This window comes from Pseudoxanthomonas sp. LjRoot125 (assembly GCF_964252705.1).
In the GTDB taxonomy this organism is placed as follows: domain Bacteria; phylum Pseudomonadota; class Gammaproteobacteria; order Xanthomonadales; family Xanthomonadaceae; genus Pseudoxanthomonas_A.
Window position 1 is genome coordinate 2,826,810 of the sequence record NZ_CAXUOY020000001.1, and the last position, 110,274, is coordinate 2,937,083.

At 68.3% G+C, this 110,274-nt stretch carries 114 protein-coding genes, 2 tRNA genes and 1 other RNA gene (2 of these 117 running past the window's edge); 40 read left to right on the forward strand and 77 right to left on the reverse strand.

All coding sequences use genetic code 11. The annotated features are described in order from the left end of the window. The 4 genes from ACSION_RS13045 to ACSION_RS13060 form a co-directional block, all read right to left on the reverse strand. On the reverse strand, positions 1-661 hold the 5' portion of the coding sequence (locus tag ACSION_RS13045) for a LacI family DNA-binding transcriptional regulator (protein WP_435306708.1). It extends 374 nt beyond the left edge of the window; 661 of the gene's 1,035 nt are visible here — the first part of the coding sequence; the start codon lies at positions 659-661; its stop codon lies beyond the left edge, outside the window. Between the two features lie 97 nt (positions 662-758). Next, positions 759-1,235 carry an OsmC family protein gene (locus tag ACSION_RS13050; protein WP_435306240.1) on the reverse strand — a complete coding sequence of 159 codons (477 nt, stop codon included), beginning with the start codon at positions 1,233-1,235 and terminating at the stop codon, positions 759-761. A gap of 39 nt (positions 1,236-1,274) precedes the next feature. Next, complete coding sequence (locus ACSION_RS13055; protein ID WP_435306241.1) at positions 1,275-1,793, reverse strand: rhodanese family protein; 519 nt, start codon at positions 1,791-1,793, stop codon at positions 1,275-1,277. 7 nt (positions 1,794-1,800) lie between these two features. After that, complete coding sequence (locus ACSION_RS13060; RefSeq protein ID WP_056880561.1) at positions 1,801-2,112, reverse strand: ArsR/SmtB family transcription factor; 312 nt, start codon at positions 2,110-2,112, stop codon at positions 1,801-1,803. A gap of 72 nt (positions 2,113-2,184) precedes the next feature. Between ACSION_RS13060 and ACSION_RS13065 the strand changes: the two genes are divergently transcribed. After that, positions 2,185-3,045, forward strand: a complete 861-nt coding sequence (locus ACSION_RS13065; RefSeq protein WP_435306242.1) for an MBL fold metallo-hydrolase — start codon at positions 2,185-2,187, stop codon at positions 3,043-3,045. A gap of 7 nt (positions 3,046-3,052) precedes the next feature. Here ACSION_RS13065 and ACSION_RS13070 read toward each other — a convergent pair whose 3' ends face one another. The 7 genes from ACSION_RS13070 to ACSION_RS13100 all read right to left on the reverse strand — a co-directional run bounded on the left by ACSION_RS13070 (position 3,053) and on the right by ACSION_RS13100 (position 11,464). Further along, positions 3,053-3,799: a murein L,D-transpeptidase catalytic domain family protein gene (locus tag ACSION_RS13070; protein WP_435306243.1), complete on the reverse strand. Its 747-nt coding sequence runs from the start codon at positions 3,797-3,799 to the stop codon at positions 3,053-3,055. Between the two features lie 50 nt (positions 3,800-3,849). Further along, positions 3,850-4,902 (reverse strand): L,D-transpeptidase, encoded by a 1,053-nt coding sequence (locus tag ACSION_RS13075; RefSeq protein ID WP_435306244.1) that lies wholly within the window; start codon positions 4,900-4,902, stop codon positions 3,850-3,852. A gap of 9 nt (positions 4,903-4,911) precedes the next feature. Next, positions 4,912-6,207: a threonine synthase gene (thrC, locus tag ACSION_RS13080; protein WP_435306245.1), complete on the reverse strand. Its 1,296-nt coding sequence runs from the start codon at positions 6,205-6,207 to the stop codon at positions 4,912-4,914. 38 nt (positions 6,208-6,245) lie between these two features. Beyond that, positions 6,246-7,175 (reverse strand): homoserine kinase, encoded by a 930-nt coding sequence (locus tag ACSION_RS13085; protein WP_435306246.1) that lies wholly within the window; start codon positions 7,173-7,175, stop codon positions 6,246-6,248. Positions 7,176-7,212: 37 nt separating this feature from the next. After that, complete coding sequence (gene thrA / locus ACSION_RS13090; RefSeq protein WP_435306247.1) at positions 7,213-9,705, reverse strand: bifunctional aspartate kinase/homoserine dehydrogenase I; 2,493 nt, start codon at positions 9,703-9,705, stop codon at positions 7,213-7,215. A 332-nt stretch (positions 9,706-10,037) separates the two neighbouring features. Continuing rightward, the gene (locus tag ACSION_RS13095; protein ID WP_435306248.1) at positions 10,038-10,508 is read right to left on the reverse strand and encodes a GNAT family N-acetyltransferase; all 471 of its coding nucleotides are present in this window, start codon (positions 10,506-10,508) and stop codon (positions 10,038-10,040) included. Then, positions 10,505-11,464 carry a hypothetical protein gene (locus tag ACSION_RS13100; RefSeq protein ID WP_435306249.1) on the reverse strand — a complete coding sequence of 320 codons (960 nt, stop codon included), beginning with the start codon at positions 11,462-11,464 and terminating at the stop codon, positions 10,505-10,507. Before ACSION_RS13100 ends, ACSION_RS13095 begins: the two co-directional genes overlap by 4 nt. 326 nt (positions 11,465-11,790) lie before the next feature. Here ACSION_RS13100 and ACSION_RS13105 point away from each other — a divergent pair. The 6 genes from ACSION_RS13105 to ACSION_RS13130 all read left to right on the forward strand — a co-directional run bounded on the left by ACSION_RS13105 (position 11,791) and on the right by ACSION_RS13130 (position 17,097). Further along, positions 11,791-11,867: transfer RNA gene (locus ACSION_RS13105), tRNA-Arg, on the forward strand. Between the two features lie 237 nt (positions 11,868-12,104). Beyond that, positions 12,105-13,637: an L-piperidine-6-carboxylate dehydrogenase gene (gene amaB, locus ACSION_RS13110; RefSeq protein WP_093486580.1), complete on the forward strand. Its 1,533-nt coding sequence runs from the start codon at positions 12,105-12,107 to the stop codon at positions 13,635-13,637. Positions 13,638-13,786: 149 nt separating this feature from the next. Continuing rightward, positions 13,787-14,065, forward strand: coding sequence for a DUF4190 domain-containing protein (locus tag ACSION_RS13115; RefSeq protein ID WP_093486582.1), 279 nt, complete (start codon positions 13,787-13,789; stop codon positions 14,063-14,065). A gap of 14 nt (positions 14,066-14,079) precedes the next feature. Continuing rightward, entirely contained in the window at positions 14,080-15,135 is a 1,056-nt protein-coding gene (locus tag ACSION_RS13120) for a quinone-dependent dihydroorotate dehydrogenase (protein WP_435306250.1), read from the forward strand. Continuing rightward, positions 15,132-16,172, forward strand: coding sequence for a UDP-N-acetylmuramate dehydrogenase (gene murB, locus ACSION_RS13125; RefSeq protein ID WP_435306251.1), 1,041 nt, complete (start codon positions 15,132-15,134; stop codon positions 16,170-16,172). The genes ACSION_RS13120 and murB overlap by 4 nt, the downstream gene beginning before the upstream one ends. A 16-nt stretch (positions 16,173-16,188) precedes the next feature. Continuing rightward, on the forward strand, positions 16,189-17,097 hold the full coding sequence (locus ACSION_RS13130) for a DMT family transporter (RefSeq protein WP_435306252.1): 909 nt from the start codon (positions 16,189-16,191) through the stop codon (positions 17,095-17,097). A gap of 12 nt (positions 17,098-17,109) precedes the next feature. Here the strand turns inward: ACSION_RS13130 and ACSION_RS13135 are convergent, their stop codons facing one another. Further along, entirely contained in the window at positions 17,110-19,851 is a 2,742-nt protein-coding gene (locus ACSION_RS13135; RefSeq protein ID WP_435306253.1) for a tetratricopeptide repeat protein, read from the reverse strand. A gap of 95 nt (positions 19,852-19,946) precedes the next feature. Between ACSION_RS13135 and ACSION_RS13140 the strand changes: the two genes are divergently transcribed. Continuing rightward, entirely contained in the window at positions 19,947-20,843 is an 897-nt protein-coding gene (locus tag ACSION_RS13140; RefSeq protein WP_435306254.1) for a diguanylate cyclase, read from the forward strand. 13 nt (positions 20,844-20,856) lie between these two features. Here the strand turns inward: ACSION_RS13140 and ACSION_RS13145 are convergent, their stop codons facing one another. Further along, positions 20,857-21,798: a DedA family protein/thiosulfate sulfurtransferase GlpE gene (locus ACSION_RS13145; protein ID WP_435306709.1), complete on the reverse strand. Its 942-nt coding sequence runs from the start codon at positions 21,796-21,798 to the stop codon at positions 20,857-20,859. A 386-nt stretch (positions 21,799-22,184) separates the two neighbouring features. Here ACSION_RS13145 and ACSION_RS13150 point away from each other — a divergent pair, with 386 nt between their 5' ends. Together ACSION_RS13150 and ACSION_RS13155 are read left to right on the forward strand one after the other, a co-directional pair. Further along, positions 22,185-23,600, forward strand: a complete 1,416-nt coding sequence (locus ACSION_RS13150; RefSeq protein WP_435306255.1) for a pectin acetylesterase-family hydrolase — start codon at positions 22,185-22,187, stop codon at positions 23,598-23,600. Positions 23,601-23,654: 54 nt separating this feature from the next. Further along, the gene (locus ACSION_RS13155; RefSeq protein ID WP_435306256.1) at positions 23,655-24,260 is read left to right on the forward strand and encodes a hypothetical protein; all 606 of its coding nucleotides are present in this window, start codon (positions 23,655-23,657) and stop codon (positions 24,258-24,260) included. Between the two features lie 88 nt (positions 24,261-24,348). Here ACSION_RS13155 and ACSION_RS13160 read toward each other — a convergent pair whose 3' ends face one another. Next, positions 24,349-25,023, reverse strand: a complete 675-nt coding sequence (locus ACSION_RS13160) for a phosphatase PAP2 family protein (RefSeq protein ID WP_435306710.1) — start codon at positions 25,021-25,023, stop codon at positions 24,349-24,351. A gap of 4 nt (positions 25,024-25,027) precedes the next feature. Beyond that, complete coding sequence (gene ispG, locus ACSION_RS13165) at positions 25,028-26,293, reverse strand: flavodoxin-dependent (E)-4-hydroxy-3-methylbut-2-enyl-diphosphate synthase (protein WP_435306257.1); 1,266 nt, start codon at positions 26,291-26,293, stop codon at positions 25,028-25,030. A gap of 83 nt (positions 26,294-26,376) precedes the next feature. Here ispG and ACSION_RS13170 point away from each other — a divergent pair, with 83 nt between their 5' ends. Continuing rightward, the gene (locus tag ACSION_RS13170; RefSeq protein WP_435306258.1) at positions 26,377-27,612 is read left to right on the forward strand and encodes an ATP-binding protein; all 1,236 of its coding nucleotides are present in this window, start codon (positions 26,377-26,379) and stop codon (positions 27,610-27,612) included. A 13-nt stretch (positions 27,613-27,625) separates the two neighbouring features. Next, complete coding sequence (locus ACSION_RS13175; protein WP_435306259.1) at positions 27,626-28,180, forward strand: response regulator transcription factor; 555 nt, start codon at positions 27,626-27,628, stop codon at positions 28,178-28,180. A gap of 3 nt (positions 28,181-28,183) precedes the next feature. On the opposite strand, the gene ACSION_RS13180 is transcribed toward ACSION_RS13175, so the two are convergent. Together ACSION_RS13180 and ACSION_RS13185 are read right to left on the reverse strand one after the other, a co-directional pair. Then, positions 28,184-28,870: a hypothetical protein gene (locus ACSION_RS13180; RefSeq protein ID WP_435306260.1), complete on the reverse strand. Its 687-nt coding sequence runs from the start codon at positions 28,868-28,870 to the stop codon at positions 28,184-28,186. A 42-nt stretch (positions 28,871-28,912) separates the two neighbouring features. After that, a complete protein-coding gene (locus ACSION_RS13185; RefSeq protein ID WP_435306261.1) occupies positions 28,913-30,220 on the reverse strand; it encodes a hypothetical protein in 1,308 nt (435 codons plus the stop codon). Positions 30,221-30,308: 88 nt separating this feature from the next. Between ACSION_RS13185 and xseA the strand changes: the two genes are divergently transcribed. Next, positions 30,309-31,670 (forward strand): exodeoxyribonuclease VII large subunit, encoded by a 1,362-nt coding sequence (gene xseA, locus ACSION_RS13190; protein ID WP_435306711.1) that lies wholly within the window; start codon positions 30,309-30,311, stop codon positions 31,668-31,670. 87 nt (positions 31,671-31,757) lie between these two features. Continuing rightward, a complete protein-coding gene (locus ACSION_RS13195) occupies positions 31,758-33,578 on the forward strand; it encodes a vWA domain-containing protein (RefSeq protein ID WP_435306262.1) in 1,821 nt (606 codons plus the stop codon). Between the two features lie 57 nt (positions 33,579-33,635). Here ACSION_RS13195 and ACSION_RS13200 read toward each other — a convergent pair whose 3' ends face one another. Next, positions 33,636-36,545, reverse strand: a complete 2,910-nt coding sequence (locus tag ACSION_RS13200; protein WP_435306263.1) for a bifunctional diguanylate cyclase/phosphodiesterase — start codon at positions 36,543-36,545, stop codon at positions 33,636-33,638. Positions 36,546-36,841: 296 nt separating this feature from the next. Between ACSION_RS13200 and ACSION_RS13205 the strand changes: the two genes are divergently transcribed. The 5 genes from ACSION_RS13205 to ACSION_RS13225 all read left to right on the forward strand — a co-directional run bounded on the left by ACSION_RS13205 (position 36,842) and on the right by ACSION_RS13225 (position 41,377). Beyond that, positions 36,842-37,360: an RNA polymerase sigma factor gene (locus ACSION_RS13205; RefSeq protein ID WP_435306712.1), complete on the forward strand. Its 519-nt coding sequence runs from the start codon at positions 36,842-36,844 to the stop codon at positions 37,358-37,360. Next, positions 37,357-38,481, forward strand: a complete 1,125-nt coding sequence (locus ACSION_RS13210; RefSeq protein ID WP_435306264.1) for a hypothetical protein — start codon at positions 37,357-37,359, stop codon at positions 38,479-38,481. The genes ACSION_RS13205 and ACSION_RS13210 overlap by 4 nt, the downstream gene beginning before the upstream one ends. Further along, entirely contained in the window at positions 38,478-39,068 is a 591-nt protein-coding gene (locus ACSION_RS13215; RefSeq protein ID WP_435306265.1) for an IMPACT family protein, read from the forward strand. The genes ACSION_RS13210 and ACSION_RS13215 overlap by 4 nt, the downstream gene beginning before the upstream one ends. Positions 39,069-39,155: 87 nt before the next feature. Continuing rightward, the gene (locus ACSION_RS13220) at positions 39,156-40,931 is read left to right on the forward strand and encodes an ABC transporter transmembrane domain-containing protein (RefSeq protein ID WP_435306266.1); all 1,776 of its coding nucleotides are present in this window, start codon (positions 39,156-39,158) and stop codon (positions 40,929-40,931) included. A gap of 68 nt (positions 40,932-40,999) precedes the next feature. After that, entirely contained in the window at positions 41,000-41,377 is a 378-nt protein-coding gene (locus ACSION_RS13225) for a hypothetical protein (protein ID WP_435306267.1), read from the forward strand. A gap of 3 nt (positions 41,378-41,380) precedes the next feature. Here ACSION_RS13225 and ACSION_RS13230 read toward each other — a convergent pair whose 3' ends face one another. Together ACSION_RS13230 and ACSION_RS13235 are read right to left on the reverse strand one after the other, a co-directional pair. After that, positions 41,381-42,538: a fatty acid desaturase family protein gene (locus ACSION_RS13230; RefSeq protein WP_435306268.1), complete on the reverse strand. Its 1,158-nt coding sequence runs from the start codon at positions 42,536-42,538 to the stop codon at positions 41,381-41,383. Then, the gene (locus ACSION_RS13235; RefSeq protein ID WP_435306269.1) at positions 42,538-43,641 is read right to left on the reverse strand and encodes a ferredoxin reductase; all 1,104 of its coding nucleotides are present in this window, start codon (positions 43,639-43,641) and stop codon (positions 42,538-42,540) included. The genes ACSION_RS13230 and ACSION_RS13235 overlap by 1 nt, the downstream gene beginning before the upstream one ends. Before the next feature lie 106 nt (positions 43,642-43,747). Between ACSION_RS13235 and fabR the strand changes: the two genes are divergently transcribed. Beyond that, entirely contained in the window at positions 43,748-44,401 is a 654-nt protein-coding gene (gene fabR / locus ACSION_RS13240; protein WP_056880593.1) for an HTH-type transcriptional repressor FabR, read from the forward strand. Between the two features lie 7 nt (positions 44,402-44,408). Here the strand turns inward: fabR and ACSION_RS13245 are convergent, their stop codons facing one another. The 9 genes from ACSION_RS13245 to rlmD all read right to left on the reverse strand — a co-directional run bounded on the left by ACSION_RS13245 (position 44,409) and on the right by rlmD (position 52,421). Then, positions 44,409-44,924: a L,D-transpeptidase family protein gene (locus tag ACSION_RS13245; protein WP_435306270.1), complete on the reverse strand. Its 516-nt coding sequence runs from the start codon at positions 44,922-44,924 to the stop codon at positions 44,409-44,411. Further along, a complete protein-coding gene (locus tag ACSION_RS13250; protein ID WP_435306271.1) occupies positions 44,921-46,546 on the reverse strand; it encodes an acyl-CoA dehydrogenase family protein in 1,626 nt (541 codons plus the stop codon). The genes ACSION_RS13245 and ACSION_RS13250 overlap by 4 nt, the downstream gene beginning before the upstream one ends. A 56-nt stretch (positions 46,547-46,602) precedes the next feature. Continuing rightward, positions 46,603-47,823 (reverse strand): FAD-dependent oxidoreductase, encoded by a 1,221-nt coding sequence (locus ACSION_RS13255; protein WP_435306272.1) that lies wholly within the window; start codon positions 47,821-47,823, stop codon positions 46,603-46,605. A gap of 99 nt (positions 47,824-47,922) precedes the next feature. After that, positions 47,923-48,129 (reverse strand): cold-shock protein, encoded by a 207-nt coding sequence (locus tag ACSION_RS13260; RefSeq protein WP_055942196.1) that lies wholly within the window; start codon positions 48,127-48,129, stop codon positions 47,923-47,925. Between the two features lie 91 nt (positions 48,130-48,220). After that, entirely contained in the window at positions 48,221-48,967 is a 747-nt protein-coding gene (locus ACSION_RS13265; protein ID WP_435306273.1) for an S-methyl-5'-thioinosine phosphorylase, read from the reverse strand. Positions 48,968-48,970: 3 nt separating this feature from the next. Beyond that, on the reverse strand, positions 48,971-49,540 hold the full coding sequence (locus tag ACSION_RS13270; RefSeq protein ID WP_093297225.1) for a hypoxanthine-guanine phosphoribosyltransferase: 570 nt from the start codon (positions 49,538-49,540) through the stop codon (positions 48,971-48,973). After that, on the reverse strand, positions 49,540-50,547 hold the full coding sequence (gene nagZ / locus ACSION_RS13275) for a beta-N-acetylhexosaminidase (RefSeq protein WP_435306274.1): 1,008 nt from the start codon (positions 50,545-50,547) through the stop codon (positions 49,540-49,542). The genes ACSION_RS13270 and nagZ overlap by 1 nt, the downstream gene beginning before the upstream one ends. Before the next feature lie 12 nt (positions 50,548-50,559). Next, a complete protein-coding gene (locus ACSION_RS13280) occupies positions 50,560-51,078 on the reverse strand; it encodes a CYTH domain-containing protein (RefSeq protein WP_435306275.1) in 519 nt (172 codons plus the stop codon). Then, the gene (gene rlmD / locus ACSION_RS13285) at positions 51,078-52,421 is read right to left on the reverse strand and encodes a 23S rRNA (uracil(1939)-C(5))-methyltransferase RlmD (protein ID WP_435306276.1); all 1,344 of its coding nucleotides are present in this window, start codon (positions 52,419-52,421) and stop codon (positions 51,078-51,080) included. Before rlmD ends, ACSION_RS13280 begins: the two co-directional genes overlap by 1 nt. 100 nt (positions 52,422-52,521) lie before the next feature. Between rlmD and ACSION_RS13290 the strand changes: the two genes are divergently transcribed. After that, positions 52,522-53,217 carry a response regulator gene (locus ACSION_RS13290; RefSeq protein WP_435306277.1) on the forward strand — a complete coding sequence of 232 codons (696 nt, stop codon included), beginning with the start codon at positions 52,522-52,524 and terminating at the stop codon, positions 53,215-53,217. Here the strand turns inward: ACSION_RS13290 and recO are convergent. The 9 genes from recO to rpoE form a co-directional block, all read right to left on the reverse strand. Beyond that, complete coding sequence (gene recO / locus ACSION_RS13295; protein WP_435306278.1) at positions 53,214-53,960, reverse strand: DNA repair protein RecO; 747 nt, start codon at positions 53,958-53,960, stop codon at positions 53,214-53,216. The genes ACSION_RS13290 and recO overlap by 4 nt on opposite strands. Before the next feature lie 7 nt (positions 53,961-53,967). Next, complete coding sequence (gene era / locus ACSION_RS13300) at positions 53,968-54,906, reverse strand: GTPase Era (RefSeq protein ID WP_435306279.1); 939 nt, start codon at positions 54,904-54,906, stop codon at positions 53,968-53,970. A 10-nt stretch (positions 54,907-54,916) separates the two neighbouring features. Beyond that, on the reverse strand, positions 54,917-55,579 hold the full coding sequence (gene rnc, locus ACSION_RS13305) for a ribonuclease III (RefSeq protein ID WP_435306280.1): 663 nt from the start codon (positions 55,577-55,579) through the stop codon (positions 54,917-54,919). Positions 55,580-55,583: 4 nt separating this feature from the next. Next, positions 55,584-55,961: a DUF4845 domain-containing protein gene (locus tag ACSION_RS13310; protein ID WP_435306281.1), complete on the reverse strand. Its 378-nt coding sequence runs from the start codon at positions 55,959-55,961 to the stop codon at positions 55,584-55,586. Positions 55,962-55,996: 35 nt separating this feature from the next. Next, the gene (gene lepB, locus ACSION_RS13315) at positions 55,997-56,797 is read right to left on the reverse strand and encodes a signal peptidase I (protein WP_435306713.1); all 801 of its coding nucleotides are present in this window, start codon (positions 56,795-56,797) and stop codon (positions 55,997-55,999) included. A 75-nt stretch (positions 56,798-56,872) separates the two neighbouring features. Next, a complete protein-coding gene (gene lepA / locus ACSION_RS13320) occupies positions 56,873-58,681 on the reverse strand; it encodes a translation elongation factor 4 (protein ID WP_435306282.1) in 1,809 nt (602 codons plus the stop codon). Between the two features lie 129 nt (positions 58,682-58,810). Beyond that, positions 58,811-60,313, reverse strand: a complete 1,503-nt coding sequence (locus ACSION_RS13325; protein ID WP_435306283.1) for a Do family serine endopeptidase — start codon at positions 60,311-60,313, stop codon at positions 58,811-58,813. A 69-nt stretch (positions 60,314-60,382) separates the two neighbouring features. Then, complete coding sequence (locus tag ACSION_RS13330) at positions 60,383-61,285, reverse strand: RseA family anti-sigma factor (RefSeq protein WP_435306284.1); 903 nt, start codon at positions 61,283-61,285, stop codon at positions 60,383-60,385. Beyond that, positions 61,282-61,899 (reverse strand): RNA polymerase sigma factor RpoE, encoded by a 618-nt coding sequence (gene rpoE / locus ACSION_RS13335; protein WP_093486659.1) that lies wholly within the window; start codon positions 61,897-61,899, stop codon positions 61,282-61,284. The genes ACSION_RS13330 and rpoE overlap by 4 nt, the downstream gene beginning before the upstream one ends. Before the next feature lie 238 nt (positions 61,900-62,137). On the opposite strand from rpoE, the gene ACSION_RS13340 reads away from it, so the two are divergent. Further along, positions 62,138-64,201, forward strand: a complete 2,064-nt coding sequence (locus ACSION_RS13340; protein ID WP_435306285.1) for a 3-hydroxyacyl-CoA dehydrogenase NAD-binding domain-containing protein — start codon at positions 62,138-62,140, stop codon at positions 64,199-64,201. Between the two features lie 15 nt (positions 64,202-64,216). Then, on the forward strand, positions 64,217-64,615 hold the full coding sequence (locus tag ACSION_RS13345) for a hypothetical protein (protein WP_435306286.1): 399 nt from the start codon (positions 64,217-64,219) through the stop codon (positions 64,613-64,615). Between the two features lie 21 nt (positions 64,616-64,636). Here the strand turns inward: ACSION_RS13345 and ACSION_RS13350 are convergent, their stop codons facing one another. From ACSION_RS13350 to ACSION_RS13360, 3 genes are all read right to left on the reverse strand, one after another. After that, positions 64,637-65,200, reverse strand: a complete 564-nt coding sequence (locus ACSION_RS13350) for a GNAT family N-acetyltransferase (RefSeq protein WP_104367904.1) — start codon at positions 65,198-65,200, stop codon at positions 64,637-64,639. A 54-nt stretch (positions 65,201-65,254) separates the two neighbouring features. Further along, positions 65,255-65,509: a hypothetical protein gene (locus ACSION_RS13355; protein ID WP_435306287.1), complete on the reverse strand. Its 255-nt coding sequence runs from the start codon at positions 65,507-65,509 to the stop codon at positions 65,255-65,257. Between the two features lie 83 nt (positions 65,510-65,592). Then, the gene (locus ACSION_RS13360; protein ID WP_435306288.1) at positions 65,593-66,471 is read right to left on the reverse strand and encodes an alpha/beta hydrolase; all 879 of its coding nucleotides are present in this window, start codon (positions 66,469-66,471) and stop codon (positions 65,593-65,595) included. Between the two features lie 147 nt (positions 66,472-66,618). Between ACSION_RS13360 and ACSION_RS13365 the strand changes: the two genes are divergently transcribed. The 3 genes from ACSION_RS13365 to ACSION_RS13375 all read left to right on the forward strand — a co-directional run bounded on the left by ACSION_RS13365 (position 66,619) and on the right by ACSION_RS13375 (position 67,447). Continuing rightward, positions 66,619-66,813: a hypothetical protein gene (locus ACSION_RS13365; RefSeq protein ID WP_435306289.1), complete on the forward strand. Its 195-nt coding sequence runs from the start codon at positions 66,619-66,621 to the stop codon at positions 66,811-66,813. 69 nt (positions 66,814-66,882) lie between these two features. Further along, positions 66,883-67,107, forward strand: a complete 225-nt coding sequence (locus ACSION_RS13370) for a hypothetical protein (RefSeq protein WP_435306290.1) — start codon at positions 66,883-66,885, stop codon at positions 67,105-67,107. Positions 67,108-67,201: 94 nt separating this feature from the next. Continuing rightward, positions 67,202-67,447 carry a hypothetical protein gene (locus ACSION_RS13375; RefSeq protein WP_435306291.1) on the forward strand — a complete coding sequence of 82 codons (246 nt, stop codon included), beginning with the start codon at positions 67,202-67,204 and terminating at the stop codon, positions 67,445-67,447. A 31-nt stretch (positions 67,448-67,478) separates the two neighbouring features. Here ACSION_RS13375 and ACSION_RS13380 read toward each other — a convergent pair whose 3' ends face one another. Then, positions 67,479-68,186, reverse strand: coding sequence for a response regulator transcription factor (locus tag ACSION_RS13380; protein WP_435306292.1), 708 nt, complete (start codon positions 68,184-68,186; stop codon positions 67,479-67,481). Between the two features lie 126 nt (positions 68,187-68,312). Here ACSION_RS13380 and ACSION_RS13385 point away from each other — a divergent pair, with 126 nt between their 5' ends. Genes ACSION_RS13385 through ACSION_RS13395 form a run of 3 tightly spaced genes read left to right on the forward strand, consistent with a single transcriptional unit; the run spans position 68,313 to position 69,423 of the window. Continuing rightward, complete coding sequence (locus ACSION_RS13385; protein ID WP_435306293.1) at positions 68,313-68,789, forward strand: helix-turn-helix domain-containing protein; 477 nt, start codon at positions 68,313-68,315, stop codon at positions 68,787-68,789. Next, positions 68,786-69,205 (forward strand): VOC family protein, encoded by a 420-nt coding sequence (locus tag ACSION_RS13390; protein WP_435306294.1) that lies wholly within the window; start codon positions 68,786-68,788, stop codon positions 69,203-69,205. Before ACSION_RS13385 ends, ACSION_RS13390 begins: the two co-directional genes overlap by 4 nt. Further along, on the forward strand, positions 69,202-69,423 hold the full coding sequence (locus tag ACSION_RS13395) for a hypothetical protein (RefSeq protein WP_435306295.1): 222 nt from the start codon (positions 69,202-69,204) through the stop codon (positions 69,421-69,423). The genes ACSION_RS13390 and ACSION_RS13395 overlap by 4 nt, the downstream gene beginning before the upstream one ends. 60 nt (positions 69,424-69,483) lie before the next feature. Here the strand turns inward: ACSION_RS13395 and ACSION_RS13400 are convergent, their stop codons facing one another. From ACSION_RS13400 to ACSION_RS13420, 5 genes are all read right to left on the reverse strand, one after another. Next, positions 69,484-69,972, reverse strand: a complete 489-nt coding sequence (locus ACSION_RS13400) for a hypothetical protein (protein ID WP_435306296.1) — start codon at positions 69,970-69,972, stop codon at positions 69,484-69,486. A gap of 543 nt (positions 69,973-70,515) precedes the next feature. Further along, positions 70,516-71,028, reverse strand: a complete 513-nt coding sequence (locus tag ACSION_RS13405; protein ID WP_435306297.1) for a (R)-mandelonitrile lyase — start codon at positions 71,026-71,028, stop codon at positions 70,516-70,518. A 107-nt stretch (positions 71,029-71,135) separates the two neighbouring features. Continuing rightward, positions 71,136-72,344 (reverse strand): MFS transporter, encoded by a 1,209-nt coding sequence (locus ACSION_RS13410; protein ID WP_435306298.1) that lies wholly within the window; start codon positions 72,342-72,344, stop codon positions 71,136-71,138. A 37-nt stretch (positions 72,345-72,381) separates the two neighbouring features. Beyond that, positions 72,382-73,494, reverse strand: a complete 1,113-nt coding sequence (locus ACSION_RS13415) for an alpha/beta hydrolase (protein WP_435306299.1) — start codon at positions 73,492-73,494, stop codon at positions 72,382-72,384. Between the two features lie 22 nt (positions 73,495-73,516). Next, the gene (locus ACSION_RS13420) at positions 73,517-74,572 is read right to left on the reverse strand and encodes an NAD(P)-dependent alcohol dehydrogenase (protein ID WP_435306300.1); all 1,056 of its coding nucleotides are present in this window, start codon (positions 74,570-74,572) and stop codon (positions 73,517-73,519) included. A gap of 130 nt (positions 74,573-74,702) precedes the next feature. Here ACSION_RS13420 and ACSION_RS13425 point away from each other — a divergent pair, with 130 nt between their 5' ends. Then, complete coding sequence (locus tag ACSION_RS13425) at positions 74,703-75,593, forward strand: LysR family transcriptional regulator (RefSeq protein WP_435306301.1); 891 nt, start codon at positions 74,703-74,705, stop codon at positions 75,591-75,593. Positions 75,594-75,614: 21 nt separating this feature from the next. On the opposite strand, the gene ACSION_RS13430 is transcribed toward ACSION_RS13425, so the two are convergent. The 5 genes from ACSION_RS13430 to ACSION_RS13450 all read right to left on the reverse strand — a co-directional run bounded on the left by ACSION_RS13430 (position 75,615) and on the right by ACSION_RS13450 (position 78,190). Further along, complete coding sequence (locus ACSION_RS13430) at positions 75,615-75,833, reverse strand: polyprenyl synthetase (protein WP_435306302.1); 219 nt, start codon at positions 75,831-75,833, stop codon at positions 75,615-75,617. Between the two features lie 253 nt (positions 75,834-76,086). Continuing rightward, a complete protein-coding gene (locus tag ACSION_RS13435) occupies positions 76,087-76,596 on the reverse strand; it encodes a hypothetical protein (RefSeq protein WP_435306303.1) in 510 nt (169 codons plus the stop codon). A gap of 36 nt (positions 76,597-76,632) precedes the next feature. Then, positions 76,633-76,935: a hypothetical protein gene (locus ACSION_RS13440; RefSeq protein ID WP_435306304.1), complete on the reverse strand. Its 303-nt coding sequence runs from the start codon at positions 76,933-76,935 to the stop codon at positions 76,633-76,635. A gap of 34 nt (positions 76,936-76,969) precedes the next feature. Beyond that, the gene (locus ACSION_RS13445) at positions 76,970-77,494 is read right to left on the reverse strand and encodes a hypothetical protein (protein ID WP_435306305.1); all 525 of its coding nucleotides are present in this window, start codon (positions 77,492-77,494) and stop codon (positions 76,970-76,972) included. Between the two features lie 42 nt (positions 77,495-77,536). After that, positions 77,537-78,190 (reverse strand): hypothetical protein, encoded by a 654-nt coding sequence (locus tag ACSION_RS13450; protein WP_435306306.1) that lies wholly within the window; start codon positions 78,188-78,190, stop codon positions 77,537-77,539. Between the two features lie 170 nt (positions 78,191-78,360). Between ACSION_RS13450 and ACSION_RS13455 the strand changes: the two genes are divergently transcribed. The 3 genes from ACSION_RS13455 (at position 78,361) to ACSION_RS13465 (ending at position 82,826) form a co-directional block, all read left to right on the forward strand. Further along, positions 78,361-81,429 (forward strand): sensor histidine kinase, encoded by a 3,069-nt coding sequence (locus ACSION_RS13455; protein WP_435306307.1) that lies wholly within the window; start codon positions 78,361-78,363, stop codon positions 81,427-81,429. Between the two features lie 107 nt (positions 81,430-81,536). After that, positions 81,537-81,824 (forward strand): hypothetical protein, encoded by a 288-nt coding sequence (locus ACSION_RS13460; protein ID WP_435306308.1) that lies wholly within the window; start codon positions 81,537-81,539, stop codon positions 81,822-81,824. 6 nt (positions 81,825-81,830) lie between these two features. Further along, positions 81,831-82,826 (forward strand): DNA topoisomerase IB, encoded by a 996-nt coding sequence (locus ACSION_RS13465; RefSeq protein ID WP_435306309.1) that lies wholly within the window; start codon positions 81,831-81,833, stop codon positions 82,824-82,826. On the opposite strand, the gene ligD is transcribed toward ACSION_RS13465, so the two are convergent. From ligD to ACSION_RS13540, 15 genes are all read right to left on the reverse strand, one after another. Beyond that, positions 82,821-85,367, reverse strand: a complete 2,547-nt coding sequence (gene ligD, locus ACSION_RS13470) for a DNA ligase D (RefSeq protein WP_435306310.1) — start codon at positions 85,365-85,367, stop codon at positions 82,821-82,823. The genes ACSION_RS13465 and ligD overlap by 6 nt on opposite strands. 75 nt (positions 85,368-85,442) lie before the next feature. After that, positions 85,443-86,069, reverse strand: coding sequence for a GIY-YIG nuclease family protein (locus ACSION_RS13475; protein WP_435306311.1), 627 nt, complete (start codon positions 86,067-86,069; stop codon positions 85,443-85,445). A gap of 4 nt (positions 86,070-86,073) precedes the next feature. After that, positions 86,074-87,009: a Ku protein gene (locus ACSION_RS13480; protein ID WP_435306312.1), complete on the reverse strand. Its 936-nt coding sequence runs from the start codon at positions 87,007-87,009 to the stop codon at positions 86,074-86,076. A gap of 96 nt (positions 87,010-87,105) precedes the next feature. Further along, entirely contained in the window at positions 87,106-87,459 is a 354-nt protein-coding gene (locus tag ACSION_RS13485) for a PilZ domain-containing protein (protein ID WP_056880630.1), read from the reverse strand. A 22-nt stretch (positions 87,460-87,481) separates the two neighbouring features. Further along, a complete protein-coding gene (locus ACSION_RS13490) occupies positions 87,482-88,459 on the reverse strand; it encodes a DNA polymerase III subunit delta' (RefSeq protein WP_435306313.1) in 978 nt (325 codons plus the stop codon). Further along, a complete protein-coding gene (gene tmk, locus ACSION_RS13495) occupies positions 88,456-89,118 on the reverse strand; it encodes a dTMP kinase (protein WP_435306314.1) in 663 nt (220 codons plus the stop codon). The genes ACSION_RS13490 and tmk overlap by 4 nt, the downstream gene beginning before the upstream one ends. Then, positions 89,115-90,137, reverse strand: coding sequence for an endolytic transglycosylase MltG (mltG, locus tag ACSION_RS13500; RefSeq protein ID WP_435306714.1), 1,023 nt, complete (start codon positions 90,135-90,137; stop codon positions 89,115-89,117). The genes tmk and mltG overlap by 4 nt, the downstream gene beginning before the upstream one ends. 110 nt (positions 90,138-90,247) lie before the next feature. Next, the gene (locus ACSION_RS13505) at positions 90,248-91,609 is read right to left on the reverse strand and encodes an aminodeoxychorismate synthase component I (protein ID WP_435306315.1); all 1,362 of its coding nucleotides are present in this window, start codon (positions 91,607-91,609) and stop codon (positions 90,248-90,250) included. A gap of 110 nt (positions 91,610-91,719) precedes the next feature. Then, positions 91,720-92,961, reverse strand: coding sequence for a beta-ketoacyl-ACP synthase II (gene fabF, locus ACSION_RS13510; RefSeq protein WP_435306316.1), 1,242 nt, complete (start codon positions 92,959-92,961; stop codon positions 91,720-91,722). Between the two features lie 110 nt (positions 92,962-93,071). Continuing rightward, entirely contained in the window at positions 93,072-93,311 is a 240-nt protein-coding gene (acpP, locus tag ACSION_RS13515; protein ID WP_014161144.1) for an acyl carrier protein, read from the reverse strand. A 147-nt stretch (positions 93,312-93,458) separates the two neighbouring features. Continuing rightward, positions 93,459-94,202: a 3-oxoacyl-ACP reductase FabG gene (fabG, locus tag ACSION_RS13520; RefSeq protein ID WP_435306317.1), complete on the reverse strand. Its 744-nt coding sequence runs from the start codon at positions 94,200-94,202 to the stop codon at positions 93,459-93,461. 69 nt (positions 94,203-94,271) lie between these two features. Further along, a complete protein-coding gene (gene fabD, locus ACSION_RS13525; RefSeq protein ID WP_435306318.1) occupies positions 94,272-95,216 on the reverse strand; it encodes an ACP S-malonyltransferase in 945 nt (314 codons plus the stop codon). A 198-nt stretch (positions 95,217-95,414) separates the two neighbouring features. Continuing rightward, positions 95,415-96,410: a beta-ketoacyl-ACP synthase III gene (locus tag ACSION_RS13530; RefSeq protein WP_435306319.1), complete on the reverse strand. Its 996-nt coding sequence runs from the start codon at positions 96,408-96,410 to the stop codon at positions 95,415-95,417. A 93-nt stretch (positions 96,411-96,503) separates the two neighbouring features. Beyond that, the gene (rpmF, locus tag ACSION_RS13535) at positions 96,504-96,698 is read right to left on the reverse strand and encodes a 50S ribosomal protein L32 (RefSeq protein ID WP_056880637.1); all 195 of its coding nucleotides are present in this window, start codon (positions 96,696-96,698) and stop codon (positions 96,504-96,506) included. Between the two features lie 67 nt (positions 96,699-96,765). Next, on the reverse strand, positions 96,766-97,272 hold the full coding sequence (locus ACSION_RS13540) for a YceD family protein (protein WP_435306320.1): 507 nt from the start codon (positions 97,270-97,272) through the stop codon (positions 96,766-96,768). A 124-nt stretch (positions 97,273-97,396) separates the two neighbouring features. Between ACSION_RS13540 and ACSION_RS13545 the strand changes: the two genes are divergently transcribed. After that, positions 97,397-97,966, forward strand: a complete 570-nt coding sequence (locus tag ACSION_RS13545; protein WP_435306321.1) for a Maf family protein — start codon at positions 97,397-97,399, stop codon at positions 97,964-97,966. A 6-nt stretch (positions 97,967-97,972) separates the two neighbouring features. Here ACSION_RS13545 and ACSION_RS13550 read toward each other — a convergent pair whose 3' ends face one another. Beyond that, on the reverse strand, positions 97,973-99,814 hold the full coding sequence (locus tag ACSION_RS13550; protein ID WP_435306322.1) for an ArnT family glycosyltransferase: 1,842 nt from the start codon (positions 99,812-99,814) through the stop codon (positions 97,973-97,975). 43 nt (positions 99,815-99,857) lie between these two features. On the opposite strand from ACSION_RS13550, the gene ACSION_RS13555 reads away from it, so the two are divergent. The 4 genes from ACSION_RS13555 to ACSION_RS13570 are packed head-to-tail and all read left to right on the forward strand — an operon-like array spanning position 99,858 to position 104,236. Further along, the gene (locus tag ACSION_RS13555) at positions 99,858-100,811 is read left to right on the forward strand and encodes an AAA family ATPase (RefSeq protein ID WP_435306323.1); all 954 of its coding nucleotides are present in this window, start codon (positions 99,858-99,860) and stop codon (positions 100,809-100,811) included. A 2-nt stretch (positions 100,812-100,813) separates the two neighbouring features. Continuing rightward, entirely contained in the window at positions 100,814-101,773 is a 960-nt protein-coding gene (locus ACSION_RS13560; protein WP_435306324.1) for a DUF58 domain-containing protein, read from the forward strand. After that, a complete protein-coding gene (locus tag ACSION_RS13565; protein ID WP_435306325.1) occupies positions 101,760-103,706 on the forward strand; it encodes a transglutaminase TgpA family protein in 1,947 nt (648 codons plus the stop codon). Before ACSION_RS13560 ends, ACSION_RS13565 begins: the two co-directional genes overlap by 14 nt. Positions 103,707-103,723: 17 nt before the next feature. Beyond that, complete coding sequence (locus ACSION_RS13570; RefSeq protein WP_435306326.1) at positions 103,724-104,236, forward strand: Slp family lipoprotein; 513 nt, start codon at positions 103,724-103,726, stop codon at positions 104,234-104,236. Positions 104,237-104,303: 67 nt separating this feature from the next. Here ACSION_RS13570 and ACSION_RS13575 read toward each other — a convergent pair whose 3' ends face one another. Genes ACSION_RS13575 through dnaX form a run of 4 tightly spaced genes read right to left on the reverse strand, consistent with a single transcriptional unit; the run spans position 104,304 to position 107,410 of the window. Further along, the gene (locus ACSION_RS13575; RefSeq protein ID WP_435306327.1) at positions 104,304-104,657 is read right to left on the reverse strand and encodes a histidine triad nucleotide-binding protein; all 354 of its coding nucleotides are present in this window, start codon (positions 104,655-104,657) and stop codon (positions 104,304-104,306) included. A 24-nt stretch (positions 104,658-104,681) separates the two neighbouring features. Then, a complete protein-coding gene (gene recR, locus ACSION_RS13580; RefSeq protein ID WP_435306715.1) occupies positions 104,682-105,278 on the reverse strand; it encodes a recombination mediator RecR in 597 nt (198 codons plus the stop codon). 52 nt (positions 105,279-105,330) lie between these two features. Further along, positions 105,331-105,651 (reverse strand): YbaB/EbfC family nucleoid-associated protein, encoded by a 321-nt coding sequence (locus ACSION_RS13585; protein ID WP_093297077.1) that lies wholly within the window; start codon positions 105,649-105,651, stop codon positions 105,331-105,333. A gap of 7 nt (positions 105,652-105,658) precedes the next feature. Then, on the reverse strand, positions 105,659-107,410 hold the full coding sequence (dnaX, locus tag ACSION_RS13590) for a DNA polymerase III subunit gamma/tau (RefSeq protein ID WP_435306328.1): 1,752 nt from the start codon (positions 107,408-107,410) through the stop codon (positions 105,659-105,661). A gap of 131 nt (positions 107,411-107,541) precedes the next feature. On the opposite strand from dnaX, the gene ACSION_RS13595 reads away from it, so the two are divergent. Then, positions 107,542-107,634, forward strand: a tRNA-Ser gene (locus ACSION_RS13595). 72 nt (positions 107,635-107,706) lie between these two features. Next, an RNA gene (gene ffs / locus ACSION_RS13600) (signal recognition particle sRNA small type) lies at positions 107,707-107,803 on the forward strand. A 135-nt stretch (positions 107,804-107,938) separates the two neighbouring features. On the opposite strand, the gene ACSION_RS13605 is transcribed toward ffs, so the two are convergent. The 5 genes in view from ACSION_RS13605 to moaA are tightly spaced (at most 18 nt apart) and all read right to left on the reverse strand, a layout consistent with a single transcriptional unit that may run on beyond the window. Continuing rightward, positions 107,939-108,952, reverse strand: a complete 1,014-nt coding sequence (locus ACSION_RS13605) for a beta-propeller fold lactonase family protein (RefSeq protein ID WP_435306329.1) — start codon at positions 108,950-108,952, stop codon at positions 107,939-107,941. Next, positions 108,949-109,377, reverse strand: coding sequence for a molybdenum cofactor biosynthesis protein MoaE (locus ACSION_RS13610; RefSeq protein ID WP_435306330.1), 429 nt, complete (start codon positions 109,375-109,377; stop codon positions 108,949-108,951). Before ACSION_RS13610 ends, ACSION_RS13605 begins: the two co-directional genes overlap by 4 nt. 3 nt (positions 109,378-109,380) lie before the next feature. Next, a complete protein-coding gene (moaD, locus tag ACSION_RS13615; protein ID WP_435306331.1) occupies positions 109,381-109,626 on the reverse strand; it encodes a molybdopterin converting factor subunit 1 in 246 nt (81 codons plus the stop codon). Continuing rightward, positions 109,623-110,105, reverse strand: coding sequence for a cyclic pyranopterin monophosphate synthase MoaC (moaC, locus tag ACSION_RS13620; protein ID WP_435306332.1), 483 nt, complete (start codon positions 110,103-110,105; stop codon positions 109,623-109,625). The genes moaD and moaC overlap by 4 nt, the downstream gene beginning before the upstream one ends. Before the next feature lie 18 nt (positions 110,106-110,123). Next, on the reverse strand, positions 110,124-110,274 hold the 3' end of the coding sequence (moaA, locus tag ACSION_RS13625; protein WP_435306333.1) for a GTP 3',8-cyclase MoaA. The gene runs 863 nt beyond the window's last position; the window shows 151 of its 1,014 coding nt (coding positions 864-1,014); its start codon lies off the right edge, out of view; its stop codon occupies positions 110,124-110,126.

The following is a 110,274-nucleotide window of genomic DNA, read 5'->3' on the forward strand; positions in this document are numbered from 1 at the left end:
GCCCCGCGGCTTCGAGCGCCTGGCGATGGCCGAGGTAGCGCTCGAAGAACTCCGGATAGTGGTTGGACGCATGGCCGAGGAAGGCGATACGGCGGCGGCCCTGTGCGACCAGGTGCGCGGTGATGTCGTGGCCGCCCTGGGTGTTGTCGCAACCGATGGACACGCCCGGCGTATCCGGCTGCACGGCCCCCCAGCGCACGAAATGCGTGCCCTGCTCCACCAGGCGCTCCAGCCGACTGCGCGATTCCAGATAGTCGCCATAACCGAGCAGGATGATGCCGTCGGCCTTCTTGCTGTCCTCGTAATCCGCCTGCCAGTCGTTGGACAGCTGCTGGAACGAGATCAGCAAGTCGTAGCCGCGCAGCGCGCAGGCGCGGGTGATGCTGCCCAGCATCGACAGGAAGAACGGGTTGATCGCCGATTCGTCCGGCGTCGGGTCTTCGAAGAACAGCAGCGCGAGCGTGCCGGAGTGTTGGCGGCGCAGGTTGGAGGCGTTCTTGTCGACCTTGTAGTTCAGTTGCTCGGCGATCGCCAGGATGCGCTTGCGCGTTTCCTCGTTGACCATCGGGCTGCCGCGCAACGCGCGCGAGACGGTGGGCTGGGACACGCCCGCCAGGTGGGCGATGTCCAGCGAAGTGGCCTTCCCCTTGATGGGCGCGATCACGGACGGGTTCGTTTACGGTCGGAACGGAACCCGATGATGACACGCCCCCGGCGGGGCTTCACCTCGCAGCGGCGACGGAAGCGGTTACAGCGGCTCAGGCATCGGGCGTCCGGGCCGTGCCGTGCAGTTGCACGCCGTCGGCGTCGGTGATGCTCACGGAGACGTCGATGCCGTGGCGCACACTCTCGGTGACCACGCAGAAATTCTCGAACTGGGCCAGGATGCGTTCCAGCGACGCATGCGCCGTGCCCGCCTCCGCGAGCCGGATATCGGCGTGGATATGGCCCACCCGCAACCTGCCCTGTTCGTTGCGCGCCAGCTCCGCGGTGGCATGCGTCACCAGCTTGCCCGGCGTGTTCTTGAACTTGCGCAGTGCGAACAGCAGGCTGGCCGACAGGCAATTCGCTACCGCGGACAACAGCAGGCGCGTCGGATTCGGCCCTTCGCCCTTGCCCAGCGGCGCCGACTCGTCGGTCATCAGGTCGGCGATGGTGGTCTCGTCGAAGCGGATGCGGAAGGCGTAGTCCTCCTCCTGCTCCAGGGTGAGGCTGATGCGCTGGGTGTCACTCATGGAGGGCTCCATTCGACAGAGAGGGGGCGAGGGAGAAGATCATGGCACTGCGCGGCGATTCCAGGGCATCCAGGCCAGCAACCGCGCCATGCCGCAGAAGCCACTGATCCCGGCAAACATCAGGCCTGCGCCGACGAATCCGGACAGCAGCAATCCCCACGGCGATACCACGACCGCCAGCAACACACCCGCCAGCACGAGCGCACCCGCCGCGATCTGCACCTGGCGCATCAGCTCGATGGGTTGCCGACGGTCCACCTGCACGGGCAGGCCCGCGCGACGCCAAGCGTCGAGTCCGCCCTCCAGCAGATACGCCTGGCACCCTGCTGCGCCCGCCAGTTCGGCGGCGTGCGCCTGCGTGCGTGCACCGGAACGGCAATGGAACACCAGCGCCGTCGCGCCATCCGGCAGGTGTTCCGCCGGCTGCGTGATCGGCCATGGCACCGCGCCGGGAATATGCTCGCGGGCGTACTCATCCGGATTGCGGATGTCGACCAGCACGGCGCCCTGCGCGCGCAGCGCCTGGGCTTGTTGCGGAGAAAGGGAGGGAAGCGTCATCGGGTCCTCAGGGGCAGTAGAGATCCTTCAGCAGCGCGACGATCCGCTCCACGCGAGGATCGGCGATGCGGTAGTACACCGTCTGCGCTTCGCGCCGGTTGTCCACCAACCCGTCCTCGCGCAAGCGTGCCAGGTGCTGGGACAGCGCGGACGGACTCAGCCCCGCCGCCTGCGACAGGGCGCCCGCACTACACTCCCCTTCGGCGACCAGCGTGCACAGCACCAGCAGGCGGCCGTCATGTCCGAGCGCACGCATGAGCGCGGCCGCTTCGGCGGCGCTGGCTTGCAACTGTTGCAGTTCGCGTTGTTTCAGGGGCATGGACCGCGCTTCACTTCAGGCTTTACTTAATTTAGTATTTGCTAAACTTAAAAGCAACCCATGGAAACTGCCATGAACCCACTCCGCGTGCACGCCCAGTTCGACGAAGCCACCAACACCGTCAGCTACGTGGTGTGGGACGGCCCCACGTGCCAGGCGGCGATCATCGACCCGGTGCTCGACTACGACCATCGCGCCGGCCGCGCGTCGTACCGCTCGGCGGATGCGCTGCTCGGCTTCATCGCAGACCAAGGGCTGTCCGTGGCCTGGATACTGGAAACGCACGCGCATGCCGACCATCTCAGTGCCGCGCCCTACCTGAAGGAGAAGACCGGCGCCCCCATCGGCATCGGCGAGCACATCACCGACGTGCAGCGCACCTTCGCGCCGGTATTCGGCATGGACGACGTCAGCGGCGACGGCCGCGAATTCGACCGTCTGTTCCGCGACGGCGATACCTTCCCGCTGGGCGAACTGCAGGTGAACGTGCTGCATACGCCCGGCCATACCCCGGCCTGCGTGTCCTACCGCATCGATGACGCCGTGTTCATCGGCGACACCATGTTCATGCCCGACTACGGCACCGCGCGCGCGGACTTCCCCGGTGGGGATGCGCGCACGCTCTATCGGTCGATCCAGAAGTTGCTCGCGCTGCCTGACGACACGCGCGTGTACCTCTGCCACGACTACAAAGCACCCGGCCGCGACCATTTCGCGTGGGAAACCACGGTGGGCGACGAGAAGGCGCGCAACGTGCACATCGGTGGCGGCGTGGACGAAGCCAGCTTCGTCGCCATGCGCGAAGCACGCGACGCCACCCTGTCGGCCCCCGTTCTGCTGCTGCCCTCGTTGCAGGTCAACATTCGCGCGGGCCGCCTGCCCGACCCGGAAGACAACGGGCGGCGCTACCTGAAGATCCCGCTGAAGGTCTGAGCGACGCTCAGCCGCCCGCGCTCGCGGCAGGCGCAGGATGCGCGGCGACACCCTCGCCGCAGTCGGCATCCAGCAGCGAGGAGTGCTTCAGCCAATCGGCATCCGGGTAGTAGGCGAACACGAAGGAGCCGCCGCGGATCGTGTCGATCAGCGGACGCGCCACGGCCGCACGTACGGCCGGGCATCCCAGGCTGCGACCGAGACGGCCCTGCGCACGGATCAGCGCGTCGCTGACATAGGGCGCGCCGTGGATGACGATCGCGCGCGCTCGCGCGTTGTCGTTGAAGCCGGGCTCCAGGCCTTGCAGGCGCAACGAATACCCGTTCGACCCGCTGTAGGACTCCTGCGTCACGAACGCACCCAGGCTGGACATGTAGCTGCCATTGGCGTTGGAGAACTTCTTCGCAAGGTTCTCGCCGGTATTGCGTCCGTGCGCCACCCATTCCTCGAACAACAGCCGCTGGCGCTCCAGGTCGAACACCCACAGCCGCGGCTGCGTGGACGGACGCGAATAGTCGATCACGCTCAGGCGCTGCGAAGGCACCGGGCCACCGCGTTTGATCGAACATGCCATGGCTTTCGCCGCCATCGACAGGACCTTGCGGTCGAGGGCGGGCGCAGCGCGATGGAGCGTGTCGACCAGGCGTTCGGTGTTGTCGGCAGGCGGTGCGGCCATGGCAGGCACGACGACCGCCATCGCGCACAGGGCAGCGAAAGACAGGCGACGCGAGGATGTGATCGGGCGGAGATTCATGGCGGACAGACCTGGGGGAACAACGCCGATCTCCCGATTCCGTCCGCGACTCAGCGTACGGCCGTGGTGGGGCCGGCTTCGTCCGATTCCAAGACCGGGACCGGCGCCTGTTCGGCCGGCGTTGCATGAACCCCCGGCAGGTCCGACAGCAGCACGGTCGTGCCCGGCGTCAGGATGCCGTACAGCCGGCGCGAAAAATCCTGCGGAATCCAGAACGCTTCGCCCAACCGGCGCAGCGGCGGCATCGGGGCGCTCGCTTCACCCAGCACACGGTGGGCAACCCAGCGGTACTCCTTCTGGCGCGGGTCCAGCAGGCTGGGGATGTCTTCCTTCTCCGTCGTCATCACCAGCAGCACGGTGCCGTTGAGGGCGAAGTCCTGGACCATCTGCAACGGCGCCGAACCGATCAGCACGCCATTGCGCAGCACCGAGACGCGCTGGTCGTAGAGACTGACGAGGATGCTGACCGGTCCTTCCGGCGAAGCGGCTTCGTTCCAGTACACCTCATAGGCCGACAGCGACGGATGCGCGGACTGCCCGCCCGAGGTGACGGGCGCGAGCACGGCGGGATGCACGATGCTCGCCGGCGACGCCTTCGCGTTGGCGACCACGACCGAATCGCCGAAGCGGGTGATGCCGAACAACTTCTCCGCGAATGCCTGCGGCAGGCGCACGCAGCCATGCGAGGCCGGATATCCCGGCAGGTTGCCGCCGTGCAGCGCGATGCCGTCCCAGGTCAACCGCTGCATGTAGGGCATCGGCGCGTTGTTGTAGAGGTTGGAGCGGTGGTCCTTGTTCTTCTGCAAGATGGTGAACACCCCGGTCGGCGTTTCCTTGCCTTCCTTGCCCGAACTGATCGTCGACACGCCGATCGCGATGCCGTTGCGGTACACGTACGCACGCTGCTCGTCCAGGCTGACCACCAGGACCACGGGACCCTCGGGCGCGATCTGCGGGTACCAGAGGAACTCGCCCGGCTTGAGCGCGCGGACGTCTGGCGTGGAGACGGCGGTGGCGGTGGGCGCGGCCTGCGTCTGTGCCCATCCGGGCACGGTGAAGGCCAGCAGGCAGGCCAGGGCGAGCGGAGTCAGGGCACGGGGCATGCGGCCAGCTTACACGCCGGCCAGCACGGCTTGGCGCAATGCGGCGTAGTCGTTGGGGACGGCGGCGGCGTGGGCAGGACGCGCCAGCAGGTCCGCCAACGCGGGTGGCACCTCGACGGGACGACCGATCAACGGCTCCACCACGCTCTCGAACTTGGCCGGGTGCGCGGTCGCCGCCACCGCCCAGTCACCGCCCTCGCCCTGGGCGCGCAGGTTTTCCAGCACCTTCACCGCAGTGGCGGTGTGCGGACAATGCACTTCGCCATGGTCACGGTAACGCCGCGCGATCACCTCGCGGATGGTGGCATCGTCGACCTCCGTGGCGGAGAACGCCGCGCGCAACGCCACATCGTCGCCGTCGAACAGCCAGCGCAGGCGTTCGAAATTGCTCGGCGCTCCCACGTCCATGGCATTGGCGAGGGTCGCGACGCTGGCGGCAGGCGCGTACTCGGCGCCGGCGAAGAAGTCGGGCAGCACGCGATTGGCATTCGTCGCCAACGCGATGCGGCCCAACGGGATGCCCAGCGCGCGTGCCAGGATCGCCGCCAGCGCATTGCCGAGGTTGCCCGTGGGGACGACAAGATTCAGCACTCGGCCGGTGGTCGCACGGTGGATCAGCGCCGCGTGCGCGTAGTAGCTCATCTGCGGCAGCAGCCGGCCCAGGCTGATGCTGTTGGCGGAACTCAGGGGTGCCTGCGCCTGCAATTCGGCGTCGTTGAGCGCCCGCTTCACCAGGGCCTGGCAATCGTCGAACGAGCCCGCGACGCGCAGCGCCGTGATGTTGTCGCCGAAGCAACCCAACTGGTGCGCCTGCCGTGGCGAGACGCGGCCGTCGGGATACAGCACGATCACGCGCAGCCCGGGCTGGCGATGGAACGCCGCCGCGACCGCAGCGCCCGTATCGCCGGACGTGGCCACCAGGATCGTCAGCGGCTTGGCTTCGCTGCGCCGCACGCGCGCCATGCTGGCCGCCAGGAAGCGCGCGCCGAAGTCCTTGAAGGCCGCGGTGGGACCATGGAACAACTCCAGCACATGGTCGGCAGGGGTGCCGAGTGCGCGCAGCGGCGCAGGGAAGTCGAACGCTTCGCGGCAGATCGACGCCAGTTCGCCCTCGAGGACATCGCCGGCGAAGAACGGCGCCAGCAGCGTGGCCGCGGTATCCGCGATGTCGCGTCCAGGCGCGAGGTCACGCGAAGGCGGCAGCGCGTCGGGCACGTACAGGCCACCATCCGGCGCGAGGCCGGCGGCGATGGCCGGGCTCAGCGTGGCGGCAGGTGCGGCATGGCGGGTGGAAATGAAATTCATGGATCGAGACCGTGGGTGAAGAGGTGCGATGAAGCGCGTCAGGACGCGGGCAGCAGGCGCGCGGCAGGCGCGTTGATCGGCGACACCCAGGCCTGGCTATCGAAACCGGCGGCCGCGAACGCAGCCTGCACGGCGGGCGCGGCGGCTTCGGCCTCGGCGCGTGACTCGAACCAGGCGAACACGCTGGGACCCGCGCCGGAGATGCTGGCGCCCATCGCACCTGCCGACAGGGCTGCCTGTTTCGCGGCGTCGAAGCCGGCGATCAACGGTGCGCGACGCGGCTCCACCAGGATGTCGCGCAGCCCCGCGCGAACCAGCGAGGCATCGCCAGCATGGCAACCCGCCAGCACCAGGGCGAGGTTGGCGCTCTGCGCGACGAACTCCTTCAGCTCGTAGGCCCCCTGCAAGGCTGCGCGCGCGCGACGCGTTTCCAGGATCGCATCGGGGTGCACCAGCACGCTGTGCCAGGCATCCGGCACCGGGACGCGCACCAGATGCTCTGCCGTGGCGAGCACCAACCCGCCCAGCAGCATCGGCCCGAGGTTGTCGCCATGCTGGCCGCCGCTGGCGACCGCCTCACCGACCAGGGCGTGCGGATACAGGGCTTCGCGCGCGAGTGGTGCGTCGAGCACGGCGTTGGCGGCCACCAGCGCCGCCACGCAGGATGCGGCGGAGCCGCCCATGCCCGAGCCCAACGGAATGCCCTTTTCGATCTCGACTTCGAAACCGAACGGCACGCCGAGGGCGTCGCGCAATGAAATCAGCGCCGCGCCTGCGGTGTTGCCGGGCGCATCCAGCGGCAGGTCGACGGTGGCGCCGCGGATGGACGCGATGCGCACCTCGGGCGAATCGATGCGACGCACCGTCACCGTATCGCCCGCCCCTTCGATCACGTGACCGAGGATGTCGAACCCCACGCCCACGTTGCCCACCGACGCCGGTGAAAACGCACTTGCCTGCTGCCTCATGCCCACGACGCTCCCGATGGCCCTGTCGATGCGTGCCTCACAGCTTGGCTCCCTGCCCTGCCGCCACGCGCAGCACATCGGCGAACACGCCGGCTGCGGTGACTTCCGGCCCCGCACCGGGGCCCTGCACGATCAGCGGATTGTCGCAGTATCGCCGCGTGGTGAACTGCACGATGTTGTCGGTCAGCCGCAGGTTGGCGAAGGCGTGCGCGGCCGACAGTTCCACCAGCCCGACGCTGGCGCGCCCTTCGGCATCGAGCCTGGCCACGTAGCGGAGCACATTGCCGGCGGCCTTCGCCTTCGCCAGGCGCGCATCGAAATCGGCATCCACTTCACCCAACCGCTGCATGAAATCGCCCACGCTCGCCTGCCGCAGCGACTCGGGCACGAGGCTCTGGACCTGCACGTCCTCCAACGCCAGCTCGCGGCCCGCCTCGCGCGCCAGGATCACCAGCTTGCGCGCCACGTCCGTGCCGGACAGGTCGTCGCGCGGATCGGGCTCGGTATATCCCAGGCCGCGCGCTTCGGTCACCAACTGCGAGAACGGCACGCTGCCGTCGTACTTGTTGAACAACCAGGCCAGCGTGCCCGAAAAGATGCCTTCCACCGACACCACGGCATCGCCGGTATCCAGCAGGTCGCGTAGCGTGGAGATCACCGGCAGGCCGGCACCGACGGTCGCTTCATAGCGGAAGCGCGCGCCGCTGGCGGCGGCGGCCTCGCGGATGGCGTGATAGCGCGCCAACGGTCCGGCGCCGGCCTGCTTGTTCGGCGTGATGACATGGATGCCGGCGGCCAGCCACTCGGCATAGCGGTCGGCGACGACCGGGCTGGCGCTGCAGTCCACGATGACCGCATGCGGCATGTGCGCCGACAGCAGATGCTGGGTGAAACGGTCCAGGTCAGCGGGCTGCGGGCTGGCGTCGAAGCGCTCACGCCAATCCCCGCCGAGGCTGCGATCGTCCAGCAGCATGCGCTTGCTCGAGGCGATGGCCCGCAGGCGCAGGTCGAGATTGGCCTTGGCCAGCAACGACGGCTGCGCCGCGCGCAGTTGCTCGATCAACGCCGCCCCCACGTTGCCGGGCCCGATCACGCCGACGGCGAAGGTCTGCGGCGACAGCCAGAAACCCGCATGCGCGGCACGCAGCGCCTTGGTGGCGTCTGCGCCGTCGATGGCGACGGAGATGTTCCGCTCGGACGAGCCCTGGGCGATCGCGAGGATGTTCACCTGGGCACGGGCCAGCGCGCCGAACAGGCGTGCCGACACGCCCGGCGTACCGGCCATGCCGTCACCGACCGCCGCCAGTACGCTGACCCCGTCGCGGCGTTGGACGCGCTGGATCTGGCGGGTATCCAGCTCATGGGCGAAGGCGTCCAACAGCGCGGCTTGGCCCTTCGCGGCCTCACTGGCCTTGACCACGCAGCAGATCGAATGCTCCGACGAGCCCTGCGAGATCATCACCACCGACACATGCGCGTTGCGTAGCGCCGCGAACACGCGCTCCGCCGTACCCGGCACGCCGATCAGGCCGGTGCCCTCCAGGTTCAGCAGTGCCAGGTCGGCGCTCAGCGTCAGGCCCTTCACCGGGCCCACCGCGTCGCGCTCGGCGGTGATGCGGGTACCGGGATGCTCGGGATGGAACGTGTTGCGGATGATGATGGGCAACCCGCGCTCCATCGCCGGCGACATCGTCTGCGGATGCACGACCTTCGCGCCGAAGTACGCCAGTTCGCAGGCCTCGTCGTAGCTCAGCGCGCCCAGCTGCACGGCTTCCGGCACCACCCGCGGGTCGGCCGACAACACGCCGTCCACATCCGTCCAGATGTGCAGTTCGGCCGCGTCGTAGAGGGCGGCGAAGATCGCGCCGGAATAATCGCTGCCGTTGCGGCCCAGGGTGGTGAAGCGGCCTTCGCGATCGCGCGCGACGAAGCCGGTGACCACCACCCGGCGCTGCGGGTGCGTGGCGCGCCACGCGGCCAGCCGCTGTGCGCTTTCCTCCCAGTCGACCACCACGCCGAGTTCACCGTGGTCGACGCGCAACACGTCGCGTGCATCCAGCACGGCGCAGTCTTCGCCCTGCAGCGTCAGGTATTCGCCCAGCAGCCGCGCCGAACACACTTCGCCCAAGCCCTGCACGCGCTGCAGCACCAGCTCGGGCAGTCCGCCGATGACGATCAGTGCATTGAGGATCTCTTCCAGCCGCTGGAAGCGCTCGTCCACCCATTCGATCACCGGCCCGGCCGCCTCGCCCAGCAGCGCCACCGCCGCGCCGCGATGCCGGGCGCGCAGCGCGTGCCAGCTTTCGTGCCACTCGGGACGGTTGGCGGCGGCCAGTTCGCACAACTCGATCAACGCATCGGTGACGCCCTTCATGGCCGACACCACGGTGACCTGCACCTCCTCGTCGCGCGCCAGCAGCAGCTTCGCCACATGGCGGTAGCGCTCGGCGTCCGCGACGGAGGTGCCGCCGAACTTGTGGACGACGGTGCGGTGTTTCGGTTGTTCGACTTCGGCGCTGCGGGACGACATGGCTCAGGAACCTCGGTTGGGAGGCCCGGCACGCATCAGGAATCGGGGTGGCCCTGCATCCTGATCCGGGTGCGGGGCCGTGGGTTGCGAGTTACGCGAACACGACCAGCCGCACCTGACGAGTCAGGGTGGTAATGGTCGTAATCAGGGTCGTGCGTCCACCGCACGCATGCGTCGATGCCGGCATCGGGGCCGGGATCGTGTCCGCAGGAGCGTGGGCAAGGGATCGCATGACCGGAAGAAAAACACGGCACCCCGGGGGGCTGTCAAGCGTTGCGACGCAACAAAGCCAATGATTTCAGTTGGATGCAACTGAAACCAATCCACTTTGCCTACAGCGCACGGGTCATGAAGACGCTGTTCGGGTCTTCGACGTAATCGCCGAAGGGCGCACATGGACGGAAACCGGCACGCGCATACAGGGCATGCGCGGGTGCGAAATACGCCATCGAACCGGTTTCCAGACTGAGGCGCGCATACCCCCGCCTGCGTGCTTCGGCCACGAGGTGATCGAGCATCGTCGCAGCGACGCCACGTCGCAGGTGCGTCTGCGCGGTCCGCATCGACTTCACTTCACCGTGGGTCGCGTCCAGCGCGCGCAGCGCACCGCATCCGGCCAGCGTCTCGCCGTCCCAGAGCGTCCAGAAGGCGATGTCGGGTTGCCGCAGCGCGTCCAAGTCGAGCGCATGCACGCTTTCGGGCGGCGAGGTGCGGTGCATCCAGTCCAGGTGCTCCTGCAGCAGCGCAATCACGGCAGGATGGCGGAGGTCGTCGAGGCGGAGGTCCATGGCGTCCAGGCTCATTCGGCGCAGTCGTGGTCCACGTTCAAGACGAAGCGCTGCCCCTCGCGCGTCTGTTCGAGCACCGCCAGGTCCACGCCCCTGACGCCGCCATGGTCCATCGCCCGCATGGCATCGGAGACCAGTGATCGCGTGTCGGCGTGGCCTTCGAGCGTGCAGCGCCGCGCGGTGCACTGCACGCGGGTGATGTCCAGCGATCCCGCCACCTGCTCGCCGAGCTTCCGGGTCAGGGGTGCGCACATCGCCACGCTGGCGTCGGGCGCGGGCGCCGGCGCCTCATCCATGGCGCCACTGAGGTACTTCTTGGCCAGCAGGCGGGCATCCCGCTGCTCCTGGGTCTGGTACGGCATGAAAACGCCGTCGTGGTACATCTCACGCGCCGCCAGCGGCCGATCGTCGTTGGCCACCCACTTCGCCCAGTCGATCGGCGTGATCTCGGCGGCCGGCGCGGGCGCGGCATGCCACCAGTACTCGCGCTCGCCTTCCCCCAGATCGATGTCGGGTTTGCAGCCGTCGCCGCACCAGATGGAAAAGCTCTGCCGGACCTTGTAGCGCGTCACCGCCACCAAACCACCGTCCCGGGCCCGCGTCATCCTCACTTCGCCGCGGTCCATGTGGTCGACATCCGGCATCTCGTCACCGCTGAAAACCACCCATCCTTTCTCGCAGGCATAGGCCATGTTGCTGATCGAGGTGGTCAACTGCTGCGTCAACATCGGCGGCGGGACGCGCACCTTGCGGGGGTCGTGCTCCAGGCGCAGCCCACCCACCGCCTGTCGCGCGACCAGTGATCCGGCCCATAGCGCGTACTGGTAGGGTTCTTCGCGACGCCACTCCTTGAACGCCGTGTGCGTATCTTCCGTACTGCTCCAACTGCTGAGGACGATCTGCTGATCGTCGATGGCATCGATGCTCCACACGCCGTAATGGTCCGGCACCTTGTCGAGCGCGCGCTCCATGGCCACTCCGAGGAACCGCTGACGCTTTCCGCCAGCATGCTGGAAGGTGTAGGTGCCCCTCAGGTCAGGACATCCGTCCTTGAAGCCCGCGAACCAGCCGGGAGCCGGCGCGGGGATGCCCTCAGGACGCTGGGAACACCCCACCAGCAGCAGCACCAACAGGACCGCTCCCCATCCCCGCATGCACCGTCCCCATGTCCATCGTCGGACAAGGTGTATCGCAGAACGCACCGGATGCGCCACCGCGGAGCCCGGCGACCATCGAACGTTCGGTAGGTGGACGTCTTGGGAGGCGTCACGACCATGCGCTATCCTTCCGCCGTCTTGGCCCCGTAGCTCAGCTGGATAGAGCGTCCCCCTCCTAAGGGGAAGGTCGCACGTTCGAATCGTGTCGGGGCCGCCATCTCCCCATCCTTGCGCGCACCTCGTCGAATCGACGAGCGATCCGTTGACGCATCGGCAATCCGAACAATGCCAGGCACGGAATCCTCGGCGTTCCGCGCAAGCCCGCATCGCGCCGGAATCTCCGGAAAAACAGGGGCTTACGTACGCCCTGCCCCACCCGCTCTGGTAGAATCGCGGACCCCTTTCGATGCCGCGCGTGGTCCGGCGGCATCCCGTGCAATGACCTGGAGCTTCCATGCCTGCTGACCTCCTCAAGGCCCTCGGCCTCGCCACCACCAACTCCGGCACCTACCTCGGCAGCGGCGAGTGGTCCACGACGACCGACGCCGGCCTGCTGCAGTCGATCAACCCGACCACCAACGAGGTGATCGCCGAGGTCCATGCCAGCAGCCAGGCCGACTACGAGAAGGTCGTCGCCCGTGCGCAGGCCGCGTTCAAGATCTGGCGCACCACCCCGGCACCGCGCCGTGGCGAAGCGATCCGCCTGTGCGGCGAAGCCCTGCGCAAGCACAAGGACGCGCTGGGCTCGCTGGTCGCGCTGGAAATGGGCAAGAGCAAGCCCGAGGGCGATGGCGAAGTGCAGGAGATGATCGACATCGCCGACTTCGCCGTGGGCCAGAGCCGCATGCTCTATGGCTACACCATGCACTCCGAGCGCCCGGGCCATCGCATGTACGAGCAGTACCAGCCGCTCGGCCTGGTCGGCATCATCAGCGCGTTCAACTTCCCGGTCGCGGTGTGGGCGTGGAACTCGTTCCTGGCCGGCATCTGCGGCGACATCTGCATCTGGAAGCCTTCCAACAAGACGCCGCTGACCGCGATCGCCAGCATGAAGATCTGCAACGACGCGCTGAAGGCCGGCGGGTTCCCTGACATCTTCTTCCTGATCAACGATGCCGGCGTCGAGCTGGCGCAGCAGTTCGTCGACGACAAGCGCGTCCCGCTGATCAGCTTCACCGGCTCCACCCAGGTCGGCCGCACGGTCGGCGAGCGCGTCGCGCGCCGCATGGGCCGCAGCCTGCTGGAGCTGGGCGGCAACAACGCGATCATCCTGGACGAAACCGCCGACCTGAAGCTGGCCGTGCCCGGCATCGTGTTCGGCGCCGTTGGTACCGCCGGCCAGCGTTGCACCACCACGCGCCGCCTGATCGTGCACGAATCCATCTACGACAACGTGCTCGCCACGCTGATCAAGGCGTACAAGCAGGTGGAAGGCAAGATCGGCGACCCGACCGACCCGGCCAACCTGATGGGCCCGCTCAACAGCCAGGGCGCCGTGCAGCAGTTCTTGGATTCCATCGCCAAGGCCAAGGCCAGCGGCGGCACCGTCGAAACCGGTGGCACCGCGATCGACCGCCCGGGCAACTTCGTGCTGCCGGCGATCGTCACCGGCCTGAAGAATTCCGATGAGGTCGTCCAGCACGAGACCTTCGCGCCGATCCTGTACGTCATGAAGTACAAGACGCTGGACGAGGCCATCGACATGCAGAACGCCGTGCCGCAGGGCCTGTCGTCGTCGATCTTCACCCAGAACCTCAAGGCGGCCGAGCAGTTCCTGTCGGCGGCCGGCAGCGACTGCGGCATCGCCAACGTCAACATCGGCACCAGCGGCGCCGAGATCGGTGGTGCGTTCGGTGGCGAGAAGGAGACCGGTGGCGGCCGCGAGTCCGGCTCGGATGCATGGAAGGTCTACATGCGCCGCCAGACCAACACGATCAACTACTCCGACTCGCTGCCGCTGGCACAGGGCATCAAGTTCGACCTCTGAGCGCGTCGTGGCCGGCGCGCAAGCGTGCCGGCAGCCCCGCGAGGGCTCACGTTCTGGGATAATCGCGCCACCCTCCGGGGTGGCGCGCGTGTTTGCGCCGGCCCGATCCAGCGCCAGCGCACCTCCTTGACCCCTGCACGGAGCTCCTGATGAACCAAGCCCGCACCACCAGCAGCCTCGCCATCGCGAGCCTCGTCTCCGGCATCCTCGGCTGGACGCTGCTGCCCTTCATCGGCACGCTCGTCGCCATCGTCACCGGGCACATGGCCCGCGGCGAGATCCGGCGCAGCGGCGGCACGCTGGACGGCGACGGGCTCGCCATCGGTGGTCTCATCCTGGGCTGGCTGTCGGCACTGCTGTGGGTCGTGGGCATCATCGTGCTCTTCATGTTCCTGGGCGGTCTGGCCTGGCTGGCGACGCTGAACTGAGCCCGCCCGCCTCCATGTATCCCCTCGCCCGACCTTTCCTGTTCGGCCTGGATGCCGAAACCGCCCATGGCCTGGGCCTGAAGGCCCTCGACCTCGCCTACCGCACCGGCACCACGCCGCTGGTGGCGCGGCCGATCACACCCATGCCGACCAAGGTCATGGGCCTGACCTTCCCCAATCCGGTCGGCCTGGCCGCCGGCATGGACAAGAACGGCGCGCACATCGACGCGCTGTTCGGGCTGGGCTTCGGCTTCGTCGAAATCGGCACGGTCACGCCCAAGCCGCAATCCGGCAACCCGAAGCCGCGCATGTTCCGCCTGCCGCAGCACAAGGCCGTCATCAACCGGCTCGGCTTCAACAACGAAGGCGTCGATGCGCTGGTGCGCAATATCGAAGCCGCGCGCCGCGACCGCGGCCTGCTCGGCATCAACATCGGCAAGAACAAGGACACCTCCAACGAGCGTGCCGCGTCCGACTACCTGTACTGCCTCGAGCGCGTTTACCGGTTGGCCGACTACATCACCGTCAACATCTCCTCGCCCAACACCGCCGGGCTGCGCGAACTGCAGGAAGAACAGGCGCTGCGCCAGCTGATCGGCACGTTGCGCGATGCCCAGGAAGACCTCGCCGCCCAGCACGGCAGGCGCGTACCGATGCTGGTGAAGATCGCGCCCGACCTGTCCGACAGCGACATCGACGCCGTCGCCCGCGTGCTCGGCGACATGCAGGTGGATGGCGTGATCGCCACCAACACCACCGTTTCGCGCCTGAGCGTGCAGGAGCACCCGCAGGCCCGCGAAACCGGTGGCTTGTCCGGTGCACCGCTGATGGGCCAGGCCACGCTGGTGCTGCGTCGCATGCGTACGCGCCTGCCCGACACCATTCCGTTGATCGGCGTGGGCGGGATCCTGTCCGGCGCCGATGCGGTGGCGAAGATGTCCGCCGGTGCCTCGCTGGTGCAGTGCTACACCGGTCTCGTCTATCGCGGACCGGAACTCGTGCGCGAATGCGTCGAAGCGATCCGCCGCCGGCGCGAAGCCCCCAGCCGTGGTCCGGTAGCCCCCGAATGACCCAGGGGTACCGCCTCACCGCGCACGCGCCGCTGCGCGACCTCACCACCTTCGGGGTACCGGCGACGGCACCGTGGCTGATCGAGGTCGACGACACCGCGGCGCTTCCCGAGGTACTCGCGCTGCCCCAGGTCACCGAGGCCGAGAGCCTGGTGATCGGCGGCGGCAGCAACCTGCTGTTCGCCGGCGATGCACCGGGCGCGGTCATCGCGATGGCCACGCGCGATCAGCGCGTGCTGTCGGACGATGGCGCGCAGGCGCGCGTGCGCGCCGATGCCGGCGTCGCCTGGCACCCCTTCGTGATGTGGACGCTCGAACAGGGCCTGTGCGGCCTGGAGAATCTGGCGCTGATCCCCGGCACCGTGGGCGCATCGCCGATCCAGAACATCGGCGCTTACGGCACCGAGGTCGGTGAATTCATCGACGTTGTCGAAGCACTCGATCGCCACAACGGTGTGATGGTGAGGTTGGACCGCGCGTCGTGCGCCTTCGCCTACCGCGACAGCGTGTTCAAGCACGAGGCTGATCGTTACCTGGTGACCGCGGTGGAGTTCGCGCTGCCGCGCACGCCGCACCTGCGCCTGGACTATGCCGGCATCCGTGAAGAACTGGGCGCGATGGGCATCACCGCGCCCACGGCGCGCGACGTGGGCGCGGCCGTGGTGAACATCCGTCGCCGCAAGCTGCCGGACCCGGCCGTCATCGGCAATGCCGGCAGCTTCTTCAAGAACCCCATCATTTCCCAGGCGCAGGCCGACGCGCTGCTGGTCGACTACCCCACCCTGCCCGTGTTCCGCGGCGACGCCGCGCACAACCGCAAGGTGTCGGCAGCCTGGATGATCGAAGCCTGCGGCTGGAAGGGCCATCGCGACGGCGATGCCGGCGTATCCGCCGCGCACGCACTGGTGCTGGTGAACCACGGACTGGCCACCGGCGCGCAACTGCTGTCGCTCGCGCGGCGCATCGCGGAATCGGTGCATGCGCGCTTCGGCGTCGCCATCGAACCCGAGCCGAAGATCATCGGCGCGCGCTGGTAGGCCGCCGCACCGTCCCATGCCCACCGTTCCCGCCCACTTCCGCGCCGCCGTGCTGATGCTGGGCAGCACGGTGCTGTTCGCGTTGATGGTGGTCTCGATCCGGCTCGCGTCGGCGACGCTGCATACGTTCGAGATCGCGTTCTTCCGCAATTTCTTCGGCCTGCTCGCCGCGGCACCGCTGATCCTGCGGCATGGGCCGGGCATCCTGAAGACCACCCAGTTCCCGCGCTACCTGTTCCGCTGCCTGATCGGCATTTGTTCCATGCTCGCGGGGTTCTGGGCGATCGGCCACCTGCCGCTGGCGCAGGCGGTATCGCTGTCGTATTCCACGCCGCTGTTCGTCACGCTGGCCGCGGCGGCGATGCTCAACGAGCAGGTGCGCGCGCGCCGGTGGACGGCGGTAGGGCTGGGTTTCATCGGCGTGCTGGTGATCGTGCGGCCGGGCACCACGGAGTTCACCGTGGATGCGCTGATCGCCGTGCTCGCGGCCGTGATGAGCGCATTGGTCGCCATCCAGATCAAGCAACTCTCGAATACCGAGCCGGCCGACCGCATCGTGATCTACACCACCCTGTTGTGGGTGCCGATGTCGCTGCTGCCTGCGCTGGCGGTGTGGGAATGGCCGCAGGGCATCACCTGGGTGTGGGTGATCGCTGCCGGCGTGCTGGGCACCGGCGGCCACATGTTGTGGACGCGCGCACTGAAGCTGGGCGAAGTGTCGGCGCTGACGCCGATCAGCTTCATGCAGTTGCCGGTGGTCGCGCTGTTCGGCTGGCTGCTGTTCGACGAATCGCTCGACTCCTGGACCCTGGTCGGCGCCGGCATCATCTTCGGCGCCAACGCCTACATCGCCCATCGCGAAGCGGTGTTGGCCCGCCGCGCCGCCTCCGAGGCGCCGAGCGCCGCGGCCAAGCCAGGCGAGTGACGCGTCGTCCCGTCAGCCTCGCTTGAGAGGTTGCTTGCCCGGCCGTTTGCCTTCGCGATAGAGCCGCACGAAATCGGCATCGTCATCGCTCAGGGTCTTCGGATCCGCCGCCAGCAGCGGTGCGACGTACTGGCGGTACAGCGGCTCGGCCTCCGCCTTGCGCCCCAGTTCGCCGTAGGTATCGATCAGGTTCCAGGCCGCGATGCGCGTTTCCAGATCGGTTTCACCCAGAACGCGCCGGCGCAGCTCGAACAGCCGTTGGTATTCCGGCACCGCCTCGGGAATACGGCCCAGCACGCGCAGCGCTTCGGCACGGATGACCATCGTGATCTGCGCCTGCGGGTGTTTCTCGCCCAACGTCTTCAACGCCAGCGGCTGCACATCGCCCAGCAGGCGCAGCGCCGCCTCCGGCTGGCCGGCATTGAGCAGCGTGCCGGCATGGTTGATCAGGATCGACAGCGTGTCCGGATGCGCGGCGCCCTGGGTACGGCTGCGCGCGGTGATGACCTGCTCTTCCAACGGCAGCGCCGCGGCGAAATCGTCAAGTCTCGCGTAGGCGGTCGCCAGATTCAGGCGAGTGCGCACCGTCTGCGGATGGTCATGGCCGAGAACGCGCTCGCGCGCGGCCAGCACCTCCTGCAGCGCCGGAACTGCGGCCTTCACCGCCTTCTTGTCGCCGCCATCGATCATCATCGTGGCCAGCGTGCTGCGCGCCTGCAGGGTGATGGGATGTTCGCTTCCCAGCTTGGTGGTGTAGCGCGTGGTGAGGTCGCGCTGCATCGCGATCGCCGCCTCCTTTTCGCGATTCATGATGCGCAGGACGGCCAGGTTGCCCATCGCGGACAGGGTTTCGTCGTCGTCCGGCCCCAGCGTCGCGGTCCGCAGCGCCACCACTTTCTCCATGTTGGCGCGCGCCTCGGGCAGTTCGCCCAGGTTGCGCTGCACGGCGGCGAGGTTGTTGGTGGCCTCCAGCGTGGCGGGATCGCGCTCGCCGACGCTGGCGAGCAAGCGTTCCTGTACGGCCTGCACGACGCCCTTGGCGCGCGGGCGATCGCCGCGTGCAGAGATCACCTGCGCCTGCGCCAGTTCCAGCTTGACCCGCACGCGGTCGTTCACCGGCAGCGCAAACGCGCGCGGCAGCGCCTTCTGCAACACGGTTTCGGCCTGGTCGATGTGCGCCCCTTCCAGCAGGGCCTGCACCTGTTCGTTGCGTGCGCGCAGCGTTTCCGGCGCACCCTCGCCCAACGCAACCGCGCGGTGTTCGGCGACCTGACCGAAATGCTCGGCCGCCTTGTCGTAACGTCCGATGGCGGCATACACGCGTGCGACCGATTCACGCAGGCTGGCGGCCACGTCGGGCTGGTCGGCGAAATCGCGGGCGATGGCCGCCTCGGCATTGGCGAGCAACTGGCGGTCCACCAGGTCGCGCGCCAGGTCGCCGGTGCTCGCCTTGGCCAGCGTCGCACCGAACATGGACGAGGCGCCCGGATCCACGCTCGCCACCTGGCGGACCAGCCCTTCGGACAAGCCGACCCCCATCGTCTCGATGTCGATGCCTTCCAGCATCGACTGCTGGAAGGCGGCAACCTTCTCCAGTTCCGCGCTGCGCGATTCGGCCACCGCACGCTGCGCGCGCGCCTGCTGCAGGCCGTACAGCGAAAGCCCCAGGCCACCGAACAGCGCGAGCAACACCACCGCGGCGGCGGCCGCCGCCGTGCGATGGCGGCGCAGGAACTTGCGCGCCGCGTACGCTCGGCTAGGCGGTACGGCATGCACCACGCGGTCATCGAGATAGCGCTGGAGGTCGTCCGCCAGCGCGGCGACCGAACCGTAGCGCGCCTCGCGATCGTGCTGCATCGCCTTGAGCACGATCCAGTCTAGATCGCCACGCAGGCGGTCGCGCATGCCGGCCGGCGACAGCTGGCGTTCGTCGGCGAACTGGCGCGCCTGCTCCGCCGGCAATGCCGCCAAGCGCGAGGAAGGCGCCACGGCGGTGGGCGTATCCGCCGCCCAGGTCTCGCCGACCGCATCCGGGCGCACACCGGTAATCAGTTCGTAAAGCACCACGCCCAGCGAATAGACGTCGCTGCGCGTGTCCACCTGGTGCGCGTCGCCATGCGCCTGTTCCGGGCTCATGTACTCGGGTGTGCCGGCACGCTCGAGCGCCGCGTCGCCCGCCAGCGAGGCCGCCATCGCGATACCGAAATCGATGATCTTCGGCACGGGCCGGCCATCGAGCGTGTCGACCAGCAGGTTGCCCGGCTTCAGGTCGCGGTGGACCACGCCCTTGTGGTGGGCGTGCTGCACGCCTTCGCAGACGCGGATGAACAACCCCACGCGTTCGTCCAGCGACAGCCGCTGTTCGCGGCAGTAGCGCGTGATCGGGCTGCCTTCGATCAGCTCCATCGCGAAGAACGGAAAGCCTTCCTCGGTGGCGCCGGCGTCGTAGATCTGCGCGATGGCGGGGTGGCGCATCTGCGCCAGCACCTGCCGCTCGACTTCGAAATGGGCCAGGTGGCGCGCCTGGAGCTTCTGCGCGCGCAGCAGCTTCAATGCGACCTCGCGGCGGACCGGCTCGAGTTGCGCGGCGCGATAGACCTCGCCCATGCCGCCGCGGCCAAGCAGGCCTTCGATGCGATAGCGGCCCAGCCGCGCGCCGGGTGCGAGCGTGCCGTCGGGCGCGGTGGGTGCGTCCTGCAGGCGCGTGGCGAGCTGCTCGGTGGGCGCGAGGTCGTCGTACGGATGCGATGTCATGCCACTATCCCCGGTGGGCGCCGCCATGGTACTGGAAGCCTGTCGCCGCCGGCCGATCCGGTACACTTCCGGACGCATCCGCCTTCCGCGCTCGCATGTCCCGGGACCCCCAAGACCAGCATACCACGCTCCGGACCGTCCTCAGCGACGGCCCGCGCCCGCTGTCGCCCCGCTCCGCCTGCGTGGTGGTGATCCAGGGCGAGGGCCTGGGCCGGCGCGCGGACATCGGCGACCAGCGCGTGGTCGTGGGCCGTTCGCAGGAGGCCGACCTGCATATCCCGCACAACAGCGTGTCGCGCCTGCATTGCGAAATCTGGCGCGATGGCGAGACCTACCGCGTCCGCGACCTCGGCGCCACCAACACCACGCGCTTGAACGATGCACCCGTGCAGGAAGCCGCGTTGTCCGACGGCGATCACCTGACGCTGGGCGAAAGCATCCTGAAGTTCATCAGCCACAGCAGCGTGGAAGCGCACTACCACGAAGAGATCTACCAACTGGCCACCCACGATGCGCTGACGGAGATGTACAACCGCCGGCATTTCATCGAGACGGTGGAGAAGGAGATCGCACGTGCGATGCGCCACCACCGCGCGTTGACGATGTGCATCATCGACGTCGACCTGTTCAAGCCGATCAACGACCGCTACGGCCACATTTCCGGCGACCATGTGCTGAAGCAGATCGCGGGGCTGGTGCGCCGGCACGTGCGCAACGACGATGCTGCTGCGCGCATCGGCGGCGAGGAGTTCGCGGTACTGCTGCCGGAATGCGGACCGGAAGCCGCCTACGGCTTCGCCGAGCGCCTGCGCGAAGCGGTGGAAGCGGTGGTGTTCCGGCCTGGCGGCGAAGCGCAGCGCATCACCGTGAGCATCGGCGTTGCCTCGCTGACACCCGAGCGCGATACCTGCAGCCGGATGATGGCGGCGGCCGATGCCGCGCTGTACCGCGCCAAGAGCGAAGGCCGCAACCGGGTCTGCATCGAGCCCTGACGGGCAAGCCGGCTCAGCCGCCCAGCCGCTCCACGCCGTATCCCGCTGCCCGCCACGCGTCGATGCCACCGCGTAGCGGCAGCACGTCGCGGAAACCCGCCGTACGCAGGCGCCCCGCCATCCAGGCCGCTGACACCTCGTCCGGGCAGGCGCAGTAGATGACGATCTTCCCCTCGTGTGGATAGGTCGCGAGGATGCCGTCGAGCTGGCGTTCGTCGGCGAAGATCGCGCCGGGAATGACGTAGGGATCCACATCGCGGAAGCCGGGCGCGCGGATATCGAACACCACGGGCGACTTGCCGTCGCGCACCAGCGCATCGAGCGCCGCTGGATCGATGCGGGCGGACTCCAGCGACTTCAGCAACGTGCGCCGACGCCACCACCGCCAGCCGACGTAGGCGACCAGCGCGGCGATGATCAGGCCGACCGCCCCCGTGCCCAGTTGCGACAACGCGTCGATGACGCGCTCCACCTGGTCGGCGAACAACACGCCCAGCCCCAGTCCCAGTGCGGCCCACAACGCGGCCCCCAGGCCGTCGTAGCGCAGGAAGCGCGGCAATCCCGCCTGCATCGCGCCGGCCAGTGGCACGGAGACCATCGACAGTCCGGGAATGAACTTCGCCACCGACAGGATGCGGATGCCGAAGCGTCCGTAGAATCGTTCGGTGCGCTTCATGCAGGTGTCGCGCGACAGCGACAACCGGCACAGCGACTGCAGCGTGCGGTTGCCGTAGCGGCGACCGGCATAGAACCACATGCTGTCGCCGATCAGCGAGGCCAGCACCGACACGCCGAGCGCACCGGCCAACGGAAGCCACAGCGGATCGGCATGCAGCGCCAGGCCGGCGCCGACCAGGATCAGGGTGGGCATCGCAGGCACGGGCAGGCCGAGCGACAACGCCAGCACGTTGGCGAACACCAGCAGCACGCCGTAGCGGTCGATCAGTTCCTGCATTGCGATCCCCGGGGAGTCCACGGCGCCTTCCGCGCCGTGGTTCGGCATGTTCGACCTCGTACGCGTCATCGGCAAGGCGTGGCTTTGCAACGATCCGTTGCCCGGCAAGATCGCGCACGCCTCTACCACCGGCCCGCGCGCCGGCCCTGCTGCGCTGCATGATCCGGGGCCGCGGCCAGGGGCCACCGAACGCGCCGGAAGGGGGGCATTCCGGCCAATGCAGGGGGCATGCGCAGCCAAACCCGCGTCCCTCACACCGACTTAATCCCTCCGCCGGCGTACGGGCCGACCATCCGCCGCTGTACGGTCGCCGCCCCCACGCGTGCCGCACGCCAAGGCAGTCCATCCCGTTGAACGTCCACAGACTCTCGCCGGAGGATCCGATCATGGTTGCACCCGTACGACCCGCCCGCCTGCCCCTCATCCTGGCCACCGCCGGCCTCACCCTGATGGTGGCGGCGCCTCTGAAAGCCGAAGAAGGCGATTACAGCTTCTGGCAAACCCTGGTGAACCTGGTGTCGCCGCCCAAGGCCGACAACAAGGTCACCGCCGCGCAGCGCACCGGCAACTATCCGCTTCTGTCGAATCCGTCCGGCTTCAACGACGGCTTCCAGCCCGGCCGCTACGACGCGTGGCAGACCATCCAGTTGGCGCCCTCCACCGGCGCGGTGTGCGGCGACGGCTCGCCGTTCAAGTTCTTCGTCAACCGCGTGGCCGATACGCGCAACACCATCATCTACATGGAAGGCGGCGGCGCGTGCTGGGACTACGCCAGCTGCACGGGTCAGAGCGGCATCCGCGGCGCGCGCAATCCCAACGGCATTCCCGACGACTACATGAGCCTGCTGAATCCGGGCGCCAGCCTGGTCAGCCCGTTCGTCACCCGCGTCAGCCCGTTCGATGCGGTGAAGACGCAGGGTTGGAACATGGTCTACGTGCCCTACTGCACCGGCGACATCTACAGCGGCGACCGCGTGGCGGTGTACGCCGACCCCAGCGGCCAGGCCGCGCCGCTCGTGTGGCACCACAACGGCGCCCGCAACGTGCGCGCGGTAGTGAGTTGGCTGAAGGACAACCTGCCGCGGCCGACGCAGATGTTGTCCACCGGCTGCAGCGCTGGCGGCGCCGGCAGCCTGACCAGCTACCACCCGCTGCGTCGCGACCTCGCGCCCACGCGCAGCTTCCTGATCGACGATTCCGGCCCGATCTTCCCGACCCTGAAGAACGGCAATCCGGTGGACTACCCGTCGCAACCGTTGATGGCGCTGATCCGCAGCGCCTGGGGCCTGGACCAGCCGAACGGTCCGCTGCCCTACCTCGCCAGCGGCCTGCCGCAGTTCGACCTCAACGAGCTCGGCAGCCTGTACCCGGCGCTGTCCAGCAAGTACGCGAGCGACCGCCTCGGCCATACGCACTTCTGGAAGGACCTCAACTATTCCTCGTACTCGTACGAGCGCTTCTATCCCGACATTGCCAACGCGCCCGACCAGGCGACCAAGGAAGCGCGCATCCACGCACGCTGGAACACCGACACGGCACGTCTGCGCGACCGTCTGAACACGCTGAACAACTTCGGCGGCTATTTCCCGCAGTACCGCGCGCTCAACGAGAGCCACTGCACCACGATCGTCGACTTCAAGAACGCCGACGTGCAGGCGCAGAACCTGGAGCTGAAACACTTCATCGACAGCGTGCTCGATGGGCAGGGCAAGGTGATCGATGCCAGCGAGCAGGACGACAAGGCGGACAAGGCCAAGCCGTTCAACCCGCTCTACTGGTTGATCGACCAACTACTGGGTTAAAGGGGCCGTCGTGGGCCGTCGCTCTGCGGCGGCCCATGCGACCCGGAGGAACGCATGAAATACCCGCTCGCCTGGGCCCTGGTTCTCGCCACCGCAGCCGGAGGTGCGCTGTGGTGGCAATCGCACGCCACGCGCTCACCGCCCTCGCCTGCCGCGGCGGACGCGACGCCGTCCGCATCGCTGGCTGTAGCCGGCCTGCAGGCGACACCGCAGGCAAAGGAGCATCGGGAACGCGAGCGCTTCGAAGCCGACGCGAAGGATTTCTTAGCCCGCGCATCGTCCCTGCGTCCGGTGGAACGCAGCGAACGGGCCGAGGCGTTGTCGCGCCAGATCGATCACTACGAAAGCCGTGGAGGGCTATCGGCGGGCGAAGCCGTCCTGCTCCGCACCGCGCTGGTCAAGGCGACGGTGGAGGATCCCGCTAGACAAGTCGAAGAAGTCGCCGCGATCGCCGACCGCTATCGCACCCATGCCGACCAACGCATGGCCGCGTTCGCGGCTCAGCAGCGCAGCGATCCCCGCTTCCAGGCCTACAAGACGCGCGAGGCACAGGTCGTCAGTGAGGTGATGGCGATGACCTCGATCCCGGCCGGACTCACCCGCGACCAGTACCTGCGGCAGCGGCTGCAGGAGGAGCGCGAACGCGCTTACGCGCCGTAGATCCATGAAGAGGGATGTGGGAGCGACGTAAGTCGCGATGAAGCGCTGCAGGTGATCTATCGCGACTTACGTCGCTCCCACAAAAACCCTAGCCTCGAACCTGCCACGGCCGCTCGCGGATGCGGTAGAGCACCAGATAGACGCCAGACACCCATGCGATGCCCGCGGCCCAGCCGCCGAGGATGTCGGATGGATAGTGCACGCCCAGGTAGATACGCGACGCACCCACCGTCAACGCGAACAGCACCGCCAGTGCCACCGCCAGCCAACGCCAGCGCGTATGCCAGCAGAGCAGCGCCACCACCATCGCCAACGTCGCCGATCCCATCGCATGGCCGCTGGGGAAACTGAAGGTGTGCTCGGGCGCGATGGATTCCCACAGGGTGGGCCGGTCGCGCTGGAAGAACTGCTTCGTCGCCAGGTTCAGCAGCGCCGATCCCGCGAACGAGGCACCGGCGAACGTGGCCTCACGCCAGCGCCGCGCGACCAGCAGGCCGACCGTCAGCGCGATGTCGACCGGCACCACGCCCCACTGGTAGCCGATTGCCGACATGAAGACGAAGAAGCGGTCCAGCGCGGGTCCGGCGAGCGCGTGCGCGCGCCACAGCAGCGGATCGTCGAAATAGAAGACTTCCAGCTCGTGGACTTCGTCAGCGAGTTCGACGAACAGCCACAGCGGCGCCAGCAGGCACAGGAACAGCAGGACCAGGCGGCCGCCATGCTCGCGCAGCAGGCGGGCGATAAAGCGTCCGCCCTGTGCCAGCCTGTCAGCCGGTGACACGCGCGTACTTGGCCTCGACGTAATCGTCGATCAGGGCGACGAACTCGTGGGCGATGTTTTCGCCACGCAGCGTGACCTTCTTCTCGCCGTCGACGAACACCGGCGCGGCCGGCGCCTCGCCCGTGCCCGGCAACGAAATGCCGATGTTGGCGTGGCGCGATTCGCCTGGCCCGTTCACCACGCAGCCCATCACGGCGAGGGTCATGTTCTCGGCGCCCGGATGCGTGACCTTCCACTCCGGCATCTTGCCGCGCACATGCTCCTGCACGACCTTGGCGAGTTCCTGGAAAAACTCGGACGTGGTGCGGCCGCAACCGGGACACGCGGTGACCATGGGCGTGAAGGCACGCAGCCCGGTGGTCTGCAGCAGTTCCTGCGCAACGATCACTTCCTGCGTGCGCGACTGGCCGGGTTCCGGCGTCAGCGAAATGCGGATGGTGTCGCCGATGCCTTCCTGCAGCAGCACGGCCAGCGCGGCGCTCGACGCCACGATGCCCTTGCTGCCGATGCCGGCTTCGGTCAGGCCCAGGTGCAGCGCGAAATCGGTGCGCGCCGCCATGTCGCGGTATACCGCGATCAGCTCCTGCACGCCGCTGACCTTGGCCGACAGCACGATGCGGTCGCGCGGCAGGCCAATCTCGACGGCGCGTTCGGCCGAATCCACCGCCGAGCGGATCAGCGCCTCGCGCAGTACGCGGCCAGCGTCCCACGGGACTTCGCGCGTGTGGTTCTCGTCCATCAGCTGCGCCGCGAGCGCCTGGTCCAGCGAGCCCCAGTTGGCACCGATGCGGACCGGCTTGCCGTAGCGGATCGCGAACTCGATCAGCTGGGCGAACTGGGTGTCCTTCTTCTTGCCGAAGCCGACATTGCCCGGATTGATGCGGTACTTGGCCAACGCTTCCGCACAGGCCGGCTCGCCCGCCAGCAGCTGGTGGCCGTTGTAGTGGAAGTCGCCGATCAGCGGCACCGAGATGCCCATCATCTCGAGCTTTTCGCGGATGCGCGGGATGGCGGCGGCGGACTCGGGATTGTTGACGGTCAGCCGGACCATCTCCGAACCGGCGCGCCAGAGTTCGGCGACCTGCTTCACGCTGCCGGCGATGTCGGCCGTGTCGGTGTTGGTCATCGACTGCACCACCACCGGGCGGCCGCCGCCGACGACGGCGTTGCCGATCTGGACGGCCTGGGTGATGCGGCGCGGCCAGGGCGCGGCGTCGGTGGGGGGCGTGGGGCGGGTGACGGCGTCGTGCATGCCGCCATTGTAGCGTGGGCACCCCACCGGCCTGCGACGTCATGCCGCAGGCCACGTGCGCGAGCTTGCTCTAGCATGTACCGATGCCGAATACCCTGCTGACCACCACGCCGTCGTTCCTGCGCACCCTGTGCAACCTGCGCTGGGTGGCGATCGTGGGCCAGGCGGTCACGGTGCTCGTGGCATTGGGGCCGTTGGGCATCGCCCTGCCCCGTTGGCCGTTGTGGGGCGGCATCGCAGCCCTGGCGCTGTTCAACGTCTATGCCACGTGGCGCAGCCACCGCCCCGGCGAGGAAACACCGGCCGAGGCCTTCGCCCACATGCTGGTGGACGTCGCCGTGCTGTCCTGGCTGGTGGCCTGGAGCGGCGGCATCGGCAATCCGTTCAGCTCGATGTTCCTGCTGCTGATCGCGGTCTCCGCGCTGGCCCTGCCGCTGCGCTGGGTGTTGGCCACCGGCGTGGCCTGCCTGCTGGGCTACATCCTGACCGCGGTCTTCGGCCGGCCGCTGCCGCACCTGCACGGCAACAACTTCAACGTGCACCTCTGGGGCATGGCGGTGAATTTCGTGCTTTCGGCCGGCGTGGTGCTGTACTTCTCCACGCGCCTGGTCGCCGCGCTACGCCTGCGCGAACAGGAACTCGCGCGCCTGCGCGAACGCTTCGCGCGCAACGAGGGCATCGTCGCGCTCGCCACGCACGCCGCCGCCGTCGCGCACGAGCTCAACACGCCGTTGGCGACGATGACGCTGCTGACCGAAGACATCCGCGAACACGCGAGCGAACCCGAGATCCGCGAGGACGCCGGCACGATGCGCCAGCTGATCGACCTGTGCCGCGACCGCGTGCGTGCACTCGCCGCCTCGGCCGACATGGGCGTGCACCAGCGCGTGGACCTGGACGACGTGGTGCAGCGCTGGCAACTGATCCGCCCTACGGTGGAACTGCAGCGCACCGGTGCCTTGCCGCCCTGGCTGGCAACCGACGCCTCCACCGGCCACCTGCTGCAGGCGCTGTTGAACAATGCCGCCGACGCCAGCCGCCAGGCCGGTTCGCAACGGGTAGACCTGGATCTGCGCTGCGAAGGCGACGAACTGGTCGGCACCGTGCGCGATTACGGCAATGGCTTCCATGAAGCGCTACCGTTCCAGGCCGAGCAACTCTTCCGCACCAGCAAGCCCGAGGGCATGGGCGTGGGCCTGGCCCTGTCGCATGCCACGATCGAGCGGCTGGGCGGGCGCATGACCATGCGCGCCGTGCCGCCCAAGGGCGTGCAGGTGCAATTCCGCCTGCCCGTGGCAGGCCACGACGAAACACCCTGACGCGAGGTTCCGGATGAAAGGCCTGCTGGTCGACGACGACGAACTCTATGCCCGCACGCTGCAGCGCAGCCTGGCGCGCAAGGGCATCGAGACCCAGATTGCGCTGGATGCGCCGAGCGCGCTGGCGCGGGCGCGCGAATTCCACCCGGATTTCGCCCTGGTCGACCTGAAGCTCGGCAGCGATTCCGGGCTGGCTCTGATCGAACCGCTGCGCGGCATCCGCGCCGACATGCAGATCCTGCTGGTCACCGGCTACGCCAGCGTGGCCACCGCCGTGGAATCGATCAAGCGCGGTGCCGACGACTACCTGCCCAAGCCGGCCACGGTGCCGACCATCCTGCGTGCGCTGGGACTGGAAGCGCCCACCACATCGCTGGACGATGCCGATGCGGCCGAAGACACCATGACGCCACTCAGCCGGCTGGAGTGGGAGCACATCCAGCAGGCGCTCGCCGAAACCGAAGGCAACATCTCCGCCGCTGCGCGCCTGCTGGGCATGCACCGCCGCTCACTGCAGCGCAAGCTGGCCAAGCGGCCAGGCCCCGAGCGCCGCTGGATCGACGAGTAATCGTCAGCCGGGCGGATCGCGGTCCGGATCCGCCGCCAGGCCTGCACCAAGCCCCATGCCGGCGCCGGCACCCATGCCCGCGCCCATGCCGCCCGCACCGCCACCGGCGCGCGCCCCGCCGCCCTGTCGATCCTCGCCTTTGCCGCCCTCGCCTTTGCCCTTGGTGGCCACGGGTCGCGCCGGCCCTTGCCGGGGAATGGCGAGGCCGGTGGGAACGGGCTCAAGGTCGAGCACGCTGCGGATGAAATCGCGCAGCGAGACCACCAGCGCATGCGTGTGGATGGGTTTCCCCGCGGCGAGATCGGTGGCGGCCTGCGCCGCCAGCCGCACCTGTTCGTCGGTGCCCAGCAGGATGATGTCGGACAAGGCCGCTTCGACCGCATCGCGGATGCGACGACCACGGTCGCTCCCGGTGTCGTCCTCACCGCCCTCGTCGCGCACGCGTTGGCGCAGCTCGCGCAGATGGGTGGGATCGACTTCCAGGTCACCGGTGAACGAGCCGCCCAGCGTCTTGTAGGCGGCGATCAGCGTGCGCAGACGCTCGTTGATCTGGCGGTTCTCGCGCGCACGCCGCTCCTGCACCGTCTGCATGACGAGCAGGCGGATGCCGACGCCGATCAGCGTGATCAACGCCAATCCCGCTAGCGTGGTGAGCAGGCCCTGCCACGAACTGAAATCCAGACCGCGCATGGATATCTCCTCCGGAATGCCTACGGCAGCATAGCGGACGCGTCAGCGCGCAAAGGCGACGCGCGCGCCGCGCAGGTGCGGCGCCGCGTCCGCCACATCGGTCCACACCAGCCAGGCCGCGCCGTGCGCCCATTGCAGGCGCGGAATGCCGCTGGCGCGTCCGCGTGCTGCGAGCGTGGCAACGTAGGTACGCTGCGCCTGCTTCCAGGACTCGTCATAGCGACCCAGGACGAGGCGCTGGTCCGCGCCATCGCCCTCCTCCAGCCAACTGACGAACAGATGTCCGTCGCCGCGCGCCAGCCCGAGGCGGCCCAGCACCTGCGGCCCCTTCGCGAGCGTGACGGGTGCACCGAACGTATCGCCTGCATCCTGCGACCGCGCCGCGCGTACCTCCGGCATGCCGTCGGCTTCGGTGTACCAGGCCACCCAGACCGACGACCCCTCGGCCACGACCATCGGGCCGTTCACCGGACACCCCGCGATCTCCCAGCCGTCGGCATGGACGTCGCGCGGCGGCGTCCACGCGGTTCCGTCAAAACGGACGAGGCGGGTGTCGCGGATCTCGCCCGTCGTGCGACCTCTGTAAACCACAACGGTGCCGCGATCGGTCACGGCGGACGAGGTCGTGCAACAGTCGCAGGTGGACGTATCGAGCGCCCATTCGGCTTGTTGCTGCGCATTGGCGTCGTACAGCGCAGCGCGCAGCATCATGGGCGCGCCTCCCCCATGATCGTGTCCGCCGTCGTCGTGCCCCGCATGCCCCGCCGCCGCCTTCTGGCGGCTGTCCAGCCAGGCAATGCCCAAGCGATCGCGCGCATGCGGCCAGAACGTCACGAATCCATGGTCGCCACGCGTCGGCGGATGCACCAGCCCAGGCGCGCTCCAGGCGCTTCCGCCCGTTTCCGACCTCACCAATGCGATGCCGTAGTCCATCGGATCGGGGCCGGTGCGGCGCAACCAATGCGCCCACAGCGAGCCGTCCTGCAACGCGAACACATGCGGCGTGTCGGCCCAGTTGCGGAAGAGATCATCGCCTTCGGCGATCGTTGCCGGCGATGACCAGGCGCCCTGATGCGCCATCGCATCCCATCGACTGACCCGGAAGCGGTGCTGCGTTCCCTCGGCGGGTTCGAGCCAGCTCAGCAACAGCCCACCCTCCGGCGTCGCCACGAGATCCGGCTGCGCGGCGCCCGCCGCCACCGGCAGCGACCAGGCATGCACGGTGCCTTGCGACGCGGACGGCGTGGTCGCAACGGGCGCATCCGCGGGCGTACACCCGGCGACGATCAGGGCCATCAGCCACGGCGCCACCCAGCAACGCCATCCGGACGAACGAAGAGGCATCGGCATGCAGCGGTTCCGGGCGACAGGAGACCGCCATTCCATCATGGATTCCGCATGGGCGGCGGCATCGACGGCCAGCGTTTATCCTTGCGGCATGACGGACACGGCCCGCGACATCCTTACGCCCAGCCAGCTGAACGCGCTCGCGCGCAATCTGCTGGAAGACACCTTCCCGCTGATCTGGGTGGAAGGCGAGCTGGGGAACGTCACGCGGCCGGCGTCGGGGCACCTGTACTTCACCCTGAAGGACGCGCGCGCCCAAGTGAAGTGCGCCATGTTCAAACCGAAGAGCCAGTGGTTGAAGTTCGCGCCGCGCGAAGGCCTGCGCGTACTCGCGCGCGGACGGCTGACGCTGTACGAAGCGCGCGGCGACTACCAGTTGGTCGTCGACCACATGGAAGAGGCCGGCGAGGGCGCGTTGCGGCGCGCGTTCGAGGAATTGAAGGCGAAGCTCACCGCCGAGGGTCTGTTCGATGCCGATCGGAAGCGCCTGCTACCCGCGCATGTGCGGCGCCTTGCCGTGCTTACGTCGCCGACCGGCGCGGCCGTGCGCGACGTCCTGAGCGTCCTGCAGCGACGCTACCCCTTGCTGGAGGTCGACGTACTGCCCGTGCAGGTGCAAGGCGAAACCGCCGCGGCGCAGATCGTCGAGATGCTGCAGCGCGCGGGACGCAGCGGCCGCTATGACGTACTGCTGGTGACGCGCGGCGGCGGTTCCCTGGAAGACCTGTGGGCCTTCAACGACGAACGCCTGGCGCGCGCGATCGCGGCTTCGCCGGTGCCGGTGGTGTCCGCCGTCGGCCATGAGACCGACTTCAGCCTGGCCGACTTCGCCGCCGACCTGCGCGCGCCTACGCCGTCGGTCGCCGCCGAATTGCTGGTGCCGGACCGCCGCGACCTGCTCGCACGCGTGCGGATGCTGCACAGCCGACTGGCGAGCACGCAGGCCCATCGCCTGCGCAACGCGATGCAACGCGCCGATCGCGCGGCGCTGCGCTTGAACGCACAACGTCCGCAAGCGCGTTTGGCGATGCTCGGCCAACGCCAGGATGCCGCCGTGCGACGCCTGCATGCGCTGTGGCAGGCGCGCCGTGCCCGCCACCTGGCGAGTCTGCGCCACGCCGAGGCGATCCTGCGCGCGCACGCCCCGCAGCGGCGCCTCGAACAACTGCGTGCACGCCTGCTGGCCCTCGCGCCGCGTCCGCAAGCGCTGGTGGCGCGCACGCTGCAACGCGACGCCCTGCGCCTGCGCGCCCTCGCCCGCTCGCTGGAAGCCGTCAGCCCCCTCGCTACCGTCGCACGCGGGTATGCGCTGGTGACGAAGGAAGACGGAACCCTGGTACGAACGGTGGCCCAGGTGCAGGCCGGCGACCAGGTATCCGCGCGCCTTGCCGATGGCCATGTGTCGCTGCAGGTGGTCTCGACGCACGCGACGCCCACTTCGAAAGACCCGTGATCGCCGCGAGGGCACGCGCAGTCCCCGGTTAACCCCACTCCTAAACCCCGGGCGTTCGACCTTCCGTACCCACCACGGAGTCACGCCATGTCGCACCGCCGCCTGACCTTCACCCTGCTCGCCGTCGCCATCCTCGCCGGCTGCAACTCGAACCCCACCGCGCAGCAGGTTCCCGCCGGGAAAACGGACACCCCCTCACCGCCAACGGAGGCCGTGGTCGCCGAAGCGGCGGCGGACGCCGCGGCAGCCGCTGCCGTCGCGAGCTCGGACGCCGAGCGCCGCGAGCGCGCGACGCTCGATAGCGTCGTCGTCACCGGCGCACGCCTTTCGCGCCAGGAAAAGGCCGCCGTGGCCGCCCCGCCGGCCTATGCCTATGCACCTCCGCCCCCGCCCGCCCCTGCCTCGGTCGGCTACCTCCAGGCCAATGTCATCGGTGGCGCGGCCGCTTATCCGCAGGCGCAACCCGCCAATACCGAGAAGTACGCCGAACGCGACGACAATCCCGTGCGGCGCACGCTGGACGAGCCGGTCTCGACCTTCTCCGTCGATGTGGACACCGGCAGCTACAGCAATGTGCGCCGCATGTTGCGCGATGGCCAGCGGCCGCCCGCCGACGCGGTCCGCGCAGAAGAGTTCATCAACTACTTCCGCTACGGCCATGCCGCGCCCACGGACCGCAGCCGCCCGTTCCACGTGACCACCGAACTGGCGCCGGCGCCGTGGAACGCCAAACGCCAGGTGCTGATGGTCGGCATCAAGGGCTATGACGTACCGAAGGCGACGCTGCCGGCATCGAACCTGGTCTTCCTGCTCGACACCTCCGGCTCGATGGAATCCCCGGACAAGCTGCCGCTGCTGAAGCAGTCCTTCGCCCAGTTGGTGCCGCAACTGCGTGCGCAGGACCGCGTCAGCATCGTGGTCTATGCCGGTTCTGCCGGCCTGGTGCTGCCGCCCACGCCGGGCGATCGCCACGACGAGATCCTCGCCGCGCTGGACCGCCTCCAGGCCGGCGGCAGCACCAACGGTGGCGATGGCATCCGCCTGGCGTACGCGATGGCCAAGCAGGCCTACGTGCCCAATGGCGTCAATCGCGTCATCCTGGCGACCGATGGCGACTTCAATGTCGGCACCATCAGTCAGGACGCGCTGGAAACGATGGTGGCAGACCAGCGCAAGTCGGGCATCGCGCTGACCACGCTGGGTTTCGGCACCGGCAACTACAACGATGCGCTGGCCGAGAAGCTGGCCGACGTCGGCGATGGCAACCATGCCTACATCGACACGCTGCAGGAAGGCCGCAAGGTGCTGGTCGAAGAGATGCAGTCCACCTTGCTGACCATCGCGCGCGACGTGAAGATCCAGGTGGAGTTCAATCCCGCCGTCGTCGCCGAGTACCGCCTGATCGGGTACGAAAACCGCGTGCTGGCGAACGAGGACTTTGCCAACGACAAGGTGGACGCCGGCGATATCGGTGCAGGCCACGAGGTGACGGCCCTGTACGAAATCACCCCGGTCGGTTCCGGTGCGGATCGCCTGCCGGCGCTGCGTTATGGCGGCAAGACCGTGGCAGCCGACGCGGCCACCGGTGAGGTTGCCCATCTGCGCCTGCGCTACAAACTGCCGGGCCAGGACGCCAGTCGCCTGATCGAAGCGCCGATCGCACGCGATTCACTGACGACGCAACCCACCGATGCCTTTCGCTTCGCCACCGCCGTGGCCGCGTATGCCGACCTGCTGCGCGGCGGCCAACGCATCGACGGCTGGGCATGGAACGACGTGGCACGCACTGCCCGCGCGGCGACGGGGCGCGATCCCTACGGACTGAAGGCCGAGTTCGTCGGCATGATCGACCAGGCGCATCGCCTTGTCGCTGCGCAGACGGATGCGCCGGCGATTGCGGGCGAGTGATCGTGGTCGATGCGGATGCGGCAGGGACGCCGCTCCGCAACTTGGATGCGCGGCCGATCAGGCCGCGTCGATCGTGGTGGCCTGGTCCAGGCTGGCCGCCGGCCGGCCCAGCAGGTAGCCCTGCCCCAGATGGCAGCCCAGTTCCACCAGGGACTGGCGCTGCTCTTCGGTTTCCACGCCCTCGGCAATCGTCTCGATGCCCAGGGTGCCGGCCAGTGCAAGGATCGCGCGCACCAGGGCCAGGCTTTCGGGCCGCGCTTCGTTGCCCAGCCCGGAGACGAAACTGCGGTCGATCTTGAGCACCGAGATGGGGAAGCGATGCAGGTACGACAGCGCCGAAAAGCCGGTGCCGAAGTCGTCCAGTTGCGCAAGGATGCCGTGCTGGCGCAGCGTGCGCAGGATGCGCAACGTCCGGGGCGCGTCATCGAGCAGCGCGACCTCCGTGATCTCCAGTCGCAATTGCGACGGGTCGGCGCCCTGCGCCTCGAACATGGCCAGCAGGCGGTCGGCGAAATCCGGAGAACGGAAATGCCGCGGCGACACGTTGACCGAGATGTAGCCCTCCACGCCACGCGCGATCTGCCGCACGACTTGTTCGTAAAGCAGCCAGTCGACCTGTTCGATCAGTCCGCTGTCCTCGCCCAGCCCGATGAATTCCGCGGGCAGCAGCAGGCCACGACGCTCGTGCTGCCAGCGCAGCAGCGCTTCGTGCCCAATCACGCGACCATCGTCCATGCGGCGGATCGGCTGGTAGAACGGCAGGAAATCGCGATTGTTGATGGCGCGCCGCAAGTCGGCTTCCAGGTCCAGGCTCTGCATCGCGGCTTCGCGCATCGCCTCGTCGAACAGCGCGGAGCGGTCGCGCCCCTGCTCCTTCGCGCGGTACATCGCCGCGTCCGCGTCGCGCAGCAGTTCCTCGCCATTGCGGTAGCGGGGATGCCAGAGCGCGATGCCCAGGCTGGCGGACGGGAACAGTTCGCGCCCTGCCACCCACATCGGCCGACCCAGCACCGCGAGCAGGCGCTGGGCAAAATCGCGCACGTTCTCCACGCCGTCGGCGTACTCGACCAGCAGGGCGAACTCGTCGCCGCCGAGCCGCGCGACCACGTCGTCGCCGCGCACGCTCATGGTGATGCGGCGGGCGACTTCGACCAGCAGCTCATCGCCTGCCGCATGCCCCATGCTGTCGTTGACGAGCTTGAAGCGGTCCAGGTCGAGGAACAGCACCGCGAAGGCCTGCCCGTCGCCGTGGCGGGCGCGTTCGATCGCGGCCGACAGGCGGTCGAGCAGGTGCGGACGGTTCGGCAGGCCGGTCAGCGCATCGTGCGTGGCCTGATAGGTGAGCTGCTGTTCGGCGCGCAGGCGTTCGCTGATCTGTCCGCGCAACTGGTGATTGGCTTCGTTGAGCTCGCGCGTGCGTTCTTCCACCCGTCGTTCCAGGTCCGCGTGCGCACTGCGCAGTCGATCCTGCGTCAGCTGGCGGTCCAGGCCGTTGCCGATGTGGTGGGCGACGAAGGTCAGCAGGTTCTGGTCGTGCGACGTGAATTTCACTTCGTCCGAGTAACTCTGCACCACCACCGTACCGACGACATCCTCGCCGCGGAACAGCGGTACGCCCAGCCAGCTGTGCGCAGGCGGCCCGTGTTGCAGCACCTTGCCCGCCTCGGCGAGCTGCCCGATCACTTCGCGGTCCGCGAGCAGCGGGCGGCCGGTGGCGACGACATACTCCGTCAGGCCATTGGTCATCCGTCGCGCCTTGCGCATCGGGTCGCGTTCGTCGATGGAGTACGGGAAGTTGAGCTCTTCACCATCTTCCGAGACCAGCGCGATGTAGAAGTTGCGGGCATTGATGAGCTCGTCCACCACCACGTGCACGTCGGCGTAGAAGCGCTCCAGGCTGTCGGAAGTGATCGCCAGTTCGGTGATGCGGAACAGCGCGCGCTGCAGTTTCTCCGCCCGCTTGCGCTCCATGATCTCCGCTTGCAGTTCGCGATTGGCGCGCTGCAGTTCGTGGGTGCGGACCGCCACGCGGTGCTCCAGCTCCACGTGGGCATGCTTGCGGTCCAGCGCGGTCAGGATGTGCTGGGCCACGTAGCCGAGCAGCGCGCGGTCTTCATCGGCGTAACTGGCAGGCGTGTCATAGCTCTGCACGACGATGGCGCCGCAGACGCGGTCTTCGCGCCGCATCGGCACGCCCAGCCAGTCCAGGCTGTCGGGACCGTGCGACGGATCGCGGACGACGCCCAGCTTCTGCCGGATCACCGCCGAGGGGCCACGCAGCGGCTGCCCATGGCGCAGCAGCGCGAAGGTCATGCTGTTGGCCATCTCTTCTTCTCCGAACTCGCGCTCGGGCTCGGCGATGTACGGGTCGCGCTGGTCCGCGAAGTAAAGGAAGCGGACCGTGCGGCGCTGGTCGTCGTAAAGGACGATGTAGCAGTTCTCCGCATACATCAGCGAATTCACGACCGCGTGGATGCGGCGGAGCATCTCCGGCATCTCGAGGTCCGCGCCCGCCAGATCGGCGATCTCGTACAGCGCCTGCTGCAGGCGCTTGGATTTCTCCAGCGAGACGATGCGCGCCTGCGCGCGCGACGCATCCAGCGTGGTCACCAGCAAGGTGCGGGCGAGCAGGAGCCAGGATTCTTCCTCGACCATCGACAGCGGAGCCGGTAACGCCACGGCGAGAGCGACCCGTGCGTTGCCGTCGGCGTTGTCCCAGGCGTGCACGCGCAGGTCGGGACCGTCGTGTTCGACGATCGCCTCGGCCAGCGCGTGTTCGGCGCGCCGCCGGAGCATGGCGGAGGCACCCGGTGTGGCGCCGGCTCCGTTGCCCAGCGCCCAGTCCCGCCAGCAGACCGCCAACTCCGCGCCTGCCGGCAGCAGCCCACGCAGGATCGACGCGATCCGCTCAGCGGGCGACGCGGGCGTGCTGGCCGGATTGTCTGCGCTGATCGATGGCGTAGGCATGACCGTGTCCCGACAGAGACGGTGCAAGTATCTGGATATCCCCCCGGCGAGCATACCGCCTGCCGCCCCCTGAACGGAAACCGCGCCGCAACCCCATCCCGGCCCGCGAGGCGTTCACCCTTCATGTGTGCAAGACGCTCGCCAGCGCCACCGTCGTCCTCATCGGCCCGGAAACCGCCTCGGCCGGATGGCTGAACGCGTCGGCCGTGCTGCCCCGCCCCGGCTTCACGGCCGTGCGCGGACCGCTTACGCTGGCGGCGGTGAACGATCTTGCCGAACCTGCCGACGAAACCCTGATGCTGGCGTACGCCGCCGGCGACGCGTCGGCCTTCGAGCAGCTCTACGCGCGCCATCGCGGACCGCTCTACCGGTTCCTGCTGCGCCACCTGCGCGATGCGGCACTGGCCGATGAGTTCTTCCAGGACACCTGGCAGCGCGTGATCGCCGCGCGCCAGGGCTGGAAACCGGAAGCGGCGTTCGGGACCTGGCTGTACCGGATCGCGCACAATCGGCTGAACGACCATTGGCGCGCCTTGAAGCACCGGCCGGCGGCTCCCGAGGACGCGGAAGCCCGCACCGAGCGCGTCCCGGACCCGGATACGCCCGAGCGGCAGCTGTCCGAGTTCGAGCAGCGACGGCGGTTGCAGGTCGCGATGGAGGAGTTGCCGCCCGAACAGCGCGAAGTGCTGCTGTTGCGGTTGGAGCAAGAACTGACCCTGGAGGAGATCGGCGAGATCACCGGCGTGGGCCGGGAAACCGTGAAATCGCGGTTGCGGTATGCGATGGACCGGTTGCGGTCGAGGTTGAACGAATGAAGACGCCCCACGAACCCCTGACGCCCGAAGAACGCGCCCTGGCGGAGTCCCTGTCCAGGCTCGGCCCCCATGGCGGCCCGTCGCCCGGCCTGGATGCGCGCATCCTCGGCGCCGCCCGGGCGGCCGTGCAGGACGCCCCGGCGAACCGTGGCGTCACCGCACCACCCGCGCGCCGGCGCTGGCCGCTCGGCTTTGGCGTGGCTGCTTCGGTGCTGCTGGCCGCCGGGATCGCGTGGCAATTGCGACCCACCCACGAGGTGCCGGTCGTCAGCGAGGTGCCCGTATTGGCCAAGCGCGACACCGCCGTGATGTCCGCACCGGCGGAACAAGCCGCCGATGCGGCGGCCGCCCCGGAGATGGACGCCGCTGCGGCTGCTCCTGCCGTTGAGTCCTACGAACCCCCTCCGCCGGTTCGGCAGCTCAGCCCACCCAGGGCCGAGACCGCGCCAGCGCCGCCCATGCCCTCCAGCCCGGCCCGCAGGAACGCGGAGGCTGCCGCGCGCCGGGAGGCGCCGCCCAAACGCGGCCCGCTGTCGATCATCCCCACCGTGCCGGGCCTGCCCGCGCCCGCCGAACCCACGCTGGCGCGCAAGTCGACGGCACCCCAGGCGTTTCCCGAGGTGGTTGAAGATCGCTCCACTGCCGCCGCCGACCTCGAGGAGCGTGCACGGGAGCAACAGTCGCGCCAACGCGCTTTGGCCGAACAACAACGCGAACAGCAGCTGCGTAGCGAAAGCGAGCGTCGGTCGAGCGAAGCCAAAGCGGCCGCCGACTCCTCCGACACGCTCGACGCCGTCATGGTGACCGGATCGCGGATCTCGAAGCAGGAAGGCTATGTCGCAGCGCCGGCCGCAGCCCCACCGCCGCCCCCGCCCGCCCCTGCCGCCAGCGCAGGCGCCGCGTCGCCCAGCGTGGCGCGCAACGCGCTGCGGCGGACCGAGCTGCAGGTGCCGGTGGACGAAGACGCGCGCCTGATGCCCGCCGAGTGGCTGGACCGGATCCGCCTGCGCCGCGACCTCGGCGACAGCGCCAACGCGCTGCGCAGCCTGCAGCTGTTCGTGCAGGAACACCCCTTCCAGCGCGTGCCGGACGACCTGCGACCGCTGCTGGGAACGCCGTGACCGATACGCTCGCGGCGCGCGCCTCCCATCTGTTGGAGGTGAAGCACAGCCGTTTCCTCGCACTGGCTGCACCCGTCGCAACACCGGACGACGCGCTCGCCTTCCTTCGCGATGTCGCCGTCCCCGATGCCACGCACAACTGCTGGGCGTACCGGATAGGCAACGAGTACCGCTCCAGCGACGATGGAGAGCCCGCGGGGACCGCCGGCCGCCCGATCCTGGCTGCGATCGACGGCCAGGGCTATGACCGGGTGATGGTGGTGGTGACCCGCTGGTACGGCGGCATCAAGCTGGGTGCAGGCGGCCTGGTGCGCGCTTATGGCGGGGCGGCGGCCGAGTGCCTCCGGCAGGCGCCGCGCCTGCCCGTCGTGGCGATGGCCTCCCTGGTCCTGGCCTGTCCATTCGACGATCTGGGCGCCGTGCATGGCGCGCTGGCCACCCATCTGGCGGTGAAACAGGACGAATCATTCGACGAATCGGGCGCCCGGCTCGCGGTCGAACTGCCCGCCGATCGCGTGGACGCCTTGAAAACCCAGCTGCGCGACGCCACCCGTAACCGTGTGCGCGTGATGCCGGCCATGGCCTGACGCGCTGCGCGAGGCGGATGCGGGAGGCGCTGCGGGATCCCGACGGACCGCAACGCCTCCCACAGTCGCCTTGATCCGATCGTCCCGATGACCGACAGCGCCACCGACACCCCCGACCCGTCCAAACCCAAGGCCAAGCTCGGCACGCTGCGCGCGCTGTGGCCCTTTGTGCGCCAGCATGCGGGCCTATTCGCTGCCTGGCTGTGCGCGCTGGCGCTGGCGTCGGCAGCGACGCTGAGCTTCCCGGTCGCGTTCAAGCAGATGATCGACGGCGGCTTCCACAGCGGCGGGAACATCGATCGGGTGTTCCTGGGCGTCTTCATCGTCGTCCTGGTGCTCGCGATCGCCAGCGCAGCCCGCTTCTATTTCGTCTCGCTGCTCGGCGAGCGCGTCGTCGCCGACCTGCGCAGGCAGCTGTACGGGCACCTGGTCGGACTGGATGCCGAGTTCCACGACCGTACCCGCAGCGGCGAACTGGTCTCGCGCCTTTCCGCCGACAGCGAACTGCTGCGCAGCGTCGTGGGCAGCAGCATGTCGGTGGCCCTGCGCAGCAGCATCACCGTGATCGGCAGCATCGTGATGCTGTTCGTCACCAGCCCGAAGCTGGCGGCCTACGCGTTGGTCGGCATTCCGCTCGCGGTGCTGCCCATCGTGCTGGGCGCCCGCCGGCTGGAGAAGGCTTCGCGCGCCAGCCAGGACCGCGTGGCCGACGCCAACACGCTTGCCAGCGAAACCCTGGGCGCCGTGCGCACCGTGCAGGCGCACGCGCGCGAGCCGTACGAACTCAAGCGCTTCGGCGACGCGGTATCGGTCGCCGTGGAAACCGCGCGCAAGCGCATCCGCGCGCAGTCGCTGGTTACCGCCACGGTCATCACGCTGGTGTTCGGCGCCGTGGTGCTGGTGCTCTGGTCGGGCGCGCACGACGTGATCGGCGGACGCATGACGACGGGCGAACTCGGCCAGTTCGTCTTCTATGCCCTGATCGGCGGCGGCTCGGTGGGCGCCTTGGCTGAAGTCTGGAACGAACTGCAGCGCGCCGCCGGCGGCATGGGCCGGATCGCCGAACTGCTCAACGAAACGCCGGCGATCCGCGCCCCCGCGGCGCCGCATCGCCTGCCTACCCCGGTGAAGGGCGAGATCCGCTTCGACAATGTCTCGTTCCACTACCCCTCGCGGCCCGACCTGCCCGCGCTCGACGATTTCGACCTGACCGTCAACCCGGGCGAAACCGTCGCCCTGGTGGGCCCGTCCGGCGCCGGCAAGAGCACGGTGTTCTCGATGCTGCTGCGCTTCCACGACGCGCAGACCGGCAGCGTGCGCATGGATGGCGTGGACCTGCGCGACCTCGACCCGGCCGACCTGCGCGAACACATCGCGCTGGTGCCCCAGCAGCCGACGATCTTCGCCGCCAGCGCGGCCGAGAACATCCGCTACGGCAAGCTCGACGCCACCGACGCGCAACTGCAGGCCGCCGCCGAGGCCGCCGAGGCCGATGATTTCATCCGTGAATTGCCGGGCGGCTTCGACAGCCCGCTCGGCGAGCGCGGCGCACGCCTCTCCGGCGGACAGCAGCAACGCATCGCGATCGCCCGCGCCCTGCTGAAGGACGCACCGGTGCTGTTGCTGGATGAAGCCACCAGCGCGCTGGATGCGCAGAGCGAGCGCGCCGTGCAGCACGCGCTGGAACGGTTGATGGACGGCCGCACCACGCTGGTGATCGCGCATCGCCTGGCCACCGTGCTGAAGGCCGACCGCATCGTCGTGATGGACCGTGGCCGCATCGTCGCCCAGGGCACGCATGCCGAACTGCTGGCGCAGGACGGCCTGTACGCGGAGCTGGCGCGCCTGCAGTTCCTCGACTGAGGGCCGCGCACGACAGCCCGCGGCACGTGGTCTAGGATGCGGGGCATCGTCCCCGGGAGCCGCACCCGATGTCCGATTCCCTGCCACCGCTGCTGCGCGGCTTGGGCACCCTGCTGATCCTGCTGACCAGCGCACTGGTCGTGACCGTGGAGCGACGCGAGAACGCCGCGCGTGTCGAACAGGCACATATTGCCCGGGTCGCACTGAAGGCGGAGGAATCGCGGCAGCCCAGGCGCGCCGGTACGAACGCGCTCACCCAGGAAGTGAAGCTGCTGCGCCTGCAGCTGCAGGACAACGACCTGGCGGACGACGTCTTCGAGAACCCGTGGTTCCAGTGGCTGGGCCTGCTGGGCACCGGCCTGATCGCCGCGTCGTTCTTCGCCGAATGGCGCCTCAAGCGCACCATCGCCCGCGCGGCGCGGGCAACGTCACCGGAAGACGCCTAGCGGTTACGCGACGGCGTCGGCCGTCACCAGCGCCGGCATGCGGCGCGGACGGCTGGGGAACGCATGCCGCACGATCCGCCAGCACACCTGGCCGAACTGGGTCAGCAGCGTGCCGGTGTTGTAGTGCTGGCCGTAGCGCGCGCAGATGGCGCGCACTTCCTTCGCCATCTCCGCGTAGCGGTTGGCGGGGATGTCCGGGTAGAAGTGGTGTTCGATCTGGTGGCTCAGGTTGCCCGACATGACGTTCATCAGGAAACCGCCGCGCAGGTTCGACGAACCCCGCAGCTGGCGCAGGTACCAGTGGCCGCGGGATTCGTTCTTGATGCATTCCTTCGGGAACGTCTCCGCGTTGGCGGTGAAGTGGCCGCAGAAGATGATCACGTAGGTCCACACGTTGCGCAGGCCGTTGGCGACCATGTTGCCCAGGAGCACCGGCAGGAAGAACGGGCCGGCCAGTGCCGGGTAGATCACGTAATCCTTGGCCAACTGCCGCCCCATCTTGCGCACCACCGGCGCGGATTTGCGACGCAGCTGCTTGTTGGTCATCTTGCCGCTCCACCAGCGACCCAGCTTCAGGTCCTGGATGGCGATGCCCCACTGGAACAGCAGCGCGAACACCACGGCCACGAACGGCTGCACCAGGTAGAACGGACGCCACTTCTGTTCGGGGAAGATGCGCAGCAGGCCGTAGCCGATGTCGTCGTCCAGGCCGCGCACGTTGGTGTAGGTGTGGTGGCGGAAGTTGTGGGTGTGCCGCCAGTTGTCACTGGTGGCCACGATGTCCCAGTCGTAGGTCTTGCCGTTGAGCTGCGGGTCGCCCATCCAGTCGTACTGGCCGTGGATGACGTTGTGGCCCAACTCCATGTTGTCCAGGATCTTGCCCAGGCCCAGCGAGAACGCACCCAGCGCCCACAGCACCCAGAACAGCCAGCCCACCGCACTGTCGGCCAGCCACAGGCCGCCGGCGATGGCGGCGGCGAACAGCAGCACGCGGCCGGTGAGGTTGCTGAAACGCACCGCCTTCACCACGTTGCGGATGTAGCGCGCATCGCGCGCGCCCAGCGTGGCGACGGTGCGTGCGCGCAGGGCGTCGAGTTCCTCGCCGAAACGGTCCAGTTCTTCGACGGAAAGCTTGCGGTTGCGGGAAGAGGAAGTGGCCATCAGAGATCGAGCTCGAGATCGGTGGCGGCGCTGTGGATGCACAGCTTCAACGCCTGGGTGGGTTCGTGGGACAGGTCGCCGCTCGGCAGGTGGCGCGTGCTGCCGGCGGACTTGCCGCAGGCGCAGGTGTTGCAGATGCCCATGCGGCAGCCGGAAGGCGGCTTCAGGCCATGCTGCTCCAGTGCGACCAGCAGCGACTCGCCGCGCGGTACGCGCAGCGTGCGCCCGCTGCGTTGCAGGCGGATGTCGACCTCGCCTTCGTCGACCACCGTCACCGGGGGCGGAGTGAAGGCCTCGGCCTGGAATGAGGTCGCTTGCGCTGCGAGCAGATGGCGCGCGGCTTCGACGAAACCACCCGGACCGCAGGCCAGCACCTGCGAAGTCGCCACATCGCCGGCATGCGCGGCCAGCAAGGCGTCGTCGATGCGACCTTCGGCTTCGTCGGCCGCCGCGGCGGCTTCACGCGTCACCAGCAGGCGGAAACGGAAGCGCGGCTGGGCCGCGGCGAGTGCGCGCAGTTCCGGCAGGAAGCAGGCTTCCTCGCGCGTGCGGACCCAGTACAGCAGCGTGGCGTCGGCGGGCATCTCCTTGGCCGACAGTTCGCGCACCAGCGCGATCATCGGCGTGATGCCGCTACCCGCCGCCAGCATCAGATACGTGCCCTGCGGCACCGCCGGCAGCGTCATCCCGCCGAAGGCCTGGCCCAGCTCGACGATGTCGCCGATGCGTGCAGCCTTGCAGAGATGCAGGCTGACCTTGCCACCCTCGATGGCTTTCACCGTCACCGGCAGCAGGCCGTCCGCGCGCGGCGGCGCGGTCAGGCTGTAGCTGCGGGTGATGCGCACGCCGTCGATGTCCACGCCCAGGTTCACGTGCTGGCCGGCGCGGTGGCCGGCCCAGTGGCGATTGGGCTTGAACAGCAGGGTGACGGCATCGGCCGAGGCGGTTTCGCGTGCGACCAGGCGCGCCAGCGGGCGCTCCCAGGTCCAGGTGCGGTGGAAACGGGCGGCCCAGAAGTCGAAGACATCCGGCTTCACGAGGGGCCGGATCAGGCGTTTCAGGGGACCGGGCCGGCGGGGGGACGGGCGGAACTGGGCGTTCATGGCCGCCACTATACCCATGTGAAGACGTTTGTGTATACAGTTGTATATTAATTTACCCGGCTATGATGCCCCTACCACCCCGTATGCCCGGCCTGCCCGCGTGACATTGCATCCGCACCCGCTGCCCCACGATGACCACGGCCCTGGCCGGAAGGCCACGATTTCGCGCGAGGATCTGCTGGCCGCCGCCCTGAAACTGGTGGGCCCGCACCGCAGCGTGTCCACGCTAAGCCTGCGTGAAGTGGCGCGTGAAGCCGGCATCGCGCCGAACAGCTTCTACCGCCAGTTCCGCGACATGGACGAACTGGCGGTGGCGCTGATCGACCTGGCCGGCCGCTCGCTGCGCAAGATCATCGGCGAGGCGCGCCACCGCGCCGCGAGCACCGACCGCAGCGTCGTGCGTGGCTCGGTGGAGGCCTTCATCGAGCAGCTGCGCGCCGACGACAAACTGCTGCACGTGCTGCTGCGCGAGGGCAACGTGGGCTCGGACGCCTTCAAGCATGCGGTCGAGCGCGAACTGCAGTTCTTCGAAGAGGAGCTGCACGTGGACCTGGTCCGCCTGGCCACGCGCGACAAGGCGCCGCTGCACGAACCGGCACTGGTGTCGCGCGCCATTACGCGTTTGGTTTTCGCGATGGGCGCCACGGCGATGGACCTGCCGCCCGAACGCGACGGCGAACTGATCGACGAACTGTCGGAGATGGTGCGCCTGATCCTGACCGGTTCGCGCGCCCTCGCCTCCCGTTCCGCCCCGCGCTGACGCGGCGTCAGGGATCGATGCGGATCGGCGTTCCGACCGGAACGCGTTGCCAGATCGCATCCATCTCCGCATCGGTGACGGCGATGCAGCCTTCCGTCCAATCCGTGCGCGACCCCGGCGGGGTCGCACCGTGGATCATGATGTCGCCGCCCGGATCCACGCCACGCGCGATGGCCTGCCGGCGATCGGCTTCGTCCGGATAGGAAATGCGCAGCGACAGGTGAAAGCGGCTGCGGTCGTTGCGATACGTGATGCGGTAGTCGCCTTCCGGCGTGCGCTGGTCGCCTTGCTGCCGCTTGTGTCCCACCGGATCGCCGCCCAGCACGACGCGGTAGGTGGCGATGACACGGTCATCGCGCAGCAGGTCCAGCCGCCGCTGCGCCTTGTAGACGCGGATGGCGTCGGCCTGCTGGGCGGCCGGGAGCAAGGCCGGCGCGGGACGACCCGGCTCGTGCGCCTGCACGGGCGCCAGTCCGCACGCAACCAGCAGGGCGCCAAGACCGCGCATGAGACGGATCTTCATGCCGGCAGCGTCCGTGCGATCACGCCGGCGAAATCCCCCTCCGCCAAGGTGCCGAATACACGCCCCTGTTCGCCGCCCAGGCGACTGCGGGCGAACATCTGCGCCACCGGGCTGCCTGCGCGGATCAGCACGCCGGCCTGCAGCGCGAGCGCAAGCCGCTCGACCAACCTGCGCGCGCCGCTCTCGGTGGCCTGCGCCATGTCGTGCTGCAGACGCCCGACGAAGGCATCGAAGATCGCATCGCGTCCCGTGCACGCTTCGAGTTCGGCCAGCACCGCCTGCGCACTGGCGGGTTCGCGCGACAGCGCGCGCAGCACGTCCAGGCACTGCACGTTCCCACTGCCTTCCCAGATGGAATTCAGTGGTGCCTGCCGGTACAGCCGCGGCAGGATCGACTCCTCGACATAGCCCGCGCCACCCAGGCACTCCTGCGCCTCGTTGACGAAGGCCGGTGCACGCTTGCAGATCCAGAACTTGCCCACGGCCGTCGCGACGCGCGCGAACGCCGCCTCCGCGGTATCCCGCGGCGCGGCATCGACGGCGCGCGCGACGCGCACGGCGAAGGCGGTGGCAGCTTCCGATTCCAGCGCGAGGTCCGCCAGCACGTTCTGCATCAGGGCATGCTCGACCAGCCGCTGACCGAACGCGCGACGATGGCGCGCGTGGTGCACCGCCTGCGCGAGCGCCATCCGCATCTCGGCGGCGGAACCCAGCATGCAGTCCAGGCGCGTCAGCATGACCATCTCGATGATGGTCGCCACGCCCCGTCCCTCCTCGCCCACGCGCCATGCCTGCGCGCCGGTGAATTCGACCTCGCTCGATGCATTGGCCCAGTCGCCGAGCTTGTCCTTCAGCCGCATCAGCCGGAACGCGTTCTTCGTGCCGTCCTCGCGTCGGCGCGGCATCAGCAGGCAGGTGAGTCCGCCCGGCGCCTGCGCCAGCACCAGGAATCCGTCGCACATCGGCGCGGAGAAGAACCACTTGTGCCCGACCAGTGCATACGTGCCGTCGGACTGTGGCGTGGCGACCGTCGCATTCGCGCGCACATCGGAGCCGCCCTGCTTCTCGGTCATGCCCATGCCGAGGGTGATACCGGCCTTGTCGGCGATCGGCACGTCGCGCGGATCGTAGTGCGGTGCCGCGGCCTTCGCCGCCCACTCGCGCAACGCGGGGATGCGCTGGAGCACGGGCACCGCGGCATGCGTCATCGTCAACGGGCAGCTGGTGCCCGCTTCCGCCTGGTGATGCAGATAGCTGAGTGCCGCCCGCGCCACGTGCGCGCCAGCGACCGGCTCGTGCCACGAAAGACCGGCCACGCCGTGGGCCTTCGCCACCGCCATCAGGCGGTGATAGGCGGGATGGAACTCGACGGCGTCGATCCGATGCCCAAGGCGATCATGCGTGCGCAACCGCGGTCGGTCGCGATTCGCGTCGAAGCCGAGCCGGTAGAGCTCGTCGCCCGCCAGCGCGCCATAGGCCGCGAGGCGGGGCACGAACGCCTCGCCGCCCTCGCGCTGCACGGCCTCACGCAGCACGACATCATCCGCCCACAGGTCGCGCGGCTCGAACGCGGGCGGCTGGTTGTCCACGCGATGCGTTTCGAACGGAGGAAGGTCGTCCATCACCGGCTCCCACGGCGGGCTGTCGTCGTCGATTGTGCCCGATGATCGATCGCGGGCTAGCCCTGCAGCGCTGCCAGGAAGTCCGGCTTCAGGCTCAAGGCACCGAAGAAGCCATGTTGCGTGCCGCTCAACACACGCAGCATGTGGCCACGTCCGCCCGGCAGGCGCCCCATCGGCAGGAAGGCGAGATCGCGTGCGCGCGCGATCACGTCGCGGTCGGACTGGAAGATTGGTGTCAGCCAACGGCTCCAGAACTGGTAGACGCCCACATGCGCCTGGCGTTCGCGCTGGTAGACGTGCAAGGCGGCAGGAACGGACGCCTGTGTTCGCAACGCATCGCGCAGGGCCAGCGCGTCCATCAGCGCCATGTTCACCCCCTGCCCCAGCTGCGGACTCATGCCGTGCGCCGCATCGCCGAGTACGACCAGGCGGTCGCGATGCCAGTAGCGCAGGGTGACGTCGCGATAGCTCGCGCGTGCCAGCTGGTCCGCATCGACGGTGTCGTCCAGGCGGGCATCGGCCTCTGGCCACAAGTGCGCGACCTCATCGCGCCACGCCGGCAGCCCACGCGCACGCCAGGCATCGAAATCGGCGACCGGCAGGCTCCAGAAGAAACTGAGGCGGGGCGTGTCGTCGCCTGGCCGGGTTCCCACCGGCAACAGGCCGATCATCTTGCGCGCGGCGACGTAGCGCTGCCGCAGTTCGTTACCCCAAGCCCATCCACCCTGTGGCACCAGTTGCCACAGCGCACCCCAGGGATAGATGGCCTCGCGTTCGACCGCGCCGGTGAACCCGCGCAGCTGCGATGCCGATCCGTCCGCGGCGATGACCAGGTCGAATGGTCCATGCCAGCGACCCTGCTGGTCGCGGATGCGGCGCGTGTCCTCGCTGATCGCATCGATGGCATGGCCACGGTGCACCTCGCCGTGTTCGGCCCAGGCATCGGCCAGCAGCGAGAACAGCGCACCACGCTGCATGCCCACGCCGAACAGCCGCGCGTCCAGCCCGGCATAGCGCATATCCATCACCGCGCGCCCGCACGGCGTCTCGCCGTACAGGCGGTCCACGCGCCGGCCATGCGCCATCACCTGGCGCAGCAGACCCAGCTCCCACAACACCTGCAGGCCGGTCGGCTGCAGCAGGAAGCCGGCGCCCACCGGCCCCAGTTCCGGCGCGCGCTCGAACACCTCCACCCGGTGCCCATCGCGGGACAGCGACAAGGCCGCCGCCTGGCCGGCGGTGCCGTAACCGATGATCGCGATGTGCTGGGAATCCATGGTGCGAGGCGGCCTTTCGTCGTTCGGCAAAGCGGCGTGGCAGGAAACGCGGGCGTTAAAAAACCCCGCCGAAGCGGGGTTCAAGAAAATCGTCTTGGATCAGGCTGCTGGCGTGATGTTGGACGCCTGTGCACCCTTCGGGCCCTGGGTCAACTCGTAGCTGACGCGCTGGCCTTCCTGCAGGCTGCGGAAGCCCTTGGAATTGATGGCGGTGTGGTGCGCAAAGACATCGGCGCTGCCATCTTCTGGCGCGATGAATCCGAAGCCCTTGGCATCGTTGAACCATTTCACGGTACCGTACGGCATAGCGCTTGCGTTTCCTTTTCTGGATGCGGGTGGTGGTGTGTGACTGGACGTCACACGCGCCGAGTATGCAAAGCCCAGCGCGTGTTGACAATCACCTGCGTGCCAGCGCCTCGACCAGGGCCGGGATGCCCGCCGACGCCGCGGCCACGTTCGCCAGCACCTCGTCCATCGTGATTTCCTCGTCGGTCCCGCAGCCGGCGGCCCAGTTCGCGACGATGGCCAGGCATGCGTATTCCAAGCCCATTTCACGCGCCAGGCCCGCTTCCGGCATGCCGGTCATGCCGACCAGGTCGCAGCCATCGCGCCGCAGGCGGCGGATCTCCGCACGGGTCTCCAGGCGCGGCCCCTGGGTGGCGCCGTAGCACCCGCCATCGACCAGGGAAACGCCGCTCGCGCGGGCGGCTGCGAGGATCTGTTGACGAAGTAAATGCGTGTACGGATCACCGAAGTCGACATGCAACACCTCGGTGCCGGGCTCTTCGCAGATCGTCGAGATGCGGCCCCAGGTGTAGTCGATCAGCTGGTCCGGGCACGCCAGCACGCGCGGGCCGCAGGCATCGGTGATGCCGCCCACGGTGTTCAGTGCGAGCACGCGGGTGGCACCCAGGTCCTTCAGCGCCTGCAGGTTGGCGCGGTAGTTGATCTTGTGCGGCGGCACCGAATGGCCTTCGCCATGACGGGCGAGGAAGGCCACGCGCTGCCCGCCCAGCAGGCCGACGCGGACCGGCCCCGACGGTGCGCCGAAGCGGGTATCGACGTCATGGGCCTGCACGTCCTGCAGGTCCGCCAGCGTGTAGACGCCGGTACCGCCGATGACGGCGAGCGCGATGTCGCCCATGGCTCAGTCCTTCAACGCGTAGATGCCCGGCAGGTTACGACCCTGCTCGTGGTAGTCCATGCCGAAGCCGAACACATACCGGTCCGCCACCTCCAGGCCCACGTAATCGGCGCAGATGCCCGCCACGCAGCGGTCGTGCTGCTTGGTGGTCAGCGCGGCGATGCGCACGTCGGTGGCGCCCTGCTCCAGGCACCACTGCTTCACGGCGAGCAGCGTATGCCCCTCGTCCAGGATGTCGTCGACAAGCAGCACGCGGCGGCCGTACAGCGCGGTCGCCGGGCGGTGCTTCCACACCAGTTCGCCGCCGGTCGTTTCGCCTCGGTAGCGGGTCGCGTGCAGATAGTCGAACTCGAGGTCCAGCCCCAATGCGCCAAGCTCCAGCGACAACTGGCCGGCGAACGGCAGCGCGCCATGCATGATGGTCAGGTAGACCGGCACCTCGCCGGCGTAGTCCCGCGCGATCGGCGCGGCCATCTGCGCGATGGCGCGGTCGATCGTCGCGCGATCGACCAACAGGTCGGCGTTGGCCAGCGCATCGGCCAGCTTCGGCCGCGGATTGCCCAGCGATTCCATCAAACCACTCCTTTCAGACTGTCGATGACGCGTGATTGCGTCTGGCCGTAGCGGTCGTCCGCGATCAGCCCATCCCATCCCAATGCACCGCGACCCATCACGCCGAGGACGGCGGCGGTGTTCAGCGCGCGGCCTTCCACCGCCTTCAGCGATTCGTCGACCAGCTTCGGCGAGCAGACCAGCACCACGTCGCATCCCGCGTCCAGGTGGTCGTGGATGCGCTGCTTCACGCCACCGGCCGAGAACGCCGCGGCCATGCCGATGTCGTCGGAAAACACCACGCCACGGAAGCCCATCTCCTCGCGCAGCACCTGCTGGATCCAGAACGGCGAATAGCCGGCCGGTTCCGGGGCGACGGCGGGATACTTCACGTGGCCCATCATCACCGCATCGGCTTTGGCCTCGATGCCGGCCACGAACGGCACCAGGTCCTCGGCACGCAGCACGTCCAGCGTGCGCGGATCGACGGCATCGTCGAAGTGGGTATCTTCCAGCACCGTGCCATGGCCCGGGAAATGCTTCAGCGTGGCGGCCATGCCGGCGCTGTGCATGCCGCGCACGTAGGCGCGGGTGAACTCGGCGACGATCTGCGGATCGGCATCGAACGCCCGGTTGCCGATGGCGCGATTGCCTCGCGCCAGGTCCACGACCGGCGCGAAGCTCAAATCGACGCCGCTGGCGATGATCTCGCTGGCCATCAGCCAGGCGTGTTCCTCGGCACGCTGCAGGGCCAGTGACGGATCCTGCGCATAGAGCTTGCCGAACCCCTCCAGCGCGGGCAGGTCGCTGTAGCCCTCGCGGAAGCGCTGCACGCGCCCGCCTTCCTGGTCCACGCAGACCAGCTGCGGGCGCGGCGCGGCGGCACGGATGGCCTGCGACAGTTCCGCCACCTGCGCACGCGAGGCGAAGTTGCGGGTGAACAGGATGACGCCGGCGACGGCGTCGTGCTGCAGCCAGTCGCGCTCCTGCGCGGTGAGTTCGGTGCCGGCGATGCCGATGACGAGCATTTCGGGGGATCCTCAGGGAAGGTCGTGGGCGCTGCGCTCTTCGTCGGTCCAGGCCGAGTACGGGCGCGACGCCAAGGCCAGATTGTAATAGCGGGCCGCGTCGGTGACCTGCTTGCCGATCCAGGCCGGTTTCACGAACGCTTCATCGGCATGGTCCAGCTCGATCTCCGCCACCACCAGGCCGGCGTTGTCGCCCAGGAACTCGTCGACCTCCCACAGGTGGCTTTCGTGCTCCACGTAGTGGCGGCGCTTGTCGACCACACCACCCACGCACAGCGCCAGCAGCGCACGTGCGTCCGCGACGGGGATCGGGTAATCGAATTCCTGGCGCGTATGGCCGAGTTCGCGCGATTTCAGGTTGAGGAAGGCGGCATCGCCCTGGATGCGCACGCGCACCGAGGCTTTCTGTTCGCCGCGATCCATCGCACCCATGTCGTTGATGTAACCCTGCGCCATGGGCAACACCTCGCGTGCGGCCGCACGCCAGCCATCGCCTACCACCAGGAACTTGCGTTCGATCTCGACGCCCATCAGCGCTTCTCGAACAAGGCAATGGACTCGACGTGCGCCGTGTGCGGGAACATGTCCATCGCCCCCGCCGACACCAGCGTGTAACCCTGCTCATTGACCAGATAGCCCGCATCGCGCGCCAGCGAGCCTGGGTGGCAGCTGACGTAGACGATGCGACCGAACTGTTTGAGCGGCAGCTGCTGCAGCACCTCGATCGCACCGGAGCGCGGCGGGTCCAGCAGCAGCTTGTCGAAGCCCTGCCGCATCCACGGCGCGTTGCGCTGGTCCTGGGTCAGGTCGGCCGCATGGAACTGCGCGTTGGGCAGCTTGTTGCGCTCGGCGTTCTCGCGGGCGCGGGCCACCAGTCCGGCATCGCCTTCCACGCCGACCACTTCGCGCACCAGGCGCGCCATCGGCAGGGTGAAGTTGCCCAACCCGCAGAACAGGTCCAGCACGCGATCGTCCGCCTGCAGGTCGAGCAGGCCGAAGGCGTGCGCGATCATTTTCTCGTTGAGCGCGGCATTGACCTGGATGAAGTCCAGCGGGCGGAACGCGAGCGAGATATCCCACGGCGCCAGCCCGAACGCCAGCTGCGGCGCCTCGGGCCACAGCGGATGGACGCTCTCCAACCCGCCGGGCTGCAGGTAGATGGCGAAACGGTGCGCCTGCCCGAATGCGACGAGCGCGCTCCGGTCTGCATCGCTGAGCGGCATCAGGTGACGGAAGACCAGCGCGACGCCGTCGAAGTCGGCCGTGGCGTCGCCGGCGATGAACTCGATCTGCGGGATGTGCTCGCGCGCCTCCAGGCCTTCCACCAATTGGGCGAAGGCCGCGACTTTGCTGCCGATTTCCGGGATGACGGTGTGGCACTCGGCCAGGTCGGCGACGAAGCGCGGATCCTGCTCGCGGAAGCCGACCAGCGTCTTGTCCTTCTTATTGACCCGACGCACCGAGAAACGACCCTTGCGCCGGTAACCCCAGGCGGCGCCCGTCAGCGACGGCAACACCGTGCCGGGCGTGACATGGCCGATGCGCTCCAGGTTCTCCATCAGCACGCGCTGCTTGGCCTCGATCTGGCGATGTTCGTCCAGGTGCTGCAGCACGCAGCCACCGCAGGTGCCGAAATGCGGACAACGTGGCGTCACGCGATCCGGCGATGCTTCCAGGACCTCCAGCGCCCTCGCCTCATCGAAATGGCGGTTCTTGGCGGTCTGTTCGGCCATCACCCGTTCGCCAGGCAACGCGCCGGCAACGAACACGGCCTTGCCGTCGCGGCGCGCGACGCCGCGCCCATCGTGGGTCAGGTCGGTGATCTGGGCTTCAAACGGGGTCTTGTCGATGCGGGGGGAGCGGGTACGTGCCACGTGGCGTCAGGCTGCGTGTTTCTGCGGGGGCCGCATTGTCGCATGGCCGACGCCCCGTCCCGCCGGGGCTAAGATGGAGGAAACCCGCAGGAAACCCCCCATGTCCGCGAACAGCGGCACCCCACCCCGCCTGCTATTGGTGGAAGACGACCCGATCAGCGCCGCCTTCATGCACGCCGCGCTCGCCGCGCTGCCGGCCGAGGTGGAACTGGCCGCCGACGGTGCGCACGCCCTCGCCGCGACCGCCACGTTCGACCTATGGCTGATCGACGCCAACCTGCCCGAGGGTAGCGGCGGTGTGCTGCTCCAGCACCTGCGCGCTCGCCATGCGCACCCGGTCGCGTTGGCGCACACGGCGGATGCCACGCCGGGCATGCGCTCGTCGCTGCTCCAGGCCGGCTTCGCCGATGTCCTGATCAAGCCGATGGGGGTACAGGCCCTGCAGCAGGCCGTGCGCGCAGCGCTCGGCGACGCGCGCCGTGACGACGCAGGCGATTGGGACGACGCCGCGGCGCTGGCGGCCTTGGGCGGTCATCGCGAACACGCAGCGCTGCTACGCCAACTGTTTCTCGCCGAGTTGCCGGCGACGCGCACCGCATGCCTCGCCAGCTTCGAGCGGAACGACGAAGCCGCACTGCGTGCGCACCTCCACCGCCTGCAGGCGAGCTGTGGCTTCGCCGGGGCACGGGTGCTGGGCGGCATCGCATCGAGGTGGCACGCATCGCCGGGAAACACGGCCGAGCGCGACGCCTTCATGGCCGCGACCGACCGCTTGCTGGCGAACCGGCAGGACTAGTCCGCCTGCGGCTCCGATGCGCGGCGCAGACGTCCCAGGTCACCGATCATTTCCCACGATTTCAGGCCACGCGGCCCCAGGTGGTGCGACAGCACGGCGCGCAGCGGCAAGCGCAGGCTGGCCAGATCGTCGGCCGACGGTCGCGTGTCGCCAGCGAGCGCCAGCAATGCCAGCCCGGTCGCTGCGCGGCTGCGCTCCTCGTGGCCACGGTCGCTGAGCAGGCGGCGCGGCCCCTGCTCGGGATCGAGTCGGTAACGTGCGGCAGGATCGATGGTCTCGCCTTCGGCATCCTCGTCGAGCGGGAATCCCACTCCCAGCGCTTCCAGCAAGTCGCGCTCGAAGCGACGCAGTGTCCAGGCCAACCCTTCCCGCAGGCGCAAGCCTTCGCGCGCATCCGCGTAGGCCTCGAACAGCGCGGGAAGCGGATCGTGCCGCGGCGCCAGCCGCAACACCAGTTCGTTGAGATAGAACGCGGCCAGCATCGCGTCGCCCGCTGGCTTCGGCGCGGCATCCAATGCTTCGGCGGCCACCAGTCGCCCCAGCTCGCCGCGCAGGTCGACATCCAGGCGGATGCATTGCAGCGGCTGCAACGCCGCGCGCAACACATGCTTCTTCGGGCCCTGCACACCGCGCGCGACCAGGCCGATGCGACCGTGCTCGTTGCCCAGCACCTCGACCAGCAGGCTGGTCTCTCGCCAGGGCCGCGCATGCAGGACGAAGGCGGTCTCGCCCGTGATGCGCATCAGCGCGTCATTCGTAACCGAAGGCCTTGAGCGCGGTCTCGTCGTCGGACCAGCCCTCGCGCACGCGCACCCAGGTCTCCAGGAAGACCTTGCGACCGAACAGGTGCTCCATCTGCTGGCGCGACTTGCTGCCGATCTCCTTCAATCGCGCGCCGCCCTTGCCGATGACGATCGCCTTCTGGCTCTCGCGCTCGACCCAGATCACCGCACCGATCCGCGCGAGTTCACCCTTGGGGGAGTCCTCGGTGGTGAATCGCTCGATCTCGACGGTGGTCGCGTAAGGCAATTCCGCACCGAGTTGGCGCATCAACTGCTCGCGCACCAGCTCGGCGGCGAGGAAGCGCTCGCTGCGATCGGTGATCTCGTCCTCACCGAACATCGGCGGCTGTTCCGGCAGCAATGCCAGGACGTCCTTGACCAGCGCCTCCAGGCCGTTGCGCTTCAACGCGGATACCGGATGCACGGCCGCGAACTCGCGCCCCTGCGCGACCTCCGAGAGGAACGGCAGCATCGCCGCCTTCTCCTTGATGCGGTCCACTTTGTTGACCACCAGCACCACCGGAATGCCGGCATCGCGCAGCACGTTGTAGGCCAGCGTGTCCTCATCGTCCCAGCGGCCCGCCTCGACGACCATCAAAGCTGCGTCGACTTCCTCCAGTGCACCGCGCGCAGCACGGTTCATCACCCGGCTCATCGCTGACGCGGAGAACTTGCCCTGCTGCTTGTGCAAGCCAGGAGTATCCACCAGCACGATCTGCCCCGCCGGCCGTTCCTTCGTTGCCGCGAACGTGGCGATGCCGAGCAGGCGGTGCCGCGTGGTCTGCGGCCTGTTGGAGGTGATGCTGACCTTGGCGCCCACCAGGGCGTTGGTCAGCGTGGATTTGCCGACGTTGGGACGGCCGATGACCGCAACGCTGCCGCTGCGGTAGGGGGAGGAGGTGCTCATCGGGGTGTACTCACTTCGAGATATCGAGCTTGTCGAGCAGCGCGGCCGCGGCCACCTGCTCGGCGTTGCGGCGGGACGTGCCCTCGCCTTCCGCCATCAATGGAGGGTCCAGTGTGGTGCACCGGGCCAGGAAGAGCTTGGCGTGGTCATCGCCGCTTTCGGAAACCAGATCGTAGACCGGCAGCGGCCGCTGGCGGCCTTGCAGCCATTCCTGCAGTCGCGTCTTGGCGTCCTTCTCCGGCCGACCGACCGGCAATGCGGCCAGCGAGGCCTCGAACCAGGGCAGCACGACACCGCGACAACCCTCGAAACCGGCGTCGAGATAGATGGCGGCGACCACCGCCTCGAGCGCATCAGCGAGAATCGAATCGCGGCGATGGCCGCCGGACTTCATCTCGCCGGGCCCCATCGTCAGACGCTCGCCCAACTGAAGTTCACGGGCGATGACGGCCAGCGCGGCCTCGCGCACCAACTCGGCACGAGCGCGGGTCAGCGCCCCTTCGTCGGCTTTGGGCCAGCGCTGGAAAAGCGCTTCGGCGACCAACAGGTTGACGACGCTGTCGCCGAGGAATTCCAACCGCTCGTTATGCGGCGCCCCTGCACTTCTATGCGTCAGGGCCTGCGCAAGCAGGCCCTGGTCGGCGAAGACATGGCCGATGCGGTCAACCGCCAAATGCTTATTCCGGCGCGCGGCGCGTCAGGTCCTGCGACGCATCGAACTTGCCGACCACGTCGAGGTTACCCACCAGCGGACGCCGGACCTCGTAGTTGACGCTCATTTTCCAGCCGCCTTCCATCCGTTCGATCTTGACGTTGGCGGGCTTCACGTTCTCGGAGTAGTTGATGTACAGCCGGCGGAAGAACAGGTCCTGGATCCTGGCCGGATCCATGTCGGACACGCCGGCTTCCGTGGAAAGACCCTTCAGGGCGGTCTTCACGGAGTAGTACTCCTGGTACATCGGGAACAACCGCATGGCGATGAAGGCCGCAAAGCCCACCACCACCAGCACCATCAGGAACCCCAACAACGTCATGCCACCTTGGTTGCGCTTCATTGCCATTCCCCCATGCCCCGTTGGACGTTCAATTGTTATTCGATGCCGTTGCCGATACGCGAGGCATCGAAGCCATTCTTGCAGACCCAGCCCTCGCAATTCAGCCAGACCAGGAAGGCCTTGCCGCGGAGATTCTCCTCCGGGAGGAAATGGTAGTCCCAGAACCGGCCGTCCAGGCTGTTGTCGCGGTTGTCGCCCATCACGAAATAGCGGCCTGGCGGCACGATCCAGTCGCCTTCGCCGCCACCCGGGGGCGGAACGCCGACGGTTTCCAGCACCGTGTGGGGACGTCCCGGCAGCTCTTCGCGCAGCAGCGTCGCGCCAGGCGCTTCCGTGTTGCCGCCCGTGCCCTCGTAGGGCCCCAGCGTCTGGTACTTCAGGGGTTGGCCGTTCAGGTAGACCGTATCGCCATGGAAACCGATCTTGTCGCCCGGCAGGCCGATCACGCGCTTGATCCAGTTGTTTTCCGGATCGTGCGGCGGCTTGAACACCACCACGTCGCCCCGGGCGGGCTCGCCGATGGCCAGGAATTTCTGGTTCGTGATCGGCAGGCGCAAGCCGTAGGAGAACTTGTTGACCAGGATGAAGTCGCCGATCAACAGGTTCGGCATCATCGAGCTCGACGGGATCTTGTAGGGCTCGGCAATGAAGCTGCGCAGCACCAGGACCACCGCCAGCACCGGAAAGAAGGAGCGCGAGTAGTCGACCAGCACCGGCTCCTCGTCCAGCAATCCCCCCTTGGCCTTGCGGCGCTTGGCGAAGAACAGCGCGTCCAGCAGCCACACGGCGCCGCTGACGAGCGTGGCGCCCACCAGCAGCGATTCGAACCAGGTCATCAAACTCATTGAGCTTCCTTTGGGTTGCACTTGGCGGCAGCGCGGCGACGCGCCTGCGCCCCTACCGGAACCGGATTACTTGCTGTCCACCTGCAGCACCGCCAGGAAGGCTTCCTGCGGAATCTCCACGCGGCCGACCTGCTTCATCCGCTTCTTGCCCTCTTTCTGCTTCTCGAGGAGCTTCTTCTTGCGGGTGATGTCGCCACCATAGCACTTGGCCAACACGTTCTTGCGCATCGCCTTGACCGTGCTGCGCGCGATGATCTGAGAACCGACCGCGGCCTGGATCGCCACGTCGAACATCTGCCGCGGGATCAGCTCCTTCATCTTTTCGCACAGCTCGCGACCGCGCCGGTCGGCGTGGCTGCGGTGCACGATCAGGCTGAGCGCATCGACCTTGTCCCCGTTGATCAGCGTATCCAACCGCACGAACGGGCCGGGCTGGAAGCGCAGGAACGAATAGTCCAGCGATGCGTAGCCGCGGCTGACCGATTTCAGCTTGTCGAAGAAATCCAGCACCACTTCGGCCATCGGCAGCTCGTAGCTGATCTGCACCTGGCTGGCCAGGTACTGGATGCCGATCTGCACGCCGCGCTTCTCTTCGCACAGCTTGATGATGGCGCCGATGTAGGTCTCGGGGGTGAGGATATTGGCGCGGATGATGGGCTCGCGCACCTCGTCGATCAGGTTGGACTGCGGCAGTTTGGCCGGGTTGTCCAGCGAAAGTACCGTGCCATCGGTCTTGAGGACTTCATACACGACGGTCGGGGCCGTGCTGATCAGGTCCAGGTCGTACTCGCGCTCCAGGCGCTCCTGCACGATCTCCATGTGGAGCATGCCGAGGAAGCCGCAACGGAAGCCGAAGCCCATGGCTTCGGAGCTTTCCGGTTCGAAGCGCAGCGCGGCGTCGTTCAGGCGTAGCTTTTCCAGCGCCTCGCGCAGCGCCGGGTAGTCCTCGGCGTTCACCGGGAACAGGCCCGCGAACACGCGCGGCTGCATTTCCTGGAAACCGGGCAGCGGGCCCGGCGCGGGATCCGCGGCCAGGGTGAGGGTGTCGCCGACCGGCGCACCGTGGACGTCCTTGATCGACGCGGTGATCCAGCCCACCTCGCCCGCGCCGAGCTTCTTCAGCTCCTTGCGCTTGGGGGTGAACACGCCGACCTTGTCCACCTCGTGGGTGCGGCCGGTGGACATCACCAGGATCTTGCTCTTCGGGCCGATCTCGCCCTGCATCACGCGCACCAGCGAGACCACGCCCAGGTAGTTGTCGAACCAGGAGTCGATGATCAGCGCCTGCAGCTTGTCGGTGTCGCGCGGCTCCGGCGGCGGGATGCGCTGGACGATGGCTTCCAGCACGAGGTCGACGTTGAGGCCGGTCTTGGCGCTGACCGCGACGGCGTCGTCGGCGTCGATGCCGATGACGGCTTCGATCTCGGCCTTGGCGCGTTCGGTGTCGGCGGTCGGCAGGTCGATCTTGTTCAGCACCGGCACCACTTCCAACCCCTGCTCCACTGCCGTGTAGCAGTTGGCGACGGATTGCGCTTCCACGCCCTGCGCGGCGTCCACCACCAGCAAGGCGCCTTCGCAGGCGGCCAGCGAGCGGCTGACTTCGTAGGAGAAGTCGACGTGGCCGGGCGTATCGATGAAGTTGAGCTGGTAGACCTGCCCGTCCTTCGCCTTGTAAGGCAGGGACACGGACTGGGCCTTGATGGTGATGCCGCGCTCGCGCTCGATGGGATTGGAGTCGAGCACCTGCGCTTCCATCTCGCGGGCCTCGAGGCCGCCGCAAAGCTGGATGATGCGGTCGGCCAGGGTCGATTTGCCGTGGTCGACGTGCGCGATGATCGAGAAGTTGCGGATATTCCGCATGGAATCAGAAGACATGGGGGGCGGCGGCCTGTGCCGTCGTCAGGAATAACGGGACATTATCGCACGCCCGCCGGCACATCTCGCCGTTCTGGCGTCCTGGACCGGGTCGCCCCGAGTGCTCGGGGGACCCGGTGAGGGGCCGGGTCAGGATTTGTCGATGGTGACGGCGAGGAAACGCGTGCCGAAACTGGGGTGCCGGACAAGCAGCATCACCGTATCGCCGACCTTTGCACGGGCAAGCTCACGATCCAACGCCGCAGGGCTGTCCACCCTGGTCCTGCCCACCTGCAGGATGGCCATGCCGGGGGCGAGACCGGCCTCTCGTGCCGAAGCGCTCTCGACACGGCTCACAAGCACGCCGTCGCCGTTCTCGATGCCGAGCCGCTTGCGGGCAGTGGCGTCCATCGCCTGCGACTGGATACCCAGGGGGTTGCTTCCCGCTGGTGCGGCCGATGGCGCAGGCGCGGCACGCGGTGCACCCGCCATGTCGTCAGGCTCTTCGAGCGCACTCAGGGTTACCTTCACGTCCCGCGGCTTGCCATCGCGGATCACCGTCACCGTCGCCTTGCTGCCGGCGGGCAACGGGCCCACCAGCGGTGGCAGATCCTCGCGGGTGCCGATCTTGCGACCATTGAACGCCGTGATGACGTCACCGGGCACGATGCCTGCCTTCTCCGCGCCACTGCCCGGCTGCACCGTGGAAACCAGCGCGCCGTTGGCGTCGGGCAGGTCCAAACCCTTCACTTCGTCCGGCCCGATGTTCTGCATGCTGACACCCAGCATCGCCCGACTGACCTTCCCGCCGGATTTCAGCTGCTCCACCGCGCTCATCGCGAGGTCGATCGGTATGGCGAAGCTGATACCCATGTAGCCGCCCGACACCGAGAAGATCTGCGAGTTGATGCCCACCACCTCGCCGCGGGTATTGAGCAGCGGACCACCCGAATTGCCCTGGTTGATCGCCACGTCGGTCTGGATGAACGGCACATAGCGCTGCTCGGGGGAGGCGCTGCGGCCGACGGCGCTGACGATGCCGGCGGTGACCGAGTGGTCCAGTCCCAGCGGCGAACCGATCGCGACCACCCATTGGCCGGGCTTCAGCGCCGCCGAACTGCCGATGCGCACCGTGTGCAGACCCTTGGCATCGACCTTCAGCAGGGCGACGTCGTACTGCTGGTCGCTGCCCACCACCTTGGCGGTCAGTTCGCGGCGATCCGGCAGGGTGACCTTCACTTCGTCCGCGCCATCCACCACGTGATGGTTGGTCAGCACATAGCCGTCGGCCGAAATGACGAAGCCCGACCCGATCGACGTGCCACCGCGGCGCTGCGGCCCCTGCCCGGGGCCCGGCATCTCGAAGCCCGGCGGCAGCATGCGGCGGAAGATTTCCGGGATATCGCCTTCTTCGGCCTGGGCGCTGGCGCGCGTGCCGATCTTGGCTTCGACGTTCACCACCCCCGGACCCACCTGCTCGACCAGCTGGGTGAAGTCCGGCAGGCCGGTCACCAGTTGCGGGGCGGCGGACTGGGCGGCGGCTGGCGCAGCGGTCGCGACCGGGGCGGGCGCCTCGGCCTGCTGCGCGCAGGCGGCCAGCGGCGTGGTCAGCATCAGCAGGGTCAACAGACCATGACGGGCGTGGGGAGTCATCGAACGCAAGCCTCGATAGGAAGAAGGAACACGGGGAGGGACGCCGGCGACGGCCGGCGCCCGGGGGACTTACTCGCGCGGCGCGTCGGCAGGCAGCTCGACCGGCGGCGCCTGCTGCAGGCGCGGTTCGAACGGATAGAACGTCCGGCCCGCGGACTCACTGCTGTAGCCGGTCGTCAGGGCGCCCGTCGCCGAGGGATAGGAGGACAGCGCGGAGCGCGGCCACGGGCGTGCCGGCACCGCGGACGCATCCTGGGACGGATGGGAGAACGGGTTGGCCGGGGCATGCACGGGCGTTGCCGCCAAGGCGTTCGTGGTATTGCCCGCAGCGGACAACGTACCGGTCGCGCGACGGGGCGCGTCCGTACTGGCCACGCGCTGCGCGGACCGGGCGGCCTGCTGGTTGCGGGTGGCGCTGCGACGGGTTGCGTTGTCCTGGCGGCGCGGCAGGCTGGCGGCAGCGACGACGGCCGCAGCGGCGTAGGCCTCTGCATCGGGTGCCGGAGCCGACGGGTTCTGGGTCGGGACCACGGACGGTGTGGCCTGCGCCGATGCAACCTGGGCATCCTCACCGGCCGGCGCCGGCTGCGGTCCCTGCTGGCGGGCCATGAACAAGGCGACCAGCGCGACGGACGCCGCGAGCGCACCACCGCCCCAGCGGGCCAGCAGGTTGCGCGACCGGCCGGCCGAGGCTTGCGCGGCGACCGGCGCCGCGGCGGACTCGGCCGCGACGGCCTTTGCCACGCGCTCGGCGAACCCGGTGGGCGCCGGAGCACGGCCTTGCCCACGCAACACGTCGCCGCACAGCTGCCAGCGTTCCCAGCAGCCGGCCAGGTCCTGGTCATGCTGCAGGCGACGCAGCAGGAAGCGGGCTTCGTCCGCCACCAACTCGCCGTCCATCAGGGCGGAGAGTTGCTGGCGATGGTGGATGTCGAGCTTGTCGATGGTCTGAATCTCGTTGCGGGCAGTCATGAGCGGGCACGCTCCCGGGTTGTGTCGGTGTCCAGCAGGGGACGCATCTGTTCGTCGATGGCTTCGCGCGCCCGGAAGATGCGCGAACGCACCGTCCCGATCGGGCAATCCATCTTCTGCGCGATCTCCTCGTAACTCAGCCCTTCCACCTCGCGCAGGGTGATGGCGGTGCGCAGTTCTTCCGGCAACGCGTCGACGGCCTTCATCACCGTGGCCTCCAGCTCCTGGCGCATCAGTTCGCGCTCGGGCGTGTCGGTGTCGCGCAGCCGGGCGCCGATGTCGTACTGCTCGGCGTCGGCGGCATCCACGTCGTCCGTGGGGGGACGGCGGTTGTGTGCGACCAGGTGGTTCTTGGCGGTATTCACGGCGATACGGTGCAGCCACGTATAGAACTGGGAATCGCCCCGGAAGTTTCCGAGCGCACGATATGCGCGCAGGAACGTCTCCTGGGCCACGTCCTGGCACTCGCTCCAGTCATGGACGTACCGCCCGATCAGCGCCACCACGCGATGCTGGTACTTGCGCACCAGCAGGTCGAAGGCCGCGCTGTCGCCGCGTTGCACGCGCCTGACCAGCTCGAGGTCCAGCTCCTGGGTTGGATCTGTTTCGGCCATGCCGGGCCGCACTCCTGTCGGCTCGGCGGTGGCCGTGCCCTGTGACCGCGCTAGCGGGGGAAAGTTCAACGCCTTGTCCAAACCGTTGCCCTATCAAGAATTTAACCAAGGCAGCAGGAACATCCCCCTGCCGCCGGTCACGCCCATGACGACGTTTCAACGGATATGTGGATTTGACGTGGGTTAAACAACCTCGGGATGATAGCGGCCTTATCCATACGTCAACGGATGGTCCTGCATGGCCGCGAACTTCGATGGGCTGCGATTCAGTCACTGGCAGACCGAGCTGCGCGAGGACGGCATCGTGGTGCTGGCGTTCGATCGCCAGGGCGCGAGCGTCAACGCCTTCTCGCAGGACGTGCTGATCGAACTGGCCGACATCATCGAACGCCTGGCCATCGATCCGCCCAAGGGTGTGGTGCTGCGCTCGGCGAAGGCCTCGGGCTTCATCGCCGGCGCCGACCTGAAGGAGTTCCAGGAGTTCGACCGGAAGGGGACCGTCAACGACGCGATCCGCCGTGGCCAGGCCGTGTTCCAGAAACTCGCCGAACTGCCCTGCCCCACGGTCTCCGCGATCCACGGCTTCTGCATGGGCGGCGGCACCGAGATTTCGCTGGCCTGCGATTACCGCGTGGCCAGCAGCGATCCGTCCACCCGCATCGGCCTGCCCGAAGTGAAGCTCGGCATCTTCCCCGGCTGGGGCGGCAGTGCGCGCCTGCCGCGCCTGGTAGGCGCGCCGAAGGCGATGGACATGATGCTTACCGGCCGCACGCTGTCGGCCAGTTCGGCCAAGGCGATGGGTCTGGTCGACAAGATCGCCGAGCCGGCCGTGCTGATCGACGCCGCCGTCGCATTGATCGCTTCGCGCCCGCAACGCCCGTTCAAGCAGCGCTTCACCGGCTGGATCAGCAACAGCTGGCTCGCGCGCCAACTGCTGGCGCCGCAGATGCTCAAGCAGGTCGCACGCAAGGCGCCCAAGGCGCACTACCCCGCACCGTACGCACTGATCAACGTCTGGAAGACCGCTGGCGGCAAGGGCATCCAGGCGCGCCTGGATGCCGAGCGCAAGGCGGTGGTGAAGCTGGCCGGCACGCCGACCGCGCGCAACCTCATCCGCATCTTCTTCCTCACCGAGCGCCTGAAGGGCCTCGGCGGCAAAGACCATGGCATCGCGAACGTGCATGTCGTCGGTGCCGGCGTGATGGGCGGCGACATCGCGGCGTGGTCCGCCTACAAGGGATTCAACGTCACCCTGCAGGACCGTGAGCAGCGCTTCATCGATGGCGCGCTCTCGCGTGCGCAGGAATTGTTCGCCAAGAAGGTGAAGGACGAGAGCAAGCGCCCCGCCGTGGCCGCGCGCCTGAAGGGCGACCTGGCCGGCGACGGCGTGCCGCAGGCCGACCTGGTGATCGAGGCGATCATCGAGAACCCCGAAGCCAAGCGCGACCTCTACCAGACCGTCGAGCCGCGCCTGAAGACGGATGCGCTGCTGACCACGAATACCTCGTCGATTCCGTTGACGGAATTGCGCGAGCACATCCAGCGTCCAGCGCAGTTCGCCGGCCTGCATTACTTCAACCCGGTGGCGCTGATGCCGCTGGTGGAGATCGTGCAGCACGACGCGCTGGACGAAGCGAACGTCAAACGCCTTGCCGCGTTCTGCAAGGCGCTGGACAAGTTCCCGGTGCCGGTCGCCGGCACGCCGGGCTTCCTGGTCAACCGCGTGCTGTTCCCGTACATGCTGGAAGCCGCGACCGCCTATGCCGAAGGTATTCCCGGTCCCGTGATCGACAAGGCCGCGGTGAAGTTCGGCATGCCGATGGGCCCGATCGAACTGATCGACACCGTGGGCCTGGACGTGGCGCAGGGCGTGGGCGCGGAACTGTCGCCCTTCCTTGGCCTGCAACTGCCCGCGGCGCTGGCGACGGTGGAACCCGGCAAGCGCGGCAAGAAGGACGGCCAGGGCCTCTACAAATGGGAGAACGGCAAGGCGGTGAAGCCGCAGGTGCCGTCCGACTACAAGGCACCGGACGATCTGGAAGACCGCCTGATCCTGCCGCTGCTCAACGAAGCGGTCGCCTGCCTGCACGACGGCGTGGTCGCCGATGCCGACCTGCTCGATGCCGGCGTGATCTTCGGCACCGGCTTCGCTCCGTTCCGCGGCGGCCCGATCGAGCACGTGAAGGCGGTCGGCCCCGACGCATTGCTGGAAAAGCTCAAGGCGCTGCAGGCGCGCCACGGCGACCGCTTCGCGCCGCGTCCGGGCTGGGACAACCCGGCGTTGCGCACGCCCACCGTCTGATCCGGCACGAAGATCATGCCTCTGACGTCTCTATTGCTCGCGCTGATGCTCGGCGCCTCGCCGGTGGCCGCCACGCCGGACGCCGCCCTGCTGTCCGGTCTGCTGGAAGTGCACGAGCGCGACGGCGGTTGCAGCGGCGAGGCGAACACCGACCTGAGCGTGCAGGTCGACGGCACGCGTACGACCTTCGAACAGGATGTCTGGCTGTCCGCGCGCGAATCGCTGGACCCGATGGACGTCCTGGAGGTCAAGCGGGAAGGCAGCGTGCTGAGCGCGACGGTGAACGTCCACGTCGCCCCGATCGAACCCGGCCGCCCGGTGCCCGCGTGCATCCGGCCGGTCAACGTGCGCCTGCACGTCGACGGCCTTCCGCCGGGCGACTACACGTTGCAGCTGAAGCGCGCGGAATCCTGATACGGCGCACTGGGCGGCGGATCAGCCGCCCGGCAGCGTCTGGGTCATCACCCAGTCTTCCTTGGGGTCGTCGCCCACGTAGAAGATCGAACGGCCCACGATCTGGAAGCCGTGCTTGCGGTAGAAGCGGATCGCCTGCGCCGATTCCTGCCAGACATTGAGCCACACCGAACGCGACTTGCGCAGTTGGGCCGCCGCCAGCAGGTGCGACACCAGCACCGCCGCGATGCCCTGCCCGTGGAAGGCTTCATCCAGGTAGATGCGACCCAGTTCCACCGTCGGACGCAGCAGCACTTCGGCCGGCGGCACCGTGCCCCAGCGCAGTTGGGCGAAGCCGGCCCACACGCCGTCATGCTCGACGATCAGGGTGAGCGTGTCGGGGTCGCGGATTTCCTGTGCCTGGCGCTCTGGCGTGTACACCGTATCGAGGAACGCGGCCACGTTCTCCGGCGTACTGCAGTGGCCGTTGGCAGCCACGAAGGTGCGCCGCATCATCGCCGAGAGCTCGGCGGCTTCATTCGCCCGCGCGGGGCGGACCACGGTACCGGCCTTCATGCCGCGAGCGATGTCCCTGTTGCCATCCATGCCGATGACAACGCGTGCCGCAGGCGGGAAAGGCCACGCTCCGATGCCGCGCGTTCAGCGCCGCGTGTAAACCTCGGGCGGCGCGCGCAACGGACGCCGGGCGGCCGCGTCGTCGTCCAGTGTGCCCAGTTGCGCGGCGAAGTCGGCCAAGCGGGCCCAGACATAGGGCTGGAGATCGTCGGGGGCCGCGTCATAGACCTGACGCCACAGCTGATCCATGAACACGCGCGGGTCCTCCCGCATCGCACCGCGTTCGATGCGCTCGCCTGCAAGGGCCAGGACGGCCCGGATGTCGGCCAACGTGTCCATGGCCGCAGGGTAAGGGCCCCGCATGCCGGTTGTGTTACACGAAATCCGTTCATCCGACGACCGGTCCGGTTCCGTGAACGCGGTTACGGTTCTGCGCCGTCACTGCGCCGGTGGGGCTGCTTCGGGAACAGCCAAAGCATCGCGCGCCGGTAGCCCTCGCCGATGCTGGCGGCGTGGGTGCCGCCCTCGATCTCCAGCAGCGTGGTCTGCCACGGCACGTCGGCGCGCGCCGACCAGTCCGCGACCCATTCGCGGGCGAGCTGCCGGCGCCCTTCGTCCTCACGCGTGCCGCTGACCATCGCCACTTTCAGGTCGTTCCGCGCATGCGGCGCGGCCGGCGCGAACAACTGCTCCCGGGCCGGGCCGCGCGCCGGATTGCTGGCGATGCGGCCCCAGAACAGATCCGGCGCCTCGCGCGCCGACCACAGCACGAAATAACCGCCGCGCGACTGCCCCAGCAGGATCCTGCGCGTGGGATCGGCGGCATGGCGATGTTCCACCTCGGGGATCACCTGGTCGCGCAGGAACGCCAGGAACCCCGGCGCACCACCCTGCTCGGCCGTGGCGTCGGCACCGGGCGCGGTGAAGTCGGTATTGCGCTTGTTGATGGCCGGGTCGAAACCGCCGTACGCGATGCCGACCACGATGGCCTCGGGCAGTTTCTCGTCGTAGTGCAGGAACAGGTGCGTCGGCGCCAGCAACGGAAACAGGCTGTCGCCATCCAGCAGGTAGACCACCGGGTAGCGCGTCGGCGCAGCCGCGTCGTACCCCTCGGGGAGCCGCACGTAGATGTGGTGCACGCGGCCGGAGCCATGATCGGTCAGCGGGAAGTAATCGCCGGTCAACGCAGGCAGATGCTCCAGCGGTACGTGCTCCTTCGCGTTCCCACCGGGCGTGGCGGGCGGAACCGCCCACGCCGATGGCATCGCGATCATCAGCCACCCCACGAGCAGAGCGGTCATGCAGCGGATCATGGGCATCTCCCTCGCGCCCGCGTCCTGCGGGCGGCCCCATTCTCGCAGCATCGTCCGCGTGCGGGCGCCACGCCTCACGACGCCTTTACGCGCCGCCGTTCACGGTGCAGGGGACCCCAACGCGAGGACTCGCGCATGACGACCCCCCTGGACAAAGCCCTGCGCCGCGAAGTCACCGTCGACGACAAGGCGTACACCCTGACCATCGACCCGGCCGGCCTGAAGCTGGTCGAGAAGGGGCGCCGCAATGGCGTCGAGCTGCAATGGAAGGATCTGCTCTCCGGCGATGCCGGACTGGCGGCGGCGTTGCAGGCGTCGACCCAGGCCTGACGTCCCGGCGGCTATCGCCGCCCCTTCGCGATCGGCGTAGTCTCATGCCACGGCGTGGGCAGCAGATCGATGAGCGTCAGGACGATTACGGACAATGGGCATTCGCTGACCGTGCAGACGGTCGAGAAGACCGACACCCTCGGCACGACCTATTGGCAGGGTCGCGCGATGTTCCGCGTCGCGGATGCGCGCGCACGCGTCGACGTGGTCACCACCGCGCGCCACGTCAGCCGAGAGAACGCCGAAGAAGCCGCGCTTGCCCTGGCGCGCCGGAATGGCTGGGGCGCAAGCTGAACGATTCAGACAGGCCGTGTCACACGCGTGCTAGTGTCCGGGCCTCTGCTGCATCTCGCAGCCCTTCGCGGTCGGAACCGCACAGGTCCTGACCATGAGATTGAACCTCTATCGCGTAGACGGGGGGTACTTCGTCTGCCCTGCCGGCACGAACATCCCCGCCTCGCACGCCGCCGATCTGCAGGGTCGCGCGCCCGACATGCAGTTCCTGTCGCGCGACACCGCGGGCCGCTCGTTCATCGAAGACCACATGCGCAACAACGGTGCCGTCCTGATGGACGAGCACGTGGCCGGCATCATGCTGGCCGGCTATCCGGCCTGGGAAAAGCGCGCGTTCTGATCCGAACGCGCGTTGCGTCGAGGGCGACCGGTCAGGCCACCTTGCGGGGCGGCGCGATCTCCGCGATCCGATAGCCCGCGCTCTGCACGGTGTGCAGCAGCGGCGTATCGAAGCCTTTGTCGATCGCCTTGCGCAGGTTGTACAGGTGGCTGCGCAGCGTGTCGGATTCGGGCAGTTCGTCGCCCCAGATCTCGCGCTCGATCTCGCGGCGCGTCACCACGCGCGGCGATTCGCGCATCAGGATGTTCAGCAGCTTGGTCGAGACCGGCGACAGCTCCAGCTCCTTGTCGCCCCGGCGGACGCGGTGGCAGGCCGGATCGAACGACAGCTCGCCCACCGTCAGCACCTCGCGCCCCACCTCTTTCCGGTTCCGGCGGATCACCGCATTGAGGCGCGCCTCCAGTTCCTGGGTGGCGAAGGGCTTGGTCAGGTAGTCGTCGACGCCGCGGTCGAGGCCTTCCAGCTTGTCTTCCAGCGCGTCGCGTCCGGTGACCATGATGATCGGCGTCGCCAGGCGCGCGACCTCGCGCAACCCACGCACCACGTCCAGCCCGTCCATGCGCGGCAGATGACCGTCGAGGATGATCGCATCGTAGCGGTTTTCCGCGGCCAGCCGGTAGCCTTCCTCGCCGTCGGCGGCGTAGTCGACTTCCATGCCGCGCGTTTCGAGGTAGGTGCCGACGGTTTCCGCGAGCCCGCGGTTGTCTTCGATGATCAGAATGCTGGCCGAAATGGACACGAGTCCCCCTGGATGCGAGTCAGTGACGTGAACGTGCCTCACGCCGTGTCGTCGGCATGTGAACGCCCCCGCGGGACCACAGGCACAATGCGCGTCGCTGAACGCTACCGAGGGAGTGCGCCGCCAGTGAATCCGCCCCCCGAACTGCTGCGCCGCCTGCTGCGCGCGAAGGACCGCATGGATGCGCATCCCGACCAGGACTGGCCGGTCGAGCGCCTGGCGGAGGCCAGCGCGGTGTCGAAGGCGCACTTCGCCCGCGCGTTCAAGCAGGCGTTCGGGTTACCGCCGCACCGCTACCTGCTCACCCGTCGCATCGAACGCGCCGCGGCGCTGCTGCGCGAGACCGACGCGCCGATCATCGACATCGCGTTGCAGACCGGCTGGACCAGCATCGGCACGTTCGGCCGGATCTTCCGCGACATCCTCGGCGAGAGCCCCGGCGAGTGCCGGCGCCGCGCGCGGGAGCTGATCGACCCGCGGAGCGCGATCCCGGAATGCGTCATGCGTGCGGTGGAGCGCCCGGACCTGAAGACCGCAGTTTCGGAGAAGCGCCGCCAGGCCGGCGACGCTACGGTGGCCACCCCAACAACGGAGGTCCCATGAGCCAGGGTATCGAGGTGATCGGTGTATACGTGCGCGACCAGGACGAAGCGCTGGTCTTCTACGTGGACAAGCTCGGGTTCCGCGTGCAGGCCGATGTGCGCAACGGCAGCTACCGCTGGCTGACGGTGCAGCACCCGGAGCAGCCGTCGGTGCAACTGGGCCTGTTCACCCCCGGCCCGCCCGTCCACGACGCCGCGACGGCCGAGGCGCTCAATGCCCTGGTCGCCAAGGGCGCGATGCCGCCGCTGGTCTTGAAGGTCGCCGACTGCCAGGCCACGTACGCCGCGCTGAGCGCCAAGGGCGTGGAATTCATCCAGGAACCGATCAGCCGCTACGGCCAGGTCGATGCCGGCTTCCGCGACCCGTCCGGCAACGGCTGGAAGATGATCGAACGCCAGCGCAAGGAGACCGCATGAACATCGCGCGCGTCTCGCGGCAGAGCCACCGCTGGCTCTCCCTCGTGTTCACCCTGACGGTGATCCTCAACTTCGCCTGGCGCGCCGCCGCCGGCGGCGAACCGCCGGCCTGGATCACCTACTCGCCCCTGCCACCGCTGTTCCTGCAGCTGTTCACCGGCTTGTACCTGTTCGCCCTTCCCTATCTGGGGCGGGCGCGCGCGGACGCGCAGCCCTGATGCGTGCATGAAAGAAGAAGGCCCCGCATCGCGGGGCCTCCTGCCACGGCATCCAGACTCTCAGCCGTTGCTAACGCTGGTACCCCCCGGCTCCGGAGCGACGGTGCGCGCCTTGCGGCTGAAGCGGTTGGACAGCATCTGGCGCAGCCCTTCCAGGCCCGCGCCCTTGCCGGCCACCTTCAGCACGGCGTAGCCCTCCAGCGAGCCGGCCATCAGATCGCTGCCTAGCGCCATCTCGCTGTCGGCCATGCGTTCGAACAATCGCTGCACGCGGGCCAGGCGCGGCCGCAGGACGTCGAGTGCCTTCAGGTCGGCGAGGTAACCGTCCAGGTCGAAGTTGCGTGGCAACACGCCGCTGTTCTCCGAGAAGACGACCACCGCCTGCCGGCAGAACGCCTCCGACTTGTCGCCCATCTTCATTAGCTGGCGGCGCTCGTCGGGCGACAGGCCGATGAGATTGGCGAACTCGGTGTCCAACACGGCGAGGGCGGCGTCGATGGCATCGAGCGACGCCTGCGGGTAGTCCAATGCGATGCGGTTCTGACTCATGATCACTCCTTGATTCCTTGTCATGGGATGCCGGCCTCACTGGCCGACGACCGCAGCGTAGCGCCCCGCGCACCGATCGTGCGCACCTCGTCCACTAATGGAAAACATGTCACGGCAAGCCGCGAATACTCGCCGGCGACATTCGGAATGTGAGGCTTCGACGAAACCGTGTCGCGCGCGAAGCCCGGACACTCGCCGACGAGCTTCCCGAGGTCGCCCGCGATGATGAAGAGGTTGCCGCCGCAAGCGGTCGATCGTCGCCACCGACTCTCGATGTGAGAGACGCGACACGCAGAGGCTTGCGATCACGTGTCCGATGCTGGGGGCCGGGTCTTTTCGGCTTGCGCGCGAGTCTTTTGAGATTCGCGCGCGACTCGCTGCATGTCGCGCGCGAGGTGCCGGCGTATCAAACGTGGGAATCGGAGTATCGCCGGCGAGTCATCGCGTGTCGCGCTTCAGGCCTGGAGTCTCCGCGGCCACGTTCGCGCGCCGGCTTGCTGACCCCGGCGCAAGGACGGCCAGGCACTGCATTGGGTCCGCGGATCAGGGCGTGGCCGCGCCGGCGGTGTACTGCTCATCGCTTACGTGCTCCATCCAGGTCACCACCTCGCCGTCCAAGGCTTCCTGCAGGGCGATATGGGTCATCGCCGTAGTGGGGGTAGCGCCGTGCCAGTGACGGTGGCCCGGGGGACACCACAGGATGTCGCCCGCATGGATCTCCACGACAGGGCCGCCTTCGCACTGGGTCCAGCCCTTACCGGCGGTGACGACCAGCGTCTGCCCCAGCGGATGGCTATGCCACGCCGTGCGTGCGCCGGGCTCGAACGTCACCGTGGCACCGGTAACCCGCGAGGGCGCAGGTCGTTTGAACGGCATGTCGATCCGGACGTTGCCGGTGAAGTACTCGGGGGAACCCTTGCTGGACGCGAGGGATCCGTTGCGATCGATCTGCATGGGGTGGGCTCCTTCGGGTTGGACGGCACCGGACACGTGGGCCGCCACGGTCATGGAAGCGAGGAACAGCGCGCGCGTCAGCACGCGAGGAATGACAGGCATGGATAACTCCAAGGGGTTTCTGTTGGTGCCGACGGGGACGCCAGGCACACCCGCGTGGACAATCCGCGCGGGGCATGGCGGCGTGCGAGCGCGCACGCGCCTGCGTGCTACCCGCGCGGACGAGACCGCGCCGCCATCAGCGTGGCCATCGCAGCGAGCAACAGCACGCCTGCACTGGCCACGAACGTACTCGCATAGCCGTGCCGGTCGAAGAGCAGCCCGCCCACGATGGATCCCAGGGCGATCGCCGACTGGACGATGGCCACCATCAGGCCACCGCCGGCCTCGGCCTCCTGCGGCATGGCCTCCGCGATCCAGTTCCACCACCCCACCGGGGCGGCGGTGGCCAGCAATCCCCACAGGCCCAGCAGGAGTGCGGCGGCCACGGCTGATGCACCGGCGGGAATCAGGCCCAGGGCGATCACGGCCATCACGACCGGGATGGTGACCAGGGTCAGGAAGAGACCACGACGCAGGAAGCTGCCGATCACCAGCGTGCCGATGACCCCGGCGACACCCATCGTCAACAGCATCAGCGACAACGTGGAAGCATCGACGTGGGTCACCGTCTCCAGGAACGGGCGCAGATACGTGAAGAGCGCGAACTGCCCCATGAAGAACAGGCCACAGGCCGCCATGCCCCAGGCGATGGGACCCCGCCGCAACAGGACGAGGACGTTGCCGGCGTGCGCGCGACGCTCGGCCGGCATCGCCGGCAGACTGATCCACTGCCATGCGAACGTGATGGCCGCGATGGGGATCAGGCAGAAGAACGCACCGCGCCACCCGATCACCGCGCCGAGATAGCTGCCCAACGGCGCGGCCACGACGGTCGCCAGCGCATTGCCGCCGTTGAATACCGCCAGTGCGCGCGGCACGTCGGCACGCGGCACCAGGCGCATCGCCGTGGCGGCGGACATCGACCAGAAGCCGCCGACCACGATGCCGATGAGCGCGCGCCCCACCATGTAGACCGCATAGTTCGGCGCCCATGCGACGACCGCGCCGGAGACGGCCATCAGCGCCGTCAATAGCAACAGCAGGGTCTTCCGGTCGAGCCGGCCGGCGACCCACGACAAGGACAGGCTGGTGAGTACCGCGAAGGCCCCGGAGATCGCGATACCTTGCCCGGCCATGCCCTCGCTGACCTGCAGATCGGCTGCCAACGGCGTCAGCAGGCTCACGGGCATGAACTCCGATGCGATCAGCGCGAACACGCACAGCGTCATCGCGAACACGCCGCCCCAGTGGGCGACGGGCGTGGCGACGGCGTCTTCATGCTCCGTCGCGACCACCTGCGTCATCACGCTGTCCATGCGGCGGATCCGTTGTGTGGACGACCCGGCATGCGGTTCACCCCGCCGCCAGATGACGGGTGAAGAACGCCGCCAGGGCATCGAACGGGATCACGTCCGGACGGTCGTACAGATCGGTGTGGTTCGCGCCGGGAATGATCATGAGCTCCTTCGGCTCCGCCGCGGCGGCGTAGGCGGTTTCGCTGAAGTAGCGCGAGTGCGCCTTCTCGCCGTGGACGAGCAGGATCGGTCGCGGCGAGATCTCGGCGATGTAGGTCAGCAGCGGCGCGTTCATGAACGACATCGGATTGGTCATCGTCCACGCATTGCCGGAGTTGACCGCACGCGGGTGGTAGCCGCGCGGCGTCATGTAGTAGTCGTGGTAGTCGACCATGAACTGCGCTTCGCCGCCCTTGAGCACGTTGTAGGGCGGCTGCGACGCCGGGCTGCCGTTCTCGGCGTCCAGCCAGCGCTGCCGGCCAAGATGCTCCAGCGCCTGCGCACGCTGCTCCCGCGTCATGCTGTCGTTGTACCCGCGCGCGGAGACGCGCGACATGTCGTACATCGTGCTGGCAACGACGGCGCGGATGCGCTTGTCCACCGCCGCGGCGTTCAGGACCATGCCACCCCAGCCGCAAACGCCGATGACGCCGATGCGGTCGCGATCGACGTTGGGCTGCAGGCCGATGAAATCCACCGCCGCGCTGACGTCCTCGGTGTTGATGTCCGGCGAGGCGACGTTGCGGGGGCTTCCGCTACTCTCGCCGGTGTAGGACGGATCGAATGCCAGCGTGACAAAACCGCGCTCGGCCAGCGTCTGCGCGTAGAGGCCGGAAGACTGCTCCTTCACCGCGCCGAACGGTCCACTGACCACGATGGCCGGCGCGCCCGCATCGCGCAGCGCCTTCGGCACGTACAGATCCGCTGCCAATGTGATGCCGTAGCGGTTGGCGAACGTCACCTTGCGGTGATCGACACGATCGCTCTTGGAGAACGTCTTGTCCCATGCCTGCGCGAGAGCAGGCGCGGCGCCTGCACGCGCCGCGCTGCCGGCGGCTGCGGCGAGGGACGGGCCAGCGATGAGCGCGGCCGAGCCGGCCAGTGCGGCGGACTGGATGAACGTCCTGCGGGAGGTCGGGAGCTCGCTGGCGTCACGAGGGGATGTCTTCATGTGCTTCTCCATGGCGCGGCGCTCAGGCGGCGTCCGCGAGGGTGGCGTTGTCGATGACGAAGCGATACTTCACGTCGCCCTTGAGCATGCGTTCGTAGGCGGCATTGATCTCGTCGGCGCGGATCAACTCGATGTCCGCGACGATGCCCTTCTCGGCACAGAAATCGAGCATCTCCTGCGTCTCGGGCAATCCGCCGATGGCCGAGCCGACGATCGATCGACGCTTCAGGATCAGGTTGAACACGCCGGGCGACGGATGCGGCGTGGCGGGTGCGCCAACCAGCACCATCGCGCCATCGCGCTTGAGCAACACCACGAAGGCATCGAGGTCGTGCGGTGCCGCAACGGTGTTGACGATCAGGTCGAAGCTCGTCGCGTGGGCCGCCATCTCAGCGTCGTTGCGCGAGACGACCACCTCGTCGGCACCCAGGTCCAGCGCAGCCTGCCGCTTCGTGTCGGAGGTGGTGAAGGCGACCACATGGGCCCCCATCGCATGGGCCAGCTTGACGCCCATGTGGCCCAGACCTCCAATGCCGACCACGCCGACCTTCTTGCCGGGACCGGCGTTCCAGTGGCGCAGCGGCGAATACGTGGTGATGCCCGCGCACAGCAGCGGGGCCACCGCCGCCAACTGCGCTTCGGGATGCCGCACGCGCAGTACATAGCGCTCATGGACCACGATCTTCTCCGAGTACCCGCCCAGGGTGTGGCCCGGCGCATCGACGGTAGGAGAGTTGTAGGTCAGCACGGTGTGGTCGCAGTAGTTCTCCAGCCCGCTCGCGCAGTCCGCGCAGTGCTGGCAGCTGTCGATCAGGCAGCCCACGCCGACCAGATCGCCCACCGCGAAGCCCGACACCTGCGCACCGAGGGCGGACACCCGGCCCACGATCTCGTGGCCCGGCACGCAGGGGAACAGGGTGCCGGCCCACTCGGCGCGGACCTGATGCAGGTCGGAGTGGCAGACGCCGCAGAACGCGATGTCGATCTGCACATCGTGCGGGCCAGGGGCGCGGCGACTGATGTCCAGGGATTGCAGCGGCTGGTCGCCCGCATGGGCGCCGTAGGCTTTGATGGTCATGGGAAGCTCCGGAACAGGGCACAGGGGAAATGCCCGGCCATTCTGTCGGCCCCGGATTTCTTTGATTAGATGATGGATCCTGATCTTCCCTATTAGTGCAGCTAATGATTCAGCGTGGCAGACTGCCGCCATGGCCAAGCGGAACCTCAATGACCTGCTCGCGTTCGTGACCGTGGCCCGGGAGGGCAGCTTCACGCGCGCCGCCGCGATATTGGGCGTTACCCAGTCCGCATTGAGCCAGGCCATCAAGGCGCTGGAAGCGCGCCTGGACATCCGCCTGCTCACGCGCACCACCCGCAGTGTGTCGCCCACCACGGCCGGCGAACGGCTGCTGCACGCCATCGGGCACCGGTTCGACGAGATCGAAGCCGAGCTGGATGCGATCACCGAACTGCGCGACAAGCCAGCCGGCTCGGTCCGGATCACCTGCGGCGACCACGTGCTGCGGACGGTACTGTTGCCGAAGCTGGTGCCGCTGATGCGCGCCTACCCCGATATCCGCATCGAGTTCGACGTGAACTACGGTTTCAGGGACATCGTCGCCGACCGCTTCGACGCCGGTGTGCGGCTGGGCGAGAGCATCGACCAGGACATGATCGCCATGCCGATCACTCCCGCATTGAGGATGGCCGCGGTGGCCGCGCCGTCGTACTTCGCGGAGCACGCGCCGCCGAAGAAGCCACAGGATCTGACCGGCCACAACGGCATCAACATCCGCTTGCCCACACGTGGCGGACTGTACGTATGGGAGTTCGAGAAAAAGGGCCGCGCGCTCAACGTGCGGGTGGACGGCCAGGGCATCTTCAACACTTCGCCGGCGATCGTGGACGCGGCACTGGCAGGCTTGGGGATCGCTTTCCTGCCGGAAGAGGAGTTCTCACCGCATCTTGCGCAGGGACGGCTCATCCGCGTGCTGGAGGACTGGTGCCCGCCCTTCCCCGGCTATCACCTCTACTACCCCAGCCGCCGACAGCCCTCCCCCGCTTTCACGCTGGTGATGGAAGCGCTGCGCCTTCGTTGAGGGCCCTGCACGCCCCATTTCCTACTTCTTCAGGCCGGCGACCACTTCCCGCACGCTGAGGCCGAGTTCGAGCTGCAGGCGCACGTACTCGCGCTCCTTGCGCGACAGGGCGCGACCCATCTCGATCCGCACGTCTTCTGCTTCGAGGATGCGCAGGATCCGCGGCATCGCCGAACCGATGGCGTCCTGGCCGTAACCGGCTTCGCGCAGCGCCGCCGTCAGTAGGGCTTCGACATCCATGGTGCATCCAGTTGCGGGGAAGGGAGCGCATTGTGCACCCTCCCCGCCTCGCCCGCGGCTCAACGGCAGACCGCGACCGCCTTGGACCGCTGGTCGATGACGACCACGGCGTCCTGCAGCGCATGCGCGCCGATCAGCAACTCCGGGTAGCGCTCCGATATGCGCACTTCGACATCCGTAAGGCGCCGGAAGACACGTGCCCGCCGATGTCATGCAATGGGACGCGGTACCGATGAAGGCCGTTCGCGGTGCGCTAATGATGCTGACCGAACCATGGCCCTTCCGCTGCGGGAAGATAGGGCCAATCCGAGCGGCGCGGCAAATCGGAGCGCGCCGCTTCGGCCTGCTCGGGCGTAAGGAACATGCCACCCAGATCATTGCCGCCGTTGATCGCGTAGAACCTGACATCGGCGTCGACAAGCTGGTCGTTGACGATCTTGAAGAACACATACGTCGCCCTACCCCAGCTGTCGCTCCCCTCCGTCTCGTCCGCGAAGATGACGTACTCATCGTCATCGACGCGGATCGCGTAGCGCGGCGCATCGGGATCGAACAGTTCTTCGATCGCCACCGGCCGGGCGACGTAACGCTTCAGCTCCGGAAGGAGCTGCTCGTAAGCCTCGCCGATCCCGGTTTCCGCGAGGTCTTCGGCATCGAGGATGATCATCGTGTCGTAATCGAGTGTCATGGCAGGCACCTGTGCGCCGCATCCGAGCGGCAGGAGAGAGAGCAGGAACAGCAGAACCTTCTTTGCGGTATTCATCGTGACGGACCTCTTTGACGATCAGACCGGCGTCGTTTACCACTTCCCGAAGAAGGACGAGATGTCGAAGTAGATCTTCTTTTCTTCACCCGACGGCAGCTGGATCGTGATGAGATCCATCGGGACCTTGCCCATCAGCAAGGCCTGGGACTTCACTTCCGCACCGGGATAGTTCTTTTGCAGCCACTGTCGCTCGGCCTGGATGCTACGGACCCGCACGGCGGATTCGGCCGTCAGTCCGCCGCCTTGGGCACTGTCGGCGCTTTCCCGACCGGCAGGCGTCGATTGGCACGCTGCAAGCAGCAGGGCGAGTACCACCACGATCAGAACGCGCTGCATGTGACCTCCCGTTTGAACATCCACGACCACGCTTTCAGGACGCGTCCAATGAGGCGCCATACCGATATCGATAGATCAGACGCCGGATGCCGGCGTTGCCAACCACCAGCCACAGTCCGATCACCAACTCCGCGAGCGTGGCGAACACACTGGCCACCTGATCATGGGACCACTCGAAGTAGACCGCCGGGACCTGCCGGGTGCGGATTAACAGCGTGAGCCAATAGATCGCATCCACCACCCCATAGGCCAGCACCCAGATGCCGATCAGCGTCAGGCCGACGGACAGCGCCAGCGATGCATCCATGGGCGGTTCGGTGCGCGGCTCGCGCATCACGGGCAAGAGCCTGCGCGCGATGCTCAGCGGAAAGAACCAGAGCAGCACGCAGATGAGGGCGCCCGACAGGAGGCCCAGCGCATTGAAGATCGCCCACGCCCTGCCCTGATCGCCCGTGGCGAAAAACTGGACGACACCCGGCACCTGCTTGATCACGCCAAGGAACAGGAAAACCGAGAAAAGCCGGACCGCGATGGCGACAAAATCCTCTCTACTCAGCATGCTGTCCTCGTTGATTCCATCGAATGCTTCATCCTCGTGCCTTCAGCACCCCATCGGCGGCAGGAAGGCCAGCGTCGTGACCTCCACCCACGTGCCCTTGCGCAGCACGTCCACGCGCACCCGCACCGTGCTGATCGCCACATAAGGCGACACCGACACCCGCGCATCGGGGTTGTCGAGTTCGGGGAGCCAGCCATCGGCGATGGTCGGGTCGCCCTGCTTGGCCGCATGCGCATGCACCGCGGCGTCGAGTTCCTTGCGTGTGTATTTCGGGAAGCAGCTCTGCTGCTCCGATGACGGCGTTGGCAGGACGAAGGTCACCGCATCGACCGCCTGCGACGGCAGCCACGCCGACGTGCAATGCTTCCAGTCGATCAGGTCCAGGTGCGGACCTTCCGCGCCCAGGGCGAGGCTGGTCTCGAACTGCACGCGCACACGGTACGTCTCGCCCGCCTGCGCAGGCTGCAATTGCAGCGTTGCACCGTAGACCTCATCGCCCAGTTCCAGCGGCACCGTCAGCGACGCGGGTACCGTGCCCTCGTGCTTCCACCCCTGGAACGCATACTCGCCGTCGACGGACGGCAGCACGCGGATGCCGGACAGCCCCTGTGCCTGCGCCCACAGCGGCGCGCACAGCAGCGCGATCGCGAACAGAAGGCGCGCCCAGCGCGACCGGACTCCCTGTATCCCCTTCATCCCTGCTCCCCTTTGGGGCGCCGACATCCCCGGAGCGATGGTAGCGCGATCCACAACGGCCGGCCGTCGCACGCGGCGCCGTGGGCGGGTTAGGATGCGGCCGGGCCCGGGAGGGGATGACCGGCCCATACGACGATGACCCGACGTCTGGCCGCCTGCGGAGGGCCGCCATGCTGCGCAGCCTTTTCCTGACGGTCCTGCTGTTGGTAGTCGGCGTGCCCCTGGGCGCGCTGCCGGCGCATGCGCTGGATCCCGGCGCCGGCATCGGCCAGCTCAAGCACAGCCGCTGGATGGCAGACGACGGCGTACCGCTGGGCATCTATGCGTTGGCGCAGACGCCGGACGGTTTCCTGTGGATCGGCAGCGACGCCGGACTGCACCGCTTCGACGGCGTGCGCTTCGACGCCGACGCGGGGCCGGACGGTGCGCTTCGCAACGAGCCCGTATCGGCCCTCATGGCCGCGCGCAACGGCGACCTCTGGATCGGCTACCAGTCCGGCCGCATGGCGGTGTTGCGGGACGGGAAACTGCTGGACCGGTCCACGCCCGACAGTGATCGCTGGGTGTTCCATCTCTTCGAAGACCGGACCGGCGCGGTATGGGCAATCACGGGCAACTCCGGCCATCCCCTCATGCGGTACCACGGCAGTCGCTGGGAAGACATCGACGCGGCATGGGGCTTCGCTGCGGATTTCGTCTGGTCGATCACCGAGTCCGGCGACGGCCGCCTATGGCTGGACGCAGGCACGGATATCAAGGTGCTGGACCCGGGCGCACGTCGCTTCCGCAGCAGCGGTAGCCGCGTCGAGAGCCGCATCGATTCGGGCGACAACTTCGACCTGGTGCCCGATCCCGCGGGACGCATCTGGCTGTCCAGCCCCTTCTCGGGTACGCGTCGCCTGCCGGAGGTGTCGGACACCGAACGCGCAACGCTGGCAGCGTCCACCGTCCCGGTGGCCTCGCCCGGCCATTTCTATCGCCGCGCCCTGTTCGACCGTGACGGTGCGCTGTGGGGCGCCACGTATTCGGCAGGCATCTACCGGATCGCCAGGCCTGCCGGCCTGTACGCCGGCGAACAGCCCGTGGAGGAGAGCTTTGCCGCCAAGGACGGCCTGTCCTCCGACCGCGCGCAAGCGATCCTCGAAGACCGTGAGGGCAACATCTGGGTAGGTACCAGCACAGGCCTGGATCGCTTTCGTCCTGCCAACATCCGCCCCGCCGCCGGCGTTCCGCCCCATTCGCCGCTGGGCTACCTGCTGATGGGCGCGCGGGACGGCAGCGTCTATGCCGCCGACTCGGACAGCCTGTTCCGCATTCCGCCGGGGGGGGAAGCGACGCGCCTGCTCGAAGGCTTGGCCAATCCGCAGGCGCTCTGCGAAGACGCGTCGGGCACGGTCTGGCTGAAGACCGGCGATGCCCTGCTGCGGCGCGTCGGTGAACGCTTCGAACCCGTGCCGCTGCCGGACAAGCGCCGTTCCGCCCTGGACTGCGTCATCACGGCGGACGGACGGATGTGGTTCAACCGCGTGCAGGGCGGACTGACGCGTTATGAAGCCGGCGCATGGATCGACCCGCTGCCGGCGGATCCGCGCGGGCCGTTGAGAATACCGACGATGATCGCGATGTCCGGCGGCGGACTGCTGGCGTACGTGCGCTCGCAAGGCCTGATGGTGATCGATCCACCCGCGATGCGCATGCTGTGGAAGCATGCCGACATTCCCGGTGGCGAGGTGACCCTGCTGCACCGCCTGGGCAGCGACGTCATCGTGGCCAGCCTCGGCGGGCTGGCCCGCCTGCGCGAGGGCAAGGTGACGATCCTGCGGCGCACCGACGCCTGGCTGCTGGGCATCACCGGCATCGCGGAGAGTCGCGACGGTCACGTCTGGCTGCAATCGCGCTCGAGCATCGCCCGCCTGCGCAGGGACGTGTTCCTGCGCAGCTTCGATGATCCGGCGTTGGCCGTGGAGGTGGAACTGCTGGATTTCGAGGATGGCCTGCGCGCGCCCGCCGCACCGGGGTATGCGCGCAACAGCGCGGTGACGGGCGGCGACGGCAGGCTGTGGTTCGTGACGACCGACGGCGTGGCGCAGATCCAGCCGACGCAGTTGGCGCGCAACCCGGTGCCGCCGCCGGTGCGGATCGTCGGCCTGGCCTACGGATCGCAGCGATTGCGGGATCCGACATCGGCCACGCTGCCTGCGGGGGTGTCGCGCATCGAGATCGACTACACCGCCCTGAGCCTGAGCGTTCCCAGCCGCGTGCGGTTCCGCTTCCGGCTCGAAGGCGTGGATGATGACTGGGTCAATGCCGGGCATCGGCGCCAGGCGTTCTACACCAACCTCGATCCCGGGCAGTACCGCTTCCGCGTGATCGCGGCGAACGACAGCGGCGTGTGGAACGAAGAAGGCGCAACGCTGGCGTTCGTCGTGCCGCCGACGTTCCTGCAATCGATCTGGTTCAAGGCCCTGCTGGTGCTCGCCGTGGCGGTGCTGTTGTGGGGCCTGTACGCACTGCGCTTGCGCTACGAAACCGCGCGCTTGCGCGATCGTTTCCAGGGACAGATCGCCGAACGCACCCGTATCGCGCGCGAGCTGCACGATACGCTGCTGCAGGAATTCCAGGCGCTCACGTTGCGCTTCCAGGGTGCCGTGGACGGCCTGCGCACCGACGCGCGCACGCACGATGCACTGACCCGGGCGCTGGATCGCGCCGACGAGGCGCTGAAGGCCGGCCGCGAGCGCGTGCACGACCTGCGCGCGCCGCACACCGGCGACCACCTGCCCGCCGCCCTGCAGGACACGGCCAGATACCTGATCGATGACGGCGCGTTGGATCTGCAGGTGTCCGTGGAAGGCACGCCACGGCTGCTGGTCGATACCGCGGCTGAAGAAGTGCGGCGTATCGCGGAAGAGGCGCTGCGCAACGTGATGCGGCATGCGCAGGCGCGGAACGCGTGCATCGTGCTCGCCTATCGCGCGGAGGGGCTGTCGATGACGATTCGCGACGACGGCGTCGGACTCCGCGCCGACGCGGACGGCGACGGCGATCACTTCGGCTGCGCCGGCATGCGCGAACGCGCGCACCAGCTCGGCGGGCGGCTTGATATCGGCAATGCGCCGGCGGGCGGTACCGTCGTCGAGCTGTTCGTTCCTGCCCGGCATCTCTACCGCCGGCGCCACGCGGGCTTCTGGCGATGGCTGGTGCGGCGTGATGCCGCGCCCACGGACGACGTCCGTTGAGTCGCCGGCGGCCTGCCACCGGCTGAACACCCCGCCACCGGCATGCGTTGCTTCACGGAAGCGTGACTGCGGCCGACCTATGGTCGAAAAAAAGCAGAGGCATTCCGATGACGATGATCAGACTGCGGGCCACCGGCACGCGCACCGGCTTCGATGCGCTGGTCGCAGCGCTGCACGGCGTGGATGGCGTGGAGCGCGTGGAAGAACTCGCGGACCTGATGCCGCACATGGACGACGAGGATTCCAGTTCCGCCGGGTTGACCGACGACCGCGGCGGCGACCTGCATGCGCTGGAGGTGGAAGCGGCCTCGCCCTACGCCGACACGGTGCGCGAGACGGCGGACGACATCGCGGCGCGCTACGGCCTCGTGCTCGAGTTCGTCGACGAGTTCTGAGGCCGCGTGGCGGGCCTGCACTACACCACCGATACCCTGCCCGGCCTGCGCCGGCAGCGGCGTGGGCGCGGGTTCGTCTACCTGGACGCGCGCGGGCGTGCCGTGCACGCGCAGACCACACTGGATCGCATCCGCCTGCTGGCCATTCCGCCGGCCTACACCGACGTATGGATCTGCGCCGATGCGCGCGGCCACCTGCAGGCCACCGGACGCGACGCGCGCGGGCGCAAGCAGTACCGCTACCACCGCGACTGGCAGGCCGAACGTGGCGCCCGCAAGTACGACCGACTGGTCGCCTTCGCCGATGCCCTGCCGCGGCTGCGCCGCCGCATCCGCGCCGATCTCGCGTTGCCAGGATTCCCGCGCGACAAGGTCGTCGCGCTGGTGCTCGCCCTGCTCGGCCAGACCTTGCTGCGCGTGGGCAACGCCAGCTACGAGAAGGACAACGGTTCCTACGGCCTCACCACGCTGCGCAACGTGCACGCGCACTTCATCGCCGGCAGCGAGGTGCGCTTCGCCTTCCGCGGCAAGGGTGGCAAGCCGATCGAATCGCGGGTCAGCGATGCGCGCCTGGTGCGGCTGGTGCGCGGTTGCCGCCAACTCCCCGGGCAGGCGCTGTTCCAGTACCGCGAGGGCGACACCGTGCAGCGGATCAGCTCCGGCGACGTCAATGCCTATCTGCAGGACGTGATGGGCGGGCCGTTCACCGCGAAGGATTTCCGCACCTGGGGCGCCACCCTGTTCGCCTTCCGCACGCTGGCGGCGACAGCGGTGCCCGAGACCGACACGGCCCGGCAGCAGGCGCGCATGGAGGTGCTGCGCCACACCGCCGCCATCCTCGGCAACACACCGCGCATCTGCGAACGCTGCTACGTGGACCCGCGCGTGTTCGAAGGTTGGGAAGACGGTCGCGTGCAGCGCGCCAGCGCGCGGGCGCGCGGGCAGCGGCAGTGGGAACAGGCGGCGATCCGTTTCCTCCGGCGTGCGCGCCGAGGGTCATGAGCGTGCGCGGCGCTTCTTCACGGGCGCGGCCGGTGCCTGCAACGCGGACAGTGCCTCGCTCACGCTCGCCAGATCCTGGCGCCGGCGCGTGTAGTCGCCCCAGGGATGCGCGCCCAGGCGGCTCATGCGGCGCGGCGCGGTGGACAGCGTGTAGGCGTCGCCGCCCTTGATGCGGCCCAGTTCGTCCCATCGCAGCGGCATGGCCACCGGTGCGCCATCGCGCGCGCGCAGCGAAAACGACGCCACGCTGGTGGCACCGCGGCCGTTGCGCAGGTAGTCGATGAAGATCTTGCCCTTGCGGAACTTCTTCGTCGCCGTGGCGACATAAGCCAGCGGTTCGGAGGCGGCCATCGATTCGGCGAAGGCATGCGCGAAGTCCTTCACCTGCGGCCACGGACACGCCGGTTTCAGCGGTACGACCACGTGCAGGCCCTTGCCGCCCGAGGTGCGGACGTACGATGCCAGGCCGAGTGCGCGCAGGCGCTTGCGCACCAGGCGCGCCGCTTCGACCACGTGCGGCCACGGCACGTCGGGACCCGGGTCGAGATCGAAGACGATGCGGTCGGCGGCGTCCGGGGCATCGGCCTGCGCGCCCCAGGGATGGAATTCGAGCGCGTTGAATTGCACCAGTTCCAGCAACCCGGCTTCATCGCGCACCACCAGGTAGTGGGCGGAGGTTCCGCCCTCTTCCGCCAGCGGCACCGCGTCGACGCGATCCATGCCCGGTGTGTGGTGTTTCTGGAAGAAGCACGGGCGCCCCGCACCCTGAGGGCAGCGCACGATGGACAACGGACGCTCGCGGATCTCCGGCAGCAGCCAGCGGGCCATCGCGCGGTAGTAGTCGAACACCTGTTGCTTGGTGATACCGCTGTCGGGGAAGACGACGCGTTCGGGATGGGTCGGTTCGATCGTGGACGGCGTCGCGCGGCCGCGCGGAGGTGCAGGCATGGCGGTATCTCCGGCGGGCGTGCGGGATTCGCGCAGATCGCTTGCGCGCTTGTCGCGGCGGATCGTCTTCAGCGACGGTTGCCGCAGCAGGCCCTGGTTGCCGCGTCCGTGATGGAACACCTCGGCGACCAGGCGTGGCGCGACCCAGCGCGCCCGGCGCAGCTCCGGATCGTCGACCTCGACGTGCGCGGTAGGCGTGGCGCGCGCACCCTTGGCCAATTGCGTGGACAGCGTGTCGAGCAGCGCATCGCTGAAACCGGTGCCCACGCGGCCGGCGTATCGCCAGCCCTTGTCGCCATCGGGCGTGGCCAGCAGCAGTGCGCCCAAGCCGCTGCGGCTGCCTTTCGGCGCCGTGAACCCGACCACGGCGAACTCTTCGGCATCGCGTTGCTTGATCTTGCGCCACGCATCGCCGCGCCCGGCGTGGTATGGCGCATCCGCGCGCTTGGCGATGATGCCTTCGAGGCCACGCGCGAGCGCCATCTTCAGCGCCTCGTCGCCGCGGCCGACGATGTGCGAGCTGTAGACCAGGCGATCGGGCGGCGACTTGAGGATTTCCGCCAGCAGCGCCTTGCGCTGGTATTGCGGGCTGCCCGCGATGTCCACGCCGTCGACCTGCAGGATGTCGAACAGTACGTACGACAGCGTGGCGTTCTTCTCGCCGGACAGCGTGGCCTGCAGCAACCCGAAGTCTTCCTGCCGCCCGGCACCGGCGACCAGTTCGCCATCGAGCACGGCATCTTCAAGGTGCAGCGCTTCCAGCGCGGCGACGATCTCCGGCGCCTTGTCGGTCCACTCGCGTTCGTTGCGCGACCACAGGCGCACGCGGCCGCGGCGGATCTCAGCGATCAGGCGATAGCCGTCCCATTTGGCTTCGTGCAGCCAGTCGTCGCCGGGCGGCACCTGCTGCTGCAGCTTGGCCAACTGCGGCGCACGGAACGCGGGGCGATGCGAGGTGGCGCGCGCGCCGTCGAGCCGCGCGGCGCGGCGGGCCCAGCGTTCCGGTGCAGCGGGCGCGTGCGCGTTGCGGGTCGCGCTGCGTCGTCGGCGCGCGGGCCGTGCGCCCGGCGGCGGCGCGACGTCGTCCAGCAGGTCGTCGGCCTCCTGCGGGCCGGCGAAACCGTCGCGCGCCTTGTACAGCAGCCACTGCGGCTGGCGCGCCGGCGTATGCGTGCGCACCAGGTGCCAACCGCCCTTCAGCTTTTCGCCGAACATGCGGAAACGCAGGTGCCCTTTCGCGAGTTGCGCCTCGGCATCGCCATCCGTGGTCCAGAGGCCGCGATCGAACGTGGCGACGTGCCCGCCGCCGTACTGGCCCTTCGGGATGTCGCCCTCGAAGGCCGCGTAGTCCACCGGATGGTCTTCGACCTCGGCCGCCAACCGCTTCACACTCGGATCGAAACTGGGGCCCTTCGGCACCGCCCAGCTCTTGAGCGTATCGCCCACCTGCAGGCGGAAGTCGTAATGGCGATGGCTGGCGTGGTGCAGCTGGACGACGAAGATCGGCCGATGTCCAGGCGCGCGCTGCGTGTCAGCCGACGGTTCGGGCGTGCGGTCGAATCGGCGCTTGCGACGGTATTCCTGCAGGCTCATGGCGGGTCCTCGGCCCCGTTATGCCGCCAGTGCCGTCAACAGGACGTGCAAGCTGCGTCCGATGCGGCTCGCGCTTCAGCCGGGCGACAGGCTGTTGCGCGCGTGCCAGGCCTGGAGCGCTGGCGACACGGCGCCTTCCAGCGACAGGCCGAGCGCGCCGTAGGCGTCGAGCGCATCGCGGAGGGTGTCCCACGGCGTGCCGGCGCGCGCAGGCGGCCATCCGTCCACCGGACCGAACCGGGCGACGGCGGCGTGTTCGCCGGCCTCCAGGTGCTCGCGCTGGGCGTGCAGGCGCAGCGCCACCCACTCGCGCAGCGGATGCACGGTGAAGCCGTCGGCTTCGAGTACAGCCCGCGCCCCCTGCAGGGCCGACTCGGCGCCGCGGAACCATTCGGTGCGCCCCGCGGCACGGCTCGGCACCGTCAGCGGCGGCGGTGCCGCATGCGCGCGAAGTTCGCGCTTCAGGCGCGTTTCCCATGCGCGCGCCTCGCGCATGCTGCCTGCTTCGGCCAGCCAACCGCGCTCGAGATCGAAGAACGCGTAGTAACGCGGCGAGAACGCCTGCATGCGCGTCAGGGGATCGATGGCGATGCCAAGCTTGGCGTGGTCTTCGTAGGCACAGGGCAGCACGTACAGGCAGGCGCGCCCGCTGGCGCCCGTGCCGACGCCTTCCACCGGCACGATGCGACGACTGCCGCTCATGCGGTCAGCGCGCAGCGGTCTTGCGTGCGCGCTTGGCCGGCGCCTTCTTCGTGACCTTGGTCGCCTTGCGCGCGGCTTTCTTCGCCGGTGCTTTCTTCGCGGCCGCGCGCTTCGAAGGCGATGCCTTGGCCGGGGTGCGCTTCTTGGTGTCCAGGCTTTTCTGCAGCAGCGCCATGAAATCCACCACGTTGGTGGCCGCATCCTCGTGGTCGGGAGCGTCTTCCTCGACGATCTTTGTGGTCGCCCCGCGCGCCTTGATGCGTTTCTTGATGATGGCTTCCAGCCGCTTGCGGAACTCGTCGTGGTAGTCGTCGGGCGTCCACTTCGCGGACATCGAACCGATCAGGCTCTCCGCCATCTCGCGCTCCCTGGCGGTGATGCGGTAGTCCGAGGCCTTGCCGGCGGGCAGTTTGTATTCCTCCGGATCCACCAGTTCCTGCGGATAGCGCAGCATCATCAGCACCAGCGCGTCGCCTTCGGGCACCACCGCGCACAGGTACTCGCGCGTGCGGATCACCACCCGCGCCACGCCGACCTTGCCGGTGCTGGCCAGGGTGTCGCGCAGCAGCACGTAGCCCTTCTCCGCCTTCTTGCCGGGCACCAGCACGTAGGGCTTCTCGAAGAAACGGATGCCGATCGCGTCGCGGTCGACGAAGGCCTCCACGTCGACGGACTCGTGCGTCTGCGGCGCGGCGGAGGCGATGTCCTCCTTCTCGACGACGACGTAGCTGCCCTTGTCGTACTCGAAGGCCTTGATGATGTCCTTCCAAGGCACTTCCTCGCCGGTCTCGGCGTTGACGCGTTCGAAGCGGATCGGCTTCTTGTCGCGCGAATCCAGCATGCGGAAGCTGATGTCGACCTTGCGCTCGCCGGACATCAGCGAGACGGGGATGTTCAGCAGTCCGAACGACAGGGTGCCGGTCCAGATGGGGCGCGCCATGGGGTGCCTGCCACAGGAGGGAAGGCCTGCATGCTGGCCAGCCGGGTCGAAAGCCTGCGTGAAAGCGGAGGTCCGCGCGGTGCGCGCGGACGGGATTCACATGGTGTGGGTCGGCTTCTCGCCGTTGAGGCTGCCGGCCAGCATCGTCTCGATGCGGTTCTTGATGGCCTCGCCTTCGCCGGTCTCGGCGAACTGCACGCCGATGCCGGCGGCGCGGTTGCCCTGTGCGCCGGCGGGCGTCACCCAGACCACCTTGCCGGCCACCGGCAGGCGGTCGCTGGATTCGGGCAGCGTGAGCAGCAGGAAGACTTCATCGCCGAGGAAGTAGCGCTTCGGCGTGGGCACGAAGATGCCACCGCCCTTCACGAACGGCATGTAGGCGTTGTACAGCGCGGCCTTGTCCTTCACTGCCAGTGACAGGATGCCCTGCCGTCCACCTGCTGCATTCATTCCCCGTCTCCGTGCGTGTCGGTCAGCCGCGCCGCGCGCCGACAGCGCGGGTGCGGTCGTTGCCGGCCCAGGCCAGCAAGAGTTCCACCATGGCCAGATCGCCGCGCACCGTGGTCCGCAACAGGTCGCGGGTGCGGTTGGCGGCGTCGAACCACGTGGCCAGCTTGGTCAATCGGGCCGGATCGGTCAAGCCGGCAGCACCGGCCTGCTCCAGCGCGAGGTCTGCGGCGTGGCGCAGGCGCGCGTCGGCGAGTTCGTCGTTGGCCCAGCGTTGCGCGGTTTCCACCACGCCGATCTCGCCCTGCTCCAGCCGCGCGAGGTCGCGTGCGACGGCCTGCCGCAGCGCAAGCCCGTCGTTGCGCAGCCAGTCGTCCGCCAGCCCCGGGTGGCCGCGGGCGGCGTCCAGTGCGCGCTCGGCATCGGCCATGGCGTGGCCCTGCGCTTGCAGCCACGCGAGTGCTTCGTCGCGCGGCGGCAGGCGGAACTCGATGCGCTGGCAGCGGCTGCGGATCGTCGCCGGCAATCGCGCGGGCTGCGCGCTGACCAGCCACAGGTAGCGACCGGGAGACGGTTCTTCCAACGTCTTCAGCAGGGCGTTGCAGGCGGCGCGGTTGATGGCATCGGCGGGATCGAGGATCGCCACCTGCGCCTGACCGTACTGCGGCGTCAGCGCGAGCTTCTGCGAAATCTCGCGGACCTGGTCGATGACGATCTCGGTGCGCAGCTTGCTGCCGTCCTTGGTGGGCGCGAACGACACCACCATCAGATCGGGATGGGTGCCGGCGTCGATCAGATGCGCGCTGCGGTCGTTCGGTGTCGGCTCGCCCTGCGCATCGCGATGCTGCGCCAGCACGCGCCGCGCCAGGCGATCCACGACCGCACGCTTGCCCAGCCCCGCGGGCCCGCAGACGAGCAGGCCGTGGCCGAGGCGACCCGCCTCCAGCGCTGCGACCGCATGGTCGTAGGCGCGCTGCTGCCAGGGCGAGAAGACATGGCTCATGCGAGGTCGCTGTCCGTCAGCGTACGCAGGTAGGCGGTGATGGCGGCATCGACCGAGGCCGCGACGCCCGCCGGCGGCTGGCCGGCATCGATCACGCGGAAGCGCTGCGGGTCTGCAGCCGCACGCGCACGAAACCCCGCGCGCACGCGTTCGAAGAAGTCGTCCTGCTCGCTCTCGATGCGGTCCGGCCACAGGTCGCGGCCGGCGGTACGTGCGCGGCCCTCGCGCACATCCAGGTCGAGCAGCAGGGTCAGGCCCGGCGTCACGCCGACGGCGCGCCGCTCGAGGGCGGCGATCCACTCCGGATCGAGGCCGCGGCCCGCGCCCTGGTAGGCGTAGCTGGAATCGGTGAAGCGGTCGCTGACGACGAACGCGCCGCGACGCAGCGCGGGACGCACCACCTCGCGCACGTGTTGCGCACGCGAGGCGAACATCAGCAGCAATTCGGTTTCCGGCGCGAGCACTTCGTCCTGCGGGTTCAGCAGCAGCTCGCGGATGCGTTCGGCCAACGGCGTGCCGCCCGGTTCGCGCGTCAGCACCACCTCGTGGCCCTCGGCCTGCAGGCGATCGCGGATGGCCGCGATGGCGCTGGTCTTGCCGGCGCCCTCGCCGCCTTCCAGCGTGACCAGGCGCGGCTGCGAGAGGAGCGCTTCGGTCATGGTGCTTCCGCCTTGCGCAGGGTCTCGCGGCGCGTCACCAGGTAGCGCGCCACCGCCGCGTTGTGCTCCGCGAGCGTGGCTGAGAAAAGGTGGCGCCCGCTACCGTCGCCCACCGCGACGAAGTAGAGCGCCTGGCCGTCGGCCGGATTCACCGCCGCGCGCAGCGCGTCGGCACCGGGCATGGCGATCGGCGTGGGCGTCAGGCCCTTGCGGGTGTACGTGTTGTACGGCGTATCGGTGGTCAGGTCGCGGCGGCGGATGTTGCCGTCGTAGCTGCTGCCGATGCCGTAGATGACGGTGGGATCGGTCTGCAGCGGCATGCCGATCTTCAAGCGGCGCGCGAACACGCCGGCGATGGCTGGACGCTCTTCGGCGATGCCGGTTTCCTTCTCGATGATCGACGCCAGGATCAGTGCCTCTTCCGCCGACTGCAGCGGTATGCCCGGCGCGCGGGCGTCCCATGCCGCGGCCAGCGCCTTCTCCATCGCGGCATAGGCGCGCTTGAGCACGTCGAGGTCGGATTCGCTGCGGGTGTAGACATAGGTCTCGGGCAGGAAGCGGCCTTCCGGATGCTGTCCGGCATGGCCGAGCGCCGCCATCAGTTCGGCATCGCTCATCTGCGCGGTCTTCTGCTGCAGCGGCGTGGCGTTGCGCAGCGCGGCGCGGAGCTGGCGGATATTCCAGCCTTCCACCAGGGTGACCCGGTACTGCAGGGTGCGGCCCTCGCGCATGCGCTGCAGGAGCTCACGCGGCGTCAGCGTGGGTTCCAGCGCGTACTCGCCGACCTTGAGCTGACTGGCCGTGTTGGTTTCGCGCGCCAGCAGGCGCCACTGCAGGTCGGAGCCCAGCGTCACCCCGTGTTCGCGCAACTTGCGCAGCACGGTGGGGAACGCATCGCCGCGGGCGACCTCGACCGTGGCCTCCGCCGAGCCGCCGATGGGGCTGTCGGCGAAGCCGCGGTGCCCCTGCCACAGCCACAGACCCGCTGCGACCGCCAGGGCCAGCAGCAGGAAGAACATGATGACGATGAAGCGGCAACCGCGCTTGAGAGCTGACGCCACGCGATCCTCGGCGATGGGAGCAGGCCGTGCAGGATACCCGGTCGCCGTCTCAGGCTGTAGGCGCGCGGTCAGCCTTCCAGCGCCCGCAGCACGCCGCGGGCCTTGGCGCGGGTTTCGTCCAGCTCCTTGTCCGGGACCGAATCGGCCACGATGCCGGCGCCGGTGCGGAACCGGGCCACGCTGCCGGTGCCTTCGGCCACGACTTCGGCACTGCGGATCAGGATGTTCAGGTCCAGGTCGCCATCGCGGTTGAGCCAGCCGAACGCGCCGGTGTAGGCGCCGCGCGGCACCTGTTCCAGCTCGGCGATGATCTGCATGCAGCGCACCTTGGGGCAGCCGGTGATGGTGCCGCCGGGGAACGTGGCGCGGATGACGTCGCCGGGCGTGGCGTCGTCGCGCAGGTGGCCGCGCACGTTGCTGACGATGTGGTGCACGTGCGCGTAGCTTTCCACCGTCATCAGTTCGTCCACCTGCACGCTGCCGGGCGTGCAGACGCGGCCCAGGTCGTTGCGCTCGAGGTCGATCAGCATCACGTGCTCGGCACGTTCCTTCGGGTGGCCGACGAGTTCGCGGATGCGTGCGGCATCATCGTCACCTTCGAAACGCGGACGCGTACCGGCGATGGGCCGGGTTTCGACCACGTCGCCACGCACCGACACGAGGCGTTCCGGCGAGGAGCTGACGACCGTCCAGTGCGGCGTGGCGAACAGGCCCGCGAACGGCGCGGGATTGGCGGTGCGCAGCCGGGCGTAGAGCGTTGCCGGATCCAGCGGCGCGTCGAAACGCGCCTGCCACGCCCGTGAGAGGTTGACCTGGAAGATGTCGCCGGCGCGCAGGTACTCGAGGATGCGCTGCACGCCGTCGGTGAAGGCCGAGGGTGCGTCTTCGTCGATACGGGAGGGCGGCTGCCACGCGGGCAGCGCGGGCAAGCCGGTGGCCGCGACGATGTCCTCCAGCGTGCGGGCGATCAACGTGCCCTGCCCCGCTTCGGCCACCACCACGCAGTCGCCGGTACTGCGGTCGCGCAGGACGGCGGCGGGACAGCGCAACGCGAGCGCGACCGGCTGGGTCTCCGGTGCCTGCGGCAGGTGGAGGACGGGTTCGACCTGCTGCGCCAGTTCGTATGCCAGCAGCAACGCCCAGCCGCCGCGGAACGGCCAGCGCGGCTCCTCGCGCGGCGTGCGCTGCGCCTGCCAATGACGGTCGAGCACAGTGAGGAAATCGCCGGCTTCCACCCCGCCCTGCAAGTTACGGGTGACGCCATCGGCCGCCAGTTGCAACCCGCTGCCGTCCGCGACCAGCAGGAAGTCCCAGCGCCCCTGCGCCGTGCCCGAGGCCACGGATTCCAGCAGGACCGGATAGCGCTGCGGATCGAGGCGATGCAGGGCCAGCAGGTCGGTGGTGGCGGGAAGTGCGCGGGTTTCGATCATCGGGTTCTTCGTCCGATCCCGTCGGCAGACAGGCCAGAGGCAGGCGTGGAAAACAGGAACGGCGGACCGCAAGGGTACCGCCGCTCCTCATGCAACGCGGACGCCGTGCTTCAGATCCGCTTGAACACCAGCGTGCCGTTGGTGCCGCCGAAACCGAAGCCGTTCGACACGGCCACGTCGATCTTCTTTTCGCGCGCCGTATGCGGCACGTAGTCGAGATCGCAGCCTTCGCCCGGTTCGTCCAGGTTGATGGTCGGCGGGATGATGCCGTGGTGGATGGCCAGCACGGAGAAGATGGCTTCCGCACCGCCCGCCGCACCCAGCAGGTGGCCGGTCATCGACTTGGTGGAGCTGACCATGATCTTGTACGCGTGGTCGCCCAGCGCGCGCTTCATCGCCAGCGTTTCGGCCAGGTCGCCCAGCGGCGTGGAGGTGCCGTGCGCGTTGAGGTATTCCACCTGGTCCGCATTCAGCCCGGCGTCCTTCAACGCCGACAGCATGCAGCGCGACGGGCCTTCGCCGTTCTCGCTGGGCGCGGTCATGTGGTACGCGTCCTGCGAGGCACCGAAGCCGGCCAGCTCGCAATAGATGCGCGCGCCACGCGCCTTGGCGTGCTCGTACTCTTCCAGCACCAGGATGCCGGCACCGTCGCCCAGCACGAACCCATCGCGGTCCTTGTCCCACGGACGCGACGCGCGCGTCGGGTCGTCGTTGCGGGTGGACATCGCCTTCATCGCGCAGAAGCCGCCCACCGAGGTCGGGGACGAGCCGCGTTCGGCGCCGCCGGCGATCATCACGTCGGCATCGCCGTACTGGATGGTGCGCATGGCGATGCCGATCGAGTGGTTCGACGTGGCGCAGGCGGAAACCGCCGAATAGCCCGGGCCCTTCAGCCCCTTCATGATGCTCAGGTGGCCAGGCAGCATGTTGATGATGGTGCTGGGGATGTAGAACGGGGAAATCTTGCGCGGGCCGCCTTCGTGCAGCTTCACCGCGGTTTCCTCGATACCGAGGATGCCGCCGATGCCGGCGCCGATGATCGCGCCGATGCGCTCGGCGTTGGCTTCGGTCACTTCCAGCCCGGAATCGTCCATCGCCATCAACGACGCGGCCAGTCCGTAGTGGATGAACGAGTCCATCTTTTTCACATCCTTCGGCGAAACGAAGGAGGTGGGATCGAAACCGCGGATCTCGCCCGCGATCTTCGTGGTGTAACCCTCGGTATCGAAGCTGGTGATCTGGCCCAGGCCCGAACGCCCGTTGACGATGCCGTCCCAGCTGGTGGCCATGTCATTGCCCAGGGGGGACACCAGGCCCATGCCGGTGATGACGACGCGACGACGCTGGCTCATATCGGATTCCTTGTAAATCTTGGCGGCCGCGCCCTACGCAGGCGCATGGGGGCCGGATACGCGCGGGGCCGCATGCGCGGCCCCGACACGGTTTACTGCAGACGCGGGACTTACGCCTTGACGTGCGCCTTGACGTAGTCGATGGCCTGCTGCACCGAAGTGATCTTCTCGGCTTCCTCGTCCGGAATCTCGCACTCGAACTCTTCTTCCAGCGCCATCACCAGCTCAACGGTGTCCAGCGAGTCGGCGCCCAGGTCATCGACGAACGATGCGCTGGTGGTGACTTCTTCTTCCTTAACGCCGAGTTGTTCGACGACGATTTTCTTGACGCGTTCTTCGATGCTGCTCATGGATTCGCTCCAGACGGAGATTGGGTGACTTGTTGGACTCTGCCGACGCTGTGCGAGGGCAAACCGGGGGATAGTGTAGTGGAAACCGGCGGCGTGGGGCAGTCGCCTTCAACCGCCGCCGAATCAACCACTTACAGCTATTTTTTACTACGGCATGTACATGCCGCCATTGACGTGCAGGGTTTCGCCGGTGATGTAGGCGGCGGACGGACCGGCCAGGAACGCCACAGCGTTGGCGATGTCCGCGGGTTCGCCCAGGCGACCGAGCGCGATCTGCTCGGCGAGCGACTTCTTGGTCTCTTCCGGCAAGTCCTTCGTCATGTCGGTGGCGATGAAGCCCGGGGCCACCACGTTGACGGTGACGCCACGGCTACCGATCTCCTTCGCGAGCGATTTGGAGAACGCGATGATGCCGGCCTTGGCCGCGGCGTAATTCGCCTGGCCCGCATTGCCGGTCACGCCGATCACCGAGGCGATGTTGATGATGCGGCCCTTGCGCGCCTTCATCATGCCGCGCATCACCGCCTTCGACGTCCGGTAGACGCTGGTGAGGTTGGTGTCGAGGATGGCCTGCCAGTCTTCGTCCTTCATCCGCATCAGCAGGTTGTCGCGCGTGATGCCGGCGTTGTTGACGAGGATGGAGATACCGCCGAATTCCTTGGTGATCGAATCCACCAGCGCGTCCACGGCGCCGGCGTCGGTCACGTTGAGCTCACGGCCATGTCCGCCCGCGTTCGCCAGGCGCTCGCCGATGGCCTGCGCGCCCGATGCACTGGTCGCGGTACCGATGACGGTGGCGCCCTGTGCGGCCAGCGCGTCTGCGATGGCGGCGCCGATACCGCGGCTGGCGCCGGTGACCAGCGCGATTTCACCCTGCAGGGGCTTGCTCATGATGGATGTCCTCGGGACGGGTCCGCGCGATCGCGGCGGACAGGATAAGGGAACGCGTGTAGCTGCGTGTCAGGGTTGCCAGTCGGACAGCGCACCCTGGAAATCGCCGACGCCACCGATGGCGCGCGCGTCGAGGCTCTTGTCGATGCGCTTGACCAGGCCGGCCAGCACCTTGCCCGGGCCGCATTCGGCGATGCGCGTGACACCCTCGGATGCCAGCGCCTGCACGCAGTCGGTCCAGCGCACCGGCAGGTAGAGCTGGCGCACCAGGGCGTCGCGGATCGCGTCCAGGCCGTCGTGCACCTTGGCGTCGACGTTCTGCACCACCGGCAGCGACGGCGCATGCCACGACAGGCCCGCCATCACTTCGGCCAGGCGATTCGCGGCTTCGCGCATCAGCGGCGTATGCGAGGGAACGCTGACGGCGAGCTTCACGACCTTGCGGACACCGCGCTCAGTGAGCAACGCGATGGCACGCTCAACCGCATCGCTGTCGCCACCGATCACGATCTGGCCGGGCGAGTTGTAGTTCGCGGGCACGACCACCTTGCTGTCCGATGCCAACGCGCAGACTTCGGCCACCAGCGCATCTTCCGCACCCAGCACCGCCGCCATCGCGCCTACGCCCGCCGGCGCGGCGTCCTGCATCAGCTGGCCACGAAGGCGGACCAAATGTGCGCCATCCTTCAGCGAGAGCGCACCCGAGGCGACCAGCGCCGTGTACTCGCCCAGGCTGTGGCCCGCCAGGTGCGCGGGCTGCGCGCCACCCTGTTGCTGCCACGCACGCCACACCGCGATGCCGGCGGCGAGCAGCGCGGGCTGCGTATATTCGGTTCGGTTGAGCATTTCCTCGGGACCGCCCTGGGACAACGCCCAGAGGTCGACACCCGCACCTTCCGACGCTTCGGCGAACGTCTCGCGCACGATCGGGTACAGCTCCGACAGCTCAGCCAGCATGCCGACCGATTGCGAGCCCTGGCCCGGGAAGACGAAAGCGAGTTGCGTGGAGGCCACTCGGACACCCTGAGTGAAAAATCAGGCGGCGATGATACGGGCGAACCCGCCGGATTGTCTGTACCGGGGCGTATGCGCCTGCGACGGCACGTCGCAGGAAGATCACGTGAATACGCCACGAGAACAGGACGCCAGAAACGCGAAAGGCGACGCTTCGCAGCGTCGCCTTCCATCATGCAGCGTGTCCCAGTGCGCGACTTAGTAGCGCAGCAGTACCGAGCCCCATGTGAAACCACCGCCGAAAGCTTCCAGCAGCAGCAGCTGGCCACGCTCGACGCGGCCGGAGCGGACCGCCGTATCCAGCGCCAGCGGCACCGAACCCGACGAGGTGTTGCCGTGCTTGTCGACCGTGACGATCACCTGGTCCATCGACATGTCCAGGCGCTTGGCCGTGGCCTCGATGATGCGCAGGTTTGCCTGGTGCGGGATCAGCCAGTCGAGGTCGTGCTTGTCGAGCCCATTGGCGTTGAGCGTTTCGTCGACCACGCCATCGAGCGCCTTCACGGCGTACTTGAAGACGTCGTTGCCCTTCATCTCGATACGGATGCCGTTGTTCGGCTCGGCGGCCTTGAAGCCCGTAGACACGCCGACCGGATTCCACAGCAGTTCCTTCTTGCTGCCGTCGGCATGCAGATGGGTGCTGAGGATGCCGGTTTCGTTGTCGGCCTTGAGCACGGCGGCGCCGGCGCCGTCACCGAACAGCACGCACGTGGTGCGCTCGGTCCAGTCGACGATGCGGCTGAGTGTTTCGGTGCCGATGACGAGCGCGGTCTTGGCGTCGCCACAGCGGATGAACTTCTCCGCCACGCTGAGCGCGTAGATGAAGCCCGAGCAGGCGGCATTGACGTCCATCGCCGCGCAGCCGGTCGCGCCGAGGCGCGCCTGGATCAGGCAGGCGGTGGAGGGAAAGATCAGGTCGGGCGTCGTGGTGCCGACGACGATCAGGTCGACCTCGGAGGCGTCCACTCCGGCGGCTTCGAGCGCGCGCAGCGCGGCCTGGTAGCCCAGGTCGCCGGCGGTTTCGCCTTCGGCGGCGATGTGGCGTTCGCGGATGCCGGTGCGGGACTGGATCCACTCATCGCTGGTGTCGACCAACTTCGACAGGTCTTCGTTGGTCAGCACTTTCTCGGGCAAATAGCTGCCCGTTCCGGCGATGCGCGCGTAAATGCGCCCCTTGTTGCCCGGCTCGCTCATGCACGCTCCCATTGCCGGCCCGACAGCGGGCCCAGGTTTGTCATCGATCATGCGGAAGGCGCGCCCAGCCGATCGGCGGGCGCGCTGCATGGATCAATCTTCCTCGACCGCCGAGGTCTTGGTGGCGATGACCTTCTTGCCGCGGTAGTAGCCGTCGGCGGTCACGTGGTGGCGCAGGTGCGTCTCGCCCGTGGTCGGGTCGGTGGACAGCTGCTTGGCGGTCAGCGCGTCGTGCGAACGACGCTGGCCACGACGGGACGGGGTGACGCGGGATTTCTGCACAGCCATGGGATTGCTCCAGCTCTCGTATCTGTTGGTGAACCTTGCGGTTCGTGTTGCCAGACCGCCGTAGCGGCTAGTTCTTCTTCAGCGAGGCCAGCGCCGCGAACGGACTGACTTTCGCCACCTCTTCTTCGTCCGCCGCCCATTCGCGTTCCACCGCGTCGGACGCCGGGTCCACCGCCACCACCGGCACGGCGAGGACCAGTTCGTCCTCCACCAGCTCGGCGGGGCGCAGCATGCCGTCTTCGGGCACCAGCAGCGCTTCGTAGTCGGGCGGCAGCGCAGCTTCTTCCTCTTCGCTGCGTACCAGACCCAACCGTTGCTTCAGCACCACCGGCAGCACGAAACGCTGCAGGCTGCGCTGGCACACCAACGGCAGGCCGGCCTCGATCTGCAATTCCAGGTACGGGACCCGCAATGCATCGTGGTCGAACTCCACCGTGTAGCGCACTTCGCCTTCGGTATCGGCCAGAAGGCCTTGCAGGCGCGTCATGGCGGACAACGGCAGGCGGCCTTCGAAGCTGCGCCGGTTCGCGACCATGCGCCACGCATCCAACAGCTCGGGCGTATTCGCGGACATAAGCCGCTGAATGTTAAGGATCAAACCCTGAACTGTCAAACCACCCCGCTGGACCAGGATGCTTGCCGCCGGCTTGGCTGGCCGTCAGACTCCCCCGCCCCGCTCCCCTGCCGGTCCTTGCCCCATGCCCTTGCTGCTTGCCTCCACGTCCCGTTACCGCCGCGAGCTGCTGGAGCGCCTGCGTTTGCCGTTCCATATCGCTCGCCCGGAGGTGGACGAGACACTGCAGGACGGGGAGACCGTGCCGGCCATGGCGGCCCGCCTGGCCCACGCCAAGGCCGCCGCGATTGCCGCCCAGCACCCTGGCGCATGGGTCCTGGGATCCGACCAGGCGGCGGAACTCGACGGCGCCCCTCTGGGCAAGCCGGGCCACCGCGAGGCCGCCATCGCCCAATTATCGGCCATGGCCGGGCGCCAAGTCCGCTTCCATACCGCGGTGGCGCTTGTCAGGGACGACGAGGCGCTGACGATCCACGACATCACGACGGTCCGCTTCCGCTCCCTCGCTCTGGCCGAGATCGAGCGCTACGTGGATGCCGAGCAGCCCTTCGACTGCGCCGGCAGCTTCAAGTCCGAAGGTTTGGGCATCGCGCTGTTCGATGCCATCGAATCGACCGACCCCACCGCCCTCGTGGGCCTGCCGCTGATCGCGGTGTCGCGGATGCTGCGTGAGGCGGGCTTCGACCTGCCCTGACGTGCGTCATCGCAACACGACCGGCCTCTCCGCCCAGGTTTCGACACTGCCATCGCCCCCGGTGATGCGCAGACCCAGCCAGTGCCGCCCTGGCGGCAGATGACGGGCATCGATCTCGGCCTTGAACTGCACGAGCGGCATGCGCGGGTCGCGCGACGCGTTCTTGAGGAAGCCACGCAACCACTCGTTCGCCCCGGCATCTTCCGCGACGGCCACCACCCGGCCGTCCAAGGTGATTTCCACCTTCGTAACGCCCACGACGTCCTTCACCGCCCAGCCACCCACGCCAAAGCGTCGGTCCAACGTGCTCCCGGCCGACGGCACGTCGATGTTGGCCACGACTGGCGTGATGCATGCGCCGTCGCCGCGCGCAGCGGGCAAAGCGATCAGCAGGAACCGGCGGGCACCTCGGTCGATGTTCACCGCCTGACCGGTCGGCAGCGGGCCGACGACATCACACAGTCGCTGGTAGTGCGCGAGCAACGCACTGAACTTCACGTCGGTTGCGCCGACGACCAGCAGCGCCGGAGCGCTCCGCTGCCCTGAATCGTTCAGGCCCCATACCGCGAGTTGCGGCGCACGGCCATGTTTCAGGTTCAAGGGATGGTCGAGCACGCGGATGTCGGCATTCCGCAGCGCGAATCCCAGTTCCGCGCCGGTCTTGAAATTGTCGGCCAACAGCATGGTGTCGGCAGGCATCCGCGCCTGCGCCGCGCGCACCTCGGCTGCCAACGTGTCCCAGCCGGTGAAGTTCTCCGGGTAGTACTTGTTGCCGGCAAGGTGCGTGCGCACGCCTGGCATCGAAACAGCGACGTAGTAGCCCAGCATCAGCACCGTACCCAGGGCAGTCAGTGCCCAGGTCGCCCGGCGAACCGACGTCGACCACTCGCGGAGCAGCAACGGCACGATGGCCAGCAATGCGAGATAACCGGGCAGCGTCCAATGGAAGCTCACACGTTCGTTGTCGGCAAAGAACCCGAGCACGAAGAAGCCGAAGGTGGAAATGGCACCGAGGAGCGCAAAGTACCGCCACGCGGGCTCCGCCCGACCGCTTGCTCGCAGCGCGCGCATGCAGACCACCAGCATCGCCCAGAACAGCAACGGTGTCGCCATCAAGGATTGGACCAACAGGAAGCGCGCACCATCGGCATGGAAGCTCCACGGATGGCGGTCCAGCAACTGGAAACGAAGGCCGGCATCCGCGTATTCGATGTTCCAGACAACCAATGGCACCCACGCGAGCGCTCCGACGGCGAGCGCCGCCCATACGCGCGCATCGCGCAGCACCTTCCGCCCTTCCGGCAACCACAGCATCGCGATCAGGCCCACGCCGATCACGCCCACGAACCGGTAGTGGCTCAGCGCACCCACCGCCAGGCCCAGCGCGAGTTCGGTCGCGGCCCCCGCATCGACACCCCGCAGCAGGCGTGCACCGGCATCGGCGCACAGCACGGCGGCGATCGCCATCGGCACGTCGGGCAGGGCGAGCACGCCCAGGGTGCCCGACAAGGGCATCAGCGTCGCCAGCGTGGCGGCTTGCCAGCCCACTGTCGCACCGAACCCGCGCGCCGCGCAGCGTGCGACCAGCCACGGCAACGCCGCCGCCATGATCAAGAACGGCGCGCGCACCGCCAGCACATGATGGCCACCCAGTTCGACGCCCAGGCGCGTCAACCATGCCGTGAGCCCTGGCAAGTCAGAGTAGGCCGCCGCCAGGTGCTGCCCTTCCTGCCAGTAGAAGGCCTCGTCCACGAACAAGGGGAGTCGCGCCGCGATCGCGATCTTGACCGCCGTCACGATTGCCCATGCCGCGATGAACCATCGCTGCGCGCGTTGTTCTTCACCCATCTCGCTACACTTCCCGGAACCCACGATCGGAACCGAGAGCGCGATGTCCGCCATTCCCAGCACCCGCCCTATGCTATCCGAAGGCCTGGCCGATGCCCTCAAACGGGCCCAGGCCCAGGTCAACTCGCTGGTGCTGGGCAAGGCGCATGAAGTTCGGCTGGCATTCGTCGCCTTGCTGTCGGACGGCCACCTGCTGATCGAGGACTTGCCGGGCCTGGGCAAGACCACGCTGGCACACGCGCTGGCCGCCACGCTCGGCCTCACCTTCCAGCGCGTGCAGTTCACCTCGGACCTGCTGCCGGCCGACGTGCTGGGCGTGTCGGTCTACGACGCGCAGGCGCGCGCTTTCACCTTCCATCCCGGCCCGGTCTTCACCAACGTGCTGCTCGCTGACGAGATCAATCGCGCGCCTCCCCGAACCCAGAGCGCGCTGCTTGAAGCGATGGCCGAACACCAGGTCACCCTGGATGGCGTGACGCATGCCTTGCCCGAGCCCTTCTTCGTCATCGCGACACAGAATCCCGTCGACCTGTCCGGCACGTACCCGCTGCCGGACTCGCAGCTCGACCGCTTTCTGCTGCGCCTTGCGCTGGGCTATCCCAGCGCGGAATCCGAGCGGGCCCTGCTGGCGGGCACCGACCGCCGCATGCTGATCGCGCAGGCGATGCCGCTGCTGTCATCGGATGAGGTCATGGCGCTGCGCCAGGCTGTCGGCGACGTGCATGCCAGCGAAGCGCTGATCGACTATGTCCAGGCCTTGTTGACCCGCAGCCGCCAGCATCCGGGCGTGCGGGTAGGCCTGTCGCCGCGCGCCGGCATCGCGCTGTTGCGTGCGGCCAAGGCTTACGCCCTGATGCTCGGCCGCCACCATGTGTTGCCCGACGATGTCCAGGCCCTGTTCGCCGCTGTCGCAACGCACCGCCTCGTACCGGAGGCCGAGGCCGCCTCCGCCGTTGCGTTGGCCAAAGCCATCCTGCACGCGGTTCCGGTGGATTGAGAATGACGGGCTTGCGCGCATCGCTGGCGCGGCGGCTGGCGCAGCTCGCCCGCCCGCGCGCGGCGGAGGTGTTGCCGGTGCAGTTGGACCGACGACGCGTCTACGTGCTGCCGACGGGCTTCGGCCTCTTCTATGCGGCGCTCGTGCTGGCCATGGCGTTGGGTGCACTGAACTACAACAACAACCCGGCACTGCTGATGGCCCTGTTGCTGGGCGCAACGGCGATGTCGAGCCTCATTTTCGCCCACCTGCAATTGTCCGGCCTGCGCATGGACGCGGTATCGGCCGACCCCGTGCATGCCGGCGAATCGCTCATGCTGCACATCGCACTGTCAGCGCGCGACGGTCGCCTGCGTCGGGGCCTCAGGCTGGATGGCGCGGAGACGGCCGCGTTCGCACCTGCGATGTCCGCCGAGGGCACCGTCGTGGAGCTGGGACTGCCGACGCAACGGCGCGGCTGGCATGACATCGGTCGACTACGCGTCTCGACGACGCAGCCCCTCGGCCTGGCGCGCGCCTGGTCGTGGATCTGGCCGCCGCCGCTGCTCGTCTATCCGGCACTCGAAGTACACGGCCCCCCGTTGCCGGAGGGGGGACGCACCGGCCAGCGCGCGAAGCTCGACCCGGCCGGCGACGATGTCCATCACCTGCGCGGTTATCGCCCGGGCGATGCCCCGCGCACGATCGCATGGAAGCCGTCCGCGCGGCGCGACGTGCTGCTGGTGCGAGAATACGAACAGCCTGTCGGGGTGGAGGTCAGGCTGGAGTGGGACGCGCTGGGCACCCTTGCGCACGAAGACCGGATTCGACGCCTCGCGCATTGGGTGGAGCTCGGCGAACGCGAAGGACGACGCTATCGGCTCACGCTCCCGGGCCAACCGTCCCTGGGCCCCGCGAACGGTGCCCTCCATCGCCATCTGTGCCTGCGCGCGCTTGCGCTGATGCCGTATGCCGACCGCTAGGCCTGACGCGCCCATCCCCGACCGTTCCAGCCGCCTGTGGACGCTGGGCAGTGCGGCGCTTTGCCTGCTCGCACTGCTGCTGCAGCTGCCCCTGTCGCTGGCACTGGCACTCGGCGCTGTCGGCGTCGTGCTGGGCATCGCGTCCTGGTGGCGTCCGTTGCCGGCTTGGCTCCGAATCCTGCTGGCGCTGGCGATGCTCGCTGCCGTTCTCTACGCCACCGGCCTGCGGTTCGGGCGCGACACGGGATGCGCATTGCTGGCAGCGATGCTCGCCCTCAAGCCAACCGAAACGCAGGGGCTGCGCGACAACCGCAGCCTGCTCGGTTTCGCTTTCTTCGCCCCGTTCGCAGCGTTCCTGCTCGACCAGGGGCCGTTGACGATGACGCTGGGCCTGTTCGGCCTGTGCGCCGGCCTCATCGCGCTGCAGCGACTGGCCGACGTCGAGGCTCGCGCCACGGCGGATTCGCCGACAGTGCTGCCGCGCCTGGCGCTGGTAGGGCGGCTGGTACTCATCGGTCTGCCGCTGGTACTGGCGGCCTTCTGGCTATTCCCTCGTTTCGCCTCGCCCCTGTGGGGTGTCCCGGAGCGCGCGCTCGCCAAACCTGGCCTCGGCGAGGACATGTCGCCGGGAGGCTGGCTGGACCTCATGGCCGATGAAGATCCAGCGCTGCGCGTGCAATTCTTTGGTGCCACGCCCGCGCCGGGTCAGATGTACTGGCGTGGACCCGTCCTGTGGAACTACGACGGACGCACATGGACGCAGGCACCCTGGCTGCGCGGACTGCCGCCCGCGCAGACCTCGCGAAGCCCCGCTCGCTGGGATTACCAGCTTGAAGTCGAGCCCACCGATCGCCGACAGCTGGTCGCCCTGGATCTGCCCACGTCCGCGCCGGAAGGCGCCCACCTGGCGAACGATTACGCGATGACCGTGCGCACGCCGCTGAGCGCACTCACGCGTTGGCGCATGCAGTCCTCGACACCGGCTCGCTTCGAGTCGACATTGCCGGCGATGCTGCGCCAACAGGCCCTGCAACTGCCCGATGGATTCAACCCACGGACACGACGATTGGCAGCGCAATGGCGGCAGGATGCCGGCGATGACGATCGCGCGGTCATGCAGCGTGCGCTGGATTGGATCCGCGCAGAATTCGCTTACACGCTGGATACTCCTTTGCCTGGCAGGAACGCCGTGGACGAGTTCCTGTTCGATCAGAAACAGGGCTACTGCGAACACTTCAGTTCTTCGTTCGTCTTCCTGATGCGCGCCGCAGGCATACCCGCTCGCGTGGTGACCGGCTACACGGGTGGCGTCTACAACCGCCTAGGCGGTTACTGGGTCATCCGGCAAATGGATGCCCATGCCTGGGCAGAAGTGTGGCTACCCGAGCGCGGCTGGGTCCGCGTCGATCCCACCGCCGCCGTCGCACCCGAACGCATCTACGACACACTGGAGGATCGGTTGGGCGAAGGCGTGGAAGCCGGAAGACTCACGCTGGGAGGTTTCGGCAGCGTGAGCGACTGGCTGCGGCGTGGCTGGAACGACCTCGTCCTCGGGTTCGACGCCCGCCGGCAGACGCAGTTGCTGGAGCGACTGGGTGCGAACGGGCTCGGCAGCACCGGGCTGGGCCTGCTTTTCGGCCTCGCGGCGCTCGGCACGCTGGGCTGGATGGCATGGTGGCTGGCGCGTGCCGAGCGCGAACGCGATCCGCTGCTGCGCGCCTGGCGTCAGCTGGGTCGGCGCTACGCACGCTTCGGATTGGCTCGCGAACCGCACGAAACGGCCTCGGAGTGGGTGCGCCGGGTCGCTACCCGGCGCCCGCAGGGTGCGAACCTGCTGTTTTCACTCAGCCGGCGTTTCGCTGCGGCGCGCTACGCTCCGGATGAGGGGGATCACCGCGCACTGATCGAAGACCTGCGCCGGCACCGCCCGTGACCCACTGGAGACTGGCCATGAATCTTCGCTTCGCTGTCCTCGCCGCTTCCACCGCCGTCCTGTTGTCGGCCTGCGCCACCGCGCCCCAGCCCCTGCAGGGCAGCTTCACTCCCGTCAATCCGCGCGACTCCGTTGCCACGCCACAGGTGGGCGCATCCGTCCGCTGGGGCGGTCGCATCATCAGCACCACGCCCGCGCAGGACACCACCTGCTTCCAACTGGTCTCCCGCCCGCTGTCGGGTACGGGTCGCCCGCTTTCCAGCGCACCGGACGCCACCGATGGCCGCTTCATCGCCTGCCGCGCCGGCTTCTACGATCCCGCCGTGTTCGCCGAGGGTCGCGAAGTGACCTTCGTAGGCAAGATCGATGGCTACGAAAGCACGCGTATCGGTGACTACGACTACCAGTTGCCGCGCGTGGCGGCCGAGGTGGTCTACCTGTGGCCGGAAGTACGCGAAGTCGAGGTTCGCCCGTACCCGTACTACGACCCCTACTGGGGCCCGCGCTGGGGTCGCTGGAGCTGGTGGTGACATCACCCGCCACATGACGAAAAAGCCGCCCGATGGGCGGCTTTTCTCATTGCGTCCTGCGGCCGTATCAACCCGGCGTGCCGAAACGCCCCAGCGGTGCGCCGGCCAGCAAGTGCAGGTGGATATGGAAGACGGTCTGTCCGGCGTGCTCGCGGCAGTTCATCACCACGCGGTAGCCATCCTCGGCGAATCCTTCCCGGCGCGCATACTCCGCCGCCGCCAGCACCAGCTTCCCGACCAGTGCGGCCTGTTCCGGGCGCACATCATCGAGTGTCGGAATGGCTTCGTGCTTGGGGATGAAGAGCACATGCACCGGCGCTTGGGGTGCGATGTCCTTGAAGCCCAGCACGTCCTCGTCTTCATAGACGATGGTGGCGGGAATCTCGCGACGGATGATGCGGGCGAAGATCGTGTCGGTCATGGAGTCGCGTCCTCGTGGGCGGTATCAGGTCATTTCGCTGCGGCCACCGAAGGCATGCGCCAGCGTGCCGCGATCGACGTATTCCAACTCGCCACCCAGCGGTACGCCGTGCGCGAGCCGGCTGGGTCGCACGCCCTGTTGGCGCGCCAGTTGGGCGAGGTAGTGCGCAGTGGCCTCGCCTTCGACCGTGGGATTGGTGGCGATGATCATCTCGCCCACCTCGCCCGCACTCAGGCGGCGGGTCAATGCATCCAGCCCGAGCTCACGCGGGCCGATGCCGTCCAGCGGCGAGAGCCTGCCATGCAGGACGAAGTAGACGCCGCGGTAGCCGGTGGCCTGTTCTATCGCCAAGCGGTCCGACGGCGACTCCACCACGCAGAGCTGGTGGCGATCACGGCTGCCGCTCGCGCATATCCCGCAGAGCGTGCCTTCGGTGAAGTCGCGGCACTGCGTGCAGTGGCCGATGCGTTCGAGTGCATCGGCGAGCACAGCCGCCAGGCGCTTGCCCCCGTCCCGCTCGCGGTCGAGCAGGTGGTAGGCCATCCGCTGCGCGGTCTTCTGCCCGACACCGGGCAACACGCGCAACGATTCGATGAGCTGTTCGAGCAGCGGACTGGACATCGTCATCCCCGATCCGCGCCCGCCATCTACGCGGGCGCCGGACCGGTGCGCGTCAGAACGGCAGCTTCATGCCCGGCGGCATCGGCATGCCGGCCGTGGCCGCGCCCATGCGCGACTTGGACTCGGCGTCGACCTTGTTCGACGCGTCATTGAATGCCGCTGCGATCAGATCCTCCAGCATCTCCGCATCGGACAGCACGGACGGATCGATGCGCACCTTGCGGCACTCCTTGGCGCCGGTCAGCGTCACGCTGACCATGCCGGCGCCGGCGTTGCCGGTGACTTCCAGCTTGGCCAATTCTTCCTGGGCGCGCTGCAGGTTTTCCTGCATCTTCTGCGCCTGCTGCATCAGTTGGGCGATGTTTCCACGCATGTCGTGATCACTCTTCGTAAGGACGGATGGAATCCGGGACGAGCCGGGCGCCGTGCTGCTGCACCAGGCGCTGGACGTCCGGATGGTTCATGAAGGTTTCCTCAGCCACGCTCTGGCGCTCGTCGCGCTGCCGGTGGCTGCGCTCCTTGAGCGTTTCGGCCTCGGCCGCGCCGTGGGTGGACGCGAAGGCGAGCCGTGGCGCGACGCCGTAACGGTCCGCGATCGCGGCCGCCAGTTCGCCGAGCGTGCGCTCCGAACGCAGGTAGTCGAAGCCGCTGTCCAGTGCCAACGTCAGCGTGCCGTGTGCGTATCCGGAGAAGGCGACGTTCTCCACCAGCTGCTTGCCGACGCCCTTCAAGCCACAGGTACTGGCGAAATGCAGCCAGGTCTCGGCGTCGATGATGCCGATGTCGGCGGGCATCGGGGTGGCCGCCGGGGGGGGCGGCGCAGGCGGCGCGGATGCGGACACCGGCGCCCAGGGCGGGTCGTCAGCCAACGCCTGCAGCGGTGGCGGTGGCGCGGTAACGACCTCGGTGCGCGCGGGCGCGGCCGGGACCGGCATTTCCTGGCGGACCGGTTCCGCCGTGCGCACCGGCTTGGCAGGCGCCGCCGAGGCCATCGCTCCGCCCGCTTCCACGATCACGGGCGCCGACTTGCCTTCGCCGCGCATCTCGCCGTTCTGGGCGGGACGGAACGCCAGCATCCGCAGCAGGCTCATTTCGAAGCCCGCGCGCCCGCTCGGCGCCAGGTGCAGGTCGCGTCGGCCATTGATCGCCATCTGGTACCACAGCTGCACCACTTCCGGCCGCAGCTGTCCGGCAAAGGACTCCACGTCGACGCCCTCGGCCTCGACGGCCGCGGATGGCACCAGCTGGCGCACCTGGATCCGGTGCAGCGCTTCGGCCACCGCATCCAGCACCCCACCCCAATCGGGCGAGAACTCGGCCAGGCCTGCGATGACCCGGAGAAGTGTTTCGCCATCGCCTTGGGCCAGCGCAGCGAGCATCGCGTTGACCTGGGTGCGGTCCACCGTGCCCAGCATCGTCCGCACCCCGTCGTCGTGCAGCGCGCCGCCCGCATAGGCGATGGCCTGGTCGAGCAGCGACAAGCCATCACGCAGCGAGCCATCGGCCGCACGCGCGAGCTGGGCGATCGCCCCGGTGTCGGCTTCGATCTGCTCGGCGCCGAGGATCTTCGTCATCTGGCCGCGGATCTGTTCTTCGTCCAGCCGCTTGAGGTTGAACTGCAGGCAGCGCGACAGCACCGTCACCGGCAGCTTCTGCGGGTCGGTGGTGGCGAGCAGGAACTTGACGTGCTCCGGCGGCTCTTCGAGCGTTTTCAGCAGCGCATTGAACGCCGCCTTCGAGAGCATGTGGACTTCGTCGATCAGGTAGACCTTGAACTTGCCGCGCGACGGCATGTACTGCGCGTTCTCGATCACCTCGCGCACGTCGTCCACGCCGGTGTTCGACGCGGCGTCGATCTCCAACAGGTCGATGTAGCGCCCGGCATCGATGTCCAGGCAGGCCGCGCACTGGCCGCAGGGATCGGCGCTGGTGCCCTTCTCGCAGTTCAGCGACTTGGCGAAGATGCGGGCGATCGTGGTCTTGCCGACGCCACGGGTGCCGGTGAACAGGAAGGCATGGTGCACCCGGCCGGAATCCAGCGCGTTGGTCAGCGCGCGGACCACGTGTTCCTGGCCCACCAGTTCGGCAAAACGCTTGGGGCGCCACTTGCGGGCGAGGACAAGGTAGGACATGCCGACATTGTGCCATGGCATGCAAGCGGCCCCGACCGGATGCAGGCGGTGACCGGCTTCGCTTGTGGCCCGCCTCGCCGGAGGCTAGAATTCACGGCCCTGAAAGCGGCCCACGGTCGCGTTCAGGTCCCGGAGAGGTGTCCGAGTGGTTGAAGGAGCACGCCTGGAAAGTGTGTAAGCGTCTAAACCGCGCTTCGGGGGTTCGAATCCCCCTCTCTCCGCCAGATTCGATGCATCCCGCCTCGTCGGGATGACAACGGACCGCGCCCCGGCGCGGTTTCGTTTCTATGGTGGCCCCGTCGGCCCCTCGCGACGCTAGGTCGAAAATCCCGCCAGGGCCGGAAGGCAGCAACGGTATCGATCGATGCGGGCGCCGAGGCCAGCCGGCGGGGCCACCGCCTTTTAAAGCGCGAGTTATTCATTCGCGCCTGCCGTTGCGACGGCATCATTCTCCGTGGAGCGGATCTACCGCGGGGCGCGGCCAGCCAGCGGGGCCGCCGCCTTTTCAGGCACCGCTACGCACGCGATTCAGTCGATGATGCCCAGCGCGTCGGGTTCGCGCCCGGTCACCCAGTAGTCGATGACCTGCCAACGCTGCGTGTCGACCACGGCGATACGGTCGCCGCCGCTGATGGCCACGTAGGCGCGCGGACGGTCTGCGGCCACCACGACGCCGATAGGTAACGCGGCGTTGCCGAGCATGGTGGGCTGATACGCCATGTCCTCGCGAGAGAGCGGGACCGTCGCTACCGGCACCTTGGTGCGCGCATTGAACACAGCCAACGTGGCCGCGCGCGCATTGGTGACGAAAGCCAGCGCGCCGTCCGCGGAGAAAGCCACACGGATCGGAAAGCCCTTGCTGCTCATCCGACGCTTGACCGCCAGCGTCCGCGGGTCGTGCACGGTCAGCGTGCCGTCCTCGCGGTTGGTCACCCAGACTTCGGCGCCGTCCGGCCGAACGGCCACGCCCTCCGCGCCCTTGCCGGCGGGTTTTTCGATCCTTGCGCCTGTGGCCAGGTCGATCCGGCTGATCGTCCCGGCCTGGATCTTGGTCAGGTAAGCCACCTGCCCGTCCGGCGACAACGCCAGCATGTGCCCGGTGCCGCCGCCAACATCGATGCTGCGCTCGACCTCGCCCGATGCCACATCCACGACCACCAGGCTGGCGGAGGCCTCCGTGGTGACCAGCACGCGGCGCCCGTCGGCCAGGAAGCGAACACCATGCGGCGCGCTGTGCTGGCCCAGGTCGATGGTGCGCGTCGGCTTGCCGCTTACCAGGTCCAGCACCGAGAGTGTGTTGCCCGACTTCGAGCCGCCGTAGTTCGTCACTACCGCCAAGCGTCCGTCCGGGGCCACCGCAATTTCGTGCGGCGCTTCACCGGTCCTGTACTCGCCGATCCGGCGACCATCGCGCAGGGAAAGACGCCAGACCGTATCGCCCGACTTGTTACCGACCAGCAGTTCCGCCGATTGCACCGGGGGCGCGCCCGCGCATCCCAGCGCGATCAAGAACCCGAAGACGGATCGACGAAGCACGCTCATGGGCCGTCCGCCACGGGATGCAGCCAGTCGGCATCTCCTTCGCGATAGTGCTCGCGCTTCCAGATCGGCACGCGCTGCTTCACTTCATCGATGATGTAGCGGCACGCATCGAAGGCCGCACCCCGGTGCGCGGCGCTCACCCCGACCCACACCGCCAGGTCGCCGATCGCCAGCGCGCCGACGCGATGCGCACAGCACGCCGCCAGCACGTCGAAACGTTCCATCGCCTCGGCGACGATCCGTTCGCCTTCGCGCTCGGCCAGTGCGCCATACGCTTCGTAATCCAGCCCGTCCACCGCACGACCGGCATGGTGGTCGCGGACCCAGCCTTCGAACGTCGCATGGCCACCCGCGCGCGGATCGCGCAGGTCGGCGCCCAGTACGGCGACATCGAGCGGTTCCGAGGAAAGAAGGAAACGGGGCATGCCTCAGCCTCCGCTCACGGGCGGGATGAAGGCGACCTCGCTGCCTGCCCGCAGCGGATCCTGCCAGCGCGCGAATTCGCCATCGACGGCGACACGCAGGTGTTCTCGCGGCCACGCGATACCGTGGCGGGCCTGGATCTCCGCATAGAGATCCGCCAAGTCGGCTGCTCCGGTGTCCACGGCTTCGCTCGCCACGCCAGTGCGCTCACGCAGGCTGGCGAAGTACAGCAGGGTCAGGGTGACGCTCATGGCGACCCCACATCGCGCTTGCCGCCCCGCTTGGCCACCAGCTTCGCCGGGCCCAATACGATGGCGTGCGACAGCGCCTTGCACATGTCGTACACCGTCAGCGCGGCAACGGTCGCGCCGGTGAGCGCCTCCATCTCCACCCCGGTGCGGTGCACCGTGCGGACCTCGCACTCGATCAGCAGCGCGCTCTCGCCGTCCCAGTCCACGGACAAGCGACAGCCGTCGATGGGAAGCGGGTGGCAGAACGGAATCAGTTCGTGCGTGCGCTTGACCGCCATCGTGCCGGCGATGATCGCGGTATCGACGATGCCGCCCTTGGCGCTGCGCAGACCGTTGCGCTTCAGCTGTCGCGCGACGTCGGCGGGGAAGCGCACGCGGCAGGTCGCGCGCGCCTCGCGCGCCGTGACGGCCTTGCCGGACACGTCCACCATCGCGGGCCGGCCGGCGGCGTCGAGGTGGGTCAATGCGGTGCGGGGCATGCGGGTCCTGGGGACAAATCAACCGCCGATAAGATACATCTCGACACGACGCCGGTCTCGCACTTCCGGGCGACCCCGCAGTTCGCTGTAGCGATCGCCGCGCGCCGACCACAAACCGGCGACGTGTGCCGCCAGCGCGTCCTCCCCCTGCGCCACGATCGCTCGCAGG

Excerpts from the sequence above, each read along its gene's own strand:
- ACSION_RS13050 (WP_435306240.1), bottom strand. The coding sequence starts at position 1,235 with ATGAGTGACACCCAGCGCATCAGCCTCACCCTGGAGCAGGAGGAGGAC.
- ACSION_RS13055 (WP_435306241.1), bottom strand. The coding sequence starts at position 1,793 with ATGACGCTTCCCTCCCTTTCTCCGCAACAAGCCCAGGCGCTGCGCGCG.
- ACSION_RS13060 (WP_056880561.1), bottom strand. The coding sequence starts at position 2,112 with ATGCCCCTGAAACAACGCGAACTGCAACAGTTGCAAGCCAGCGCCGCC.
- ACSION_RS13065 (WP_435306242.1), top strand. The coding sequence starts at position 2,185 with ATGAACCCACTCCGCGTGCACGCCCAGTTCGACGAAGCCACCAACACC.
- ACSION_RS13070 (WP_435306243.1), bottom strand. The coding sequence starts at position 3,799 with ATGAATCTCCGCCCGATCACATCCTCGCGTCGCCTGTCTTTCGCTGCC.
- ACSION_RS13075 (WP_435306244.1), bottom strand. The coding sequence starts at position 4,902 with ATGCCCCGTGCCCTGACTCCGCTCGCCCTGGCCTGCCTGCTGGCCTTC.
- thrC (WP_435306245.1), bottom strand. The coding sequence starts at position 6,207 with ATGAATTTCATTTCCACCCGCCATGCCGCACCTGCCGCCACGCTGAGC.
- ACSION_RS13085 (WP_435306246.1), bottom strand. The coding sequence starts at position 7,175 with ATGAGGCAGCAGGCAAGTGCGTTTTCACCGGCGTCGGTGGGCAACGTG.
- thrA (WP_435306247.1), bottom strand. The coding sequence starts at position 9,705 with ATGTCGTCCCGCAGCGCCGAAGTCGAACAACCGAAACACCGCACCGTC.
- ACSION_RS13095 (WP_435306248.1), bottom strand. The coding sequence starts at position 10,508 with ATGAGCCTGGACGCCATGGACCTCCGCCTCGACGACCTCCGCCATCCT.
- ACSION_RS13100 (WP_435306249.1), bottom strand. The coding sequence starts at position 11,464 with ATGGAGCGCGCGCTCGACAAGGTGCCGGACCATTACGGCGTGTGGAGC.
- amaB (WP_093486580.1), top strand. The coding sequence starts at position 12,105 with ATGCCTGCTGACCTCCTCAAGGCCCTCGGCCTCGCCACCACCAACTCC.
- ACSION_RS13115 (WP_093486582.1), top strand. The coding sequence starts at position 13,787 with ATGAACCAAGCCCGCACCACCAGCAGCCTCGCCATCGCGAGCCTCGTC.
- ACSION_RS13120 (WP_435306250.1), top strand. The coding sequence starts at position 14,080 with ATGTATCCCCTCGCCCGACCTTTCCTGTTCGGCCTGGATGCCGAAACC.
- murB (WP_435306251.1), top strand. The coding sequence starts at position 15,132 with ATGACCCAGGGGTACCGCCTCACCGCGCACGCGCCGCTGCGCGACCTC.
- ACSION_RS13130 (WP_435306252.1), top strand. The coding sequence starts at position 16,189 with ATGCCCACCGTTCCCGCCCACTTCCGCGCCGCCGTGCTGATGCTGGGC.
- ACSION_RS13135 (WP_435306253.1), bottom strand. The coding sequence starts at position 19,851 with ATGACATCGCATCCGTACGACGACCTCGCGCCCACCGAGCAGCTCGCC.
- ACSION_RS13140 (WP_435306254.1), top strand. The coding sequence starts at position 19,947 with ATGTCCCGGGACCCCCAAGACCAGCATACCACGCTCCGGACCGTCCTC.
- ACSION_RS13145 (WP_435306709.1), bottom strand. The coding sequence starts at position 21,798 with ATGCAGGAACTGATCGACCGCTACGGCGTGCTGCTGGTGTTCGCCAAC.
- ACSION_RS13150 (WP_435306255.1), top strand. The coding sequence starts at position 22,185 with ATGGTTGCACCCGTACGACCCGCCCGCCTGCCCCTCATCCTGGCCACC.
- ACSION_RS13155 (WP_435306256.1), top strand. The coding sequence starts at position 23,655 with ATGAAATACCCGCTCGCCTGGGCCCTGGTTCTCGCCACCGCAGCCGGA.
- ispG (WP_435306257.1), bottom strand. The coding sequence starts at position 26,293 with ATGCACGACGCCGTCACCCGCCCCACGCCCCCCACCGACGCCGCGCCC.
- ACSION_RS13170 (WP_435306258.1), top strand. The coding sequence starts at position 26,377 with ATGCCGAATACCCTGCTGACCACCACGCCGTCGTTCCTGCGCACCCTG.
- ACSION_RS13175 (WP_435306259.1), top strand. The coding sequence starts at position 27,626 with ATGAAAGGCCTGCTGGTCGACGACGACGAACTCTATGCCCGCACGCTG.
- ACSION_RS13180 (WP_435306260.1), bottom strand. The coding sequence starts at position 28,870 with ATGCGCGGTCTGGATTTCAGTTCGTGGCAGGGCCTGCTCACCACGCTA.
- ACSION_RS13185 (WP_435306261.1), bottom strand. The coding sequence starts at position 30,220 with ATGCCGATGCCTCTTCGTTCGTCCGGATGGCGTTGCTGGGTGGCGCCG.
- xseA (WP_435306711.1), top strand. The coding sequence starts at position 30,309 with ATGACGGACACGGCCCGCGACATCCTTACGCCCAGCCAGCTGAACGCG.
- ACSION_RS13195 (WP_435306262.1), top strand. The coding sequence starts at position 31,758 with ATGTCGCACCGCCGCCTGACCTTCACCCTGCTCGCCGTCGCCATCCTC.
- ACSION_RS13200 (WP_435306263.1), bottom strand. The coding sequence starts at position 36,545 with ATGCCTACGCCATCGATCAGCGCAGACAATCCGGCCAGCACGCCCGCG.
- ACSION_RS13205 (WP_435306712.1), top strand. The coding sequence starts at position 36,842 with ATGCTGGCGTACGCCGCCGGCGACGCGTCGGCCTTCGAGCAGCTCTAC.
- ACSION_RS13210 (WP_435306264.1), top strand. The coding sequence starts at position 37,357 with ATGAAGACGCCCCACGAACCCCTGACGCCCGAAGAACGCGCCCTGGCG.
- ACSION_RS13220 (WP_435306266.1), top strand. The coding sequence starts at position 39,156 with ATGACCGACAGCGCCACCGACACCCCCGACCCGTCCAAACCCAAGGCC.
- ACSION_RS13225 (WP_435306267.1), top strand. The coding sequence starts at position 41,000 with ATGTCCGATTCCCTGCCACCGCTGCTGCGCGGCTTGGGCACCCTGCTG.
- ACSION_RS13230 (WP_435306268.1), bottom strand. The coding sequence starts at position 42,538 with ATGGCCACTTCCTCTTCCCGCAACCGCAAGCTTTCCGTCGAAGAACTG.
- ACSION_RS13235 (WP_435306269.1), bottom strand. The coding sequence starts at position 43,641 with ATGAACGCCCAGTTCCGCCCGTCCCCCCGCCGGCCCGGTCCCCTGAAA.
- ACSION_RS13245 (WP_435306270.1), bottom strand. The coding sequence starts at position 44,924 with ATGAAGATCCGTCTCATGCGCGGTCTTGGCGCCCTGCTGGTTGCGTGC.
- ACSION_RS13250 (WP_435306271.1), bottom strand. The coding sequence starts at position 46,546 with ATGGACGACCTTCCTCCGTTCGAAACGCATCGCGTGGACAACCAGCCG.
- ACSION_RS13255 (WP_435306272.1), bottom strand. The coding sequence starts at position 47,823 with ATGGATTCCCAGCACATCGCGATCATCGGTTACGGCACCGCCGGCCAG.
- ACSION_RS13260 (WP_055942196.1), bottom strand. The coding sequence starts at position 48,129 with ATGCCGTACGGTACCGTGAAATGGTTCAACGATGCCAAGGGCTTCGGA.
- ACSION_RS13265 (WP_435306273.1), bottom strand. The coding sequence starts at position 48,967 with ATGGGCGACATCGCGCTCGCCGTCATCGGCGGTACCGGCGTCTACACG.
- ACSION_RS13270 (WP_093297225.1), bottom strand. The coding sequence starts at position 49,540 with ATGGAATCGCTGGGCAATCCGCGGCCGAAGCTGGCCGATGCGCTGGCC.
- nagZ (WP_435306274.1), bottom strand. The coding sequence starts at position 50,547 with ATGCTCGTCATCGGCATCGCCGGCACCGAACTCACCGCGCAGGAGCGC.
- ACSION_RS13280 (WP_435306275.1), bottom strand. The coding sequence starts at position 51,078 with ATGGGCGTCGAGATCGAACGCAAGTTCCTGGTGGTAGGCGATGGCTGG.
- ACSION_RS13290 (WP_435306277.1), top strand. The coding sequence starts at position 52,522 with ATGTCCGCGAACAGCGGCACCCCACCCCGCCTGCTATTGGTGGAAGAC.
- recO (WP_435306278.1), bottom strand. The coding sequence starts at position 53,960 with ATGCGCATCACGGGCGAGACCGCCTTCGTCCTGCATGCGCGGCCCTGG.
- era (WP_435306279.1), bottom strand. The coding sequence starts at position 54,906 with ATGAGCACCTCCTCCCCCTACCGCAGCGGCAGCGTTGCGGTCATCGGC.
- ACSION_RS13310 (WP_435306281.1), bottom strand. The coding sequence starts at position 55,961 with ATGAAGCGCAACCAAGGTGGCATGACGTTGTTGGGGTTCCTGATGGTG.
- lepB (WP_435306713.1), bottom strand. The coding sequence starts at position 56,797 with ATGACCTGGTTCGAATCGCTGCTGGTGGGCGCCACGCTCGTCAGCGGC.
- lepA (WP_435306282.1), bottom strand. The coding sequence starts at position 58,681 with ATGTCTTCTGATTCCATGCGGAATATCCGCAACTTCTCGATCATCGCG.
- ACSION_RS13325 (WP_435306283.1), bottom strand. The coding sequence starts at position 60,313 with ATGACTCCCCACGCCCGTCATGGTCTGTTGACCCTGCTGATGCTGACC.
- ACSION_RS13330 (WP_435306284.1), bottom strand. The coding sequence starts at position 61,285 with ATGACTGCCCGCAACGAGATTCAGACCATCGACAAGCTCGACATCCAC.
- rpoE (WP_093486659.1), bottom strand. The coding sequence starts at position 61,899 with ATGGCCGAAACAGATCCAACCCAGGAGCTGGACCTCGAGCTGGTCAGG.
- ACSION_RS13340 (WP_435306285.1), top strand. The coding sequence starts at position 62,138 with ATGGCCGCGAACTTCGATGGGCTGCGATTCAGTCACTGGCAGACCGAG.
- ACSION_RS13345 (WP_435306286.1), top strand. The coding sequence starts at position 64,217 with ATGCCTCTGACGTCTCTATTGCTCGCGCTGATGCTCGGCGCCTCGCCG.
- ACSION_RS13350 (WP_104367904.1), bottom strand. The coding sequence starts at position 65,200 with ATGGATGGCAACAGGGACATCGCTCGCGGCATGAAGGCCGGTACCGTG.
- ACSION_RS13355 (WP_435306287.1), bottom strand. The coding sequence starts at position 65,509 with ATGGACACGTTGGCCGACATCCGGGCCGTCCTGGCCCTTGCAGGCGAG.
- ACSION_RS13360 (WP_435306288.1), bottom strand. The coding sequence starts at position 66,471 with ATGACCGCTCTGCTCGTGGGGTGGCTGATGATCGCGATGCCATCGGCG.
- ACSION_RS13365 (WP_435306289.1), top strand. The coding sequence starts at position 66,619 with ATGACGACCCCCCTGGACAAAGCCCTGCGCCGCGAAGTCACCGTCGAC.
- ACSION_RS13370 (WP_435306290.1), top strand. The coding sequence starts at position 66,883 with ATGAGCGTCAGGACGATTACGGACAATGGGCATTCGCTGACCGTGCAG.
- ACSION_RS13375 (WP_435306291.1), top strand. The coding sequence starts at position 67,202 with ATGAGATTGAACCTCTATCGCGTAGACGGGGGGTACTTCGTCTGCCCT.
- ACSION_RS13390 (WP_435306294.1), top strand. The coding sequence starts at position 68,786 with ATGAGCCAGGGTATCGAGGTGATCGGTGTATACGTGCGCGACCAGGAC.
- ACSION_RS13395 (WP_435306295.1), top strand. The coding sequence starts at position 69,202 with ATGAACATCGCGCGCGTCTCGCGGCAGAGCCACCGCTGGCTCTCCCTC.
- ACSION_RS13400 (WP_435306296.1), bottom strand. The coding sequence starts at position 69,972 with ATGAGTCAGAACCGCATCGCATTGGACTACCCGCAGGCGTCGCTCGAT.
- ACSION_RS13405 (WP_435306297.1), bottom strand. The coding sequence starts at position 71,028 with ATGCCTGTCATTCCTCGCGTGCTGACGCGCGCGCTGTTCCTCGCTTCC.
- ACSION_RS13410 (WP_435306298.1), bottom strand. The coding sequence starts at position 72,344 with ATGGACAGCGTGATGACGCAGGTGGTCGCGACGGAGCATGAAGACGCC.
- ACSION_RS13415 (WP_435306299.1), bottom strand. The coding sequence starts at position 73,494 with ATGAAGACATCCCCTCGTGACGCCAGCGAGCTCCCGACCTCCCGCAGG.
- ACSION_RS13420 (WP_435306300.1), bottom strand. The coding sequence starts at position 74,572 with ATGACCATCAAAGCCTACGGCGCCCATGCGGGCGACCAGCCGCTGCAA.
- ACSION_RS13425 (WP_435306301.1), top strand. The coding sequence starts at position 74,703 with ATGGCCAAGCGGAACCTCAATGACCTGCTCGCGTTCGTGACCGTGGCC.
- ACSION_RS13430 (WP_435306302.1), bottom strand. The coding sequence starts at position 75,833 with ATGGATGTCGAAGCCCTACTGACGGCGGCGCTGCGCGAAGCCGGTTAC.
- ACSION_RS13435 (WP_435306303.1), bottom strand. The coding sequence starts at position 76,596 with ATGAATACCGCAAAGAAGGTTCTGCTGTTCCTGCTCTCTCTCCTGCCG.
- ACSION_RS13440 (WP_435306304.1), bottom strand. The coding sequence starts at position 76,935 with ATGCAGCGCGTTCTGATCGTGGTGGTACTCGCCCTGCTGCTTGCAGCG.
- ACSION_RS13445 (WP_435306305.1), bottom strand. The coding sequence starts at position 77,494 with ATGCTGAGTAGAGAGGATTTTGTCGCCATCGCGGTCCGGCTTTTCTCG.
- ACSION_RS13450 (WP_435306306.1), bottom strand. The coding sequence starts at position 78,190 with ATGAAGGGGATACAGGGAGTCCGGTCGCGCTGGGCGCGCCTTCTGTTC.
- ACSION_RS13455 (WP_435306307.1), top strand. The coding sequence starts at position 78,361 with ATGCTGCGCAGCCTTTTCCTGACGGTCCTGCTGTTGGTAGTCGGCGTG.
- ACSION_RS13460 (WP_435306308.1), top strand. The coding sequence starts at position 81,537 with ATGACGATGATCAGACTGCGGGCCACCGGCACGCGCACCGGCTTCGAT.
- ligD (WP_435306310.1), bottom strand. The coding sequence starts at position 85,367 with ATGAGCCTGCAGGAATACCGTCGCAAGCGCCGATTCGACCGCACGCCC.
- ACSION_RS13475 (WP_435306311.1), bottom strand. The coding sequence starts at position 86,069 with ATGAGCGGCAGTCGTCGCATCGTGCCGGTGGAAGGCGTCGGCACGGGC.
- ACSION_RS13480 (WP_435306312.1), bottom strand. The coding sequence starts at position 87,009 with ATGGCGCGCCCCATCTGGACCGGCACCCTGTCGTTCGGACTGCTGAAC.
- ACSION_RS13485 (WP_056880630.1), bottom strand. The coding sequence starts at position 87,459 with ATGAATGCAGCAGGTGGACGGCAGGGCATCCTGTCACTGGCAGTGAAG.
- ACSION_RS13490 (WP_435306313.1), bottom strand. The coding sequence starts at position 88,459 with ATGAGCCATGTCTTCTCGCCCTGGCAGCAGCGCGCCTACGACCATGCG.
- tmk (WP_435306314.1), bottom strand. The coding sequence starts at position 89,118 with ATGACCGAAGCGCTCCTCTCGCAGCCGCGCCTGGTCACGCTGGAAGGC.
- mltG (WP_435306714.1), bottom strand. The coding sequence starts at position 90,137 with ATGTTCTTCCTGCTGCTGGCCCTGGCGGTCGCAGCGGGTCTGTGGCTG.
- ACSION_RS13505 (WP_435306315.1), bottom strand. The coding sequence starts at position 91,609 with ATGATCGAAACCCGCGCACTTCCCGCCACCACCGACCTGCTGGCCCTG.
- fabF (WP_435306316.1), bottom strand. The coding sequence starts at position 92,961 with ATGAGCCAGCGTCGTCGCGTCGTCATCACCGGCATGGGCCTGGTGTCC.
- acpP (WP_014161144.1), bottom strand. The coding sequence starts at position 93,311 with ATGAGCAGCATCGAAGAACGCGTCAAGAAAATCGTCGTCGAACAACTC.
- fabG (WP_435306317.1), bottom strand. The coding sequence starts at position 94,202 with ATGAGCAAGCCCCTGCAGGGTGAAATCGCGCTGGTCACCGGCGCCAGC.
- ACSION_RS13530 (WP_435306319.1), bottom strand. The coding sequence starts at position 96,410 with ATGAGCGAGCCGGGCAACAAGGGGCGCATTTACGCGCGCATCGCCGGA.
- rpmF (WP_056880637.1), bottom strand. The coding sequence starts at position 96,698 with ATGGCTGTGCAGAAATCCCGCGTCACCCCGTCCCGTCGTGGCCAGCGT.
- ACSION_RS13540 (WP_435306320.1), bottom strand. The coding sequence starts at position 97,272 with ATGTCCGCGAATACGCCCGAGCTGTTGGATGCGTGGCGCATGGTCGCG.
- ACSION_RS13545 (WP_435306321.1), top strand. The coding sequence starts at position 97,397 with ATGCCCTTGCTGCTTGCCTCCACGTCCCGTTACCGCCGCGAGCTGCTG.
- ACSION_RS13550 (WP_435306322.1), bottom strand. The coding sequence starts at position 99,814 with ATGGGTGAAGAACAACGCGCGCAGCGATGGTTCATCGCGGCATGGGCA.
- ACSION_RS13555 (WP_435306323.1), top strand. The coding sequence starts at position 99,858 with ATGTCCGCCATTCCCAGCACCCGCCCTATGCTATCCGAAGGCCTGGCC.
- ACSION_RS13560 (WP_435306324.1), top strand. The coding sequence starts at position 100,814 with ATGACGGGCTTGCGCGCATCGCTGGCGCGGCGGCTGGCGCAGCTCGCC.
- ACSION_RS13565 (WP_435306325.1), top strand. The coding sequence starts at position 101,760 with ATGCCGACCGCTAGGCCTGACGCGCCCATCCCCGACCGTTCCAGCCGC.
- ACSION_RS13570 (WP_435306326.1), top strand. The coding sequence starts at position 103,724 with ATGAATCTTCGCTTCGCTGTCCTCGCCGCTTCCACCGCCGTCCTGTTG.
- ACSION_RS13575 (WP_435306327.1), bottom strand. The coding sequence starts at position 104,657 with ATGACCGACACGATCTTCGCCCGCATCATCCGTCGCGAGATTCCCGCC.
- recR (WP_435306715.1), bottom strand. The coding sequence starts at position 105,278 with ATGTCCAGTCCGCTGCTCGAACAGCTCATCGAATCGTTGCGCGTGTTG.
- ACSION_RS13585 (WP_093297077.1), bottom strand. The coding sequence starts at position 105,651 with ATGCGTGGAAACATCGCCCAACTGATGCAGCAGGCGCAGAAGATGCAG.
- dnaX (WP_435306328.1), bottom strand. The coding sequence starts at position 107,410 with ATGTCCTACCTTGTCCTCGCCCGCAAGTGGCGCCCCAAGCGTTTTGCC.
- ACSION_RS13605 (WP_435306329.1), bottom strand. The coding sequence starts at position 108,952 with ATGAGCGTGCTTCGTCGATCCGTCTTCGGGTTCTTGATCGCGCTGGGA.
- ACSION_RS13610 (WP_435306330.1), bottom strand. The coding sequence starts at position 109,377 with ATGCCCCGTTTCCTTCTTTCCTCGGAACCGCTCGATGTCGCCGTACTG.
- moaD (WP_435306331.1), bottom strand. The coding sequence starts at position 109,626 with ATGAGCGTCACCCTGACCCTGCTGTACTTCGCCAGCCTGCGTGAGCGC.
- moaC (WP_435306332.1), bottom strand. The coding sequence starts at position 110,105 with ATGCCCCGCACCGCATTGACCCACCTCGACGCCGCCGGCCGGCCCGCG.